The sequence below is a fragment of the Hymenobacter lapidiphilus genome (genome assembly GCF_013377885.1).
Taxonomy (GTDB): Bacteria; Bacteroidota; Bacteroidia; order Cytophagales; family Hymenobacteraceae; genus Hymenobacter; species Hymenobacter lapidiphilus.
This window is the reverse complement of the sequence record NZ_JABKAU010000019.1, coordinates 1-87,012: the sequence shown is the minus strand read 5'-3', so window position 1 is coordinate 87,012 and position 87,012 is coordinate 1. Positions and strand designations below refer to the sequence as shown.

Genomic DNA, 87,012 nt, shown 5'->3' with positions numbered 1-87,012 from the left:
ATCGGGCAACAACCTCATCAAAAAGGCCACCCAGGTGCTGCTGGGCAAGAAAGTAGCACGCGACGAGAGCGAGCGGGTCTACGACCTGCCCTTTGTGGGCGTGAAGGCCCCGCAGTTCTCCTTTACCCGCCTGCCCGGCGCCGACCCGGTGATGCGCGTCGACATGGTGAGCACCGGCGAAGTGGGCTGCCTGGGCGACACCGCCGAGGAGGCCCTGCTGAAATCGATGTTGAGCGTGGGCTACAAAATCCCGGAGAAAACGGTGCTCATTTCCGGCGGCCCCATCACGTCGAAAGTGGCGCTGCTCTCCGCCACCCAGCTACTGGTGAAGCGCGGCTACCAGATTTATGCCACCCAAGGCACCCACCGCTTCTTCGCCGAAAACAACGTACCCAGCAGCCTCCTCTTCTGGCCCAGCGACGCGCAGGAGCCCAACGTGCTGACGTATATCAAGGAGAAGAAAATCGACCTGGTCATTAACATCCCCAAAAACCTGTCAAAAGGCGAGCTGGACAACGACTACAAAATCCGCCGCACCGCCGTGGATTCCGGTGTGCCCTTGCTGACGAACGCGCGGTTGGCCAAGGCGTTCATCAAGGCCTTCTGCACGCTGGAGATGAAGGACTTGAAGATTAAGAGCTGGGGGGAGTATAAGGCGATGTAGGCCGGGCTTTGTAGTCCGCATACAGCTCAACAGTGAGCTGTATGCGGACTACTGCGGGGTAGGAGCTCCCGCCCCAGCAAAGTACAAGCCGGCGCGGACGAGCGCACCTGCACTGATTCTGAGGTGGTGGGTGCAAGTAGCACTACCATAAGCAACGATTCCGGAACACAGGTGCGGCTTTCTGTACTTCCCCACTGCCCCTAAATCCTGTTTACTCAGGTATGAGAAGTCACCTGGCTGCTTCGTGCCGGATTGCTATTGATCATTCACTTAAAGGGGTGTTTGAATTTCAGGACAAGACACAGCCATATATGGCGGACCGATGGTCAGCCTATTTGGCGACGAGACATCTTGGCAAATAGCCGCCCCGCTACAAGCGCACTTCTGCTCGCGTCATTACCTGCGCGTTCAGCTCCTGCAGCACGTCCCCGAAGAGCTGCGCCGATTTAATACGGTCGGCCACGGAGTACATGGCAGAGGCCACGATAAGCTCGTCGGCTTGGGTATCAGTCAGAAATGCTTGCAACTGATTTTTAACGGTTTGCTTGCTGCCCACAAACGAGTACTTCAGCATTTGCTGTACGGCAGGGTGCTGCCACATGCCTTCCAACTCGTCGGTCATGGGCGTGGGGGGCTGCACGGGCTGCCGTGCACCGGTCAATACGCCAACAAACATCCTGATCAGGCTCGTGAAGAGCTGCTCGGCTTGCTCGTCGGTGTCGGCCAGGTAGGCGTTGATGGCCACGATAATGTAAGGCTGCGCCAGGGCCTGCGAAGGCCTGAACTCGTCGCGGTAGATTTTAAGCGCTTGGTGCAGGTGCGTGGAGGCGAAGTGGCTGGCAAAGGCGTAGGGTAGTCCCAGCTTGGCGGCCAGGTGGGCGCTGTCAGTGCTTGACCCCAGAATATAGAGGGGCACGTCGGTGCCCTCGGCCACCGGGGCGCGCACAGTGGCCTGCCGGTTGGCGAGCGAGAAGTACGTCTGGATTTTGCTGATTTCCTGTGGGAAGCTGTGGGCAGCCTGCATAAAATCAGACCGGATGGCCTGCGCGGTCTGCCCGTCAGTGCCCGGTGCGCGGCCCAGGCCCAGGTCGATGCGGCCGGGGTAGAGCTGACCTAGAGTGCCAAACTGCTCGGCCACAATCATGGGTGAATGGTTGGGCAACATCATGCCCCCGGAGCCCACCCGGATGGTGGTGGTGTTATCGGCCACGTACCCGATGAGCAGGGGTGGCGCGTTGCTGGCGATGCTGTCGGCGTTGTGGTGCTCGGCCAGCCAGTAGCGGGTGTAGCCGGCAAGTTCGGCGGCTTGGGCCAGGGCCAGCGAGTTATTCAGGGTCTGCTTTATTGTTTCACCCTGCGACACGGTGGCCAGGTCCAGGATGGAATACGCCACCGGCTGCTTGGCCGGGCGCGGGGTGTTGTTGAGGGGGGTAGGCATAGCGTTAATTGATTGATCTACAAAAACAGCAGAACTGCGGCGCTTGTTCCTGGCGCGTCACTTACACCTGCTGGCCCATTGCCAGCGCGCGGTTGGGGCCAGCAAATCCTCACGCGTGGGTAGGGTATGAGGAGTATAGGAACTGGTAATGGCTACGGCTGTCCTCTTGCTGGCACTACCGCTCGTGCTGGCAATTCTATGCGCTTAAGTAGTCGCTGAACGGTCATAGGAAAGAACTCCCCTCCCCTTCTGGTGCGGTAGCCTGACTCATTCAATTCGTGGGCAATCTGCTGGAGCGTGTGCCCCTGCCCCTGCAGCAAAGCAGCCAGCCGGGATGCCTGCCGGTTACCTTGGTGGGTGTGGGCGTTGGCCTGCCGCATTTCGCGGCCCTTAACTATGGCTTCAGAGGTGAGGTTGGTGGGCGTACCTAATTGGAAGCCCCGGGCCTTTTTAGCCATCAGCGCATCGCGGGTGCGCTTGCTGATGGTTTCGCGCTCGTGCTGGGCGATGACGGCAAACAAGCCAACAGTAAGCGTATTGGCATCGGGCATATCGCAGCAGACAAAATCGACGCCCGAGTCGCGCAGCGCGAAAATGAAACCGGCGTTGCGAGAGAGCCGGTCGAGCTTGGCGATGAGCAGCGTGGCTCCTACCCGGCGGGCCTCGGCCATGGCGGCCGCCAGCTGGGGCCGATGATTACGTTTACCGCTTTCCACCTCCACAAACTCTGGTCCCAGCTTCCCCTGCCCCACTGCCCCGGCAAAGGCCAACACGGCAGCGCGCTGGGCATCGAGGCCGAGCCCGGACTGACCTTGTTTGAGGGTAGATACCCGGTAGTAGGGAATATAATGCTTCATGGATAAAGAGAGCAATGAGTAGAAAGCCCCCGCAAAAATACGCTTTATAACGTTTTACAAACGAGCGTTTATAAAACGTTATAAGAAGAATTTATTACTACTAACCACTCGTTTTTATACTAAGCTTCTAAAAGCTGGTAGCTAAGCGTCTTTATGGCCCGGATGAGAAAACAGTAAAAATCAGCTAGCACCACGAACTCGTGTTGTTGACCATGCTCGAAGCAACATAGCCAGGAGGTTAATCAACGCAGGTACGGCTGAGATGACAGGGATTATCCCAAAGATGTGGCGTGCCCGGTCCCAGTACGTGGCTTGGAGCTTGCGTCCGAGGCCGAAGCGGGCCAGCGACGTACCGCTGCTGCAGTGGCTACGGGTACTACGGAACCTGGGCTGGATTCCTGGCAACAGCTCCACTCCTGGTGCAGTACGAAATCATTTCTCCCCCAAACTCGGCAACCCGGCACCGCCTGGCAGAGCTAACGCTTACTCAGGGTCCGCCTCGGGCGCACGCCATTTTCGGGGTGCTCATGGAATGCCCAGCCGACCAAGGAGTGGTGCCCCAAGGCTGCGCACTACTCCTTGGCAGTGTATCGCCTGAGTTGGTGTCGGGTCCTTATTCGTAACCCGGAGCACGACCCCGAGCGCGGGGTCATGCTCCGGGTTACTGCCTAGAATTGGACTTGCCTATGGCTGCTATAAAAATGCTCCAATAGGTTGCGTGTGGGTTAAGCGCATAGGCGGGGTAAATCTCGCGGGTAGCTTGTATTCAATAGATGCTTAACATACAACAGGTGTACGACACGCTTTAAATTTAATGAGCTTAAAACGTGTAGAACACCTGTTATATACAATACATACATTAAATACAATCTGCTGATTTTGCCCCCCCCCCCCTGTTTGGTTGATAAAGTGCCCTATTGAAGTGCTGATCAATAGGCATACTATATTTAATACATACAACGTATGTATTAAATATAGTATGCCTATTGTGTGCTATATATGCTGTGTGTCTATAGTATGTGCCGTTATTTATGTCTATTATTGCCTTGACTAACTCAAGCGCAACTGATGAAGACAATATGTTTCGCCAATCATAAGGGTGGCGTGGGTAAGACCACCTCCACTCTGAACGTGGCCCAAATACTAGCCAGCAGAGGTTCCCGCGTTCTACTGATCGACAGCGATTCGCAGACCAACCTTTCTATGTCTTTTGACCGTGCGAGCGAAAGGCACCTGGGAGAGCTGCTGGAAAGCGATGGCAAAATTTCCATCACTGAACTGATGGAGAAAGTAGGGGAGGGGATACAGTTAGTCGCTGCTTCCCCAAGGCTGCAGATGGTGGAGAAATTGATGGCCGGTAGTTCCGGTCTGGAGTTCGTGTTGCGTGAGGCGCTGGAAACGGTTGAAGACCAATTCGACTATTGTCTGATTGACACGCCTCCCTCGCTGGGAGGCATTACCTATTCCGCTTTAATTGCCGCGGATGCCGTCTTCATTCCCATGCAGCCAGAGTACTTTGGCTACAACGGCCTGACATCGTTGCTACAGGCCTGCGTACGGGTGCGCAAACACTATAACCAGAGGCTTAAAGTGGGGGGGCTTTTCTTCACCAAGTATTCTCCCACCTACAGATCGTCTATGCACCATCAGTATGTTGAGCTGATAAACCAGGACGAGCAGCTTGCCCCGTTGGTGATGGATGTCAGCATCCGACAAAACACCAAGCTGGGTGAAGCTCAGGCGATGCATGAGCCGATTCTGGCCTATGCACCCGGAAGCAATGGGGCCCTTGATTATGCCGCTCTCACCAATGAAATTCTAGCCCGACTATGAGTATCTCTTCAAAACGTGACTTCACAGCCAAAACAGCACGCCCGGTGCTGGATACAAATTCGCTCTACGGAATGGATGAGCTGTCATCAACGGCTCGGGTAAAAACTGAAACTTCAGCCGCCACCGCAGTTACTCAGCCAACTATACCGGCTGTAGACCCCGAGCAGGAATGGGTGCAGTTCAGCACCTATCTGCGCCGGAGTACTTATCTGCGCCTGAAACAGGCAGAATACTGGGAGCCTGGCTTCGTGGTCCGCCGACAGATTGAGCAAGCGGTTGCTGAGATGCTTGATAAGCTGGAAAATGCTAATCGCAACCTTCCGCAAGAACTGTATCAAAAGCTGCTGTTGAAGAATAAGAAACTTAAGGCATAATCAGTTAATAATAGTATAAAAATGCCGTTTTTTGAAGCAAAAATAAACTATTTTATGCTTTTGGCACCTATTTCACCTAGGTCCAAATTGATGTTTGGGAAATTTACTTCACTGCTTTATAATAGTTCGGAAATGTTGTTTTGAGTAGATTAATAGCTGTACCTCCAATATTATCGAAAGGCTTACTCTTAGTTTCGTATTCCACCAGCAATGGATGAGTAGCTTTCAATAATTTATGCTGTTCGGCTTCGGTAGGCAACACTTGAATAACCTGCTTGATCTGAGCTTCTGTGAGTTTGAGCTTGCGAAGTCGCTGGGCCACACGCTCATGTTGAGGAACGATTAAGGGTTGTTCAAGCAACTGAGTTGGCTCCCCAAGTGGCAATTGCAACTGGCGCGACTGTAGCTTAGCAGCAACATAGCTTATATGAAACTCTACGGAATCTACGCTGCGGCCGACCTTATTCTCCACGACGGATATTTCGAAATTCAGCTCATTAAGTTCAGCTAATGAGGGCTTAAGTACATTTTTGCGGTACTCGGAGTATTGTGGATAGGCGGAATCACCTGTTGTCAGCCGACGCAACTCTTCTACTGCTACTGTATGTGGACTCTTAAATTTCCACATCTGCATAAGCCAGTAGTAACGATGCGTATTCACGCTACGGATACTGAGCAAGTCAGCCACTTGACCCAATGTAAAATTATCCACTAAGCTGGTCAGATAAGGCATTACATCAGCCGAGAAGTATCCCGATACCGTACCTGCGCCGCTATCCAACTGTAAGGAATGTGCTAAGGGTACCTTATGGTAATCTTGCTGGCGGTTAGGCATTGGCAAATCGATACGAATAGCATCTAACCCATCCAAAGCTGCATGCAACAGTTTGTAGCCCCTACCGCCGATGGGTTGTTCCCCAACAAGATCGGCCAACGGCACCACGATACGATTAGTACCGGGGTCATCACGGCGTAGTCCACGTAACATGAGCACAAAGAGACGTGCCTCCATTAGTGTCATCGCCCACGGGCTATCTATGAGCACATTACTTTGAGCAATAGTATCAGTTGTGTGGCGCAGGGAAGCAGATTTACTGAGATAGGAGGGAAGTACCTCTAAAAGTATCTCACTATCCTCGGTAGAAATCTGTGACTCAGCCTTAGCCTTGAGCACGGCCTCATAGGCCTCAAGTTGGGACTCGAAGTATCCGAGGCTCTTAGTCTTACCGTTTTTACGGTACTGTCCCTTCCATTTGCCACGCCGCTTATCAAAGGTGGTACCGGGTAAGTGTTTATCAGACATAGCAAGCTAGTTTAGCTGACGCTAATGTATGATATTTTTGAGATAGTAAAAGAGATATTTTTTATTATTATCTCAGAGGTACTTCGTGCCTATCTCAGAGGTACTTCGTGCCTATCTCAAAGGTACTTCGTGCCTATCTCAAAGGTACTTCGTACCTATCTCAGAGGTACTTCGTGCCCGTTTGAGTCTCACAAAACATTGAAAACCAAGTAGTTGAGGCGCCTCTAATTGTTAATAAAACAAATAAATAATAACTGAATAGGGTTCGCTTTTTTTTTAGTTTTAAAAGCGGCTATTGTCAAGTGTATCAGTTACGAGGGAACATGTACCCAGACCGTAGTTAAAGATCGAACAATTGTCCGGTTTAGCTCCAACACCTCCAGGTTGCTCGTTTTGATATAACTGACACTAGGGCGCGGAACGATGTATATACATAATTTCGTGCTTTTCCCTTCTGGCTAAGAAGAAATATAGCAGCAAAGGCCTATATATAACTACTGAACTTATATGAGGCAATTAGATATTAAAAGGGATAATTATCTAGAGCCTGTTATGCACTGGTGTGTTGAAAAGCGACTTTTTCGGCGGTTGTACAAGCGGAAAGTCGCTGCTGCCGCACAAGCAATGGCCTTGAAGAGCCTACAACGACGCTTTTCTGCCCAAATAAGCCGGAAAGGGCCGCGTTTTGACGCACCAGTGCATAACAGGCTCTAGCGAGCAAGTAGGCACAAAAGGTAGAAACCCGCGCTACCGAGTCAAGATGGCATACCTGTTTATTAATTCCCAGTGCTGGCTGAGGCAAACGTGCCGAGCCCCCCGACTTACCCGAACGTTTTCTGAGTTCAGGAACTTTGGTTTGGACCGAACGGTTCTGAATCGTAGCTTGCGCCTCTCACCCTTTAATTTAATGCCGCGTCCCCAGGAATTTGATACCACCGAAGCACTTCATCAGGCCTTAGGCGTATTCTGGCGCAAGGGCTATGAGGCCACTTCCTTGGCCGAATTGTTAACGGCAACGGGATTGAGTAAGAGTAGCCTTTATGCGACGTTTGGGAGTAAGCGCGAGCTGTTTATTGCCGCCTTTGACACCTACCGGCAGGACCGGGCCAGCGCGGCGCACCACGTGCTGGAACAGGGACCCGTCCGCCCGGCCATCGACGCGTTTTTTCACCAGCTTTTCGCCAGCGTGAACGATGCCGAGCCCGCGTATGGCTGCATGAGCATCAACCAGGCCGTCGAGTTGGCCCCGCACGACCCGGAGGTGCGCCAACGTGTGGTACAGGACCTGCAGTTGATGGAGGACCTCTTAACGCGCACCATTGAGCGGGGGCAGCAAGCGGGCGCGCTGACCAGCCCCCGGCCGGCCCGGGACTTGGCAAAACTGCTGGTGCTGGCTTTCCCGGGGCTGCAGGTCATGGCCCGGGCGGGCTATAGCCCGCAGCAACTTGACGATTCCCTGCAGCTGCTACTATCCCACCTGGACGGGTAGCGTGGATCTGTTCACATTTTTTTACCTAATTCTGGACCATTAAGTCCATAACTAACGTTTAGCCATTAGACTTGTTCCCAAATAGTATTTTTGAGAATGCTTGACGTGAATACGATAGTTGACGACCGCCAGATGCGGGCGTTGACGGGGCTGGACATGGCCACTTTTTGCGCCTTGGCCGAGCCCTTTACCAACGGCTGCCAGCAAGAAGCAGATGCGCGTTTTTCCGTGCAACGTCCGCGCCAGCGCAAGGCGGGTGGCGGGCGTAAAGGCGTGTTAGCTAGTTCGCAGCAGAAGCTTTTGTTCATTCTTTACTACCTGAAAACGTATCCCACCTTCGATGTGCTGGCCGCCACGTTTGGCTTGCCCCGCTCCAAAGCCTGTGAACATGCTCACCACCTGGCCAGGGCCCTGGAACGGACCCTGCGCACCCTAAACGTGCTGCCGGCCCGTGCCATTGACTCGCTGGCGCAGATGCAAGCCGTCTTTGCCGACGTGCCCGTGCTGTTGCTCGATGCCACTGAACGCCCCCTGCACCGACCGCAGGCCACGGTAGACCAGAAGGCCGACTATTCGGGCAAAAAAAAGACTGACGCGTAAAAACACGCTCATCGCCGACCCCAGCCGCTATATTCACTACCTGGGACCCACCACGAGCGGGTCCAGCCATGACTATCACCTGCTTAAAAATGAATTCGATGTAAACCTGGGGCTGCTCGACCTTTTTGAGTTGCTAGCTGATTTGGGCTATCTGGGGCTGGTGACCGATTACGACCTGCCGGCCGCGAGTTTGCCACACCGGAAGCCCCGACGCGGCGCTGACCGACGCGCAACGCGCCGCCAACTGCGGCCACGCGCGCCGCCGTGTCAAGGTCGAACACGCTATCAGTGGGGCCAAACGCTTGGGCTGCGTCGCTCAAACGTATCGCAACAAATCCACCTCGTTTAACGACCGGATAATGGGTATTGCCTGCGGTATGTGGAACTGGCATCTGACGCAGAAAACAACAAACCCTATTTAGGAACAAGTCTATTCACCCCCCCCCCCCTTTTATCCAGCTTTGGTTCAGCGGCTGGGTTAACAAAATGGCCGGACTTCGCCGTCATTTAATCCTTAGCAGGCTTTCGCCTTCCGATAACTTCACCCCATACGTTCACCCTACTAAAACCGCATAAAATGAGCAAAGCCCTGATTATTGTCGACGTTCAAAATGACTATTTTGAAAATGGTGCCATGGAGCTCGTGGGCGCCTTGCAAGCCAGCGAAAACGTCAAGCTGATGCTGGCGAAATTCCGCGAACAAAACCTGCCCATCGTCCACGTGCACCACCTGGGAATAGGTCCCGGTGCGACGTTCTTCCTGCCCGGAGCCGAAGGGGCCGAGATTCACGCGAATGTGAAACCGGAAGCCGGCGAAAAGACGGTGCAGAAATACTACCCGAACAGCTTCCGGGAGACGGACCTGCTGGAGCACCTGCAAGGGCTCGGAGTGAAGGACTTAGTGATTACGGGCATGATGACGCATATGTGCATTGATGCCACTACCCGCGCGGCTCGCGACCTGGGCTTTGAATGCACTGTCATCGGGGATGCCTGTGCCACCAGAGACCTGGAAGTAAATGGTGCGCAGGTGAAAGCCGCTGACGTGCAGACGGCATTTTTAGCCGCGATGTCCTCTTTCTACGCCAAGGTTCAGGTCACGAAGGAGTACCTGGCTGCTTAAGGGTTTGCAGCTAAGCCAATAATAAACAAGGGATTGGGGCTGTAGTCTCAATCCCTTGTTGGTTTCGGTTTAGTCTCTTTTTTATATTACACAGCCCTCGTTCTCAGACCAGCCACGGAATAATGGCGGTTTTGGCTTCTTGAAATGGGGTAAGGTCGGCGTGGCGCTTTGCCGGGAAAACAGACTCAACTTTAGACGGTTACGAAACTCATTAGCTTGGTGAGTTTTATAAACTTGTTTCGCGCTATAGTAGGCACCTAGTGACAAGTTGCTACTGGTGGTTTACCAGAGGGAGCCGTCTATCTACCGCCGTCAAGTCGGTGTGGACTTCTGCTCGGCGGCCAGTTCCGCTCTTTTAGGGCTCAGCAGCCAGGTGCCAACCAACAGGGCAAGCGCCACCAGCCCGCCCCACAGAAACGAGCCGGTGCCGTAGTGAGTACCCAGGAACCCGGCCAGCGGGTAGGCGAAGGCCCACCACAAGTGGCTCCAGGCGAAGTGGGCTCCATAGACCCGGCCCTGAAATTCCAATGGAGTTTGCCCGGCAATGATGGTTTGGGTGGACAGGTTCACCCAGTTCTGGCCCGCGCCGGCCAGTAGCCACAGGAACAGCAGGCCCCCCAGCCCCGCCTGGTTGGCCGGCAGTACGGCCACGGTCGTAACCAGTGCCCCCACCAGCACGAAGGAGGTCTGGGCGATTCGTTGAGCCAACCCCCCAGCCAGCAGCGCCGCGGCCGTGGCCCCAATGCCAAAGGCCGACATCACCCAGCCATACTCGGCGTTGCCCAGCCCCAGCTGCCCCTTCACCCGGCCCACGGTATTCACCAGAATCAGCGCCCCGCTCACGGCCGCTACCAGCTCCAGCAGCAGGGCATAGCGCATGGGGCCGCGCCCCCAAAGGCGGCGGGTGCCCACCAGCAGGTTGGGTACGGTGATGCGCGTGTCGGCCTTTACCTCGGCTTCACCGCGTAACCGGCCGGGCAAAGTCAGAATAAGGATGCCCGACACGAGAAAGGTCGCCGCATCGAGAAAAAAGATGTTGCGCGTACCCAGCACCACGGCCACCGCGCCAGCCAGCCCCGGCCCGAGTACGCCCAGCAACTCGTAGGTGGCCCCCGAAAGACTAATAGCCTGGGGCAGCTCCTCGGGGGTGGTAACGGCCGGCACGGTGGCCTGAAACGTGGGCGTGAAAAAGGCCGTGAAGGCGTTGACCAGCAGCATCAGGGCGTACACCTGCCACACTTCCGTCACGAAGGGCAGCAGGGAAATGACACCCATACACGTCACGTCGGCCGTTACCAGGATGAACTTCCGGTTGAGCCGGTCGGCCAACAGACCGGCCAGCGGCGAGAGCACCACGAAAGCCGTTACGCGCAAAGTGAGGGCAAAGGCCAGGATGCCCGCCGACTCGGCCCCGCCTAACTCGAAGGCCAGCAGAGCCAGCCCCACCCAGGTCAGCGCGTCACCGAGCAGGCTGGCGGTCTGGGCCGCGTAGAGGCGGGCAAAGACGGGGTTGCGCAGGCTGGTGAAGGGCGCGAAAACAGTGCTCAGGTTCATCAAAAAGCCATAGGAGGTGAAGTAGATAACAGCGTACAGCCGCCCGGCCAGCTAATGTGAATGACCGTGCTCGGCGGGCACGGTGGCCCCCAGGATTTCGCGCGCGCCCCCAATAATGACCCGCTCGCCTTCCTGCACGCCGCTGAGTAGCTGCACCTGCCGGCCGTCGCCGGGGCCGGTTTGCACCGGCCGCAGTTCAAATCGCTCACCCGTGCGCTGCACGTACACGTGCGGCCGTCCGCCGATGTTTACGAAGGCCGTCAGGGGCAGCACCAGCACGTTAGTCAGATTCGTCGCGCCCTTCGTCACGGTGCCCCGGCCCAGCGGCTGGGTGGCAAAGTCGGGCAGCAGCCAGGATTTCTCCTTGATGTAGGAGATGTCGCCGGGCCGCTCGTCGCGGGGCAGTTGGCGGGCCGCGGCCTCGTCGGTGTACACCACCACGCCCGGAATCGTGAACTGGTCGGTGAATTCCGGGGTAACGATGTCAATGACGAGCATGCCCGTCCCGGCCGGCGCGGGCGGCAGCTGCAACCGGAAAATACCGGGCGCTTCGGGCTTGGCCACCGAAGCCGTGAGGGTCTGGCCGCCCACTTGCAGGCGCGCCGTAACCTGCCCGGCCAGGTAGGGCCGGAACGAGGCACCGAGCGTAGTCAGGTGAGCCGTAAAGCGAATTGGACGGCCCGCAATCAGCGGTTTAGACTCCGCGTACAGCTCCGATTTGGAAGTGTACAGCGTGTGTGAAATCGTGGCTAGCGGCAGTTGAGCGGCGGGGTTAGGTGTGACCTCTGGGCCCCGCAACGGTGCGGGGTGCGGATGCGGGTGCGGGTGCTCGTCGGCGTCGGGGGGCGTATACACCTGGGCCAGCGTGGGGAGCGAAGGGCCGGCCAGCAAGGCGGCCAGCACCAAAGGAATGCGCAGGGAATTCATAGAACGGTTAGAAAGAACGGAGTAGAAAAGAGAGGCGGGCGCATCGGCCAGGCGGTTATTCTTCGCTGGCGTTTTTGAGCTTGCTCAGCAGTGAATAAGCTCCCTCGGTGGCGTAGCGGGCGGTAGAATCAGCCGCCGCCGCGCCGGGAATGAATACTTCGCTGTAGCCGTCGGCCGATTCACCGCGCCGCACTTCCACCATGCGGAAGGCCTGCTGGCCGGCCGCCGCCGGCTGCTGCCGGAACACGTACTGCCTGCCCTCGTAATCGACTACCGCCTGGTTGGGCAGGGCGGGCACGCGGCGAGAGGTGGTTTCGATAACGGCCCGCACGAACATGCCCGGCCGCAAGGCGGGGTCGTTTTCGCGGTCGAGGTGGCCATGCACGCGCACCGTGCGCTGGGTTTCGTCCACCGTGCGCCCGATGAGGTAGACCGTAGCCGTGCGCTCCACGCTGCTGTCGTTGGGCACGGTAAAGCGGATGCGCTGGCCCTGCCGGAGTTGCGCGGCGTCCTTTTCAAACACGGTCAGCTCCACATGCAGGTGGTTGGGGTCGACGAGCACGAACAGCGCGTCGGTGGGCGTTACGCTCTGGCCCACGGCCACGTTCACGGCCTTTACAAAGGCCGCTTTGGGGGCGCGCAGCGTGGCCGTAGTCACGAAGGGTCGGGCGCCCACGGGTAGGCCCGCCAGCCGGAGCCGGGCCACCTGGCCGGCCGCCTGGGCCGTCAGGGCCCCGTAGCGGGCCTGGGCCTGTTGGGCATTCTTGGCGGGAGCTACCTCCTCGCGCACCAGCTCGCGCTGGCGCTCCAGTTCCAGTTTGGCGTAACGCAGCTCGCTTTGCGTTTCCAGGTAGTCCTGCTGAAGCTGGATGAACTCGGGGTTGCTGATGACGGCCAGCGCCTGGCCCTTGCGCACATACATACCCTGCAACAGGGTAGTGCGCTCCACAATGCCGCCCAGCCGCGCGCTAATGGACATGAGCTTGTCGGGCGGCACGTCGAGCACGCCGTTGACCTTAAGGCCTGCCCCCAGCACGCGCTCTTGAAGGGTAGTGGTCTGGATGCCGGCCAGCCGCTGCTCGTCGGACGTGAGCGAAACCAGGTCGGTGGGCGCGGCGGTACTGTCGGCTTCGGCAGCGGTGGCTAGGCCATTCGCCGGGTCAGCGGGTTCGGTGTTGCTGGTGCAGCCGGCGGCGAGCACTACGCACAAAACGGCCAGTTTATAGAAGGGAAAACGCATGAAATAAGGGTTCGATGAGGAAGAAATGGGCAGCCGTTCAGCGCTTACTGTCCGCTGCTCAGCAGGTAGTCCAGCTCGATGACGGTCTGGTTGTGTTGCAGCAGGGCGTCGAGGTAGTCGGTGCGCAGACGCAGGGCGCGGTCCAGGTTGAGCAGGTATTCGGTGTAACCGTTCTCGCCCGCCTTGAAAGCCTTGGTGGCTATGCGGGTGATGACGGCGGCTTGCGGCAGGCCAGTCTGCTCGTAGAATTGCAGGCACTGCTGCTGTTCGGCGAGTTGAAGCAGCAGGGTCTCGACCCGGCCGGCTAGCTCGGCCTGATAGCGGGCGTAGCCGGTCTGGGCCACTTTTTCCTGCAAGCGGGCGGCCTGCACCCGCGCCTTTTGCGGCCCCTGAATCAGAGGCACGGCCACGGTGGCCTGTACGCCCTGGAACCGGTCGCCGGCCCCGTAGTTGCGCGTTGCGCCGTCCACCAGCTGCGGGCCGATGAGCGACTGGTTGAAGTAGCCCAAGCTAAAGCCCGGCTTGCCCTGGGCCTGCGTCACGCGGGTTTCGGCACGGGCCACGGCTACCTGTTGGGCCAGCACCTGGGCCAGCAGGCTCCGCGCAAGGACGGCCGTGTCGCCGGGGGCAGTTGGCGTTTGGAGCACCAGCGGCGCGAGGGTGCTGTCGGCCACGGCCACGGGCGCGGGGCGTTGCAGCAGGGCCTGGAGCTGGCGCACGGCTACCGCGTACTCGGTGCGGGCCTGGGCGAGGCGGATGCGGGTTTCGCCCTGCTGCACCAGGGCCGTGGCTACTTCGAGCCGGGCGGTTTCGCCGGTGCGGAAGCGCAGTTGGGCGGCCCGCACGAATTCGGTGTAGAGGCTGTCCTGGGCGCGCAGGGTGCGCAGGCGGTGGCGGGCGTGCACGGCGGCCTCGTATTGCAGGCGCACCTGGCGGCGCACGTCGGCCCGCACCAGGGCCAGCTGCTGCTCCTGGGTGGCTACCCGGGCTTTAGCCAGGGCCGTGAGCGAGCGGTAGTAACCCGGCCAGGCCAGCGGCTGGGTGACGGTGAACGAGTTATCTTTCCGTACCGAGTTGTATTGGCCGTAGTTGCCCTGCACGGTGGTGCGGCCGAAGTCGCGGGCGGCGCGCACGGCGGCCTGCTGGGCGGCCAGCTGCTGCTCGGCTCCGAGAACGGTGCCGCTTTGGGCCAGAGCAACCTCCACCGCTTGGGTGGCGTTGAGCGCCCCACTTTCGGACCCGGTCGGAGCTTGGGCCAGCGCCCGGCCGGACAGCAGTGCCCCGCCCACAGTCAGTAGCAGCACGATGCCAGCCACGCCGAGTTTCGCGGGCGAGCCAGCCGCGGATGCTTTTTTGGCGGCGCGCCGGGCGGTCCACTTTTCTTCCAAATAGTAAAGTACCGGCAGCACCAATAAGGTGAGCAGCGTAGCCGTCACCAGCCCGCCAATCACCACGGTGGCCAGCGGCTTCTGCACCTCACCGCCCGCCGAGCTGGACAGCGCCATCGGCAAAAAGCCCAGCGAGGCCACGGTGGCCGTCATCAGCACCGGCCGCAGCCGCACGTGGGTGCCTTCGAGAATCCGGGCCCGCAGGTCAGTCATACCTTCTTCCTTGAGCTGGTTGAAGTAGCCGATGAGCACGATGCCGTTGAGCACGGCCACCCCAAACAGGGCAATGAAACCCACCCCGGCCGAGATGCTGAACGGCATCCCGCGCAGCCATAGCGCCAGCACCCCGCCGATGGCCGAGAGCGGAATGGCCGTGAAAATCATCACCGACTGGCTGACCGAATTGAACGTGGCATAAAGCAGCACGAAGATGAGCAGCAGCGCCACCGGTACGGCAATAAGTAGCCGGTCGCGGGCCGATTGCAGGTTCTCAAACTGCCCGCCGTAGGTCACGTAGTAGCCGGGCGCGAACTTCATCCGCTTCTCAATGCGCTGTTGCACCTGCTCCACCAGGCTTTCCACGTCGCGGCCCCGCACGTTGAAACCCACGATAATGCGCCGCTTGGCATCGTCGCGCTGAATCTGGCTGGGGCCGGACACCAGGGATACTTTCGCCACCTGTTCCAGCGGCACCTGCCGGCCGTCGGGGGCCACGATGAAGAGTTGGCGCAGGTTGCTGATGTCCTGGCGGGCATCTTCCTTGAGGCGCACTACCAGGTCGAAGCGGCGTTCCTTCTCGAACACCTGACCGGCTACTTCCCCGGCGAAGGCCGCCCGCACCGTGCTGTTCACATCCTCCACCGACAGCCCGTACTGGGCCAGCTTGTTGCGGTCTATCTGGGCCACCAGCTGGCTCTGGCCGGTGGCGCGCTCCACGTACAGGTCGGTGGCGCCGGGCAGGCCCTTCACCAGCTCCCCCACCTGGCCGGCGTAGTCGTCGAGCTGCTGGAGGTCTTCGCCAAAAATCTTGATGACTACGTCCTGCTTAGCCCCCGAAATCAGCTCATTAAAGCGCATCTGGATGGGCTGCTGGAAGCCGAACGTCACGCCGGGAATGGCGCTGAGCTTGGCCGACATCTTCTCGACGAGCTCTTCGCGTGAGTCGGCCGAGGTCCAGTCCTCTTTGTCTTTGAGCACGATAATCAGGTCGCAGGCCTCCACCGGCATGGGGTCGGTGGGGATGGCTGACGAGCCTACTTTGGCCACCACTTCCTTCACTTCGGGAAAGTTTTTGAGGAGAATACCGGCCGCCTGTTGGGCCTTTTCGGCGGTGTAGGTGATGGACGAGCCGGGCAGCACGCGGGTTTCCACGGCGAAGTCACCTTCTTCCAGCGTCGGAATAAACTCGCCGCCCAGCGTGCCAAACAGCAGCAGCGCGCCCACGAACAGGGCCAGCGCGGTGCCCAGAATCAGGGTTTTGGCTCCTAGCGCCCAAGCCACCACGCGCTGGTAGCGCCGGGCCAGGTTGCCCAGCACCCGGTCGGAAATGTTGGGCTTGTGCTCGGTGTTGCGGCTCAGCGCCAGCGCCGAGAGCATGGGTACGTAGGTGAGGCTCAGAATAAAGGCACCCAGGATGGCGAAGGCCACGGTCTGGGCCATCGGCCGGAACATCTTCCCTTCGATGCCGCCCAGCGCCAGCAGCGGCAGGTACACAATCAGGATGATGATTTCGCCGAACGCGGCCGACGAACGGATTTTGCTCGACGCCTGGTACACTTCCTCGTCCATCTCGCCTGAGTTGAGCGCCAGCGCGCCGGCCGGCCGGTTGAGCGTAGCCAGCCGGTGCACGATGGCCTCCACGATAATCACGGCCCCGTCCACAATCAGCCCGAAGTCAATAGCGCCCAGACTCAGCAGGTTGCCCGACACGCCAAACACCCGCATCAGGCTGATAGCGAAGAGCATGGATAGCGGAATAACCGAGGCCACCACTAGCCCAGCCCGCCAGTTGCCCAGAAACAGCACCAGCACGAAAATGACAATCAGCGCGCCCTCCGCCAGGTTTTTGGTGACGGTACTTATGGCGTGGTCCACTAGCTTGGTGCGGTCCAGAAACGGCTCAATCACCAGGCCCTCGGGCAGCGTTTTCTCAATAACGGCCATGCGCTCCTTCACGGCTTTAATGACTTCGGAGGAGTTGGCCCCCTTAAGCATGAGCACCAGCGCGCCCACCACCTCGCCCTCCTGGTTGCGCGTCATCAGGCCGTAGCGCACGGCGTGGCCAAAGCGCACCTCGGCCACGTCACGCACCAGCACGGGCACGCCGCCCGCCGGGGCCTTCACCACGATGCGGCCCACGTCTTCCAGTGAGCCCACCAGGCCCTCGGTGCGGATGAAATAGGCCGCTGGGTTCTTGTCGATGTAGGCCCCGCCGGTGTTCTGGTTGTTCTGCTCCAGGGCCGCGAATAGCTCCCCAATGCTGACGTTGTAGGCCCGTAGGCGCTCGGGGTCTACGGCCACTTCGTACTGCTTGATGTTGCCGCCGAAGCTGCTCACATCGGCCACGCCGGGCGTGCCCAGCAGCTGCCGGCGCACCAGCCAGTCCTGCACCGTGCGCAGCTCGGTGGGCGAGAACTTTTTCTCGTAGCCCTTTTTCGGGTGCAGTACATACTGGTATATCTCGCCCAGCCCCGTCGTGACCGGGGCCAGCTCGGGCGTGCCGGTGCCGGGCGGAATCTGCCGCTCGGCCTCCTTAAGCCGCTCGTTCACCTGGTTGCGGGCCCAGTAGATGTCCGTATCGTCGGGAAAGACGATGGTGACGACCGAGAGGCCGAAGCGCGAAAACGAGCGTACCTCCTGCACATCGGGAATCGTGGCAATGGCCTGCTCGATGGGAAAAGTAACGAGTCGCTCCACGTCGGGCGCGCCCAGCGAGGGGGTTTGGGTGATGACCTGCACCTGGTTGTTAGTGATGTCGGGCACGGCGTCGATGGGCAAGTGCAGCACCGAATAGCCGCCCCAGGCCACCAGGGCCAGGGTCAGCAACCCTATCAGCAACTTATGGCCGATAGAGAAGCGAATAATGGAATCAAGCATGAAAATTTGGCTGAATCAACAATGCGCCCGTGCCCGGGTCGGCTGCCGCAGTGCGACACGACCAGGGAGAGGCGTTACCCAAAAAAGCGGGGGTTGATTCAGGCTTGGGGAGGCTGCCAGCACCGGCGGGCCATGCCGGGATGGGTGGCCAGTACGGCCGGTAACGGGCGGCTGCCGCCAAGCGCCGACCAGCGCGGTACCAGCAGCACCCAGCGCGCGGCTACCGGCGGCAGGTACACCGCCGGGGCCGCGTAATCGTGGGTGTGGTGGAAGGGTAACGACTGGTGCTCATCGGTCCCGCCGTCCTCATGGTGGGCATCGGCCAGGAAATGGTCGTAGAAGAAACCCACTAGGCCGCTGGCCGCGTGGTGCTGGTCGTGGTGCTGCCACAGCACCGATGCCTCCGCCAGTTCCTGCGCATTGCCGCCCGGTAGGCAACTGATGGCTAAAAGATGCAGGCTTAATAACAGGAGCAGCAGGCGCTTCATGTTCGCTAAGGTAGGGATTCAGGCGGGAACCCCGGAACTCATGTGGTGGCCATGGGCGGAGTTTCCCGTCCAGTTCAGAGTTAACATCTGATATGTTGTATACTCTAGGCGGGAATTTCTGTTCCTACTATTGTGCTACCCCTACTACACGCTACCGAGCTGGTTAAAGCAGCAGTATCCGGGCGTGGCAGGCATTGCACTCCGCCTTGGACGGGTGGGTGGAGTGGCGCGCTACAATGGCGCCTTCCATGGCCTGGTGCAGTGCAGCCAGCAGCCGGCGCCGCTCGTCATCGGGCGTGTTTTCCAGCACCTGCTCGAAGGCCGTCCGGTACACGTGCGCCATAAAGCTGGCGCCGTACGTGACAAACAGCTGGTCGTGCCGGGCGGCAAACGCTACCTTTTCCGTGGTCGAAATCGATAGCGACAGGGCCTGCCACTGCTTCGCGTTATCGTCCAGGCTTTGTTGCAGGTCGTCGTTCATCAAGTCAGAATAAATAGTGCGTTGCGAACCGCCAGGCCGCTTTAGGCAATAGTTGGGAGCACCAGCACGGGCACCGTGCTGTGCAGCAGCACCTCGGCCGTTACGCTGTTATGGAACAGCTTGCCCCAGAAACTGCGGGGCCGCGCCAGCAGCACCACCAGGTCCGTGTCGCGGGACTGCGCCAGCTGCAGAATGCCGTCGGCGGGGCGCGTGGCTACCGTGCGGCGGAAGTGCAGGGGGGCCGGCAAGTCAATTTCCACCCCCGTGCGCCGCACCGAATTCAGCACCTGCTCCTCCGAAACAGCGGCCGCAGAATCCGGCGCTACGTGGAGCACCGTCAGCTCCACGCCCAGCATGCGCACCAACTGGCGAATGGCGCCGGCGTGCAGGCCCAGGGTGAAATCTTCCCCATCGACGGCCAGCAGCACGCGCCGGGGCATCGCATTGCTGGCGACCGAGTGTGGTACAATCAGCATCGGGTATGGCGCCGTGCGCAGGATGTCGAGCGCGGTAGTTTGCACCAGCTGATCGGGCGTAGCCGAGTAGTCGGGCCGGCCCAGCACCACCAGCAGCGGGTGGTGCCGGCTCACGGCATCGGCCACAGCAAAGGCCACCCGGCCGTGCCCGATTTCGACCACCACTGGCACGGCCAGATTATCGGCCACCCGACTCAAAGCCAGCGCCGTGGCTTCCTTGCTCAGGTCCGACAGCTCGCCGGTGAACATTTCGGGGTCGAGCAGTGAGTCGCGGCGCACGTGCAGCAGCACCAGCCGGGCCCCGAGGGGGCCGGCCAGGTTAGTGGCGTAGGCGAGGGCCTGGTCGGCGGCCCGGAAGAAATCGGTGAGAATAAGCAGGGAAGGTGTCATAAGGCAGTACTTAAAGCGGGGAGAATGGCACGAACAAAGGAAGGGCTGACGGGCAGCAAATGGCATGAGCAATGTCAAGCGCGGCGCATGACTTTTAGCAGCGAATCGGCAGGGCAAGCGGCGTACTCTTGTATCGTCCTTCGCTCGCTTTTGCCTGGCGCTCTTCCGGCGCTTTTCCGCTACCTACTTTTCGGCCCGGCCCGTTGCGCCCGGCAACGCCCGGTGGGCACCCCACTTTCTCAACGACTTACCATGACCATTACTGTTTTCAGCGCTTATCCTTTTGAGCGCCCTTACCTCAATGCCGCGGCGCAGGACCGCTACACCTTCAACTTCGTAGCTGCGGCCCTGACGCTGGATACTGCCGACTTGGCGGCGGGCAGCACGGCCGTGGCCCTTTTCGTGAACGACGACGCCTCGGCGCCGGTGCTCGAAAAACTGGGGGCGCTGGGCGTGCGCTACCTGCTGATGCGCGCCGCCGGCTACGACAATGTGGACCTACCCGCTGCCCACCGGCTGGGCCTGCGCGTGGCCACCGTGCCGCACTACTCGCCCTTCGCCATTGCCGAGCACACGCTGGCCCTGATGCTGGCCCTCAACCGCCACCTGCGCCAGGCCGACGCCCAGGTGCGGCACGGCGACTTTCGGCTCGATAATCTCGTGGGCTTCGACCTGCACGGCAAAACAGTGGGCATTATCGGCTGCGGCACCATCGGCGGCACGTTGGCGAGTCTGCTGCAGGGCTTCGGCTGCCGCCTGCTGGGCTACGACATTCAGCCCGATGCGGAGCTGACCCGCCGCTACGGCCTGGAGTATGTGCCATTGGACGAGCTATGCGCGCAGGCCGACGTGATTTCGCTGCACGCCCCGCTCACGCCCGCCACCCGGCACATTCTCAACGTGGCGCAGCTGGCAAAAATGAAACGCGGCGTGATGCTCATCAACACCGGCCGGGGTGCGCTGCTGGACACCGAAGCGGCCCTGGCGGCCCTCGCATCGGGCCGGCTGGGCTACCTGGGGCTCTACGTGTACGAGCACGAAAAGGGCCTGTTTTTCAACGACCATTCCCAGCAGCCGCTCCAGGATGAGTTGCTGGTGCGGCTGCTGGCCCAACCCAACGTGCTGATAACGGGCCACCAGGGCTTCCTGACCCACGACGCGCTGACCAACATTGCCTCCACCTGCTTCGAAACCCTGGCATGCTGGCTCGCCGGGCAACCCACGCCCAACGAACTGCTGCCGGTCCCGCACCCGCTGGTAGTCGTGCCTGCTTGATTGGCCACCATTTCATCGGCCGCCCCAATTAGAGAAAGGTTCTTTAATAGGACTTATGCACTCGTGGGTAGGAGTGCGGGAATGAGGGGTTTGGCCAGTAACTGGCGCAAGTAGGGAGCCCACTGCAACTGGTGAGCCTGATACATGGTTTGGGCTGCTCGCCGGGTAAACTGGCGCAAGGACACCCAGGCCAGATAGCAACAGGCCAAGTGGTTGCGCTGGGCCTGGCTCTTGCGACACTGGCACTTCTCGGCCCCGGTCAGCTGCTTGAAGCTGCGGTGAAACTCCTCCACCTGCCAGCGCACCTGCACGGCCTCGATCACCATCTCCCGGCTCAGATGAGCGGCCAGATGATTCGTAATCACCCATTCAATGTCGCCGTTTGTGGCCACCAGCTGGAAGAGTTTGACGGGGAAAGGCACTGCTTTCAACCGCACTTCCAGGCCCGCGCTCCAGCCGCGTGCCGGCGGCTGGAGCGTGTCCAGGGCCTGATAGCCCGTTTCTTTAGCCACGCTCATGCGCCGGTTGCTTTTCAGACTGGTGAAAAAGGTCCAGCCGGCGCGGTGAATGTGCTTGAGGTTGGTGCTGCCGGCATACCAGCAGTCGAACAAGAGGGTGCGGGCCTGGATGATACCCTCGGCCACCACGTGGTCGAACATGGCCAGGAAGTGGTCATTTTTGGTCTGCTCATCGTCCTGGGGGGCATAGACGCGGTAATCGAGGGGCAGAAAATCGCCCGCCTGTCCGTTGCTGTGCACCAGGTTGACCAGGCCGATGCCGGTGACCATGCCGTGCACGGCACCCGAGTACTGCCGTTTGGCCACGTCGATGAAGCGGCTATACCGTTTGTCCTGTACACTGTCGTCAACGAGCAAAAAGGCTTCGGGCGAGTCGTCGAGTAGCGGTAGCACCAGTTCCCGCAACTGCTGGGCGGGGCAAGTGGCGCGTGCGCAGAAACCGATTTACCTGGTCGTGGCTGACATCGGGCAAATGCTCGGCCAGATGGGTACAGGTGTAGTTGCGCGGCGTACTGAGCAAGTACTCAATGTAAGTTGCTTGGGTAACCATCGGATGGGGTTTGTATTCAAGATACCACCATGTGCGTAAGTCCTAGAAATGAAAAACTGTCAACCTATTTCCGGATAAGACTAAAAGCCAAATACTTATTTGTCCGTACGCCCTAATATCAGCCGCCTGTAGAGGCGCGCACAACCAGTTCTGATTTTAACTCCTGACTCTGGCTGGTTAGGATGGACCGATTTCTTATCAGGGCCTGGAACAAAATGGTGGCTGCTTCGCGACCGATGGCATAGGCCGGTTGCCGGATAGTAGTCAAGGACGGATCAAGAAGATCAGCCATTTCGAGATTAGAGAAACCAATTATTTTCACGTCGTCGGGGATGCGGCGAACAGTGGCGCGGCATCCCCGATAGCTAGCAATAGCCAAACTCTCGACCGCGGCGAAAATGCCGTCGATAGATGAGTCCTGCTCTAATAGCTGCTGCATCAGGGCCGTGTTATAGTCGGGTCCGGAGCCGCCATGCACGAGTAGTGTTGGGTCGAAGGCAATATCTGCGTCGCGTAGCGCATCGAGATACCCCTGCATACGTTTCTGGCCGATGGACAGGTGCTGAGCCAAGGTAAAATGTACGATACGGCGACAGCCCCGCTCCAGCAGGTGGTGCGTGGCCCGGTAGCCGCTGTCGTAGTCGTCGGTGGTAATACTCGCCGTATCGGTTTGCTCACATACTCGGTCAAAGAATACAGTGGGCAGCTTCAACTCGCGCAACTTAGCAAAATGGGCCGCGTCGCGCGTTTCGCCCGACACCGATATCAGAATGCCGTCGACCCGGCCATTAGCCAAGTGTCGGATAATGACTTGTTCCTGCTCAAACTCCTCATGGGTGAGATAGACAAGGACGTGATAACCGTTCTGACGTGCCACTTCCTCGATGCCGTTGATGGCCAGGGAAAAGAAGTTGTTGGCCACCTCCGGAATCACGACGCCCACCGTCTTGCTTTGCTGTCGGCGCAGGCTGCTGGCGTAGGGGTTGGGCTGATAGCCTAGCTGGGCGGCTAGCGTCTGCACTTTCAGCTTAGTGGAGGCACTTATTTCATAGCTGTCGTTGAGTGCCCGCGATACCGTGGACACGGATAGATCGAGGGCCTGGGCCAGCTGTTTGAGGTTGGTTGTACTCATGGGAAACGGAAATTAGGTATTTTCTGTGGATCCACAGCCGAGGTGAGGAAGGACTCACCTGACATAGACAGACCAACCGCACCATTGAAGCGGGCATTGGTGTAGGTCGAGGCAGACAGGTGGGGAGTTTCAAAAGGAAGTAACAGCTACTCGAAAAGTGCAAGTCACAGTGGATAAGTGCCATAAAGACTCCTGTCGGAATCGTTTCCGTGAATAAATCCGGCAAAAGCGCGCGTTTCCGATAGTCGATTCCAGTACTTGGCTGACCGGTTACTCACCTAATTCCCACATTATATGCGCACATCTACTCTGCTGCTAGTTCCCCTAGTTACGCTCGGGACCCTTACGGCAGCCCAGGCCCAAAGCCGGCAGATATCTGGCCGGGTGGTGAGTGCCGCCGATGGCACGGGCCTGCCCGGCGTAACGGTTATTGTGAAGGGCACTACCCAAGGTGCCAGCACCAACGCCGACGGTTCGTTCGTGTTAAACACGACGGTCGAAAACCCGCTGCTTGTATTCTCCTACGTAGGCTTTGCGGGCCAGCAGGTGCAGGTGAGCGGTTCTGCGCCGGTTACCGTACGGCTCGCCGAGCAGACCACCACGCTCAACGATGTAGTAGTGGTGGGTTATGGCACCCAGCGTAAACGCGACATTACAGGTGCCGTGGCTTCTATTTCGGCAGCGCAGGTGGCCGAAACGCCTATCACCCGGCCCGAGCAAATTTTGCAGGGCCGCGTGAGTGGGGTGCAGGTAACGCAGACCAGTGCCGAGCCGGGGGGCGATATTTCTATTCGCATCCGGGGCACGAACTCCATCAATACGGGTAACGAGCCGCTTTTCGTGGTCGATGGCTTTCCGGGCGCCGGTGATTTGAACTCTATCAATCCTTCCGATATCGAGTCGGTGGAAATTCTCAAGGATGCTTCAGCCACGGCCATCTATGGCTCGCGGGGCGCCAACGGGGTGGTGCTGATCACCACCAAAAAGGGTAAGGCCGGCGGCAACACCATTAATTTCGAGGCCTACACCGGCATTCAGATTGTGCGTAAGAAGTACGATTTGATGAATGCCCGCGAGTTTGCCAGCTACCTCAACGACGTGGCCGCAGAATCGGGTGGCACGCTGCCGCAGCCCTACCGCCCCAGCCAGATCGACTCGCTAGGCGAGGGCACCGACTGGCAGGACGAAATTCTTCGCACAGCCCGCGTAAGCAACTACCAACTCAGCTTCAATGGGGGCACCGAGGCCACGCGCTACAACCTGAGCCTGAATTATTTCGACCAGGAGGGTATCGTGCTCAACTCGGGCTTCCAGCGCGGTACGCTGCGTTTCAACATCGACCGCAAAATCAGTAATAAGCTCAGCTTTGGCCTGACGAGCCAGATTGCGGGCACCTTCGAGAAGCGGGCCTTCGTAAACTCGTCGGGTGGCAGCAACGGGGGCGTAATTCTGGACGCGCTGCGCTTCAGCCCCATCAATCCGGTGCGCGACGAGTTTGGCGAATACACGTTTTCGAACACGCCGCTGCCCAACGTGGAAAACATCGGCAACCCGGTAGCCTACGCCCTCAATACTAAGGACCACCGCACCACAGCGCGGGGCCTGTTTAATCTGGCCGGCAACTACGAACTTATCGAGGGCCTGACCCTGCGCTCGACCGCCGGCCTCGACTACCGCATCACCCAGGTCGACGTCTTCCGGCCCAACGACATCTTTTTGGGCCGCCTCAACCGGGGCCTGGCTACCCGGGGCGCGGTAAACCAGTATAGCTGGCTGAACGAGAACACGCTTACCTACGACAAGAAGCTCAACGAGAACAACGCCCTCAACGTGGTGGGCGGCCTCACGTTCCAGCGGTTTTTTGGCAACAACTTCGCCGTCTCGAACACCAACTTCTTCACCAACCAGCTGGGGTCCGACAATATCGGTCTCGGGGCCAACCTGCTGCCGCCCGGTTCAGGGCGCTTCTCCAACTCGCTGGCCTCTTACTTCGGCCGCGTCAACTACCGCCTGTTCGAGCGCTACCTGTTCACGGTGACGATGCGGGCCGACGGGTCCTCGCGCTTCGGCCGCAACAATAAGTGGGGCTACTTCCCGTCGGCGGCCTTTGCCTACCGGCTGATTGATGAACCGTTTATGCAGGGCTTGACCGCCCTGAGCGACTTGAAGCTGCGGGTGGGATACGGTATTACCGGCAACCAGGAAATTGATAACTACCAGTCGTTGCAGCGTTACGGCGTAGCGGGCTATGCCGGCGGCACGAGCCGCCTAGTGGGTCTAGCCCCGCTCAACATTGGGAACCCCAATTTGCGCTGGGAGTCGACGGCCTCCACCAACGTAGGCATCGACGTGGCCTTCCTTGAAAACCGCATCAGCTTCACGGCCGACGCATACTACAAAAAGACCACCGACCTGCTACTAGAAGTGGCCACCCCGCGCACTACGGGCTTTCCAAACCTGTTGCGCAATGCGGGCAGCGTGGAGAACAAGGGGCTTGAATTTGCCCTCAACACCTCCAACTTCGATGGACCGAAGTTCGGCTGGAACACCAACCTGAATTTGTCGCTTAACCGCAACAAAGTGCTCGACCTCGACGGCGAGTTTGAGCGGCCGGTGGGGCAGTCGAGTTCCAGCCTGTTCGTGGGCTCGGGAGTGGGCTTCACCAGCATCCTGCGGGTGGGCGAACCTATCGGCTCGTTTTATGGTCACCAGTCGAACGGCATCTGGCAGTCGGCTGATGAAATTAGGGCCAGCGGCATTACATCACCCGTTTACCGCCCCGGCGACCCGCGCTTTATCGACCAGAACGGCGATAATCAGATTACCTCGGCCGACCGCGTAATCATCGGGAATGCCCAGCCCAAATTCATTTACGGGGCCACCAACAACTTCCGCTACGGGGGCTTCAGCCTGAGCGTGTTTATTCAGGGCGTGCAGGGCACCGACGTGCTCAACCTGAACCGCTACGAGCTGGAATCGGGCATTTTCACCACCAACAAGCTCCAAACGGTGGTTAACCGTTGGACGCCGACCAATACCGACACCAACATCCCACGGGCCGGCAGCCCGGTGCGCCGCTCTACGGGCATCATCAGCGACTATGTGGAAGACGGCAGCTTCGTGCGCCTCAAAACCCTGACGCTTGGCTACACGCTGCCCAAGTTCAGCAACGCCGTGAAAGGGGCCAGCGTCTATGTTACCGCCCAAAACCTGATAACCATCACCGACTACTCGGGCTACGACCCGGAGGTGAACTCGTTCGGCCGCGACAACCTGAGCCTGAACACCGATTACAATGCCTTTCCCAGCACCCGCACGTTTATTTTCGGCGTGAAGGCATCCTTCTAAGCTGGTTTTGCTGGCTGGTTTTTGGCTTCGTCTGAAATCATCAAAAGCTAAAGGCCAGTCACCAGAAACCAATTCTCACTGCTTCTACTTTTCAAGATGAAAAAGAACCTACTGATACTTAGCTTGCTGGGCCTGAGCCTGGGTTCGTGCGAAAGTTTTCTGGAAGAAACGCCGTATGATTTCGTGGCTTCCGATACTTTTTACAAGAGCGAGGGCGACTTAGTGGCGGGCCTCAACGGTGCCTACGGGGCCCTGCTGCCGCAGCTGTACTTCGGCCGCACGGCCTGGCAAATCACGGAGCTGCCCGGCGACTACGTTCGGGTGGGCTCGGCTAGCGACGAGCGGGCCCAACTCTCTCGCTTCACGTACGATGAGCGCCTGAACGAGGTGAACAACTGGTGGACCAGCATCTACCTGATGGTGAACCGGGCCAACGACGTGATTGAGCGCGGCCCCGGCGTGCCCATGGATGAAGCCCGCCGGAACAACCTCATCGGCAATGCGCGCTTTTTGCGCGGTATGGCCTACTTCGATTTGGTGCGCTGCTTCGGCGACGTGCCGCTGGTGCTGAGCACTGTGAAGTCGCCGGACGATAATATAAAGCCGGCCCGCACGCCCGCCGCCGAGGTATACGAACAGGTAATTGCCGATTTGCAGTTTGCTGAGGCCAATTGCTTGGCCGAAAACCAGATTCCGGGCGACCAGAAAGGCCGGGCCTCGAAGGGGGCCGCCGCCGCCCTGCTGGCTAAGCTGTACCTGACCCGCGCCGGCAGTTCCGCCGCCAAGTCCACCGATATGGCCGACGCGCTGAGCGCCGTGAACCGGGTGATGAGTTCGGGCCTATACCGGCTGGTACCCACTTACTCCGACGTATTCGACCCGGACAAGGAAAATGGCCCTGAGCATATCTTCTCCATTCAGTTTGACTTGCCGCCCAACGTCGGCAGCATCATCGTGCGCCAGTTTACGCCCGCGCAGATTGTGCCTGACGGGCTCGGCACGTTCAGCGTGGAGCCGACATTCGTGACTTCCTACGCCACTGCCGACGTGCGCCGGACCTGGAATATTACCAACCGGGGTGCAAACGGCGCTACACTGCCGCGCTATTTCTTTGTCAAGTTCAAGGACCCGCTGCGCATCGGTAACGACTCGCGGGCCAACTACCTGGTGGCGCGCTACGCGGATATCCTGCTCCTGCAGTCAGAAATTCTCAATAACATCAACCCGGCCGACCCGGCCAAGTACACTGGCATCAACGCCGTGAGGGTACGGGCCGGTCTGGCACCACTCACGGGCACGACCACCAAGGACGCCTTCGTGGACTTGCTGGTGCGGGAGCGGGGCTGGGAGCTATGCATTGAGGGCCACCGCTGGTACGACCTGACCCGCCTTAAGCGCCTCAACGAAGCAGTAGTAGCAGCTAAGCCAACGCTGGTGAGCCGTGTGGATCCCCGCTACTATCTGTTCCCGATTCCGGTCAACGAATCTATCCTCAACCCCAATCTCACCCAGAACCCCGGCTACGGCCAGTAGGTTGCAGCCGGGGTAACGACAGATGATGTGATGCGAGGATTGTGCGTTTATCTGCTACTGCTGCTGAGCGACCTATGGGCTGCCCCGACTGCTGGGGCAGCTCCCGCTCCGCCCCGGTTGCTGCTACTCGATAGTGCCGCGCTGGCAACCGTTAAGGTTGCTTACCAGCAAGGCCAGGCCGCAGCTGTAAGGCCGGTAAAAGCGCTGCTGGCTGCGGCCGATAAGGCCCTGACGCGTGTGCCCGACCCCATCACCAGCAAGCCCCAAGTGCCGCCCAGCGGCGACAAACACGACTACCTTTCGCAGGCGCCCTACTGGTGGCCCGACCCCAATCGGCCCAACGGTAAGCCCTACATTCAAAAGGATGGATTGCGCAATCCTGAGTCGGTGAACATGCGCGACGGAGCCCGGCTGGCACAGGTGTGCCATGATGCCCGGCTACTCGGGCTAGCCTACTATTTCAGCGGGCAGGAGGCCTACGCCGCGCACGCTGCCCGGCAGCTGCGGGTATTCTTCTTGGACCCCGCCACCCGCATGAACCCTAATCTGAATTTTGGGCAGGGTATTCCGGGCAGCACCACGGGGCGGGGATTTGGCATTATCGAAACCCGCCACCTCACCGAGATTCCCGATGCGCTGGCCTTGTTGCACGGCAGCCGGGCCGCCGATGAAAAGCTGACGAAAAGTATACGCGGCTGGTTCCGGCAGTTTACCAGTTGGCTGCTTACGAGCCCCATCGGACAGCAGGAGCGGGGCAGCGAGAACAATCACGGGACTTTCTACGATCTGCAAGTCGTGGACTTTGCCCGGTTCACCGGAGATGCAGCGCTGGCCCGCACCACGCTGCAAACCCAAACGCTGCCCCGCATTGGGGTGCAATTCGCGCCCGATGGCTCGCAGCCATTGGAACTGGAGCGCACTCGGCCCTGGAATTACACGTCCATGAACCTGGAGGGCTGGGTAAAGCTGGCCATTCTGGCTCAACCGCTGGGCCTCGACTTGTGGCACTACCGCACGCCCGACGGGCGGGGACTTGAGCCCGCTGTAGCCTGGTTTACACCTTACCTGCTGGGCCAACGCCAGCTCGAGCGGCCCGACGTGATGCCGGTCAGCAACCGGACTATCCTAGCTATTTACAACCGGGTGCGTCCTTATTACCCTGCGTTGCCAGTAGCGACAGTGATGGCCCGATTTCCCGCCGAAAGCCGCTTGCCGTGGGAGTTGTGAAGAATGATGTTCGGTGAATGGCTTATGTTTTTCGCCTGAATAGTCGGAAACGCAACTAACGCCACGGCTCGAAAATCAGCGACTATACATTAACGATTACAGTGATTTGAAGATGACAGAGCAATTTTCTCTCCGGGATAAAGTAGTTGTGGTAACCGGCGGTACCGGCATTCTGGGCGCGGCTTTTATCGAAGGTATTGCGGCGGCCGGTGGAGCCGTGGGCATTCTGGGCCGCAACGCCGAGGTAGCCGAGCAGCGTGCTCAGGCAATCATTGCGCAGGGCGGCCGGGCGCTGGCGCTGGTGGCCGACGTGCTCGATGAAGGACAGCTGCGGGCTGCCGCCGATAAAGTGCGCAGCACCTTTGGCCGGCTAGATGGCCTCGTGAACGGGGCCGGCGGCAACGCGCCCGACGGCGTGCTCGACCCTGCCGATGATGTGTTCAACATGAATATTGAAGGCATGAGACGGGTGATGGACCTCAACCTCTGGGGCACGGTGCTCCCGACCCAGGTGTTCGGGCCGCTGCTGGCCGAGTCGGGCGCCGGCAGCATCGTCAATATTTCCTCCATGAACTCGAAGCGGGCCATTACTAAAGTGCTGGGCTACAATATGGGCAAGGCCGCCGTGGACTGCTATAACCAGTGGTTTGCGGTGGAAATGGCCAACCGCTACGCCGACAAGCTGCGCATGAACGCGCTGGCTCCCGGCTTTTTCCTCACCGAGCAAAACCGCGACCTGCTTACCAATCCCGACGGCACGTTCACGGAGCGCGGCGGAAAAGTCATCCGCCAGACACCCTTCCAGCGTTTTGGCCAGCCCGAGGAACTGCAAGGCGCTTTGGTGTGGCTGCTCAGCGACGCCTCCTGCTTCGTAACCGGCTCCATGATTTGTGTGGACGGCGGCTTCTCGATTTTTGGGGGCGTGTAACTGATTTTCTGGAATGCTTGGCGTGCCTTGAGGCTTCACTTAAAAACCAGCTCCTGCCCCTTAAAAAGGCTCAGGAGCTGGTTTTTAAGGTTCAGCAACTACAGACTGCGCATAATGCCCAGCTCCAAGCCGCGCAGTTCGGCCAAACCGCGCAGGCGGCCAATAGCCGAGTAGCCAGGGTTGGTGCGCTTATGCAGGTCGTCGAGCATTTGGTGGCCGTGGTCGGGGCGCATGGGCAGGCTAATTTGCCGTTGCCGCATTACCTGCACCACTTCGCGTAGCACGGTGTACATATCCACGTCGCCTTCGAGGTGGTTGGCCTCGTAGAAGTTTCCGGCCGCATCGCGCTGGGTGCTGCGCAGGTGCAGAAAGTGGATGCGGTCGGCGAACTGGCGCACCATGGCCGCCAGGTCGTTATCGGGCCGCACACCAAACGAGCCGGTGCAGAAGCACAGCCCGTTGTTGGGCGAGGGCACTGCTTCAAACAGAGCCCGCACATCGGCGGCAGTGCTCACCACCCGGGGCAGGCCCAGGATGGGGTAGGGTGGGTCGTCGGGATGAATGGCTAGGTTGATACCCACCTCTTCGGCTACCGGCACAATGTCGCGTAGAAACAGCACCAGATTTTCCCGCAGCTGATCTGCGTCTATGTCTTGGTACGCATCCAGCGCCTGCTGAAACTGCTGGAGTGTGAAGCTTTCCTCGCTGCCGGGCAGGCCGGCAATGAGGGTGCGCTGCAGCTGCTGCCGTTGCTCGGGGCTCATGCCCGCCAGCCGGGCTTCGGCGGCGGCCAGCTCAGCCGCCGGGTACTCGGCGCGGGCTCCGGGCCGCTGCAGCAGCAGGGTATCGAACGCCACGAAGGCCAGCCGCTCGAAGCGCAATGCCCGTGAGCCGTCGGCCAACTCGTAGGCCAGGTCGGTTCGGGTCCAGTCGAGTACCGGCATAAAGTTGTAGGTAACGGTGCGGATACCGCAGGCCGCCAGGTTGCGCAGGCTCTGCTGGTAGTTGCCGATGTAGCGCCGGAAGTCGCCGGTGCGGGTTTTGATATGCTCATGCACCGGCACGCTTTCTACCACGCTCCAGCACAGGCCGGCAGCGGCTACTTCGTCCTGCCGCCGCTTAATTTCGGCTACCGGCCACACCTCGCCGTTGGGAATGTGGTGCAGGGCCGATACCACGTCGGTGGCGCCAGCCTGGCGGATGTCGGCGAGTGAAACGGGGTCCTGGGGGCCGTACCAGCGCCAGCTTTGGATGAGAGGCATCAGGAAAGAAAAGTTGGGGAGGAAAAACGAGGCCGGGGTGGCGGCAGCACAACGCGGTTGAGCCAGTTGATAGCCCCCAAATACCGCATTATCGCGCGGGTTGCCGTCAGGAAGTCGTCGATTTATTTACGTAATCGTTTCCGCTTTCTGGGATAGAGCAGGGCTACGGAGACGTCGGGAGAGCGGAAACGATTCCGTAGATATATGCTATCCAAAGTACGGCAACTCACGGCTTTTTTGTGAACTTGAGCACCAGATTAAGCCAGATAATCAGCTGATATCCAGCGCAAAGATTCTACCCTTCTGGGGTAGCCACGCCGGACTGCTACCGCGCTCCTTTTCCTCCACCAATTCCTGCAACCGCTATGAAACAATTTTTCCTCCCCTGCTTCTCGGCGCTGCTGCTAGGCCTTGCTCTGGCCTCGCCCCTGAGCGGGCAGGCCCAACCGGCCAGCAAGCCGGCTCCTGGTATGGCCAACCAGACGGCCGCCGTTATCAACTGCAACAGCGTAGCCGCCATTCAGCAGGCCCTTGCCAATGCCCGGCCTGGCGACGAAATTGTGGTAGCGGCCGGGATTTACAAAAGCCTGACCGTGACTGACCTGGCCTGGTTTTCCTCGAAAGCCAGCGGCACGGCGGCCCAACCCATTATTCTGCGCGGGGCCAGCGCTACCAATCGGCCGATTCTGGAAGGAGCGGGGCCGGGCACGGCGGGCTACGTGTTGCGCATTCTGGGTGGCAACTACTGGACTATCAAAGATTTGGAGCTGCGGCAGGGCTCGAAGGGGCTGGTGCTCGATAACTCCAGTTACGGCCGGATTACCAACGTGGCAATGCATGACGTGGGCGATGAGGCCTTGCACCTGCGCGACGGCTCGGGCCGCGTGGTGGTCGATGGCTGCCAGATTTATAACACCGGCCTCGTGCAGCCCGGGTTCGGGGAGGGCATTTATATTGGTTCCGACGTAGGCCAGCACGATAAGTACCGCCCGCATTGCGACTTCAACACGGTGCAGAACTGCACGATTGGCCCCAACGTGGCCGCCGAAGGGCTGGATCTGAAGGAAGGCACCCGCGGGACGATTATCCGCAACAACACGTTTTCGGCTGCGGGCATCAGCGGCGTAAACAGCGCCGACGCCTTTATCGACCTGAAAGGCTCCTCCGCCTTCGTGTACGGCAATACCTTTAACCGGGCGGGTTCCACGGTGCTGGCTTCGGGCCTCGATATTCTGGACCGGGGGCTGCCGAGCCGCACGGCCGACAGTCTGGCCATTTTCAACAACACGTTCAACCTGCAAACCGCTGGCGGGCAAATCCCGACGGTGCGCAAAAAGCAGGGCAGCCTCAGCAACGTCCACATCTGGAACAACACGCGGGTGCCTAACACGCCCGATTTTCCGCTCAGCGACGGGACGGAGAGCAGCATCATCAAAAGCTGCCCCAGCTGGAATATTGTACCCTGCAGCGGCGGTACGCCCCCGGCCAACCAGCCGCCCACAGTTACGCTCACGTCGCCGGCCAGCAACAATCAGCAGTACGTGTTGGGCACCACCATCGCGCTGGCGGCCACCGCCACCGACCCCAACGGTCCGATTCAGCAGGTGAACTTCAAAATCAACGGGGCTTTCTATCAGCAGGACAATACGGCCCCATATAGCGCGAGCTGGACGCCCACGGTGGCCGGCACTTATACCGTGGCCGCCCGGGCCATAGAGGCTGGGACTCAGGGTTTGGCTACGGAAGTCTCCCGGACGGTAATTATTACGACTGCCCCTACAGGCGGCGGCAGCAGCTGCGCGTTCGGAACGCCGACGGCTAACGGTTTGCCGGTGTTCAATAATGTATCCTTCAGCAACATCCACGTGCTGGGTAGCGGCGGCCCGGCGCTAAGCAACTTCAAGAAGTTTAGTTTGTACTGGAACCCCGCGGCCAACAGCCTTTATAAGTTCGCCTTTAATACCACCAACGGCGTGCCCGCTTACTACGTGGATTTCAGCAGCAGTATGGCGTTTCAGCTGAAGAATGCCCGGCCAGAGGTGACGCTGACCAGCACCGGGCTGGCTGGCCTCGACGGGGCTTACTGGGTGACCAACGATGGCAGCAACTTTGTGATGGTGTCGAAAACCAAGGGCTTCACGCTCTACTTCAGCAACTCAGCCACTGCGCCAACCTGTGGCGGCGCGGCCAGCGCCACTGCCGCTCCAGGGGCTTCTACAGCCCGGCAACCCGCCACGCTGGCCGGTTTTAAGACCCTGCAAGCCTACCCCAACCCCGCCACCAGCGACGTGCTAAACGTGTTGGGCCTGGGTGGTACTGCGGCCGAACTGATGGTGATGGACCAGTTAGGCCGGGTGCTGCTGCGCCAGCCGCTGGCCGCCGGCCAGCCAGACGCTGCCGTGCGCATAGCCGACCTGCCCGCGGGGTATTACCTGGTGGTAGTGGGTGAAGGCCCACAACGGCAGACCGTACGCTTCAGTCGTCAATAGCCTTACCGCAAACCCACTAACTACAGCAGACGCCCCATCCCGCGAGCGGGGTGGGGCGTCTGCTAAGAACCTGAATACCGAATCAGCCAGCTCCGCCAGGGCAACTTGGCGCGGGGCCCGCCTTCCCGGCCAAGGCCGGAGTAGCTTACCCCCGTGCCTGCTCAGTTGACACGAGTCTATCCCAAACCCTTGTTTCTCTTCCTGTTGAAGTTTCCACCATTCCTTCGCTGCATTTTCTTTTTGATACTAGCTGGCAATATACCCGCCCAGGCCCAGCAAACCACCCGCCTAACCACCAGCTGGGAGTACATGAAACATGATTTGGGTGGTATTTGGGAAGCGGTGCGCCCCGCCGCGCCCGGCTCGCCCGAAACCGTGCCGCTCTGGACGCCGGTAGTGCTGCCCCACTGCTTTAATGCCGTGGATGCCGTGGCCCCCGACGTGAATTACTACCAAGGGCCGGGTTGGTACCGCACTCAGCTAGCCGTGCAAAACCCCTACGCCGGGGGCCGTACACTACTGCATTTCGAGGGTGCGGGCCAGAAAACCGAGGTCTATATCTACACCACCAAAGTGGGCAGCCATGTAGGTGGCTACGACGAGTGGACGGTGGATATCACCCAGGCCGTGGCTGATTTCCAAAAGACCGAAGCTTACCAGAAGCAGTTCAAGGGTAAAATCCCGCTCAGCATCCGCTGCGACAACTCCCGCGACCTGGAGATGATGCCGTCTGATTTGTCGGATTTCAACCTGTACGGCGGCCTCTACCGCTACCTCAACCTAACCTACACCCCGGCCTTGTACGCCGAGCGCCTCATGGCCCACGCGGCAGTAGATGCGGCTAATAAAACCGGCACCCTGAGCCTTAAAATAGCTTTCCCGGGCACCGTAGCGGTGGGCATGAACGCGCCGGTAGCCGTGCGCTTACTCGACCCACGCGGCAAGGTGGTGGGCCAGTACAAGGGCTCGGTGCGGGTAGCGGCCGGTGAGGTGGCCGTGCATGATTTCACGGTGAAAAAGCCTCAGCTATGGTCGCCCGAGAGCCCGCAGCAGTACGCGGTGGCGGTGACGGTGGGAGAAGGCACCCAGGTCTGGAAGCAGACCACGCAAGTTGGGTTTCGGCACATCGAGTTCGTGGAGCGCGGGCCGTTCAAGCTCAACGGGCAGCGGTTGCTGCTGCGTGGCACCCACCGCCACGAGGACCACGCCGGGGTGGCCGCGGCCATGACCGAGCCCCAGATTCGGCAGGAAATGCGGCTGATGAAACAGATGGGCGTCAACTTTATCCGCCTGGGCCACTACCAACAATCACGCATCGTGCTGAATCTGTGCGACTCGCTGGGCATTGTGGTGTGGGAGGAAGTGCCATGGTGCCGGGGCGGGCTGGGCGGGCCGGTGTACCAGGAGCAGGGCCGCCGCATGATGACCAACATGGTGCAGCAGCACTACAATCACCCGTCCGTTATCATCTGGGGCCTGGGCAACGAAAACGACTGGCCCAACGATTTTCCCGAGTTCGACAAGGAGAAAATACGCACCTACATGAAGGAAATCAACGACTTGGCTCATCGGCTCGACCCCAGCCGCTACACCGCCATCCGCCGCTGCGACTTCGCCAAAGATATCCCCGACATCTATTCGCCCTCGATTTGGGCGGGCTGGTACCGGGGCATCTACACCGATTATAAAAAGGTATCGGAGGAGGAGTTCAAGCGAGTGAAACGGTTTCTGCACGTGGAATGGGGCGGCGACAGCCACGCCGGCCGCCACTCCGAAACCCCCGATAATGCGCTGGCCAAAATAAAGACCGGCCAGGGCGCCGACGAGCGGGCCGGCGACGCCTCACTGCTGGGTGGCAGCGCCCGGGTCTCGAAAGATGGCGACTGGAGCGAAAGCTACATCTGCAACCTCATCGACTGGCACCTCAAGGAGCAGGAAACCATGCCCTGGCTCAGCGGCACTGCCTACTGGCCGTTCAAGGATTTCTCGACCCCCGTGCGCCCCGATAACCCCGTGCCCTACATGAACCAGAAGGGTGTGGTGGAGCGGGATTTTACGCCCAAGGAGAGCTACTACGTGTTTCAGTCGTACTGGACCGACAAGCCGATGGCCCATATTTACGGGCAATCTTGGCCGGTGCGCTGGGGTGAGCCGGGCGAGTTGAAGATGGTGAAAGTGTACTCGAACTGCGAGCGGGCCGAGCTATTTGTGAACGGAAAAAGCCAGGGCTTTAGAACCCGCAGCAGCCAGAACTTCCCGGCTGCCGGCCTGAACTGGCAGGTGCCGCTGCTGGCCGGTACCAACCAGGTGCGAGTAGTGGCTTACCAGGGCAAGCAGCGCGTAGAGGACCAAATCAGCTTCCGCTACCAAACTGAGAAGTGGACTACCCCCGTCCGCCTCACGCTCACCAAAACCGCCGAGGCCAACGGCCTGGTAACCGTGGAGGCCCAATTATTCGATGCTCAGGGGGTGCTTTGTCTTGATGCCATTAACTGGCTGCATTTCTCGGTGGCCGGCGAAGGCCGGTTACAGGACGATTTAGGTACCAGCAGTGGCTCCAGCAAAGTGCAGGCCTACAACGGCCGGGCCATCATCCGCCTGCAAGCTACGCCCGGCCAAACGACGGTAGCCGTGCAGTCGCCGGGGTTGCCCGCGGCGGTGCTGGCGCTGTAGGCTGCGCCTATTCTCTGCAAACGATTCCGTAAATAAAGCCGGCTGTTTCCGGGGTATCGGGGGTGGTTAAGGCTACATTTAACCGTTGCCGGGGCGTTGCTGCGGTGGCGTTTGCGACACAATACGCCGGCTTTGTTCGCCTTTCCCACCCGCCTTATGCCCGTGTTTGCTTTCCTGCCCGCGCTCTTGCGCACGGGCCTTGTGGCTTGCTTACTTGCGGGCGGCTGCGTGGGCCCGAAACCGACTAGCGCGGACGGCGCCGATAAGACTACCAGCACCGATCAATCTGACCCGCTGAAGCAAGTGGTGACGCGCACGTTGCGGGCCCAAGTGCTGGCCGAGGCCAATCAAGCCCTTAAGGAAATGCCGCGCACGGTAACCGACAGCGTAGCAGCCCGGAGTGCTGGTGGAATTCACGATTTCTTCTCGGAGGGCGACTACTGGTGGCCTGACCCGGCCAACCCCGGCGGCCCCTACGTACAGCGCGACGGCCAGACCAACCCCACCAACTTCGTGGCCCACCGCCGGGCCATGATTCGGTTCAGCCGCATCATTGGGGCGCTGGCCTCCGCCTACCAACTCACCCGCGACGAGCGGTACGCCCGCCACGCGCTGCTGCATTTGAGCGCCTGGTTCCTAGACCCGGCTACGCTCATGAACCCCTCGCTGCTGTATTCGCAGGCTATTCCGGGGAAGTTTACCGGGCGCGGCATTGGGGTGATTGATACGATTCAGCTGCTGGAAGTGGCCCAGGGCGTGCGGGTGTTCGAGGCTACTTCGCCGGCCTTCCGGAGTGGGGCAGCGCTGGCCGGAATTAAGCAGTGGTTCAGCACCTACCTCACCTGGCTCACGACGCACCAGTACGGCCTCGACGAGATGAACGCGGCCAACAACCACGGTACCTGCTGGACCATGCAGGTGGCTACTTTTGCTCGCCTCACCGGTAACCAGGAGCTGCTCGATTTCTGCCGCACACGCTACAAAACCGTGCTGTTGCCCACCCAGATGGCCCCCGATGGCAGCTTTCCGCTCGAAACCCGCCGCACAAAGCCCTACGGCTACTCCCTGTTCAACCTCGATGCCATGACCACGCTCTGCGCCGTGCTCAGCACCCCCACCGACGACCTTTGGACTTACCAGACGCCCGACGGTCGGGGGATCCGGCGCGGCATCGAGTTTTTGCACCCCTACATCCAGAATAAAAGTGCCTGGCCTTTCGCCCAGGATGTGATGTACTGGAACGACTGGCCGGTAGCTCAGCCTAGCCTGGTGCTGGGAGCGGTACGGTTCGATAACCGCCAGTGGCTAACTACCTGGCAGGGCCTCAACCACGACCCCCAGGTGCCCGAAGTGCTGCGCAACCTACCCGTCCGCCACCCGCTCATCTGGCTGTGAATTAGCAGTGAGGAATGGATGCTGAGAAATTAGAATCTCAGCTCTAAACCATCCTCTGAAGCGTAAAGCAACCTATTTGTTGGTTGGCTCCTATCAGTTTGAAAACAGCATCTGCAATGCGCATGAATCTTCGTTTTTTCCTTTGTCCGGTTATTGGTTTGACCCTGCTGGCGGGCTGCCAAACCAGCAAACCCGCCGCCTCTTCGGCCATGCGGGGCACGCTGGACTTGGCCGAAACGCAGGCGGCGTTGCTATTGCGTGAGGTGCCGGCCGCACAGGCCAGCAACCCCGCGCCGGCCGGTAAGCCGCCGCTGGTGTCGCCGCGAACCGTGGATGCCCAGGGTAATCTGGTGTTGGTAGCCTCGCGCGACTGGACCAGCGGCTTCTGGCCCGGCTACTTGTGGCTGCTAGCCGAGGCCACCGGGCATGACAAATGGCAGACGCCCGCCCGGCAGTACATGGCTTTTATTGAGCCCGAAAAGACCAACGGCACCACCCACGATATGGGCTTCAAGGTGTACTGTAGCTTCGGCACTGGCTACCGTTACACCCAGGATGCCGCTTACAAAGAGGTTATCCTGACCTCGGCCCGTACGCTCAGCACCCGTTTCAACCCGGCCGTGGGGGCCATCCGCTCCTGGGACCACCATCAGGATGTGTGGGGCTTCCCGGTGATTATCGACAACATGCTCAACCTGGAGCTGCTATTCTCCGCTACCCGCCTTTCGGGCGACTCCTCATTCTACAAAATTGCTGTTCAGCACGCTAACACAACGCTCAAAAACCACTTCCGCCCTGATTTCAGCACTTATCACGTAGTCGATTACAACCCCGGCACTGGGGCCGTGGTGACGCGCACCACGCACCAGGGCGCCGCGCCCGAGTCGGCGTGGGCGCGCGGGCAGGCCTGGGCGCTGTACGGCTACACGCTGATGTACCGCGAAACCCGTGATCCAACCTATTTGGCCCAGGCCGAGCGTGTAGCGGCCTACCTATTGGGCCATCCCAACCTGCCCGCCGACGGGGTGCCGTACTGGGATTTCAACGCCCCCAATATCCCCAATGAGCCCCGCGACGCCTCGGCCGGAGCCCTTATTGCCTCAGCTCTGTACGAGTTGAGCACCTACAGCCCGCAAGCTGCTATTTACCGCGCCCAGGCCGATAAAACCCTGGTCAGCCTCGCTCAAGACTACACTGCTTCGGCCGGTACGAACCGCGGCTTTCTGCTGCTGCACAGCACTGGCTCGAAACCCTCGAACAGTGAGGTGGACGTGCCGCTGAACTACGCTGACTATTACTTTATGGAGGCCTTGCTGCGCCAGCGTCATCTGGCCGCCGGCCGCGCAGTAGTGGATGGCGGGCCAGTTGTGAACGGTGGAATGAGAGGGAAGTAAAATGGTGAAGAGAGAACGTCATGCTTCATCTGGTGTCCGCAAAGCCGAAGTATGTCTACCGCTTCGTTGGATTACTACTACAACGAAGCGGTAGAGATGCTTCGACTACGCCTCCGGCTTCGCTCAGCATGACAACGTCCCCCCAAGCCCACTGACCACCGCCCGCCTAAGCACCAACAACGAAGCTCTTAGCACTAAATGAATATGCCTTTCCTTGGCCCTGATTTTCTGCTGCACTCTGAGCCGGCCCGGCGGCTGTACCATGAGTACGCGGCGGCCATGCCCATTATCGACTATCACTGCCATCTGCCGCCTAACGAGTTAGCTCAGAACCGGCAGTTCGAGAACCTGACCCAAATCTGGCTGGCCGGCGACCATTACAAGTGGCGGGCCATGCGGGCCAACGGGGTGGATGAGCGCTTCATTACGGGCGACGCCACGGACTGGGAGAAGTTTGAGCACTGGGCCGCAACTGTGCCCTACACCCTGCGCAACCCACTCTACCATTGGACCCACCTGGAGCTGCAACGCTACTTCGGCATCACCGAGCTGCTGAACCCAATCAGTGCCCGCCGTATCTGGGACGCCTGCAACGCGCAACTCCAAACCTCCGAATTCTCAACCCAGAGCCTGCTGCGCAAGATGCACGTGGAAGTGGTGTGCACCACTGACGACCCGGCCGATACCCTGGAGTACCACCGCGCCCTGGCTGCCACCAATACCGATGGCCCGCGGATGCTTCCCACTTTCCGGCCCGACAAGGCCCTGGCCGTGGAAGACCCCGCCGCCTACAATGCCTACCTGCATCGGCTGGGCGCGGCCGCCGGCCTCGATATCCACACGTATGAGGACTTGAAAACGGCCCTGCGCCAGCGTCACGACTACTTTGCCAGCCTGGGCGGCCGGCTCTCCGACCACGGCCTGAGCCACTTGTACGCCGACGATTATACGCCTGCACAGGTGGCGGCAGCCTTCGCCAAAGTGCGCGGCGGCGCGGCGCTTAGTCCCGCCGAATCCGGGCAGTTTAAGTCGGGCTTGCTGGTGTTTTTGGGTCGCCTGAACTGGGAAAAGGGTTGGACTCAGCAGTTTCACGTGGGCGCGTTGCGCAACACCAGTACTCGGCTGCTACGCCGCGTGGGTCCCGATGCCGGGGCCGACTCGATTGGCGACCACCAACAGGGCCTGGCCCTGGCTCGCTACCTCGACCGCCTCGACGCGCCCAACCAGTTGGCCAAAACCATTCTCTACAACCTCAACCCCGCCGACAACGACCTGCTGGCCACCATGGCCGGCAACTTCCAGGACGGTTCGGTGCCAGGTAAAATCCAGTTTGGTTCGGGCTGGTGGTTTCTCGACCAGAAGGACGGCATCGAGCGGCAACTCAACAGCCTCTCCAGCCAGGGTTTGCTGAGCCGGTTCGTGGGCATGCTCACCGATTCGCGGAGCTTCCTTTCGTTTCCGCGCCACGAGTATTTCCGCCGCATTCTGTGCAACCTGCTGGGCGAAGATGTGCGCCGGGGCGAGCTACCCGACGACCTACCTGCCCTGGGCCAGCTCGTGCAGAACGTGTGCTACCACAACGCCCGCCAGTATTTTGGCTTCGATAAGGCCCCAATGGCAGCGACTCCTGTTTCATCTGCACCCACTGCCCATGTCTAGCGCCACACCTGTTTCAGGCCGCGCCGGGGGCGTGGTTACTTTTGGCGAAATCATGCTGCGCCTCTCGCCGCCCGGCCATCAGCGTTTGAGTCAGGCCACCAGCCTGGAGGCCACGTACGGTGGGGGCGAGGCCAATGTGGCCGCCGGCTTGGCCGGCCTGGGGCTGCCCGCCACCCACGTTACCTGTTTCCCCGACAACCCGCTGGGCCACGCCGCCGCCCGCCACTTCCGGCAATACGGCGTGGGTTTGGCCGGCACCGTGTTCCGGGGCGAGCGGCTGGGTTTGTATTACCTCGAAACCGGGGCCTCGTTGCGCGCCAGCCAGGTGGTGTACGACCGCGCCCACTCGGCCTTTGCCAGCCTGCAGCCCGAGTGGTTTGCCTGGAATGAAATTCTGCATGACGCCCAATGGCTGCACTGGACCGGCATTACGCCCGCCATTTCGGCCGGCGCGGCCCAGGCTACCCGCGAGGCCATTGCTGCCGCCCGCGCCCAGGGCCTCACCGTATCGGCCGATGTGAACTACCGCCGCAACCTGTGGCAGTACGGCGCCAAAGCCCAGGACATAATGCCCGAATTGGTAGCCGGCTGCGACATCATCGTGTGCTCGGAGGGCGACGCGGTCGACCTGTTCGGCATTGAGCCCGAAGCCGGCACCGGCAACGGCTTTGCCTCGGTGGCCGCCCAGCTGCTGCAACGCTTCCCGCAACTCAAGCAGGTGCTGGCTACCAAGCGCAAAACTCAAAGTGCCTCGCATGAGCGCATTAAGGGCATGCTCTTCGACGCTGAGCAAGGCTACCTGCAAACTCCTTACTACGACCTGACGCCGGTTGTGGACCGCATTGGGGGTGGCGACGCCTTTCTGGCCGGCTTCCTCTACGGGTGCCTCCAAAACCACTCGGCCGCCGATGCACTGGCCTTTGCTACCGCCGCCTCGGCCCTCAAGCATACCATTCCCGGCGACATCAACCTAATAACGCCGGCCGAAGTTGAGCACATTCTGGCCGGCAACGTCAGCGGCCGGCTGCTCCGATAGCTTTTCTAAGCTAGTAGCTGACCGCTATTAGCTAATAGCTTTTTTCAAGATGAAGCCCGAAGTGCAGAGGGCCCATAGGGCAACTACCAAACAAATTCTCAGAACGAAGCTAACAGCTAACAGCTGCCAGCTAATAGCTTAAAAAGCAATGTCTCCTCCCAAAAATCTCCCGTCCGTAGCCGCCCCCGAGGCTCTGGCCCGGATGCTACAGGCACCCCTGGTGCCGGTGTTCTACCACGCCGACATCGAGCATGCCAAACAGATAGTACAGGCCTGTTACGCGGGTGGAGTGCGGGTATTCGAATTCACCAACCGCGGCGACAATGCCTTGCCCGTGTTCCGTCAGCTGCGCGAATTTGCGCGGCACGAATGCCCCGAACTGCTGCTAGGTATTGGCACGGTATACGACGCCAAAACGGCCGAGGCCTTCATTGCGGCCGGGTCCGATTTTGTGGTGCAGCCGGTTACGACGGCCGACGTGGCCGCCACATGCCAGCACCACGACGTGGCCTGGGTGCCGGGCGTGCTCACGCCCAACGAGATTTTCCAGGCCATTCAGTTGGGGGCAGAGCTGGTCAAGATTTTCCCTGGCAACCTCGTGGGGCCCGACTATGTGAAGGCCATCCACGGGCCCATGCCCCAGATGAAAATTATGGTTACGGGCGGCGTAGAACCGACTCTGGAAAGCCTGACGGCCTGGTTTGCTGGCGGGGTGAGTTGCGTGGGCATTGGCTCCCAACTGTTCAAAAACAGCGCCGACCCGGCCGCCCTCACGGCCCGCGTGGCCGGACTGATTTCCTTCATTCACTCTTTAAAACGCTAACGGCCATGCAGAAACCTGTCGGAAATTACCGCTGGACCGTGGTGGCCCTGTTGTTCTTTGCCACCAGCATCAACTACCTCGACCGCCAGGTTATCGGCCTGCTCAAGCCCACGCTCGAGGAGCAGTTCAGCTGGACCGAAACCGACTATAGCTACATCGTGATGGCGTTTTCGGCGGCTTATGCGCTGGGTTTGCTGCTATTTGGCCGGTTGATTGACCGCATCGGCACCAAAAAAGGCTACGCATTTTCTATCATTGCCTGGAGCGGGGCCGCCATTGCCCATGCCTTTGCCACCAGTACTATCGGTTTTGGAGTAGCGCGGGCCGCATTGGGCCTGGGCGAGGCTGGCAACTTTCCGGCGGCCGTGAAAACGGTGGCCGAGTGGTTTCCAAAGAAGGAGCGGGCCCTAGCCACCGGCATTTTCAACTCCGGGGCCAACATTGGGGCCGTAGTGGCCCCCGTGCTCGTGCCCTGGATTTTGGGCGTGTACAACTGGGAAATGGCCTTTATCCTCACTGGGGCCATTGGTTTTATCTGGCTGATATTCTGGTGGTATGGCTACGAAGTGCCTGCCCGCCAAGCCAAGCTTTCGGCCGAAGAGCTGGCCTACATCAACTCCGACGACGACGAGGCAGATGCTTTGACGGCCACCGGGCAGGGCGCGGGCGTGGGCTGGGGTCGGCTGCTGAGTTTGCGTCAGACCTGGGTATTTCTGCTGGGCAAGCTGCTCACCGACCCCATCTGGTGGTTTTTCCTGTTTTGGCTGCCCTCATACTTTGCCACTACGTTCGACCTCGACCTGAAAAAGCCCAGTCTGCCGCTGGTGGTGGTGTATTCGATGACGACTGTGGGTAGCATCGGGGGTGGGTACTTGTCGTCGTGGCTGATTAAGAAGGGCTGGCCGGTGGATAAGGCCCGCAAAACGGCCATGCTGCTGTTCGCCTTGGCTGTGGTACCAATTATGGCCGCTCGCTACGCCACCGGCATCTGGCCGGCCGTGGCCCTCATCAGCCTGGCTGCTGCCGCCCACCAGGCCTGGAGCGCCAATATTTTCACGGTGGCTTCCGACATGTTTCCTAAGCGCACGCTCAGCTCGGTTATCGGCCTGGGTAGCATGGCCGGCTCCATTGGCGGCATCCTGTTTCCGCTGCTTATCGGCTATCTGCTCGATTCGGCCAAGAACAGCGGCAACATCAACGCCGGCTACAACATTATTTTCCTGATTTGCGGCTCGGCCTATTTGGTGGCTTGGACGGTGATGCACTTCATTTCACCCAAACTCAGGCCCGTAACCGAACAGGAGTTGACTGGACGGGCTTAACCTGACCCAATATCCTTTCAGACCCCAGCGCAATGCGTATTTCCCATTCTCTTCTCGCCTTAACCCTACCGCTGCTGGGTGCCGGTGCCCTGGCTTCGTGCGCGAGCACCAAGCCGACTGCCGCTGGGGGTGCCGGCTCGCTTACGGTGACCGTGCGCAACCGCCTGGCCCAGGCCCGGCCGGCCGAAACGGTGAGCATTCCGGCCACCCACTTGCAGGCGCTACTGACGGAGTTCGGAGCCGAAAACCTGCTGGTGCGCGATGAGCAGACGGGAAAGTTTATAGTAAGCCAAACGGTGGACACGGACGGCAATGGCACCGTAGATGAACTGCTGTTTCAGGTGGCTAGCGCGGCCGGTGGCACCCGCACCTTTGGGGTACTCGGCCAGTCCGATGGGGCCGCCCGCCAGCCCCAAAGCGAGCTGACGACGTACTCGCGCTTTGCGCCCGAGCGCACCGACGACTATGCCTGGGAAAACGACCGGGTGGCCTTCCGCACCTATGGCCCCGAAGCTGAGCGCATGGTAGTAGCCCAGGAAAAAGGTGGCACCCTTACCAGCGGCATGGACTGCTGGCTTAAGCGCGTCTCGTACCCCGTAATTGATAAATGGTACGGCAACTACCCCGCCGACCACCGCTACTACCACGTAGACCGGGGCGAGGGCTACGACCCTTACCACGTGGGCGACAGCCGGGGCTTTGCGGGTACGGGCGTCTGGGACAATGATTCGCTGTATGTTTCGCGCAACTTTGTCAGCTACCGGCGGCTGGCTATTGGGCCCATCCGTACCTTATTTGAGCTGAGCTACGCGCCCTGGTCGGCCAACGGCCGTACGGTGCAGGAAAAGAAAATCATCAGTCTCGACTTGGGCAGTAACCTCACGCGCTTCGAGGAGCAGATCAGCGCCGATAAGCCGTTGCCCAACTTGGCCATCGGTACCACCCTGCACGCCGAGCCCAAGGGGGTACGCGGCGAAATTAAAGCCGAGCCCAGGCAGGGGTGGTTTCGTTACTGGGAGCCCATGGACGACGCGCAGCTGGGCACCGGCGTAGTACTGGCCCCCCAGGCCATTCAGGGTTGGCAGGACCGCCGTAGTAAAACCAAGGACCAAAGCCACCTGCTGGTGATGGCCACGCCCACCGACGGCCGGCTGGTGTACTACGCCGGCTTCGGCTGGACCAAAAGCGGCCAGTTCGCCACCGCTACCACCTGGGATGATTACCTGCGCGACTTCGCCCAGCGCCTAGCTTCCCCGCTGGAAGTGCAGGTGAAATAGCCTATTGATTTCAAGTCGTTTGTTTCTAGTTTTTAGTTTAATAAAAAGAAGCAGAGTACCGGAAGCCGGAAAGTAAGCAGCTAGGAAATACCCATCAAAACCCACCAGTAATGACCCAACGCTATGCCATCAGCCCCCGTGAAACGGCGGGCATGTCCACCGCCGAGCTACGCGAGAATTTTCTGATTGAAAGCCTGTTCGTAGCCGACGATATCCGGCTGACTTACACGCACTACGACCGCATGCTAGTAGGCGGGGCCCAGCCTGGCGCCAGCCCGCTGGCGCTGCCGTGCCCGCCCAACCTCAAGTCCGATTACTTCTTGGAACGCCGGGAACTGGGCATCCTCAACATCGGCGGGCCGGGCCAGGTACTCGTCGATGGTAAAGCCTACGAGCTCGACTACCAAGATTGCCTGTACGTGGGCATGGGCAGCCAGCGGGTGGAGTTCGGAAGCCATGATACCAGCCAGCCGGCCAAGTACTACTTGTTGTCAGCTCCGGCCCACCACGCGCACCCCACCACGCGCCTCACCCGCGCCGAGGCTACACCGGTGGAGATGGGCACGCTGGAAGCCGCCAATCAACGGACCATCAACAAATACATCTACGCCGAGGGCATTCAAAGCTGCCAGCTCGTCATGGGCCTCACCCAGCTCAAGCCGGGCAACGTCTGGAACACGATGCCGGCTCACGTGCACGACCGGCGCATGGAAGCGTACCTGTACTTCAACCTGGCCCAGGGTCAGCGGGTGCTGCACCTGATGGGCGAACCTCAGGAAACCCGGTCGCTGTGGGTGAGCAACGAGCAGGCCATCCTCTCGCCGCCCTGGTCCATCCATACTGGCTGCGGCACCGGTAGCTACGCCTTTATCTGGGGCATGGCCGGCGAAAACCGCGAGTACACCGACATGGACGCCGTGGCCATTCAGGATTTGCGGTAGGTGCATGGTGTTAGCAAATTCACCGTTCGTTGGATGGAAACGACTGGCTTTGCCAAGCACTTGTTCCTGCAATTTGCCAGCATAGCAGGTGTTACCAGCCTGCTGTTTTGTACATCAACCGGAACAGTTCCTGAAAATAGACGATTCAGGGCCCATTATGTTGGATTGCGCGCCTTTTCAAACGCGTCATCGGCTATTGCCAAGCACCTGTGCGGGCTGTGGCATTGCGCTGGAAGAGGGCAAACGTGTAGGTTTGCTTTTCCCCCTGGGGCGTTTCATGCACTTCGTCGAAGGTGCCCCGCAGTGCGTAATCGGCGCCCAGCAGAGCCGTTAACTCAGCCACGCCATAGGGCTGAACCAGCAACCCGGCATCGGTCAGGGGTGGGCCGGGCTGTGGCGCGCGCGCAGCCAATAACACCCAGCCGTGGGCCAAGACCATGTGGTCCAACAGACGGCGATACATCGCCATTTGGGTGGGACTAGTCAGGCGGTGCAACAACGCCCGGTCGTGCCACAGCAGTACGGGATCGAGCAAGGGCAGGTGCTGCGGGGCCGTTACGTCATCAACCACCCACAGTACCCGATCCGCTTGTGTAGGCGGCAGTTGGCGCCGGTGCTGATCCAGCGCAGTGGCACTCAAATCCGTGGCAATCAGGTTTAAGTAGCCTTGGGCCAGCAGACCATCAAGGAAGGGCGAGAGGCCCGACCCCACGTCGATGATGGGCGCATCGAAGGGCAGGTTGGCGCGCGCGAAAAGGCGTAAGCAAGCCGCAGGGTGCTGCTGGAACCAACTGGCCTGCTCCGGCCGTCGTTGGGCGTAGAGCGTGTCCCAGTAATTGGTCAGGCTGGATGTATTCATAAGGCCCGCTTACGTGAACTAGTATTTTGAGGCTGAAGCACTTCGATAAATTCCCGCCCCCATCCGCTACAGCGTCGTGGCCATACCCGCCCCCGTATTCCGCCTGTTCCAGCCAGGAGGCGGGTCGTTCGGACAAGCACATCGGCTTGAGTACCACGAAGGGCACACGCTTATCATCTATCCTGGCCGTCAGGTGCGGTAGCCCCGCAACTGGCAGCTGCGCAGCCAATGCTCCGCTTCGGCCACGGCAGAGAAAACCTGTAGCTCCAACTGGCCCTGTACAGCTTGCTGGAAGGAGCGCGTCAGCAAGTCAGCGTGCGTATTAGCCTGCGCAACGTGAGCGATAAAACGTATTTCCAGCCGCAGGGCATGGGGCAGCCATACCCGTTCGAGCCAATCCACTGAATCAAACCAGGGACCTCGCAGGGCCGAGTTGTCGTTGAGCAAATAGGGACAGGGCTGTAGGGCGGCGTGGCTCAAGTAATTCTCGGCTCCGCGCACAGCTTCTGCCGGGTCTATGTACCCACGCCATGTGGCTCGCAGCCAACCGTCCGGTTCTTCGAAGGTGAGCGTGCAGCTGCTGCCGTCGGTATCGTATAAAGTACTGATATGCATGGAACGGTTTAGGCGACTTGGGGAAGAAGGTGATGCTGGTCGTTTAATTTCATCACCTGCCGCACGACCTTACTCAAAATGGGTAGCACAACCGTGCGTTGGGCCACTTATCCTTCGATGGAACCAGCCGTTATGCAGCTGGCCGTGGGTGATGCCGAAAACGTTCAACAAGTGATGGTCGCAAGGATACGCTTGCTACAAATACTGCTGTACGGACGCGCTATAAATACACCGATGTTAGGCAGGCGTAAGCAGTAAGCGGGCCGCTTTTCAGTTGCATTATCCACGGCTTCCTGGGCCCGAAGTTGGTACTGAATCCGGCCGTGAAATGGCATAATGTAACGACTTCGCGGTAATAGCTCTTCCCGCCAAAGCACAGGCCATTGCGGGCGGCGCTGCCAAATCGGGTAGGTAAAATATGGCCGGTTACTTATATAATTTCGCACTTGATGATCGGCCGCGTACCGGAGCCAAGTGCGTTCATGAGCCGTTAGAGGCGCAAAAACTTCCTTCGGCGCTATAAATCAGCACGAACAAGGGGCAGGGCGCAAAATTCGAGCCGTGGTAACGGCACTATATTGGTAAGCTTTTTCAGAAGATAAGACTAATTTCGCAGTCGCTTAGCGCCGTCTATGTTCCGTAGCCTGTTCCCCTTCCGCCGTTTGCTGGCGACGAGCTTCCTGCTCGTCTTCGTCAACGTGTTCGTGGGGCAGTGCCTGTGCGCCGTAGTAAACCCGGTGCCGGCAATCAGCCTGGCCGTGGCCGAGTACCCCGAAGCGGCCCAGCCGTCGCACCCGTGCTGCGCGGGTCATGGAGTGGTTGCCGAGCCCACCACCAAGCCAGACCAGCACCCTGCCAAGTCGGCTGGCAGCCAGCACGACTGCTGCAAGGACAACTCGGCGGCCCTGCTTTCGGCCCTGACGACACCGGTTCAGAAGAACCTGCTCATTCCGGCCCCGGCCGTGCTGCCAACGGCAGCGGAATTCCATTTCCGGCCCCTGGCGGGCAAGTGGGACCAGACGGCCGCTGTTGCCCTGGTTCCGCCGCGGCATCTGAAGCCCAAAATTCCGGACATCCGCATTTACATTCAGTCGCTGACTGTCTGATTTTTTCGACGCGCTAAGGCTCGCGCCGACATAGCTGTGCTATGTCCGGGGCGGGCCTTTTCGTTTGCTCGCCCGCGCAGTTTGGCCGCGCGCCCCTTGCCCTATTTCCTGGTTTTACCGTTCCCGCAATGAAGCGTTGTTGTGAGGCAGCCAATGGCTCGGCTCCGTCGGAACCAGGTCGCCGCTGGCCCTCCTACCTGCTCTACGCCGTAGTGGCTGCCGCCTTAAGCTTCGTGCTCTGGCAGCAGTGGCTGGCGTAAACTGCCGAACCCTGGCTGAGGCCAATTTTCCACCGTTTCCACTCCTTACCTGTTTTTATATGAAGCGCATTTTTGTTCCGCTGCTGGCCGCTGCCAGCCTGTTTACCGTTGCCAGCTGCTCGTCGGATGCCGGCAGCAGCAGTGCCACCGATACCGTTACTACGCCCACCGATGGGCCCGCGGCGGGTACCGATGAGCACGCCGGCGGCCACATTTATTCCTGCCCCATGCACCCCGAGGTAACCAGCACCAAGGCGGGCGACACATGCCCGAAGTGCGGCATGAACCTGGAGCACACCGACCTGCCCGCCAGCAATGGCAAGGCCTACCAGATGAAGTTCACCCCTATCCCCATGCAGCTGGTAGCCGGGCAGCCCGCCAAGCTGGCTTTCACGCCCCAGGAAACCGGCAACGAGGCCGCCCCGGTGCCGCTGGCCGTGGTGCACGAGAAGAAGATTCACCTGATTATCGTCAGCAAAGACCTCTCGCAGTTCTACCACGAGCACCCCGAGTACACGGCCCAGGGCGACTACCAGGTGGATTACACCTTCCCCAAGGGTGGCGAGTTTGTGCTGTTCCAGGACTACTCGCCTACCGGGAGCAGCCACCAGCTGGGCCGCCAGCCCGTGACGGTGCAGGGACCGAAATACGCGCCCGTCAAGTTCAAGAACGATGATATGAGCTGGGAAAAGGATGGCTACTCGGCCACCCTGGCGTTTGATAAGCCCCTGAACACCGGCCAGCTGCTGGGCATGAAAATCGTCATCAGCAAAAACGGCCAGCCCGTAACCGACCTCGACAATTACCTGGGCGCGCTGGGTCACGTGGTCGTCATCAGCGAAGACACAGAACGCTACCTGCACGTGCACCCGAACGACCAGGCTGACAAAGGCCCGGCCATTGGCTTCAACACCAACTTCGAGGCGCCTGGCCTGTACCGCGTGTTCCTGCAGTTCAACCACGCCGGCAAGATCCACACCGGCGACTTCACTATCAACGTGAAAGGCCCGGCCGCTAGCTAGGCAGCTCCGTTTTGCGCGCTTTTCCCGCTCGTTTTTTCCTCCGCTAATTCCCTGAATCCATGAAAACCCAAGCCATTCTTTGCGCCCTGCTGTACTCCGGCACCCTGCTGCTGGCCAGCTGCGACACCAAAACCGCTACGGAAACCACCGCCACCACCGAAACTGCCGCGGCCGGCGACATGGCCACGATGGACCATTCTACAATGGACCACTCCACGATGGCCAGCGACTCGCCCCTGAAAGCCTCGATGGATGAGATGATGGGTAAGATGGACGCCATGAAAATGAAGGGCAACACCGACCACGACTTTGCCCACATGATGCTGGAGCACCACAAAGGCGCGGTGGCCATGGCCGACATTCAGCTGCGCGATGGCAAAGACGCCACCATGCGCCAGATGGCCGAGAAAATCAAGGCCGACCAGCAGCAGGAAATCGGGGAGCTGGAAGCCGTGGCCACCCGCCTCGACAATGCCCCGACCAACTACCAGCCCACGGACCCGAACGACCCGTTCACGGCCCAGATGAAGACGTCGATGACGACCATGATGCAGAATACGCCGCCTACCGTGGCCAACCCGGACATGAACTTCAACATGCTGATGACCACGCACCACCAGAGTGCCATGAACATGGCCAAAGCCGAAGTGGCCTACGGCAAAGACAGCAAGCTCAAGGCTATGGCGGAGAAGATGATTGACACCCAGCAGAAGGAAATAGACGCCTTTAAGACCTGGCACGCCCAGAACGCCGACAAAATGTAGCCTTCCGCGCTTCCTGCTTTTCCCCCTAAACTCACGTTTCATTTCCCCATGAAGGTTTCCCAAATCCTGCTCATCGCCGCCGCTATCGTGGCCACTGCTTCTTGCTCGGCCCAGGCTCAGCACAGCCATAAGCCCGGCACCGCCGCCCACGGCCATAAAGCGGCCGGCGAAACCCATGCTCACCAGTCGCCCCACGGGGGCGTAGTCCGGACGGCCGGCGCCTACCACCTGGAGCTGGTGCAGCAGGCCGGCGAAGTACACGTGTACCTGCTCGACGCCAACGAAGCCACCATGGCCCCCACAGCCACCACCGGCACCGTGATGCTGCTGACCACGGCCGGTAAAACCAGTACCGTGGCCCTCACGCCTGTCGGCGACCACCTAGTGGCGCAGGTTCCGGCCGGCATCACCGTTCGCACGGCCATTGTCAGCCTCAAAGCCAAGGGCAAGTCGCTCTCGGCCCGGTTTGAAAAGCTCGACGCGGCGGCTAAAACCGGCAAAGCCGTGAGTGCCGCTTACCAGTGCCCCATGCAGTGTGAAGGCAGCGCCAGCGACAAGCCCGGCGCGTGCCCGAAGTGCGGCATGGCCCTCGTGAAAAAGTAATTGGCAGCGCCGGTTTCCGGATGCCCGGCGTCCGGGCCTTCTCCGCCTCGGGCCGTCGGCTGCTGCAACGGCGGGCGGCCCACCGGCTGGTCTTAATGTGATTGTATGACGTATTTTGAATTAAAACGCGGGGCCCGTTGGCTGTTGGTGCTGGTCTTACTGCTGCTGCTGGGGCCAGGCCGAGAAGCTGCCCAGGCTCAAACCGTCATCGGCCTCGATAGCGCCGAAGCTCGGAGCCTGCGCCGCCACCCGCGGCTGCGGCAGTCCGACCGCGAGGTGGAGGAGCAGCGGGCCCTGAAGCGGGGGGCATTCTCGCTGGCCAACCCGGACCTGCTGTTCTCGGCCCCCACGGGCGAGCGGTGGGCCCCGGGCGTGGTGCAGACCATTGACTTTCCGAACGTGTACCGGCGCCAGCGCCAGGTGGCGGAGGCAGGCATCAGTCTGGCCGAGCGCAACCGCGAGGTGAGCCGGGCCACGGTGCTGCGCGATACCCGGCTGGCTTACCTGAGCCTGCAGTTTGCCGAGGCCCAGGTCCGGCAGCTCGCCTACCAGGACAGCCTGTATCAGGCCCTGCGGGTGGCCACCGAGCGGCTGTATGCGGCCGGGGAAATCACGTCGCTGCAGCGCATCAGCACCGAGGCCGAAGCCCGGCTGGTAGCCGTGCAGCTGCAGCAGGCCACCGCCGATTTACGCGCCGCACAGCGCCGCCTGGGCTTGCTACTGGGCCAGCCCACGGCCGCTTTCACCACCAGCACCGACCTGCGCCGCAGTGGCCCGGAACTAGTGCAAACGGGTGGGGCGCTGCTCAGCGGTCTGCCCGCTGAAGACAGCACGGCCCTGGTGCGCAGCCCCACGCTGGCGGCCGCCACCCAGAACGTGGCCCTGAGCCAGTCGGGCATCAGTCTGGTGCGGGCCCGGCGCACGCCGGCCCTCACGGTAGGGTATCAGAATCAGGCTTTTGAGAACTCGGCTCTTAAGTACCGCTTTCAGTTCGGCGTGTCGGTGCCCGTGTGGTTCTGGACCTACCGCTCGCAGCTACAGGCGGCCACGGCCCGCGGCGAGGCGGCCGGCTACCAGCTGCAGGCCCAGCGCCTGGAGCTGAGCAGCCTCTACGAGCAGGCGCTGGCCGATACGCGCAAGTTTTCGGCCTCGCTGGGCTACTACGAGCAGACCGGTGTGCCGCAGTCGGGGGCTATTATCAGCCAGTCGCAGCGCCTGTTTCGGGCCGGCGAAATCAGCTATCTGGTCCTGATTCAGAGCCTCAACCAGGCTTTCACCATTCAAAATACCTACCTGACTACCATCCGCGACTATCGTCAGGCCCTCATCGAACTTAACTACCTGCGGGGTGAATAACATGAAACAACTCCTGATTTTGCTGCTGGGCCTGCTGCTGAGCGGGACGGCCCGCGCCCACGGGGGCGAAGACCACGGCGACGGCCCCAAGGCCGGCACTCCGGCCGGGGCCACGTCCTTTTCGGTGGCGGCGCTGTCGGAGCAGTTCGAGGTGCTGCTGCGCTACGAGCCGCTGGAAGGCGGCCAACCCGCCGACCTGCGCCTGTTTCTCTCCGATTACGCGACCAACGTGCCCATCAAGGGGGCCAAACTCACGCTCACTACGCCGGAAGACGCCAGCCTGAAGTGGGCCGTAACGGAGCAGGAGCCGGGCATCTACCTGGTGGAAGGCCAGTTTCCGGCCAACAAGGCCTACAGTTTAACGGTCAACATCGTGGCCGGCGACAAAGCCGATTTGCTCCTGCTTGAAGGCATTAAGGTGGGCGAGAAGCTGCCCGTAACCGCATCGGCTCCGGAGGCTGCTGCCTCGCTTTTTTCCTCCTGGAAAACCGTTCTGGCATTAATCGGGGCCTTCGTGCTCGGCATCGGCCTCACGGTTTTGCTCCTGCGCCGCCGACGCCCTACCGCCCCTGTTTCCACCTCCAATCCTGCCGTGTATGAAAACCAAGCATAAATTTCTGGCCGTTACGGCCGCGGCCGGCCTGGTGCTGACCGTGCTGCTGCCGCCCCCGGGCCTGGTGCAGGCCCACGGCGGCGAAGACCACGGCGGCGAGGCTAAGGCCAGCACCGGCGTGGCCCTGACCGATGAGGTGCTGCTGCCCAAGGAAAGCCAGTTCCTGTTTCAGGTGCAAACCAACCTAGCCGCCTACTCCACTACCTACAGCCGGGCTACGCTCTACGGCACGGTATCGGCGGCGGCGGGCGGCGAGGGCCGCGTGGTGGTGCCGCAAAGCGGGCGCATCGTGAGTTTGGCCGCGCAGGTGGGCAAAACCGTGCGGGCCGGCCAGGTGCTGGCCGTCATCGAGCAGACGCTGGACGCCACCCAGCAAATTGGCCTCAGCACCGAGCGGGCCAACGCCCAGGCCGAGTTGCGCGCGGCCCAGCAGGACTACGCCCGCCTGAAAACCATTGCCGACATTGCCGCCCGCAAAGACGTGGTGGCTGCCGAACTGCGCCTGCGCCAGGCCCGGCAGAACGCCGGTATTCAGAACAGTCAGGCGGGCCAGCGCCGCGTCAGCATCACCTCGCCGGTAAGCGGCACCGTGGATGTGTTCAACCTCGCCGTGGGTCAGCAGGTCAGTCAGGGCGACGAGCTGTTCCGGGTCATCAACCCCGGCAAGCTGCGCGTGGAGGCCCAGGTATTTGCCCAGGATTTGGCCAAGGTGACGCCGGGAGCCGCATTCCGGGTGGAGGGCCTGCAGGGCCAGGCGGGCGTACCGGCCCGGCTGGTGGTATTCAGCAACGTGGTGAACCCCGTGAATCAGGCCCGGCAGCTGGTGCTGGAGCTTGATGCCACGGACGGTAGTGCCTACCGGGCCGGCCAGGCCGTGAACGTACAGGTGGTGGGCCAGACCGGCGGCGGCAAACCGCAGCTGGTGGTACCCACTTCGGCCATCACCGACCTCAACGGCAAGCCGGTGGTGTTCGTGCACACCAACCCCGAGCGGTTCAAGATTCGCTACGTGCAGCCGGGGGCCGTGAACGGCCAGCAAACCGTGCTGGTGCAGGGTGAAGTGAACGAGAACGACCGAGTGGTGACGGCCGGCACCTACCAGCTCAAATCCATCTACCTCAACCAGTAGCTTTTATGAGCTATTAGCTGATGGCTATTAGCTGTCAGCTTTTCCCAACGCCTCCGAAAAAAAGCTAATAGCTATCAGCTAAAAGCTAACAGCTCAAAAAAGATGCTTGACAAGATAATCCGCTTTGCCCTGCAAAACCGCCTGCTCATGCTGGCTTTTGCCCTGGCCCTTATCATTGCCGGTACCTACACGGCCAACCAGCTGCCCGTGGACGTACTGCCCGACCTGGACCGCCCCCGGGTAACGGTGTTCCTGGAGGCGCCCGGCATGGCCCCCGAGGAAGTGGAGGCCCTGGTGACGCTGCCCGTGGAAACGGCCCTGAACGGGGCCACCGGCGTGTCGGCGGTGCGCTCGAACTCGGCCATTGGGCTGGGCATGGTGTTCGTGGAGTTCGATTATGGCACCGACATTTTTACGGCCCGCCAGATTGTGAGCGAGAAGCTGCAAACCACGGGCGAACAGCTACCGCAGGGCATCACGCCCGTGTTGGGGCCTATTTCGTCGGTGATGGGCCAGATAATGCTGGTGGGGCTGTCCTCAGTTGATAGTGCGCAGTCAACAGTTGATAAAGGTACGGAAGCTAACAGCCAACAGCTAGCAGCCAACAGCTCAGCAAAAACCAACGCCGCCGATTTGCGCACGCTGGCCAACTACACCGTGCGCCAGCGCCTGCTCAGCATCCCCGGCATAGCCCAGGTTATCCCCATCGGCGGCGACAACCTGCAGTATCAGGTGCTGCTGGATATGCCCCGCCTGAACGCCACCGGCCTGACGGCCAACCAGGTGGAAGAGGCGCTGCGCCAGTCGAACCTGAATACCACCGGCAACTTCTTCGACCGCAACGGCTCGGAAGTCCTCATCCGTAACCTGGGCCGGCTGCGCTCGGTCGAAGACATTGAGAACATCGTGGTGGGCTACCGTGCGCAGTCGCCCATCCGCGTGGCTGATGTGGCCAACGTAAAGTTCGGGGCCCGCTTCAAGCGCGGCGACGGCAGCGTAAATGGCCAGCCCGCCGTGATTCTGAGCATCGAGAAGCAGCCCGGAGCCGCTACCGTGGGGTTGACCGAAGCCGTGGAGAAGGCGCTGGTAGAGCTGCAGCCCTCGCTGCCCCCCGACGTGAAGGTGAACACGCGCCTGTTCAAGCAGTCGGAGTTCATCGAGTCGTCGATTTCCAACGTGGAAGAGGCGTTGCGCGACGGGGCCATTCTGGTGGTCATCGTGCTGTTTGCCTTCCTGCTGAACGTGCGGACCACCTTTATTTCGCTGGTGGCCATTCCGCTCTCGCTGCTAGTTACAGCGCTGGTATTTAAGGCGGCCGGCATCAGTATCAACACCATGACGCTGGGCGGACTGGCCATTGCCATCGGTGAGCTGGTCGACGATGCCATCGTGGACGTGGAAAACGTGTACCGGCGCCTGCGCGAAAACAAGCAGCGGCCCGACCCGCAACCGGTGCTGCGCGTCGTGTACTCGGCCTCGTCGGAGGTGCGCAACTCCATCGTGTACGCCACCATTATTGTAGTGCTGGTGTTTCTGCCGCTATTTGCGCTGGAAGGCATGGAAGGCCGCATTTTCGCGCCGCTGGGCATTGCCTACATCACGAGCATCGTGGCCTCGCTGTTCGTTTCGCTTACCGTCACGCCGGTGCTCTGCTATTACCTGCTGCCCGGCATGAAGCAGATGGACCACCCCGAAACCGACGGCGGCCTGGTGCGCTGGCTTAAGAAGAAAGACACCCGGCTGCTGGGCTGGGGCATGCGGCACCCCAAGCTGGTGCTCACCTCTGCGGCCCTGCTCTTTATGATGGCCGTGGCCATGGTGCCTTTCTTCGGCACCGAGTTTCTGCCTCCCTTCAACGAAGGCTCGCTGACGGTGAACTTCTCGGCGCCGGCCGGCACCTCGCTCACCGAAAGCAACCGGCTGGGCACGCTGGGCGAGCAGCAGATGCTTAAGATTCCGGAAGTGGCCTACACGGCCCGCCGCACCGGCCGCGCCGAGCTCGATGAGCACGCCGAATCGGTGAACAATTCGGAAATCGAGGTGGCCTTCAAGACCGAAGCCGAGCTGGAGAAGGAGGGCAAAACCATGCGCAGCCGCGACGAAATTCTGGCTGACATGCGCGACAAGCTCAGCCTGATAACCGGCGTGAACGTGAACATCGGCCAGCCCATTTCCCACCGCCTCGACCACCTGCTGAGCGGGGTGCGGGCCCAGGTGGCCATCAAGGTGTTCGGCAACGACCTGCTGGAGCTGCGCCGCTATGCCAACGAAGTGCGCGACGCCGCCAGTACCGTGCCCGGCGTGGTGGATTTGCAGGTCGAAAAGCAGGTGCAGATTCCGCAGCTGCTGATTCGGCCCAAAGACGACGCGCTGCGCGCCTACGGCATGGGCCGCGGCGAGCTGGTGCGCGACCTGGAAACGCTGTTTCAGGGAACCGTGGTCTCGCAGATGGTCGACGGCCAGAAGCGCTTCGACCTGGTGGTGAAACTGCCCGAGGAGCAGCGCAACGACATGGCCGCCATCAGCCAGACCCGCATCGAAACCCCCAGCGGTGCTTTAATACCCGTGAGCCAGGTAGCGGAAATAACTTACGAGCCGGGGCCCAACACCATCAACCACGAAAACACCCAGCGCCGCATCACCATCTCGCTCAACGTGGCCGAGCGCGACCTAGGCTCCACGGTGCAGGAGATTCAGGCCAAAGTGAGCCAGCAGGTGAAGCTGCCGCCGGGCTACTACCTCACCTACGGCGGGCAGTTCGAGAGCCAGCAGTCGGCCTCGCAGAAGATACTGTGGCTGAGCCTGTTTTCGCTGGCCGGCATCTTCCTGGTGCTGTTCTCGCACTTCAAATCCTCGCTGATGGTGGGGCAGATTATGCTCAACATTCCGCTGGCGCTCATCGGCTCGGTGGTGGCGGTGCTGCTCACGGGCGGCACGTTCAGCATTGCCTCGCTGGTGGGCTTCATCACGCTCACCGGCATTGCCTCGCGCAACGGCATCATGATGATTTCGCACTACATCCACCTCGTGGAGCACGAGGGCGAGCAGTTTGGTATGCCCATGATTATCCGCGGCTCGCTCGAACGCCTCGTGCCGGTGCTCATGACGGCCTTGGTGGCGGCGCTGGCCCTGGTGCCGCTCACGCTGGCCAAGGACGCGCCGGGCAAGGAAATCCTCTATCCGGTGGCCACCGTCATCCTCGGCGGCCTGCTGTCCTCCACCTTCCTCGACATCATCGTAACGCCGGTGGTGTTCTGGCTGGTGGGCGAAAAGGCGCTGGCTCAATACTTCGCATCTCATCAGGAGGTGGGCCTCGACGACCATCCGCAGGAGCTTGACGCGCCGCCTTTCACGCCCCCGGCCGACCAGAACCCAGTCCCGTCAACTACCTGAGTTGACCCGCTGTGTCCTTTCCCTTTAAGCATTCCCTCGACGAAGCCGGCTGCGTGCTCTACATCAAGCACATAGTGTGCCCGCGCGGTATCCGGGTGGTGCGGCAGGCGCTGGAAAAGCTGGGCCTAGCAGTTCAGGATGTACGCCTGGGAGCCGCTACGGTCCTCAACCGGCCCCTGAGTTGGAATGGCGGCGCATTCAGAAGGTGCTGGCCCAGGCGGGGTTCGACTTGCTGGAAGACCCGCAGTACGCACGGGCGGCGCAGGTAAAGCGAACGGTGGTTGAGTTGCTGTGCCGTCCTGAGGCCATACCGCACCGTGACTTTATGCCGCTGCTGGTGCAGGCGGTAGTCCTGAGTGGGCGCCAGCTGCACCGCCTGTTTGCGCAGTTGCCCGACGGCGAAAGTCTGCCCGGTTACATCACCCGCCAGCGCTTGACTTACGCGCAGGAGCTGCTGGTGACGGGCGACCTGACCAAGGCCGAGCAGCAACAACTGCTCCACCTGCTGCACAAGCCCGACACCTTCCACCACCCGATTTTCAGTGGTCCGCGCCCCCAATCTCTAAAAGAACTACCCCGGCCGTACTGAATACCGCCAGCAGCAGCGTAGCGCAATTCCCCACCTACAATCCCCGACAAGCAGTTTGGCGCCTTCCTGGGCGGTGGGGAAGCTTACCCACGGATTGCGGTACTCGGTGGGTGTTTGTAGGAACTTAAGCAGAAGTCAGCAAACCCAATAATTGAAGTAGGGCTACAGCATGGCTCGGCGCAACACCTTACCCCGCCGGCCGGGGCAACAAGTTGGTGGGCAGCAGCCCGAACTGAAAGAAATGGTGGCTGAAATGCTTGAAATGAAACACTCGCCACTGCCCAAAGTCCAGCGGGCCGAACATGGGGTGCACGGCCGTGGCGGCGGGCTGCCGGGCGTAGTGGTCGAAGAACTCATCTATGGTCAGGAGCAATTCGGTCGTGGCAGCCGTCAGTGAGGCGTGGCGCAACGGCCCCGGCGTAGCGGCCATGCGGGGGTTGCGCACGCCGGGCGGAAACGGGGCGTTGGCCTGCAACCGGGTCTGCATCAGGTCGAGGGCCGGGCTGGCAGGGGGCGCAGGCAAGTTGTAGCGGCCCATCGAGAGGCGCATAGCCCCGGCCAGGTGCTCCACCATATGCTGCGGCGTCAGTTGGCCCCAGGTGGGCACCTGTGCAGAGGCGAGGCCGGCGAGCAGCGCGGGTACTTCGCGCCGCAGAAATCTGGTCGTTTCGTCTTCAGTGTAAGGGAACGGCGTCATGGTGGGAATTGACAAAAGATGGGCAATCGGGCGCCGCGCAAGCGCGAAACGGGTGCAATGACTGAGCGGCCGGAATTACGGCAGCGCCATCAGCCAGTCGCGCACCCACCCGGCGTCGGCGCGCCAGGTGGCCTGGCCCAGCATGGCGTGGCAGCGGCCGGGCAGCTCGTGGTAGTCCGTCACGGACGCCGCGTGCCGGTAGCGGCGGTGGTTGGCGCGATTGAGCGCGGCGGGCATGATGCGGTCTGCCCCGCCGGCCAGAAACAACAGCGGCGCGTGCGGCCGGCGAAAATCGACGCGGGCACCAAGGCTGAGGGCACCGCGAACCAGTTTTTTCGACTCCGGTGCGGCCAGTTGGTCGTAATACTTCTGCTGGTCGGCCAGCGGCAGGCCGTTGGCAATGGCGTACTGCCACTGGGCGAAAGTGGGCAGAAACGTGGTTTTAAGCGACGAAAACAGCCCCAGCATGGGCAGTGCCGACCGAAAAAGCGACCAGTTGGCCACCACTACACCCAGCGGTGGGGCCGACTCGATGGCAACGCCCGCTACCACGGCATTCTGCTGGAGCAGCAGCTGCACGATAAGCCCGCCGAAGGAGTGCCCGATGACGATGGGCTTGGCGGGCAGCTGCGCGATAAAATCGGTGTATACCTGCAACACGTCGGCCAAACCGTTTTGGGCGATGGGTGAGTGCGGGTGCTGGCGGCGCAGCTCCGCTGCCGGGGCTTCTTTGTGAGGCCAGGCAGGAGCGTAGCAAGTGTAGCCCTCGCCCTCGAAAAACGTCTTCCAGTTGTTCCAGCAGGCCGACGTGACGACGGCACCCGTAATAAACACGATAGTGGGTTCAGCAGAGGCGGTATTCATGAGCGTAAAAATAGCTTCCTGGTTAAAGACAACATTATGCCGCCGCCAAGGCCGGCCGGGCTTCGGCCAGCAGCTTAATATCGGGCGGAAACAGCTTATACAGCACCGGCGTCACGATGCGCGAGAGCAGCAGCCCGCCGATGAGTACCCAAGCCAGCGGCGCTGGTGCGGTACAAGTTCACCGTGGCTCCGCCAACGAAAACGACTCGCTCGCACAGGGCACCAAGCGCGGGGGCTACGGCCATGAGTCGGGGCAAGTTGTGTGATTCAGCTGGCATGCGATGAGTGGTTATTACCGGTAATGGCTGCTTCCATTAGTTGCGCTGCTACTCGCCGTTCGCGGGGCCGGCCTAGCCGCAGGGCATCTACCAGCGCACGGCGAATACGTAGGGCAAACTATGCAATAGAAACTCCAGCACTGCCCGCGCGCGTAGCTGATGGGCACCGGGTTCCGGGGCTAAAAGGCGGCTATAGCGACACCGGGCCAGTGCTTCCGATACTTCGGAAGCACTTAGCAATAGCTCACTGTCTAACTCTTTGCCTAGCCAGACCCACTGGCTACCGCTGGCCACCAGCTTCAGCAGCACAACGATATCCTGCGGCCGAAGCCCATTGAATTTACGCATGATTCTTGATTTGCGAATTGCGAATACACTATAACATTGGCTTGTTACAACACCCCCTACTGGTAGCAATCAAGCCTTACGGGGAGTCTGTGGAAACACTCGCAGGCAGGCCTCTTTAATTGCTGCTCTCCCCTGCCCGCTAGGTGAATTACTGCCCTGCCCGTTAGGGGATACGGTGTATTTGGTCGGCGGCCTGTTGTTGCTGCAACTGAGATGGACTAGACAAGGTGGATAGAAGCAGGACGCATAGTTCTGCCGTCTGCCATTGTATAGACCATCTCCGCTTATCGTGTACATTCGCGCTTTCTCAAAAAAACTCTCTATCAACAAGGCATTATGAAGCACACAATTTTTGCTTGGCTATGCCTGCTGGGCGCCGCCATTGGGGAAATGGCCTGGACGTATTCGCTCAAGTACATCGATACGGCCGCCTTGCGAACCCTGCGCTGGTCGACCTTCTACCGGCTGGATGGGGGTTTGCCCGTGCTCATTCCCTGGGCTGTTTACCTGGTGTGCCTGGTCCTTATTTCGGTGCTGTTGGGCATCGCCATGCGCACTATCCCCACTGCCCTGGCCTTTTCGGTCTGGATGGCTTTGTCGCTGGTCTTTATCAAATTCGTCGATGTGCTGTGGCTTAAAGCCGACTGGTCCTATGCCGAGGTGTTTTTCGGCGCAGTGATTGTTGCCGGTCTCATCGGCTTTAAACTAGCCGGCCCCACCACCTGATTACGGGCGCGTAAAGCTGCGCTACTCCGCCTGCGGGCTGGTAGATCGAGGGCTTGCTTAAGCAGCCACTGCCAAGCCATGCACGGGGCCAAATAATGACTGACAGTTGCTGAAGTAGGCTTTGCAAGTGTTTAACGAATCAGCCAATCTAACCACCGGGGCCGCGTCCTGCTTGCTTAAGGCTACAGGCATGGTCATTTAGATAACGGTATGAAGCTATCATTCGCAGGCTGCAAAAGATTTATCAGTTTGTTCGAACCATCATGCTTTGAGACGCCCGCCTAGTCACACTGCCTCCAGCAACAACGGCCCCTGCTTATCACGACGGCGGGCTACCTAACCTGGGCGGTGCGAGCTGCTGGGACGAGTGCCATACTGCCCAAATACCTGTAATACGCTTATGATCCTTGGTTTCGACTCCGCATTTGTCCCCGCAATTCAGGCTGGCACCAAGATTCACACCATCCGCCGGGGCCACCGCTGGCAGGCCGGCCAGCTCATCCACTTCTGCCTCAACGAGGACCATGTCACCGGCCGAACGTTTCGCCCCGACGCGGCAGTAAGCAGTACCCAGCACCTGCGCATCCTTGGCGGCCAATGCCTGTTTATCGACGAACGCCCCATCTTCGGGGCCGAGTTAGAGCAGCTGGCCCAACACGATGGATTCGCCAACGCACACAGGCTGCTGAACTGGTTTCAGGACCACTACGGCCCCGCCTTCGAGGGGCAGCTTATTCACTGGACGCCGGCCCGTTACTAACCCCGTTGCTGTATTCGACTCCACCACCAGTCGTAAAGCGCGCCCAGCTTTAACCGGTGCGCAATAGGCTACAGCGCCTGAATCCCGCCCCTGCCATGGCTCATGATTGCTTCCCACATCGGCAGCCCGGCATCAAACCAATAGACCTGCAAGTCACCGACCAGCTTAGACAAGGTAGTAGCTAGCAGGGGTAGTTGGTCAACAGCACTTCCTGATGGAGCCGCAGTGCCATGAGTGTTTCCACCTGGTCGGCCTGCTCTTCCAGCCCCACTAATTCCGCTAAGTCGAGCAGGTTGTGGCGGTCGGTGGCCGTTTGCCAGCCAAACAGGGCCGGGTAAAGGTCCAGGAACGGCTCGGCAGGGTTCGGAGCGCACTGGTAAGGGCCGACCTTTATGCTGAGTAGTACCAGGAGCACATCCACCGCGTAGCGCAGTTCTTCGGGGGCGCTCAGCTGGCGGATCTCATCGTAAAGCGCCCGAAAGCTCAGGCCCAGATTCAGCATGCCCTGGTAGGCATACCAGCGGCTGCCGCTGCCGCTTGAGTGCGCTTCCCAGGCCGGACTCAGCAGCGCCTGCCTGAAGTACGCGGCCCCTTCGGCCCCGCACAAGGACAAGCCCAGCAGAATGCCGGCGTTACAATCGGTGGAACAGTATTCAGTGCCTGATTGGTAGAGCCGCGCCAGCACTGGCGCCGGCTCAGCCAGTTTGCACACCAGGGCGGGCACATATTCGGAGAACAGATTCTGGTTGTAGGTGGCCTCGATGGCGGCGCGGATGGGCTGCTGCAGGTCCCGGCAGTCGACGTGCAGCAAGCCCAGGGCCGCGTGCTTGGCGACAGCATAGTCAGACGGCTCAAATGCATGACGCACCAGCAGCGGCTTGATGGCAGGGTGTCCCAGTTTTGCGATGAGGCTCAACACTTCGGGTGGCGCTTCGGACTGCAGCTCGCCGCCGGGACAGCACACGGCGAAAATTGCCTCCGCAAAGCTCGCGTCGCCATAGCGTGCAAAGATTGGCAATAGCTCAGCATAGCGAGTCTCAAAGGGATGTTGCAGGTACTTGGCGAGCAGTGCCCGGGCGTCTGCACTGCTACCGCCCGCCCAGACGGCGTTGACCAGCGCCTGCAGTACCGTGCTGTTTTGCTGTGCGGGTGATAAGCTCAGGTAACGAATCAATTGCGCGGTTATGGCTAACATCAGGATGAATAAAAGAGAGTTCCAGGCAGAAGACCGGGTCGTTCGAATAGGTACGGCCTTATGAGCACTTTCCTTTGATTTCAGGCTTCATGGGAGAAAAGCGGCTTCTATTCGAAGCCGTGCCTTATAATGGGTGGGCTACAGCTGGCAACAGGACAACTGCAAAGGCCTATCCATTTAAACGAATCCAAGCCAAAGGGCAGAAAAAGCAAATTACAGGGATAGGGCTGCTTTCCTGAGCAATACCCGTTTGATTCGAAATCCGGCATCAGCAATACACCGGCCATCTTTTTATTCTTTAGTTACAGCATTCTTACCTTCTGGATGCGAGTACGATATCTTCATTAGCTACCGCCGCAACGATAATCGCTACGCTGGGTGGGTTACCAGATTAGCAAGCGGCCTGCAGGAAGAGCAAGCTGCCACAGTCAAGCAGCGGCTCGTGCGGTGGAGGAGTCCAGGTACAACCAGTATGACAACTGCCCCAGTGCCATTGAAGCCGGCCACGACCGGGACTTCCCTGAGCCTTGCGTCTGCTGTGGCAGCAGGCGCCTGTATTCCAGTCCATCAGCAATTTGGTGGGCTTGCCCGGTAAGGCTATTACTCTAAATTTGTCAGCCCATTAGCCGCGCGGCCAGCAGAGTCGGCCTTTGGCTGCTCGCCTTTACGTTGCTTGGCCCGCCTCCATTTCTGCTATTCGCTATCATAAGTCACGAATGAAAAAACCGCTACCGCTACTGCTATTCTGCTTACTGGCAATAATTACATCGGCTTCGGCCCAGGTGCGCGATTTTCGGCTTGACCGGATGCTGGGCACCCCGCTCGACTTTCCCCAGGACGTTAAGGTGAGCTCGACCGGCGTCGTGCACGTGCTTGACCGCGTGGGGCTGGTGCAGCTCGATGGCGCGGGGCGTTACCTGCAAACCATTCCGCTCCGGTCGGCCACGCGGACGCCGGATTATCGCACTATCGCCCTGGATGGGCAGAACAATATTTTCGTGGTAAATCAGGCGCAGTCGTTTGTGCGCAAATACAGCCCGAATGGAGATTCACTCACGCAAATTGGCGGCGCGGGCGCGGCTGCGGGACAGTTTCAGCAGCCGGGAGGCGTGGCAGTGGATGCGGCCGGCAACCTCTACGTGGCGGACACTGGCAACAACCGCCTGCAGAAAATCGGGGCCAACGGTCAGGTACAGTGGGTGTATGCCCCGGCTGGCGCGCAGGCTCTGGTGCAGCCAATAGATACCAAGCTCGCGCCCGACGGCAGCGTGTACGTGCTCAACAGCAACTACACGGCCGTCCGGCTCAGCGCCGCGGGGCAACTGCTTACTTCACTGTCCTTGCGTTTCCCGGGCCAGGACGCGTTTGACAAAACGTGGGGACTGGCAATTGATGCGGCCAACAAGCTCTACGTCGTTAGCTCGCGGCAGCGTGCCATTCAGCAATACGACGCCCAGGGAGTGCACCAAGGGGCCTTTGGCGCCGACAGCATTTCACTCAATGGTGCGCACGCGGCCCTGGCCGTGGATGGGGCCGGTAACGTGTACCTCGCCGATGCCTATGACCGGGAGCAAAGCGTGAGCTCAATTCGCAAGCTGAGCCCCAGCGGGAAGCAACTGGCCAAGTGGGGCAACGAAATGGTGTTTGGCCACCGGATGCGGCAGGATGAAGCCGGCAACATCTATTACATGGACTTTAAACAGACGCGCATCGTCAAAATCAACCCCGCCGGGCAGCAAATAGCGACTATCGGAGTTCCCGGCAGAGGCGATGGACAGTTCTCCCTGCTCACCAGTTTCGCCCTCGACCTGTTTGGCAACGTGTATGGGCTGGAAGGATTCACCTACCCCCCGCGCGTTCAGAAATTCAACCCGCAGGGGCAGTTTGTTGGGAAAGTCGACCTGCCCAACCCAGGCACCAACTCCAATGGCTACTACCCTTCGGACCTAGCCGTAGATGTGGGGGGCAACCTGTACGTGCTCGATTACTATAGCGGGGTGCGCAAGTACAATGCGCAGGGGCAGCTGCTGCACCTGATTGGGAAGGGTGGCAGTGGCAGTGGGCCCGGCCCGGGGCAGTTCTACGCCCCCCGCGGGATAGTGCTCGATTATCGCGGAGATGTTTACGTGTCGGATGGGGCCGGCGCCCGGATCCAGAAGTTCAGCCCCAATGGCCAGCTGCTGCGCGAGTTTATTTCCCAATTCCCCCCTTCGTTTCAGGGCTCCCCCTCCTTGTCGGCCAACGATGCGGGCCTGGCCGTGGACGGGGCCGGCAACGTGTACGCCAGCGTTGGCAAGGACAATTTCATCACCATGTACGAGGCTGGCAGCAACCGCCAGACGAAGCTGGTTGTGGGAGGCAACCCGCCGGTTATCACCGTTAATCAGCGGGGCACCCGGCTCACTACGGCCCGGTGGGGGCATGATGTGCTGCGGTTTTTTGTGCCCACCACCAGCCGGCCTGAGAACCTGATCAGCGGCAAGATATTCCAGGATTTGAACGGTGACTGCGTGCAGCAGCCCAACGAGCCGGCGCTGCCCGACATGGTGGTGATGGCCGAACCGGGTGATATTTACGGGCTGACCGATGCCAACGGCAACTATACCTTAGCCGTGGACACGAGCACCTATTTCGTGCAGCAGATTCTGCCCGCCCTGCAGCCGGGCCGCACGGTGCGGCAGCAGTGTTCGGGTCCGCCCACCGTTTCGCTCAGCTCGTACGGCAACGCGGTCAGGGGTCCCGATTTTGGCAACGAAGTCAGCATCGCGCCGCACCTGAGCGTGAGCGTGGCCTCGGACCGGCGGCGGCGCTGCTTTCGCAACACCACTGCCGTCAGCTACGCCAACACGGGCTTTGCGGCCTCCCCTACTGCTACGGTGACGGTTGCGCTGCCCCCGGAAGTTATTTTCGTGCGGGCCGACGTGCCGCATACCGTGGATGCGGCGGGCAACTACGTATTCGCGGTGGGGGCGCTGCAGCCCAATCAGCGTGGCACCATCACCATTCTGGACTCGGTGCGGTGCGACGACCCGACCATACGCGGGCTTACCGTATGTACCCGCGCCTGGATCAGTCCCGCTAACGGGTACGTCCCGCCAGCGAGCTGGAACCGGGCCTCACTGGCAGTTGCGGGCCAGGTAGCGGGTGGCAGCCAGGTGCGTTTCGTGGTGCACAACCGGGGCGATGGGGCTACCACCGACAGCCTGGGGCTGCGTATTTTCCAGGATGCGCAGCTCTCGCTGGTACGCCCTATTGCCCTGGCGGCCGGCGACAGCCTAGTGCTACGCTGGGCTGCTACCAGCCCGGTGGTGCGCGTAGAAGTGGATCAGCCGGCCAGCCACCCTTTTGGCCAGCTGGCCAGCGCCACCGTGGAAGTGCCCGCGCTGCGGCCCAACGCGTTGCCTAACCCGGCCATGCTGGCCATGTCGCCCGCAGACCCGCAGCCCGAATTTGCGGAAGACTGCCAGCCCATTCTTGATTCCTACGACCCCAACGATAAGCAGGTGGTACCGACTGGGCGCACGGCGCAGCACTATACGCCCACCGGCGAGGCCCTGCGGTATCAGATCCGGTTTCAGAATACGGGCAACGACGTGGCCTACCAGGTGGCGGTTGTCGATACGCTCTCGGCCGACTTGGACCTGAGCACGCTGCTGGTGGGCGCAGTATCGCACCCGTACCGGCTGAGCGTTTCCGGCCGGCAGCGCCCGGTGCTCACGTTTACCTTCGACCGCATCATGCTGCCCGACAGCGCCAGCAATGAGGTGGGCAGCCATGGCTTTGTGCAGTTTAGCATCCGGCCCAAGGGCGCCTTGCCGGCCCGCACCCGCATCGACAACTTCGCCGATATTTTCTTCGACTACAACGAGGCCGTCCGGACTGACACGACCACCAACCGCATCTACGATATGCCGCCGAGCGTGGTGGCGGCCGTTGCCCTGCAGTACCCGGATGTGCTGGCCTCGCCCGGCATTACGGCCCTGGCGCCGGCCCAGGGCCGCCAGGGTACGTTGGTAACGCTCACCGGAAGCAAGTTCTCCCCCGTTGCGGCCAGCAACCACGTCGTTTTCAACGGCGTACCCGCCCCGGTGGAAAGCGCCACTAGCACCCGCCTCACGGTGCGGGTACCGGCCGGCGCCACCACCGGCGCGCTAACGCTGACGACGGCCGACGGCGGGGCCCGCAGCCCGAGCTTCACCGTGTTCCAGGCCCCTACGCTTACCAGTGTAGCACCGGGCGAGGGGCAGCCGGGGACTGAAGTGACGTTGACCGGGACGCACTTTTCGGCTTTCACGGCCCAGGATACCGTGACCTTTAACGGCGTGGCCGCCCGGGTGCTCGCGGCAAGTCCGAGCAGCCTGCGCGTGGAAGTGCCGGCGGGCGCCACCCTCGGCCGCATAAGTATCAGGACGCTGGGTGGGCAGGTGGTCAGCAGTGCGCCCTTCATGGTCTGGTATCCACCGGCCATCAGCAGCAGTCAGCCAGGCCGGGTGCGCACCGGCGCCACTGTGGCACTGACGGGCTTGCACTTCGCCGAAGCAGCGTCGCGCAACGTAGTGACGTTCGGGGGTGGGCCAACCGGCCAGGTGCTGCAGGCTTCGGCTACCAGTCTGGTGGTGCGGGTACCGCCAGGCGCGCAATCCGGCCCGGTTCGGGTGCAGACCCCCGGTGGGCAGGCCACTACGGCAACGAGCCTGGGCGTGATTCCGGCCCCGGTTATCACCAGCTTCAGCCCGGCGCAGGGGCCCATTGGCACCGCAGTGACCATCACGGGGCGCAACTTCGGTGAGGAAGGGCTCAACGACACCATCCTGTTTGGGGGGCTTGCCGCGCGGGTTTTGCGCACTACGGCCACAAGTGCCGAAGTGCTGGTGCCCCGCGGGGCCAGCACGGGTGCCGTTACGGCCGCCGGGGCTGGCGGCCGGGGGCAGTCAGGGGAATTATTCAACGTGCGTGCCCTGCCGCTGAACGATGCGGTTACCGTGTCGCCCAACCCCACCCACGATAAAGTCATCATCAGCTGGCGTCAGGCCGAGTTTGTAGTCCGGCAGGTGCGCATTTATGATTCCATCGGTAGTCTGATAGCGACCGAAACGGTGGCCTCAGCTACGGCTGATGAGCTGACCATATCCCTGGCCCACTGTCGGGCCGGCCTCTATCTGGCGGTAATCGAAACGCCAGCGGGACGGGTGGTAAAGCGCATCACTTTGCTGTAAAAGCAATTTGCAGGGCCCGCTGCCGCCGCCGGACAGGCATACAGGCCGGCTGGCGATGGGCGGGCCTATCATGCTGCCTGTAGCCGCAAGCTGTTCGGGCGGGCGGTTGCGCCCGTATTTCCTTACAGCGAAGCCGAGCTGCCTTCGCTGGCCGAAGAGGTGGTGCGCCAGCACATCACCGTGACCGGCGTACAACCCAAACTCTCGCTAAGTGTGGCACCCGCCGCTACTACCGGCCAGCCCAGCCGCTTCACCATTGTCGGAGCATTGGAAGGCGAGTATATTCTCAAGCCACCTACCAACCACTACCCCACTTACCGGAAGTGGAAGACCTGACGATGCACCTGGCCCGACTGTCGGCGAAGTCCGCCTGCACATGACTGATGACGCCATGACCCGTATCGACCGCCAGGCTACAGCGGTAGTTTAAAGCCCGGCCCTTGCCGGGTTTAACTGATACGCCCGCGTCTCTACCGTTGCCCAGACGCTGGAACTGCAGCTCGACATCCTGACCCAGATCCAGCTTGACCTTGCTGGCTGAGCTGGGGTAAAGGGCCCCAAGAAGACCTGTTCACCGGGGCAGTAGAAAGTTTGTAGCGGGTGGATAAGCCACCATATGCCAGAGAAAGGTATCTTTGGGCAGAACCCAACTTCTTTTTGTATGACGACCAAGACCACCAAGGCCGAGACTACCCCGGCTGCTACGCCTCAGCAGACTGACCTCACCCGCGAGACCATCCACCGCCGCGTAAAGCAGGCCCAGGAGCGTCGCCGCCGTAAGCTCAAGCACGTGAACCCCTAGTTCCCGCTGGCTTTCGCCGCAAGAAAAGCCCCATCTACCCGTGTAGATGGGGCTTTTCTATAACAGCTGTCCCGTCCGGAAATAGGTTGACAGCTTTTTTAAAAGGTGTGTCTCGTCCTGAGAAATGTCGACAGCTTTTTCCGCTTAAAACGGTCGTGGCTGTTGCAGAGCCCTCCCACTCGTTCAACGAACGGTTGTCGCTATTATAAAGACTCACAAAAAAACCGCCTTCTCGCCTATTTGCGAGTTTTCATTGGCGGTTGCAGAACCCAGCACGAGTTCCTCGACTGAGTTCTGCAACCGCCACGAATGATTTACTGAATACGTGTGCTCCGCCCTGGCCAGCGCCAAAGCCAATTTAGGCACACCTGCTACCTCGGCGACGACACGTCCGGGCTATGGACGGTGCTGCGCTGGGGCGGCGTGGCAATTGTACATGACCCAGCCGATGCTCGGCAGCCTACTATGACCACCAACGCGTCTTAATTTGTGGTCGTCGACTATTTGGTGGCATTTGGACCACTATTGGTGCGCTTTACGTATAAAAACTCCTTGCTGCATAAAGGTGGTACTTTACTTGGAAGCCGGCTGTATGCTGAATATGTCATTGTGCTGGATTTTGTATTACACTAATCTGGCGCAACGTTCATAGAGTAAGGCCTCCCGTCGTACAATGGGCTAGCTCCATCTGCAACTATTTTTACTTAAGCGCTTGCCTTCATGGCCAGCGAACCACCCCCGATGAAGGAAAGCGAAAACAAATACCGGCGCTTGATTGAAGCCAGCCCCGATACATTGGTGACGGTTGATGTAGCGGGTAATATCCTCGACCTCAATGAGGCCGCAGTAACGCTAACAGGAGTGGAGCGTGCTGCGCTGATGGGGGCTAACTTTTTTGCCTTTTTTACCGAGCCGAAACTGGTGTGGCAGGCCTGCCAGGAAGTGATGGCCCGCGGGGCGGTCAGTAACGTGCCATTCACGCTGCGTCACCGCAATGGCGTGCTGACCGACATTTTGTTTGATGGATCCGTGCATAGGGACGACCAGGGCACCGTGCTGGGCGCCGTGCTGGTGGTTCGGGAAGCAATCGGGAAAACCTGGGCCACGGAGCTGGGCATTGCCAATAAGGAGTTGGCGTTTCAGTACAACGAAAAGGAAAAGCGGGCCGACGAGCTCAGCATCGCCAATACAGAGCTGGCCTACCAGAACGATGAAAAGGAAAAGCGGGCCCAGGAGCTGAGTGTCGCCAATACGGAGCTGGCATTTCAGAACGATGAGAAGGAAAAGCGGGCGGCCGAGCTCAGCATTGCCAACAAAGAATTGGCTTATCAGAACGAAGAAAAGGAGAAGCGGGCTCAGGAGCTCCTTATTGCGAATGCGGAACTCGCGTTTCAGAACGACGAGAAAGAAAAGCGGGCCCAGGAGCTTCTTATCGCGAATGCGGAACTCGCGTTTCAGAACGACGAGAAAGAAAAGCGTGCCCAGGAGTTGAGCATTGCCAACGTGGAGCTGGCATTTCAAAACGACGAAAAGGAAAAACGGGCCGCCGAATTGGTCATTGCCAACGTCGAGTTGGCGTTTCAGAACGGCGAGAAGGTGAAGCGGGCGGCGGAGCTACGCCTGGCCAACTATGCCCGGGGACTGATTGAGGCCAGTCGCGACCCGTTGGTTACCATCAGCCCGGAGGGGAAAATTACGGACATGAACCAGGCCACGATCAGAATCACGGGCCGCGGCCGCGACCAGCTGATCGGGTCGGATTTCTTCGTCTACTTCACCGATCCGCAGATGGCGCGCGAAGTGTACGAGGCCGTATTTGCCAAGGGCACCGTGGCCGATTCCCCCCTTACGCTACGGCACAAAGACGGCAAGCTGACGGATGTGCTCTTCAACGGCTCAGTGTACAAGAACGACGAGGGCAAGGTGTTGGGCGTGGTGATTGTGGCGCGCGATGTAACCGACCAAAAGCGCATTGCCACCGAGCTGATTGAGGCCAAATTTGCAGCCGAGCGCGCCACGGTGCGGGCCGAAGAAGCCCAGGCCAAAGCCGAGAGTGCGGTGAAGGCCAAGCAGCAGTTTCTGAGCAACATGAGCCACGAGATCCGGACGCCCATGAACGCCATCATCGGGTTCACGAAGGTGTTGCTCAAAACCGAGCTGACCGACAAGCAGAAGCAGTACCTGACAGCCATCAAACTCAGCGGCGACACGCTCATCGTGCTCATCAACGACATCCTGGACCTGGCCAAGGTAGATGCGGGTAAGATGACTTTTGAGCAAATTCCCTTCAAGCTCTCGGCGTCAGTAGCGGCCATGGTGCGCTTATTTGAAGCCAAGGCGCAGGAGCAGAACCTGGCCCTGGTGCTGGATTACGACGCTAAAATTCCGGAAGTATTGGTGGGAGACCCGGTCCGGCTGCACCAGATCATCATCAACCTGGTGAGCAACGCCGTCAAGTTCACGAGCAAGGGCACCATTACATTGGGTGTGCGGATGCTGGTGCAGGACCAGGAAAAGGTTATCCTGGAGTTTGCCGTCACCGACACGGGCATTGGCATTGAGGAGGAAAAGCTGGGCACCGTGTTCGACGACTTCCAGCAGGCCACCAGTGGGACCAACCGCCTGTACGGCGGCACGGGGCTGGGGCTGGCCATTGTTAAGAACCTGGTAGAACTCCAGGGCGGCACGACCACCGTAAAAAGCCAGCTGGGCGTGGGCTCCACCTTTAGCTTTATCCTCAGCTTTGGCAAAACCACCGAGAAAGCCAACGACGAGTCGGGCCCGACTATCGAGTTGGAAACCGGCTTCGAGGATGTTAAAATACTAGTGGTAGAAGACATCGCGCTCAATCAGCTCTTAATGAGGACGCTGCTGGAGGGTTTTGGCTTTGCGATGGAGGTGGCCACCAACGGCAAAATAGCCATCGAAATGCTGCAGGCCACTCGCTACGACCTGGTGCTGATGGATCTGCAGATGCCGGTCATGAATGGCTTTGAGGCCACCGAATATATTCGAAATGAGCTAGGCCTGCGTGTGCCCATTATTGCCTTGACGGCCGACGTGACGACAGTGGACCTTGGCAAATGCACGGCCGTGGGCATGAACGACTACATCTCTAAGCCCGTTGATGAAAACCTGCTCTACAGCAAAATCATCAAGTACTTAAAGCAGCCTGCTTTCAGCCAAATTGCAGCGGTGCCCGCCGCCGTCTCCCGGCCCGCTCCATCCCAGATCTGCATCAACTTCGACTACCTGAGACGAATTACAAAGAGCGACGCCCGCATGGCCGAAATGATTGGCCTCTATCTGCAGGAAATTCCGCAGCTGGTGCAAACCATGAAAAAGGCTATTGCCGAAAAGGATTGGGCAGCGCTCAAGTACGCCACGCATTCCGTTATTCCCACCTTTGCCACAATGGGCATGGACCCGGCCTACGAGAGCATTGCCAAAGCCATTCAGGAACTGTCCGTTAAGCTGATTGCCGATGGTGCCGGGGCCAGCCGGGAGACCATGGCCAACTTGCTGTCCTTGTTTCTGAAGATAGAAACGGCCTGCGCCCAGGCCGCCCAGGAGCTGGAGCAAAAGCAACAGTCACTCTCCCAGGGCCTTGCCTAAGCCCAGCTCACTAAGCAATCCAGGTTAGGGCATAAATGAACATCAAAAGAGAGCTTTACCCACAGCATGTCGCCATTCAACGTATGGGAGCGCACCACAATGGTGGGTGTTGTTAAAGAATAGGGATGGCCTTTCAAGTTTTATGATATTACCGACAGCTTGGCAGCCGCCGGCATATTCCGAAGCTACGGAGTTACATGTTAAGAACGGTCGTCGTTTACAAGATGTAGAAAGAGCTTATACGGGCCGCAAACTTGGTTCAATAAAGCAGTCTCGGTTATTAGGGTTGGGCGGGCAGCAGTTGCGCCACGGATACCCAGCGCCCGTTCAGCACGACCCCACGCACGCGGCCTATGTTCGCAATGTTTTCTAAAGGGTTGGCATCAAGCAGCACCAGATCCGCGGCTTTGCCGGGTTCCAGGGTGCCGCGCTGGTCTTGCTCGCCCAGCCAAACGGCCGCATTGTAGGTCGCCGCCCGGAGCGCCTCGTAGGGGCTCAGGCCCAGTTTTACGAGCAAGCCCAATTCTTGAGCCATGCCGTAACCAGGCACCACAAAAGGTCCATCACCGGGGCTGATTAGAAACTGGACCCCGGCCTTGTGCATGATGCGAAAAGCCTGGCCGTACGTCCGCAGCGCTGCCGTGAACTGGGGGCGAGCCGCCGGGGGGAGCTGCTGGTTCTGGGTCGTCCACCATTGCTGCCACTCCTGGCGCACCGGGGAACTAACGTAGGCCAAGCCTGGCAGGCGTTGCAAATAGTCGAGCGGGTACTGAAGCCAATTGACTTCGTACCAATACAAATCAGGGCAGGTAAAGATCTGGTCGGCCGCCATTTGCCGGGCCAGTTGCTGTAACTGAACCGAATCCTGCTGGTAGGCACGGATAAATGCCTCAATGTGCTCAATGGAGGCCATCCGGGCGGCTACGGCCCCGCCCACCCCGCTGGCGGGCGCATGCCCGGCCACTTTGAACCCCAACTGGTGGGCATCGGTCAGCAGTGAGTCGTATTGCGGGACCGTCAGGCCGCCCAGGTATTTGGCAAAGTCGTAGCCGCTGGTTTGGTAGCGCGCCAGTATAGCGCGGCCTTTCCGAGCGGAATAGCTTTGGTCGCGGTTGAATACAGGAGAACCGAGATAAAGGCGGGGGGCCAGGGCGGCGGTGCGGCGCAGGCTGTCGCGCCAGTGTAGGTGGCTGGAATCACCTCGCATACTGCGCAAACCCACTACACCAGCTGCGAGTTGCAGCCGAAAATACGTGTTCAACGGATGCAAGGTGCCCTCCTTGCCCGGCAAATGCGCGTGCGTGTCTACCAGGCCGGGTAGCAGGTATTTGCCTCGGCCATTGAGCCGCACAGCCCCCGCCGGTGATTTAACCCGGTTAGCCGCCCCGATAATCTTGATTTGCCCCCGTTCGATGAGAACCGTCTGCCGGCGTAACACGGTGTCTTGGTTCATTGGAATCACGTTTACATGGGTGATGACCAACGGGGCAGTAGCCTGTGACCAACCCAGTTCACTGCGGCCAAGCAGCCCAATGGTCAACAGGGCAAGAACTAAAATTCGCATAAAGTGGGGTAGCTAATGGTATATGTAAGGGCCCTTAACAGGCAATAATTTCCACTCCCTAAGTCGGCCGCTAACCAGGAAATAGGCTACACGAAGGTAGTAGAAATGCTAGGCCAAAACCCACCCCGATTCCAAGGCCTGTCCGACAAGGAGTAGTAGGTTAAGCGACCCAACTCAGCAACAAAAGGGGGCGGGGGAGCCTCTCCTGCTGCTCCTGAATGCTGTTTGCTCCTTCTGGTAATGGCGACGGGGTTCGGGCTTACGAAACGCCGCTTTGTCTGGGGCGCTTTGTATCTGTCCTTCCCTTTGATTCTAGGCAGGTAACGACACAGTGAAGGTGGAGCCCACGCCCGCCTGGCTCTCCACCGTAATGGTGCCACCGGCATTTTCCACCAGCCGCTTCACCATGAACAGGCCCACCCCCGAGCCCTGGACGTGGGTGTGCATGCGGCGGAACATGCCAAACAGCTCGCCCTGCTGCGCGCTTGTCAGGCCCAGGCCGTTATCCTGCACCACCAGCACCAGGTGGCCGGGAGTACAACGGGCGCGCAGCTGCACCAGGGCCGGCCGGTCAAAGGCCCGGTACTTCACGGCGTTGCTCAGCAGATTATAGACCACCGAGCGCAGCGTTTTGGGCGCCACGCGCACATCCTGGCAACCGTCCACCTCCACTGTGAGCGTGATGTCGGCCGTTTCCAGCAACGGGGCCAGGTCGAGGCGCACCCCGCGGATGAGTTCGGGTAGGTCCGTTGTCTCGGGCACTTCGGCCAGCTGCAGCTGCGAGATGTCGGTGAGGTGGCCAATGGTTTGCTGAAAGCGGACCACTGAGTCCTCCATCATATCGAACAGGCGCGGGACCATCTCGGCCTGCAGCGCCTCTGGGGGCAACTGCTGGCGCAGGGCCAGCAGCAGGCCCTCGATGTTGGAAATCGGGGCCTTCAGGTCGTGCGAGGCGGTATAAACGAAGGTGTCCAGGTCAGTATTGGTCCGCAGCAGGCGGGTATTAGTGTCGTGCAGCTGCTGGTTGGTGGCCTGCATTTCCTGGTTGATGGCGGCCAGCTCCTCATTGAGCCGCTGTACCTGCTGGCGGGCCCGCACCTGGTCGGTCACCTCAATCGCCACGCACGCAATCTGCGCCACCTGTCCCTGGGCATCGCGCAGGGGCTGGAACACGAAGCTGAAATAGCCCAGCTCGTCGGGCCGGTGGTAAGCCAGGCGCGCCGGCAGTTCCTTCACCGACAGCATTTCGCCGCTTTCCCACACCGTGCCCAGCAGCTCCGGCAGGCCCTGGCCCACCAGCTCCGTCATCACCTCCAGGTAGGGCCGGCCCAGCAGCTGCTGCCGGGGGCGGCCCAGAATCTGTTCCATGAGCGGATTAACTATGCTGAAAACGTACTCCGGCCCTTCCGCCACCCAGATGGCCATGGGCGACTGCTCAAACACCGTTTCGACCAACTCCTGCTGCGCCTGCCGGGCCTGGCGGGCGCGCACTTGCTCGGTTACTTCGTGAATAAAGACGGCCACCCCGGCAATGTGCTCGTGCTCGCGGTAGGCCTGGTAGGTGAACGTAATGTAGCGCGGCGGCCCGCCCGACTCCGTTGTGCGCAGCGGCTGCTCCAGGCTCTGGTATGTTTCGCCGGTTTCGAATACCCGGTCGAGGCGGCCAATAACATCGGCCGTCGCCAGGGCGGGGTACGCCGCCACTAAGGGCCGGCCCAGCAGGTTCTGGCCCGGATACAGCTCCTCGAAGGCGGTATTGAAGTACTCGATGCGGTGGTCGGGCTCGCGCAGCAGGGCCACGGCTACCGGGGCCCGCTCAAAGAGGCTGAGCAGCTCCTGGCGCTCCGCGGCGCTGCGCTGGGCTCCGGCCAGCAGGGCCGCCTGCAGCGTGTCGGCCTCCCGACGGCCCACCACCTGCTCGGTCACGTCGTAGATGAAGGCGGCCACACCCACAATCCGGCCCTGCTCGCGGTAGGCCTGGTAAGAGAAGGTGACGTAGCGCGGGCTGCCGGGTTGCAGGTCGGCCAGGGGCATATCCAGCACGGCCTGCGGCTCGCCGGTGGCAAACACGCGGTCGAGCAGCGAAAGCAGCCCGGCCAGTTTAAGTCGTGGGTACACTTCGGTTAGCCGGTGGCCATGCATATCCTCGCCCGTCCATTCTTCGGGCGGAAAAAGCTCCTCGAAGGCGGTGTTGAAATACTCGATGCGGTGGTCGGGCTCGCGCAGCAAAACAATGGCTACCGGCGACTGGGCAAACACCTGGTAGAGCTCCTGGCGCTGCTGGGCTTTGCGCTGCACGGCGGCCAGCGCGGCCCCTTGCAGCGTGTCGGCCTGGCGGCGGGCCAGCACCTTGTCGGTCACATCGACCACAAACACCAGAATGCCCTGGCTCTGGTGCTGCCCGGCGAACAGGGGCTGGTACACAAAGTCCAGGTGGTGCTGGACAGCCACCCCGGTCTGGGGGTCGGTTAGCATAAGAGCAATATCCTGCCCTCTATGAGGCTGGCCGGAGGTGTAAACCCGGTCGAGCAGCGCCACAAAACCCTGCTCGGCCAATTCGGGCAGCTGTTCAGCCACCGATGCGCCCAACACGGCCCGGCCGCCTACTAACGCCTGATACTGTTCATTGACAAACTGGAACCGGTGCCCCGGGCCGCTGAGCGTGGCCACGGCCGCCGGCACCTGACCCAGAATCTGACGCAGTAAACCCTGCTGCTCGCGCAGCTGCTCGCGTTGGTGCTCGGCCTCGTGCAGGGCAGCCCGCACCTCGGCCGAGCGGACCGTTACGCGCAGCTCCAGCTCGTCGTTGAGCTGCTGCACCTGCTGGCGGGCCAGCACCTGCGCCGTTACCTCCATGGCCGAGGTAATAATGCCTGTAACCCGCTGTTGGGCATCGCGCTGGGGCTGGTACACTATGTTGAAGTAACTTGGCACCAGTTCACCCGTCCGGAGGCGGTCAATATGTACCAGCTGCTCGCGCAGGAAGCAGGGGCGCCCGGTGCGGTACACGTCATCAAAAATGGCTTCAAAGCCTTGGCCGGCCACTTCGGGCAGGGCCTCAAAATGGGGTCGGCCCACGACCTGTTCCAGGGGGCGGCCCCAAATCAGGCATACTTCCGCATTAGCAAAGCTGACGAGGTAGTCCGGCCCCTCAAAGATGGCAATGGCCATTGGCGCCTGCTCAAAGGCATTGCGTAAGGTGGCCAGCTGGCCTTCAGCCGCGGTAAGAGCAGCCGGCTCGTGCGGCGGGCTGGGGTACTGGGATGACGCTACCGCGTTGTCGGGCTGGACGCTGGCCTGTGTCAGACTCACCAGCAGCCCCTGCTCCAGCCGGGTAGCATGAACATGGAAGGTCGTTTCGTGGCCATCAATCGGGTATAGCTGATCGAACTGTGCCGGCGCGTTTGCCCACCACGCGTCGCGGTGGCGGGCAAACGTGCCGCCGGCCTCGCCGCCGGGCCATTGCTGTAAGTAGCTGCCGGCGGGCTGAGCCGACAGGCCCAGCAGCCGCTGGGCGGCGGCGTTCAGGTAAGCGAACTGGAAATCAACCACCTCTCCGGCCGCGTCAAACAGGGGGGTGTAGTACACGACCCCATGGGGAAGCAGCTCCAGCAAAACGGGCAGCGTGGCAACGGGCAGGCCCGAAGGAATGGTTGAGCTCATTGTATGCAAGCGGCTAAATCGGACTCCAAATATACCACCTCTGGCGAAGGGAACACGAACGGAAGAGCTTGGTAATTATAAACCTGGAAGCTGATAATTGCCAGGTTAATATGCGGATAGAATACTTCGCTTTAAGCAATGAAGTAGCTTACTCACAATTAAATAGAATGGGGCGATTTCGAGTGCGCATCCTTGGCTGCAAAATAGTCTTGTCTCATTCTGCGTCCGGGCGGCGCAACCCCAACTAGCGGCGGTAGCGCTCAACGCTGGACTCGCTCACGCCCGTAGCGGCCACCGTCTGATGCACCGGCATTGCCGGCGCTGGCCCGTAGAATGCTTTCCCGGTCGTACTGCTGCATATACTTCAGATGGCTCGGCTCATTAAGCAGTTTCTGTGAGGCAGAGTGATGGTCGACCTGGTTTTTGACACGTTGTAATCCAGCATGCAACGTCAATCTGATAGCCTCACAAGACATAATTTGCGGTCTGCGACTGGTTTTGGGGAAATTACTCACTAACCTTGACTGCCAATTTGTTCCTGCCGCCGATGTACAAATCCTTCGTCAAACCCCTCCTCTTCAACCTCGATGCGGAGCGCGCCCACCACCTTGTTTTCGACAATCTGCGCCGCACCGCGCGGGTGCCGGGCACGCCCGCCCTGCTCCGGGCACTCTACGGTTTCCAGCATCCCAGCCTGGAACGCGAGGTTTTTGGACTCAAGTTTCCCAACCCGGTGGGGTTAGCGGCAGGGTTTGATAAGAATGCGGCCCTGACTGACGAGTTGGCCACGCTGGGCTTTGGCTTCGTGGAAATCGGAACGGTAACACCCCGGCCGCAGCCTGGCAACCCCACCCCGCGCCTGTTCCGGCTCCCGCAGGACGAGGCGCTGCTTAACCGTATGGGCTTCAACAACGAGGGAGCGGCCGTGGTGGCAGCGCGCCTGGCCCGGCGACGTAACCGGCAGCTGCTCATCGGCGGCAACATTGGCAAGAACAAGGACACGCCTAACGAGCACGCCGCCGACGATTACGTGGCCTGCTTTGAGGCGCTGGCCGAGGAGGTGGACTACTTTGTGGTGAACGTGAGCTCGCCCAACACGCCCAACCTGCGCCAGCTGCAGGAGAAAGAGCCGTTGATTGACCTGTTGCAGCAGGTACAGGCCCGCAACCAGGCCCGTGCCACCCCGCGCCCGCTGCTGCTCAAAATCGCGCCCGACCTCACCGACTCGCAGCTCGACGACATTCTGCTCATCGCCCGCGAAACCCAGCTGAGCGGCCTCGTGGCCACCAATACGACTATTCGCCGCGACAACCTGAGCACGGAGCCCGGCCACGTGGCCAGCCTGGGAGCGGGTGGCCTGAGCGGGCGGCCGCTACGGGCCCGGGCCACCGAAGTCATCCGCTACCTGCACCGGAAATCCGACGGCGGGCTGCCTATTATTGGCGCGGGCGGCATTCATTCGGCCGCCGATGCGCAGGAGAAGCTGAACGCCGGAGCTTCGCTGATTCAGCTGTATACCGGCTTCATTTATGAAGGACCGGCGCTGGTGAGCCGAATAAACCGGAGCCTGGTGCGGGGCTGATGCAGTTCGACTTACCCCGGCACTTCCCGGTACTATTTGGAGCGGGCCGCAACTGAAACAGCCCCTGAAATACCGTGTACTTCAGGGGCTGTTTGGTGCCGCCGCCGGGTAATTTGCGAGCAGTAGGCAGTGGTATAAAGAGCTAAAGTTAGGCCGGATGTGCTTGCCAAGCAACCGGTTGCGCGATGCTCCGTTTTTTTTGGCGGTGAAAAGAGCAACAAAAGGCGCGTCGTTCAGCCCCTTAGCCTGAAAAATTGAGTCTGAAAAAAGCAGCCCGGAAAAATTAGCAGTGCCGATGAATTATTGGTCGTTACAATGCCGTAGCTTTGCAGCATGCTTCAACCAAAGAATCTGTTGACGAAGCGTGGAACCCAGTCCGACTGGGAACCGCAAGTGGACCGGAAGGTCTGCGGTCCTGTCGGTTTTCCCGATTCTGCCACTGGTATTTCTGTTGTTTTTTCTGGGTATTGCCCCGCCACCGTTTCGGATTCCGAAACGGTTTTTTTATGTCCAATGAGTTTGCCGGTTGCCGCCCCGCGGCTGGGACTGCGGCCACCATCGTTCCGATCCACACTGGCACTCGCCGCTTCAACTGTACGCCCGGTTTCCTGTCGCTCAGCAAAGTATGGAGATACTAGACCATTGGAATAAACCATTTGGCTGATAAACACTGACTGCGTACTTAATTTTTCCAACCTGGTATGGCACGCAAAGACCTGCTCGACATCGCATCCCTGCACCCTGAGGAAATCGGGTTTCTGCTCGACCAATCATCGTCCTTTAAGAAACTGTTCACCCATTCGGTGAAGAAAATCCCCGCGCTGGAGGGTAAGTCCGTGCTCATGCTGTTCTACGAGGCCAGCACCCGCACGCACTCCTCCTTCGAGGTCGCAGCCAAACGCCTCTCGGCGGAGGTAACGAATTTCGACGTGGCCCACTCCTCTATCTCCAAGGGCGAGTCGGTGCGCGAAACGATTGAGACGCTCCAGGCCATGCGCACCGACTACATCGTCGTTCGCCATAGCCACCCCGGCCTGCCCGGCATGATTGCCCGCCAAACCACGGCCTCGGTTATTAATGCCGGCGACGGAGCCCACGAGCACCCCACCCAAGCCTTGCTGGACGCCTTTACCATCAAGGAAAAATTCCCTGACCCCCGCGGCAAAAAGGTCCTCATCATCGGCGACATTCTCCACTCCCGCGTCGCGCGCTCCACCAGCACGTTGTTGCAAAAGCTGGGCATCGAGGTAGCGTACCTGGGTCCGGGCTCGCTGGTGCCCAAGTACGTGCCGGCCACCATCCGCCGCTTCACCGACTACGAGGCGGCCATGGCCTGGGCGCCCGATGTAGTGTACCTGCTGCGGGTGCAGATGGAGCGCCAGGATGTGCAGTTTTTCCCCAGCCTCCGCGAATACCACCGGGTGTACGGCATCACCAATACCCGGCTGGCGGAAATCAGCGACCGGGGCCTTTACATCATGCACCCTGGCCCCGTAAACCGGGGGGTTGAGCTGTGCGACGCCGTGATGGACTACGAGCGCAGCCTGATTACCAACCAGGTCGAAAACGGCATCTCGGTCCGCATGGCCGTGCTCGACTGGCTCAAGCCGGGCGGGGAATTCCCAAAGCAGGTGTCGTACGTAGCGCGGCAGCGCGCCGACTCGACAGTGCTCACGCCCTGATTAAAACGGTTATGCTGAGCGAAGACGCAGCATAACCGTCCCTTGATTTTCGGCTACTTCCTACATAACCATATCATCACCTATTCATGCTGCTGCTTCAAAACGCCCGCATCGCCTCCGAAAACTCACCCGTACTTGTCGAAAGTGATGTCCTGATTGTCGAAGGAAAAATTCAGGACATCGGCATCAACCTGGCCATTCCTGAGGGAGCTCAGGTCATTGATGCGCGCGGCCGGGTGCTGATGCCCGGCATGTTTGATGCCCACGTGCATTTCCGCGCCCCCGGGTTTGAGAACAAGGAAACCATCACCACGGGCAGCGAAGCAGCCATCAATGGCGGTGTTACCGGCGTGGTGATGATGCCCAATACCCGTCCGGCCCTCGACTCGGCCACCTCCGTAGCCACTGTGCTCGACAATGCCCGCGACCGGTCGCGCATTCCGGTGTACACCTCCGGCTGCGTTACTAAGAACCGGGAGGGCAAGGAACTGGCGGAAATTGAGGGCATGCGCGAGCTCGGGGTGAAAATGCTCACCGACGACGGAGATACCACGGCCGACCCCGCCGTGTTGCTGCGGGCCATGCAGTATGCCACCGAGTTTGGGATGTTTTTCGCTAGCCACTGCGAAGTGCCGGAGCTGGCCGGGCCGCGTGCCGTGAACGAAGGGGTGATGAGCTACCGGCTCGGCATCAAGGGTTCGCCGGCTTGCGCGGAAGAAATTATCATCGACCGCGACATCCGCCTGGCCCATGCGGCGGGCGCGCACGTGCACATCCAGCACGTTTCCAGCAAGCTCGGCATGGAAACCATCCGCTGGTGGAAATCGCGCGGCGATGTGAAGGTGACGGCGGAAGTGACCCCGCACCACCTGATGTTCACCGACGAGCACATCGGCGACTATGACACGAACTACAAGATGAACCCGCCGCTCCGCACCCAGGCCGATTGTGATGCGCTACTCGAAGGGCTCATCGAAGGCGTATTCGACATTATTTCCACCGACCACGCGCCGCACACGCCGTTCGAAAAGGCCCAGGATTTTATCACCGCGCCCAATGGCATCACCGGCCTGGACACGGCCCTGGTGTCGCTCTACCACCACTTCGTCGAGCCCGGAAAATTTGGGTGGGATCTGGTGGTGAAGCGCTATTCGGCGGAGCCCCGCCGCTTGATGGGCCTGCCGGCAGCCGCCATTGCAGTCGGCCAACCGGCCAACTGCGTTTTATTCGATACCGAAGCGGAAACGACTTTCACGCGGGACTTCATGAAGTCCAAATCCCAGAACACCCCCTTTATCGACCAAACGCTGAAAGGTCGGGTGGACCTGGTGATTTTAGGAACTGAAATCCTGCTGGAACGCGAATAGGCTGTTTAAACCACTAAGAACGGTCATGCTGAGCGCAGTCGAAGCATCTCTACCGCTTCGTTGCAATAGACAGGATTACCATTGCGGTAGAGATGCTTCGACTACGCCTCCGGCTTCGCTCAGCATGACGACGACCAAGTAACCGAACAAGTAATTTCAATGAATACTCCTTCTTCCTCTGACTCCTCCGGCCCCAACGCCTCCCCAGACAAGCCCCTGATTGGCGTGGTGATGGGCTCCAGCAGCGACTGGGATACCATGCAGCATGCCGTACAGATGCTCACGCATTTCGGCGTAGCCCACGAAGCGCGCGTGGTGTCGGCCCACCGCATGCCCGACGACTTGTTTGCCTACGCCGAACAGGCGGGGCCGCGCGGCTTGCAGGCCATTATTGCCGGGGCCGGGGGAGCCGCCCACCTGCCGGGCATGCTGGCGGCTAAAACCACGGTGCCCGTGCTGGGGGTGCCGGTGGCCAGTCGCCATTTGCAGGGCGTGGATTCGCTGCACAGCATTGTGCAGATGCCCAAAGGGATACCCGTCGCTACGTTTGCCATTGGCGATGCCGGGGCGGCCAATGCCGCGCTGTTCGCCGTGAGCATGCTGGCCCTGCACGACCCAGACCTGGCGACCAGGCTGCACGCGTTTCGCGCCGCACAAACCGAAGCCGCCCGCGCCATGACGCTGCCCGTATGAGCGACAAAACGCATAGACTCGCCATAACCCCGATTTATCCGGGCAGTACGGATGCCGATGGGCAGCGGGCGACCCTGGGGGTGCTGGGCGGCGGCCAGCTGGGCCGCATGTTCGTGCATGCCGCCCAGCGCCTGGGCTACTTCACCGCCGTGCTGGAGCCCGACGCGCGAAGCCCGGCCGGGCTGGTGAGCCACCACCATATCCAGACCGACTACAACGACCCGACTGGGCTGGCGCAATTGGCCCACCTGTGCCAGGCCATCACCACCGAGTTTGAAAACGTGCCCGCCCAGGCCCTGCAAACGCTGGCCCTAACCCGCCCCGTAGCCCCAGGCGCGGCCGTGGTCGGCATTGCCCAGGACCGCATTGAGGAAAAAGCCCACTTCACGGCCGGCGCCGACCTGTCGGGGGTGGCCTGCGCGCCCTACGCGGTGATTGAAACGCCGGCCCAGCTCCAGGCCGTGCGGGACGACCGGGCTGATTTGCTGCCCGGCATCCTCAAAACCGCACGTATGGGCTACGACGGCAAGGGCCAGGTCCGGGTGAAGACCGCTGCTGAGCTGGCCACCGCCTGGGCCGAGCTGGGCAGCGTGGCCTGCGTGCTGGAAAAAATGCTGCCGCTCACGGCCGAGTGTTCGGTGCTGGTGGCGCGCGGCTGGGACGGGCAGGTTGTCAGCTTCGCCGCGCAGCGCAACGTGCATGTCGATGGCATTTTGGCCGTGACCCACGCTTACGAAGGCAATATACCGCCCGCCCTGGCCACCAGGGCTCGTAGCGCGGCCGTTTCCCTGGCCCAGCATCTGGGCTATGTGGGGGTGCTGTGCGTCGAGTTTTTTGTGGTGGAAGGCGACAACGACCACGGCGACCTGGTAGTCAACGAGATGGCCCCGCGCCCGCACAATAGCGGCCACTACACCCTGGACGCCTGCGACGTGTCGCAGTTCGACCTACAGGTCCATGCCATGGCGGGCCTGCCCTTGCCGCCGCCGCGTCAGCACTCGCCGGCCATCATGCTCAACCTGTTGGGTGAAGTGTGGTTTGATGCCAGCGGCCAACAGCGGGAGCCGGACTGGCACGCCGTGCTGAGTTTGCCGGGCACGCACCTGCACCTCTACGGCAAGGCAGCAGCGCGCGTCGGCCGCAAAATGGGCCACCTGACCATCACCGGGCCGGATGTCGCCAGTGTTAAAATTGTGGCGCGGCAGGCTGCTGAATTGCTCGGCCTGCCGGGTCTGGACGCCATCTAAATACCGTTTGTGTTAAGAAAAAATCACATTAAACGAATGGTCATGCTGAGCTTGTCGAAGCATCTCTACCGCTTCGGCTGAGCCATTCAACGAAGCGGTAGAGATGCTTCGACAAGCTCAGCATGACGTTCCTCCTGCGTTCAACCATCATGTCCCAGACAGTAACCCTAACCCTCTCCGACGGCACCACTATCACCGGCGAATCCTTCGGGGCCTTCACCTCCGCCGCCGGCGAAGTCGTGTTCAGCACGGCCATGACCGGCTACCCCGAAAACCTCACCGATGCCTCCTTCGCCGGCCAGCTACTGGTGCTCACCACCCCCATGGTGGGCAACTACGGCGTGCCCGGCGAGGAGCTGTACGAGTCGGTTTCGACCATTTTTGAGTCCGACAAAATCCACATTGCCGGGCTCGTGGTGAACTACTACTCCGAGGAGCACAGCCACTGGAACGCCGCCAAAAGCCTCGGCGACTGGCTCAAGGAGTACAACATCCCCGGCATCTGCGGCGTCGATACCCGCATGCTCACCAAGAAGCTGCGCGAGGAAGGCGCGATGCTGGGCAAAATCGTGGCCGGGGGCAACGACGTGCCCTTCCACGACCCTAACCTCGACAACCTGGTGGCGCAGGTGAGCCAGCCCGGCGTCCAGCACTTCGGCAGCGGCCAGCACAAAATCGTGCTCGTGGACTGCGGCACCAAAACCAACATCATCCGCTGCTTCCTGGAGCGCGACGTGGAGCTGATTCGCGTGCCCTGGGACTACGATTTCACGACCCTCGACTACGACGGCCTGTTCCTGAGCAACGGCCCCGGCGACCCCAAAATGTGCGAAGCCACCATCCGGCACCTGCAAACTGCCCTGGCCCAGGACAAGCCTATTTTCGGCATTTGCCTGGGCAGCCAGCTCATGGGCCTCGCGGCGGGCGGCGACACGTTCAAGCTCAAATACGGCCACCGCAGCCACAACCAGCCCGTGAAGCTCACCGGCACCCAGCGCTGCTACATCACCAGCCAGAACCACGGCTTCGCGGTGGACACCGCCACGCTCCCCGCCGAGTGGCAGATGCTGTTCGAGAACCTGAACGACGGCACCTGCGAAGGCATCAAGCACACGTCCAAGCCGTTCTTCTCCACCCAGTTTCACCCCGAAGCCGCTGGCGGGCCGCAGGATACCGAGTTTCTGTTTGATGATTTTTTGAAAGCTGTGGTAGAATATAAAGCTTCAATATCCAACTAGACTTTACCAGCAATGACGACGGATAAAGGCGAGATACTGAAAGTGCTGAAAGCAGCACTTCTAGGTACATGTTACACGAAATTTACCTACTATATCACCGCCTTCGAGTGTGAATTATTTAATGACAGGCTTGGTATAAGCGCCTATCTTATTCTTAGTGACATTGAGTTAGAGAATAAAACTGAATGGAATAAGTGGGTGCAGTCAGCCCCGTTCAATATAGAAAACAGCAACGGGCCAGAAGAACCCGCCAGAGTGTTTTTGATGGGCTTGCTAACACAGGCGATAATTCAAAATATAGAAGAAGAGAACGAGGGTACCCTAATAATTACTTTTCAAAATGGGGTGAAGGTCAGACTAATGGGTGAAGTTGAAATTGCAGACCAGTCTTGGATTATCGAATTTAGAAATTCTGATGGCCAGAAAATTGGTGACTGCACATGCTCATTTAATGAACTGTTTATGAATACTAGTGAGGAATTAATGAACATGCTGAACTTGGCAGACCACTGATTTAGAAAATTTAGGAGGCTGACCCCCAACGAATTCAACGAAGCGGTAGAGATGTTTCGACTCCGCTGCGCTCCGCTCAACATGACGGTCAAGCCGTTCAAAAAGAACAGTACCCTTAGCATGAACAAACCCAACAAAGTACTCATCCTT

The 87,012-nt window shown here is 60.3% G+C and carries 63 protein-coding genes and 2 pseudogenes; 45 read left to right on the top strand and 20 right to left on the bottom strand.

All coding sequences use genetic code 11. The features are described from left to right. Positions 1-664 (top strand): annotated as a pseudogene (locus HW554_RS11725) (carbamoyl phosphate synthase large subunit); the annotation flags it as partial. A gap of 370 nt (positions 665-1,034) precedes the next feature. Here HW554_RS11725 and HW554_RS11720 read toward each other — a convergent pair. Beyond that, the gene (locus tag HW554_RS11720) at positions 1,035-2,102 is read right to left on the bottom strand and encodes an LLM class flavin-dependent oxidoreductase (RefSeq protein ID WP_176908774.1); all 1,068 of its coding nucleotides are present in this window, start codon (positions 2,100-2,102) and stop codon (positions 1,035-1,037) included. A gap of 152 nt (positions 2,103-2,254) precedes the next feature. Then, on the bottom strand, positions 2,255-2,959 hold the full coding sequence (locus tag HW554_RS11715) for a recombinase family protein (RefSeq protein ID WP_176908773.1): 705 nt from the start codon (positions 2,957-2,959) through the stop codon (positions 2,255-2,257). A gap of 1,068 nt (positions 2,960-4,027) precedes the next feature. Between HW554_RS11715 and HW554_RS11710 the strand changes: the two genes are divergently transcribed. Both HW554_RS11710 and HW554_RS11705 read left to right on the top strand, forming a co-directional pair. Beyond that, positions 4,028-4,792, top strand: a complete 765-nt coding sequence (locus HW554_RS11710; protein WP_176908772.1) for a ParA family protein — start codon at positions 4,028-4,030, stop codon at positions 4,790-4,792. Next, positions 4,789-5,166, top strand: a complete 378-nt coding sequence (locus HW554_RS11705) for a hypothetical protein (protein WP_176908771.1) — start codon at positions 4,789-4,791, stop codon at positions 5,164-5,166. Before HW554_RS11710 ends, HW554_RS11705 begins: the two co-directional genes overlap by 4 nt. Positions 5,167-5,269: 103 nt before the next feature. On the opposite strand, the gene HW554_RS11700 is transcribed toward HW554_RS11705, so the two are convergent. Then, positions 5,270-6,469, bottom strand: a complete 1,200-nt coding sequence (locus HW554_RS11700) for a replication initiation protein (protein WP_176908770.1) — start codon at positions 6,467-6,469, stop codon at positions 5,270-5,272. Between the two features lie 907 nt (positions 6,470-7,376). Here HW554_RS11700 and HW554_RS11695 point away from each other — a divergent pair. The 4 genes from HW554_RS11695 to HW554_RS11680 all read left to right on the top strand — a co-directional run bounded on the left by HW554_RS11695 (position 7,377) and on the right by HW554_RS11680 (position 9,681). Further along, on the top strand, positions 7,377-7,958 hold the full coding sequence (locus tag HW554_RS11695) for a TetR/AcrR family transcriptional regulator (protein ID WP_176908769.1): 582 nt from the start codon (positions 7,377-7,379) through the stop codon (positions 7,956-7,958). Positions 7,959-8,054: 96 nt separating this feature from the next. Next, a complete protein-coding gene (locus tag HW554_RS11690) occupies positions 8,055-8,558 on the top strand; it encodes a helix-turn-helix domain-containing protein (RefSeq protein WP_176908768.1) in 504 nt (167 codons plus the stop codon). A gap of 167 nt (positions 8,559-8,725) precedes the next feature. After that, complete coding sequence (locus tag HW554_RS21085) at positions 8,726-8,980, top strand: transposase family protein (protein WP_176908780.1); 255 nt, start codon at positions 8,726-8,728, stop codon at positions 8,978-8,980. Between the two features lie 155 nt (positions 8,981-9,135). Next, positions 9,136-9,681 carry a cysteine hydrolase family protein gene (locus HW554_RS11680; protein ID WP_176908767.1) on the top strand — a complete coding sequence of 182 codons (546 nt, stop codon included), beginning with the start codon at positions 9,136-9,138 and terminating at the stop codon, positions 9,679-9,681. Positions 9,682-9,993: 312 nt separating this feature from the next. Here HW554_RS11680 and HW554_RS11675 read toward each other — a convergent pair whose 3' ends face one another. The 7 genes from HW554_RS11675 to HW554_RS11645 form a co-directional block, all read right to left on the bottom strand. Next, positions 9,994-11,235, bottom strand: a complete 1,242-nt coding sequence (locus HW554_RS11675) for an MFS transporter (protein WP_176908766.1) — start codon at positions 11,233-11,235, stop codon at positions 9,994-9,996. A gap of 51 nt (positions 11,236-11,286) precedes the next feature. Further along, a complete protein-coding gene (locus tag HW554_RS11670) occupies positions 11,287-12,162 on the bottom strand; it encodes a hypothetical protein (RefSeq protein WP_176908765.1) in 876 nt (291 codons plus the stop codon). 55 nt (positions 12,163-12,217) lie between these two features. Beyond that, positions 12,218-13,402, bottom strand: a complete 1,185-nt coding sequence (locus HW554_RS11665) for an efflux RND transporter periplasmic adaptor subunit (RefSeq protein ID WP_176908764.1) — start codon at positions 13,400-13,402, stop codon at positions 12,218-12,220. A 44-nt stretch (positions 13,403-13,446) separates the two neighbouring features. Beyond that, positions 13,447-17,886 carry a CusA/CzcA family heavy metal efflux RND transporter gene (locus tag HW554_RS11660; RefSeq protein WP_176908763.1) on the bottom strand — a complete coding sequence of 1,480 codons (4,440 nt, stop codon included), beginning with the start codon at positions 17,884-17,886 and terminating at the stop codon, positions 13,447-13,449. A 98-nt stretch (positions 17,887-17,984) separates the two neighbouring features. Beyond that, positions 17,985-18,374, bottom strand: coding sequence for a hypothetical protein (locus HW554_RS11655; RefSeq protein WP_176908762.1), 390 nt, complete (start codon positions 18,372-18,374; stop codon positions 17,985-17,987). Positions 18,375-18,537: 163 nt separating this feature from the next. Further along, complete coding sequence (locus tag HW554_RS11650) at positions 18,538-18,855, bottom strand: hypothetical protein (RefSeq protein ID WP_176900966.1); 318 nt, start codon at positions 18,853-18,855, stop codon at positions 18,538-18,540. A 41-nt stretch (positions 18,856-18,896) separates the two neighbouring features. Beyond that, positions 18,897-19,721, bottom strand: a complete 825-nt coding sequence (locus tag HW554_RS11645) for a universal stress protein (protein WP_176908761.1) — start codon at positions 19,719-19,721, stop codon at positions 18,897-18,899. Positions 19,722-19,973: 252 nt separating this feature from the next. On the opposite strand from HW554_RS11645, the gene HW554_RS11640 reads away from it, so the two are divergent. Next, the gene (locus tag HW554_RS11640) at positions 19,974-20,996 is read left to right on the top strand and encodes a 2-hydroxyacid dehydrogenase (RefSeq protein WP_176908760.1); all 1,023 of its coding nucleotides are present in this window, start codon (positions 19,974-19,976) and stop codon (positions 20,994-20,996) included. A 53-nt stretch (positions 20,997-21,049) separates the two neighbouring features. Here HW554_RS11640 and HW554_RS11635 read toward each other — a convergent pair. Both HW554_RS11635 and HW554_RS11630 read right to left on the bottom strand, forming a co-directional pair. Next, positions 21,050-22,064: pseudogene (locus HW554_RS11635) on the bottom strand (IS701 family transposase). A 118-nt stretch (positions 22,065-22,182) separates the two neighbouring features. Next, complete coding sequence (locus tag HW554_RS11630) at positions 22,183-23,196, bottom strand: LacI family DNA-binding transcriptional regulator (protein ID WP_176908758.1); 1,014 nt, start codon at positions 23,194-23,196, stop codon at positions 22,183-22,185. 294 nt (positions 23,197-23,490) lie between these two features. Here HW554_RS11630 and HW554_RS11625 point away from each other — a divergent pair, with 294 nt between their 5' ends. From HW554_RS11625 to HW554_RS11610, 4 genes are all read left to right on the top strand, one after another. Next, a complete protein-coding gene (locus tag HW554_RS11625) occupies positions 23,491-26,544 on the top strand; it encodes a SusC/RagA family TonB-linked outer membrane protein (protein ID WP_176908757.1) in 3,054 nt (1,017 codons plus the stop codon). A gap of 96 nt (positions 26,545-26,640) precedes the next feature. After that, positions 26,641-28,077 (top strand): RagB/SusD family nutrient uptake outer membrane protein, encoded by a 1,437-nt coding sequence (locus HW554_RS11620; RefSeq protein ID WP_176908756.1) that lies wholly within the window; start codon positions 26,641-26,643, stop codon positions 28,075-28,077. A 30-nt stretch (positions 28,078-28,107) separates the two neighbouring features. After that, entirely contained in the window at positions 28,108-29,304 is a 1,197-nt protein-coding gene (locus HW554_RS11615) for an alginate lyase family protein (RefSeq protein WP_176908755.1), read from the top strand. Between the two features lie 112 nt (positions 29,305-29,416). Beyond that, positions 29,417-30,232 (top strand): SDR family oxidoreductase, encoded by an 816-nt coding sequence (locus HW554_RS11610; RefSeq protein ID WP_176908754.1) that lies wholly within the window; start codon positions 29,417-29,419, stop codon positions 30,230-30,232. 98 nt (positions 30,233-30,330) lie between these two features. Here HW554_RS11610 and uxuA read toward each other — a convergent pair whose 3' ends face one another. Then, on the bottom strand, positions 30,331-31,494 hold the full coding sequence (uxuA, locus tag HW554_RS11605) for a mannonate dehydratase (protein WP_218134700.1): 1,164 nt from the start codon (positions 31,492-31,494) through the stop codon (positions 30,331-30,333). A 365-nt stretch (positions 31,495-31,859) separates the two neighbouring features. On the opposite strand from uxuA, the gene HW554_RS11600 reads away from it, so the two are divergent. From HW554_RS11600 to kduI, 10 genes are all read left to right on the top strand, one after another. Next, the gene (locus tag HW554_RS11600) at positions 31,860-33,983 is read left to right on the top strand and encodes an Ig-like domain-containing protein (RefSeq protein WP_176908753.1); all 2,124 of its coding nucleotides are present in this window, start codon (positions 31,860-31,862) and stop codon (positions 33,981-33,983) included. Between the two features lie 240 nt (positions 33,984-34,223). Further along, positions 34,224-36,656, top strand: coding sequence for a glycoside hydrolase family 2 TIM barrel-domain containing protein (locus HW554_RS11595; protein WP_246285203.1), 2,433 nt, complete (start codon positions 34,224-34,226; stop codon positions 36,654-36,656). 156 nt (positions 36,657-36,812) lie between these two features. After that, positions 36,813-38,051: an alginate lyase family protein gene (locus tag HW554_RS11590; RefSeq protein ID WP_176908752.1), complete on the top strand. Its 1,239-nt coding sequence runs from the start codon at positions 36,813-36,815 to the stop codon at positions 38,049-38,051. A gap of 122 nt (positions 38,052-38,173) precedes the next feature. Continuing rightward, positions 38,174-39,445, top strand: a complete 1,272-nt coding sequence (locus HW554_RS11585) for a glycoside hydrolase family 88 protein (RefSeq protein WP_246285202.1) — start codon at positions 38,174-38,176, stop codon at positions 39,443-39,445. Between the two features lie 198 nt (positions 39,446-39,643). After that, entirely contained in the window at positions 39,644-41,104 is a 1,461-nt protein-coding gene (gene uxaC / locus HW554_RS11580) for a glucuronate isomerase (RefSeq protein ID WP_176908750.1), read from the top strand. After that, positions 41,097-42,140 (top strand): sugar kinase, encoded by a 1,044-nt coding sequence (locus tag HW554_RS11575; protein ID WP_176908749.1) that lies wholly within the window; start codon positions 41,097-41,099, stop codon positions 42,138-42,140. Before uxaC ends, HW554_RS11575 begins: the two co-directional genes overlap by 8 nt. 148 nt (positions 42,141-42,288) lie before the next feature. Then, the gene (locus HW554_RS11570) at positions 42,289-42,963 is read left to right on the top strand and encodes a beta/alpha barrel domain-containing protein (protein ID WP_176908748.1); all 675 of its coding nucleotides are present in this window, start codon (positions 42,289-42,291) and stop codon (positions 42,961-42,963) included. A gap of 5 nt (positions 42,964-42,968) precedes the next feature. Further along, positions 42,969-44,285: an MFS transporter gene (locus tag HW554_RS11565; RefSeq protein WP_176908747.1), complete on the top strand. Its 1,317-nt coding sequence runs from the start codon at positions 42,969-42,971 to the stop codon at positions 44,283-44,285. Positions 44,286-44,317: 32 nt separating this feature from the next. After that, on the top strand, positions 44,318-45,562 hold the full coding sequence (locus HW554_RS11560; protein WP_176908746.1) for a DUF4861 domain-containing protein: 1,245 nt from the start codon (positions 44,318-44,320) through the stop codon (positions 45,560-45,562). A 110-nt stretch (positions 45,563-45,672) separates the two neighbouring features. After that, positions 45,673-46,503, top strand: coding sequence for a 5-dehydro-4-deoxy-D-glucuronate isomerase (gene kduI, locus HW554_RS11555; protein WP_176908745.1), 831 nt, complete (start codon positions 45,673-45,675; stop codon positions 46,501-46,503). 193 nt (positions 46,504-46,696) lie between these two features. Here kduI and HW554_RS11550 read toward each other — a convergent pair whose 3' ends face one another. Next, positions 46,697-47,362, bottom strand: coding sequence for a class I SAM-dependent methyltransferase (locus tag HW554_RS11550; protein ID WP_176908744.1), 666 nt, complete (start codon positions 47,360-47,362; stop codon positions 46,697-46,699). Positions 47,363-47,551: 189 nt separating this feature from the next. Further along, a complete protein-coding gene (locus HW554_RS11545) occupies positions 47,552-47,977 on the bottom strand; it encodes a hypothetical protein (RefSeq protein WP_176908743.1) in 426 nt (141 codons plus the stop codon). Positions 47,978-48,609: 632 nt separating this feature from the next. On the opposite strand from HW554_RS11545, the gene HW554_RS11540 reads away from it, so the two are divergent. The 10 genes from HW554_RS11540 (at position 48,610) to HW554_RS11500 (ending at position 58,812) form a co-directional block, all read left to right on the top strand. Continuing rightward, a complete protein-coding gene (locus HW554_RS11540; RefSeq protein WP_176908742.1) occupies positions 48,610-49,083 on the top strand; it encodes a hypothetical protein in 474 nt (157 codons plus the stop codon). 128 nt (positions 49,084-49,211) lie between these two features. Next, on the top strand, positions 49,212-49,343 hold the full coding sequence (locus tag HW554_RS20850; protein WP_262889898.1) for a hypothetical protein: 132 nt from the start codon (positions 49,212-49,214) through the stop codon (positions 49,341-49,343). Positions 49,344-49,402: 59 nt separating this feature from the next. Then, positions 49,403-50,365: a heavy metal-binding domain-containing protein gene (locus tag HW554_RS11535; protein ID WP_176908741.1), complete on the top strand. Its 963-nt coding sequence runs from the start codon at positions 49,403-49,405 to the stop codon at positions 50,363-50,365. Between the two features lie 59 nt (positions 50,366-50,424). Next, positions 50,425-51,129 carry a DUF305 domain-containing protein gene (locus HW554_RS11530; protein ID WP_176908740.1) on the top strand — a complete coding sequence of 235 codons (705 nt, stop codon included), beginning with the start codon at positions 50,425-50,427 and terminating at the stop codon, positions 51,127-51,129. 48 nt (positions 51,130-51,177) lie between these two features. Further along, a complete protein-coding gene (locus HW554_RS11525) occupies positions 51,178-51,732 on the top strand; it encodes a heavy metal-binding domain-containing protein (RefSeq protein ID WP_176908739.1) in 555 nt (184 codons plus the stop codon). 105 nt (positions 51,733-51,837) lie between these two features. Then, on the top strand, positions 51,838-53,088 hold the full coding sequence (locus HW554_RS11520; RefSeq protein WP_176908738.1) for a TolC family protein: 1,251 nt from the start codon (positions 51,838-51,840) through the stop codon (positions 53,086-53,088). 1 nt (position 53,089) lies between these two features. Continuing rightward, a complete protein-coding gene (locus tag HW554_RS11515; RefSeq protein ID WP_176908737.1) occupies positions 53,090-53,701 on the top strand; it encodes a hypothetical protein in 612 nt (203 codons plus the stop codon). Next, entirely contained in the window at positions 53,685-54,830 is a 1,146-nt protein-coding gene (locus HW554_RS11510; RefSeq protein WP_176908736.1) for an efflux RND transporter periplasmic adaptor subunit, read from the top strand. Before HW554_RS11515 ends, HW554_RS11510 begins: the two co-directional genes overlap by 17 nt. A gap of 102 nt (positions 54,831-54,932) precedes the next feature. Further along, on the top strand, positions 54,933-58,223 hold the full coding sequence (locus tag HW554_RS11505) for an efflux RND transporter permease subunit (RefSeq protein WP_176908735.1): 3,291 nt from the start codon (positions 54,933-54,935) through the stop codon (positions 58,221-58,223). Positions 58,224-58,404: 181 nt separating this feature from the next. Further along, positions 58,405-58,812, top strand: coding sequence for a helix-turn-helix transcriptional regulator (locus HW554_RS11500; RefSeq protein WP_176908734.1), 408 nt, complete (start codon positions 58,405-58,407; stop codon positions 58,810-58,812). Positions 58,813-58,999: 187 nt separating this feature from the next. On the opposite strand, the gene HW554_RS11495 is transcribed toward HW554_RS11500, so the two are convergent. Beyond that, complete coding sequence (locus HW554_RS11495; RefSeq protein WP_176908733.1) at positions 59,000-59,509, bottom strand: DUF1569 domain-containing protein; 510 nt, start codon at positions 59,507-59,509, stop codon at positions 59,000-59,002. Positions 59,510-59,584: 75 nt separating this feature from the next. Beyond that, positions 59,585-60,373 (bottom strand): alpha/beta hydrolase, encoded by a 789-nt coding sequence (locus tag HW554_RS11490; protein ID WP_176908732.1) that lies wholly within the window; start codon positions 60,371-60,373, stop codon positions 59,585-59,587. 962 nt (positions 60,374-61,335) lie between these two features. Between HW554_RS11490 and HW554_RS11485 the strand changes: the two genes are divergently transcribed. Then, complete coding sequence (locus HW554_RS11485; protein WP_176908731.1) at positions 61,336-61,725, top strand: DMT family transporter; 390 nt, start codon at positions 61,336-61,338, stop codon at positions 61,723-61,725. A 400-nt stretch (positions 61,726-62,125) separates the two neighbouring features. Beyond that, positions 62,126-62,485 (top strand): hypothetical protein, encoded by a 360-nt coding sequence (locus HW554_RS11480; RefSeq protein WP_176908730.1) that lies wholly within the window; start codon positions 62,126-62,128, stop codon positions 62,483-62,485. Between the two features lie 181 nt (positions 62,486-62,666). On the opposite strand, the gene HW554_RS11475 is transcribed toward HW554_RS11480, so the two are convergent. After that, positions 62,667-63,680 carry a hypothetical protein gene (locus tag HW554_RS11475; RefSeq protein ID WP_176908729.1) on the bottom strand — a complete coding sequence of 338 codons (1,014 nt, stop codon included), beginning with the start codon at positions 63,678-63,680 and terminating at the stop codon, positions 62,667-62,669. A gap of 716 nt (positions 63,681-64,396) precedes the next feature. Here HW554_RS11475 and HW554_RS11470 point away from each other — a divergent pair. From HW554_RS11470 to HW554_RS11455, 4 genes are all read left to right on the top strand, one after another. Next, entirely contained in the window at positions 64,397-68,896 is a 4,500-nt protein-coding gene (locus HW554_RS11470) for a DUF7619 domain-containing protein (RefSeq protein ID WP_176908728.1), read from the top strand. 162 nt (positions 68,897-69,058) lie between these two features. Further along, complete coding sequence (locus tag HW554_RS11465) at positions 69,059-69,232, top strand: hypothetical protein (RefSeq protein WP_176908727.1); 174 nt, start codon at positions 69,059-69,061, stop codon at positions 69,230-69,232. Between the two features lie 325 nt (positions 69,233-69,557). Next, a complete protein-coding gene (locus HW554_RS11460) occupies positions 69,558-69,698 on the top strand; it encodes a hypothetical protein (protein ID WP_176908726.1) in 141 nt (46 codons plus the stop codon). Between the two features lie 720 nt (positions 69,699-70,418). Continuing rightward, entirely contained in the window at positions 70,419-73,313 is a 2,895-nt protein-coding gene (locus HW554_RS11455; RefSeq protein ID WP_218134699.1) for a PAS domain S-box protein, read from the top strand. Between the two features lie 280 nt (positions 73,314-73,593). On the opposite strand, the gene HW554_RS11450 is transcribed toward HW554_RS11455, so the two are convergent. Together HW554_RS11450 and HW554_RS11445 are read right to left on the bottom strand one after the other, a co-directional pair. Then, entirely contained in the window at positions 73,594-74,766 is a 1,173-nt protein-coding gene (locus HW554_RS11450) for an amidohydrolase family protein (RefSeq protein ID WP_176908725.1), read from the bottom strand. A gap of 423 nt (positions 74,767-75,189) precedes the next feature. Beyond that, on the bottom strand, positions 75,190-78,540 hold the full coding sequence (locus HW554_RS11445) for a PAS domain-containing protein (RefSeq protein ID WP_176908724.1): 3,351 nt from the start codon (positions 78,538-78,540) through the stop codon (positions 75,190-75,192). A 547-nt stretch (positions 78,541-79,087) separates the two neighbouring features. Here HW554_RS11445 and HW554_RS11440 point away from each other — a divergent pair. The 7 genes from HW554_RS11440 to HW554_RS11410 all read left to right on the top strand — a co-directional run bounded on the left by HW554_RS11440 (position 79,088) and on the right by HW554_RS11410 (position 86,862). Beyond that, positions 79,088-80,122, top strand: coding sequence for a quinone-dependent dihydroorotate dehydrogenase (locus HW554_RS11440; RefSeq protein ID WP_176908776.1), 1,035 nt, complete (start codon positions 79,088-79,090; stop codon positions 80,120-80,122). A 701-nt stretch (positions 80,123-80,823) separates the two neighbouring features. Then, positions 80,824-81,804 carry an aspartate carbamoyltransferase catalytic subunit gene (locus HW554_RS11435; RefSeq protein ID WP_176908723.1) on the top strand — a complete coding sequence of 327 codons (981 nt, stop codon included), beginning with the start codon at positions 80,824-80,826 and terminating at the stop codon, positions 81,802-81,804. A gap of 86 nt (positions 81,805-81,890) precedes the next feature. Continuing rightward, complete coding sequence (locus HW554_RS11430; protein ID WP_176908722.1) at positions 81,891-83,171, top strand: dihydroorotase; 1,281 nt, start codon at positions 81,891-81,893, stop codon at positions 83,169-83,171. A gap of 159 nt (positions 83,172-83,330) precedes the next feature. Further along, positions 83,331-83,864, top strand: coding sequence for a 5-(carboxyamino)imidazole ribonucleotide mutase (gene purE, locus HW554_RS11425; RefSeq protein ID WP_218134697.1), 534 nt, complete (start codon positions 83,331-83,333; stop codon positions 83,862-83,864). Further along, on the top strand, positions 83,861-85,111 hold the full coding sequence (locus HW554_RS11420) for a 5-(carboxyamino)imidazole ribonucleotide synthase (protein ID WP_176908721.1): 1,251 nt from the start codon (positions 83,861-83,863) through the stop codon (positions 85,109-85,111). Before purE ends, HW554_RS11420 begins: the two co-directional genes overlap by 4 nt. 149 nt (positions 85,112-85,260) lie before the next feature. Next, the gene (gene carA, locus HW554_RS11415; protein ID WP_176908720.1) at positions 85,261-86,349 is read left to right on the top strand and encodes a glutamine-hydrolyzing carbamoyl-phosphate synthase small subunit; all 1,089 of its coding nucleotides are present in this window, start codon (positions 85,261-85,263) and stop codon (positions 86,347-86,349) included. A gap of 12 nt (positions 86,350-86,361) precedes the next feature. Then, a complete protein-coding gene (locus HW554_RS11410) occupies positions 86,362-86,862 on the top strand; it encodes a hypothetical protein (protein ID WP_176908719.1) in 501 nt (166 codons plus the stop codon). Positions 86,863-87,012 lie beyond the last annotated feature (150 nt).

Bases quoted from the DNA above. Each gene is read 5' to 3' on its own strand.
- HW554_RS11720 (WP_176908774.1), bottom strand. From the start codon at position 2,102: ATGCCTACCCCCCTCAACAACACCCCGCGCCCGGCCAAGCAGCCGGTG.
- HW554_RS11715 (WP_176908773.1), bottom strand. From the start codon at position 2,959: ATGAAGCATTATATTCCCTACTACCGGGTATCTACCCTCAAACAAGGT.
- HW554_RS11710 (WP_176908772.1), top strand. From the start codon at position 4,028: ATGAAGACAATATGTTTCGCCAATCATAAGGGTGGCGTGGGTAAGACC.
- HW554_RS11705 (WP_176908771.1), top strand. From the start codon at position 4,789: ATGAGTATCTCTTCAAAACGTGACTTCACAGCCAAAACAGCACGCCCG.
- HW554_RS11700 (WP_176908770.1), bottom strand. From the start codon at position 6,469: ATGTCTGATAAACACTTACCCGGTACCACCTTTGATAAGCGGCGTGGC.
- HW554_RS11695 (WP_176908769.1), top strand. From the start codon at position 7,377: ATGCCGCGTCCCCAGGAATTTGATACCACCGAAGCACTTCATCAGGCC.
- HW554_RS11690 (WP_176908768.1), top strand. From the start codon at position 8,055: ATGCTTGACGTGAATACGATAGTTGACGACCGCCAGATGCGGGCGTTG.
- HW554_RS11680 (WP_176908767.1), top strand. From the start codon at position 9,136: ATGAGCAAAGCCCTGATTATTGTCGACGTTCAAAATGACTATTTTGAA.
- HW554_RS11675 (WP_176908766.1), bottom strand. From the start codon at position 11,235: ATGAACCTGAGCACTGTTTTCGCGCCCTTCACCAGCCTGCGCAACCCC.
- HW554_RS11670 (WP_176908765.1), bottom strand. From the start codon at position 12,162: ATGAATTCCCTGCGCATTCCTTTGGTGCTGGCCGCCTTGCTGGCCGGC.
- HW554_RS11665 (WP_176908764.1), bottom strand. From the start codon at position 13,402: ATGCGTTTTCCCTTCTATAAACTGGCCGTTTTGTGCGTAGTGCTCGCC.
- HW554_RS11660 (WP_176908763.1), bottom strand. From the start codon at position 17,886: ATGCTTGATTCCATTATTCGCTTCTCTATCGGCCATAAGTTGCTGATA.
- HW554_RS11655 (WP_176908762.1), bottom strand. From the start codon at position 18,374: ATGAAGCGCCTGCTGCTCCTGTTATTAAGCCTGCATCTTTTAGCCATC.
- HW554_RS11650 (WP_176900966.1), bottom strand. From the start codon at position 18,855: ATGAACGACGACCTGCAACAAAGCCTGGACGATAACGCGAAGCAGTGG.
- HW554_RS11645 (WP_176908761.1), bottom strand. From the start codon at position 19,721: ATGACACCTTCCCTGCTTATTCTCACCGATTTCTTCCGGGCCGCCGAC.
- HW554_RS11640 (WP_176908760.1), top strand. From the start codon at position 19,974: ATGACCATTACTGTTTTCAGCGCTTATCCTTTTGAGCGCCCTTACCTC.
- HW554_RS11630 (WP_176908758.1), bottom strand. From the start codon at position 23,196: ATGAGTACAACCAACCTCAAACAGCTGGCCCAGGCCCTCGATCTATCC.
- HW554_RS11625 (WP_176908757.1), top strand. From the start codon at position 23,491: ATGCGCACATCTACTCTGCTGCTAGTTCCCCTAGTTACGCTCGGGACC.
- HW554_RS11620 (WP_176908756.1), top strand. From the start codon at position 26,641: ATGAAAAAGAACCTACTGATACTTAGCTTGCTGGGCCTGAGCCTGGGT.
- HW554_RS11615 (WP_176908755.1), top strand. From the start codon at position 28,108: ATGCGAGGATTGTGCGTTTATCTGCTACTGCTGCTGAGCGACCTATGG.
- HW554_RS11610 (WP_176908754.1), top strand. From the start codon at position 29,417: ATGACAGAGCAATTTTCTCTCCGGGATAAAGTAGTTGTGGTAACCGGC.
- uxuA (WP_218134700.1), bottom strand. From the start codon at position 31,494: ATGCCTCTCATCCAAAGCTGGCGCTGGTACGGCCCCCAGGACCCCGTT.
- HW554_RS11600 (WP_176908753.1), top strand. From the start codon at position 31,860: ATGAAACAATTTTTCCTCCCCTGCTTCTCGGCGCTGCTGCTAGGCCTT.
- HW554_RS11590 (WP_176908752.1), top strand. From the start codon at position 36,813: ATGCCCGTGTTTGCTTTCCTGCCCGCGCTCTTGCGCACGGGCCTTGTG.
- HW554_RS11585 (WP_246285202.1), top strand. From the start codon at position 38,174: ATGAATCTTCGTTTTTTCCTTTGTCCGGTTATTGGTTTGACCCTGCTG.
- uxaC (WP_176908750.1), top strand. From the start codon at position 39,644: ATGAATATGCCTTTCCTTGGCCCTGATTTTCTGCTGCACTCTGAGCCG.
- HW554_RS11575 (WP_176908749.1), top strand. From the start codon at position 41,097: ATGTCTAGCGCCACACCTGTTTCAGGCCGCGCCGGGGGCGTGGTTACT.
- HW554_RS11570 (WP_176908748.1), top strand. From the start codon at position 42,289: ATGTCTCCTCCCAAAAATCTCCCGTCCGTAGCCGCCCCCGAGGCTCTG.
- HW554_RS11565 (WP_176908747.1), top strand. From the start codon at position 42,969: ATGCAGAAACCTGTCGGAAATTACCGCTGGACCGTGGTGGCCCTGTTG.
- HW554_RS11560 (WP_176908746.1), top strand. From the start codon at position 44,318: ATGCGTATTTCCCATTCTCTTCTCGCCTTAACCCTACCGCTGCTGGGT.
- kduI (WP_176908745.1), top strand. From the start codon at position 45,673: ATGACCCAACGCTATGCCATCAGCCCCCGTGAAACGGCGGGCATGTCC.
- HW554_RS11550 (WP_176908744.1), bottom strand. From the start codon at position 47,362: ATGAATACATCCAGCCTGACCAATTACTGGGACACGCTCTACGCCCAA.
- HW554_RS11545 (WP_176908743.1), bottom strand. From the start codon at position 47,977: ATGCATATCAGTACTTTATACGATACCGACGGCAGCAGCTGCACGCTC.
- HW554_RS11540 (WP_176908742.1), top strand. From the start codon at position 48,610: ATGTTCCGTAGCCTGTTCCCCTTCCGCCGTTTGCTGGCGACGAGCTTC.
- HW554_RS20850 (WP_262889898.1), top strand. From the start codon at position 49,212: ATGAAGCGTTGTTGTGAGGCAGCCAATGGCTCGGCTCCGTCGGAACCA.
- HW554_RS11535 (WP_176908741.1), top strand. From the start codon at position 49,403: ATGAAGCGCATTTTTGTTCCGCTGCTGGCCGCTGCCAGCCTGTTTACC.
- HW554_RS11530 (WP_176908740.1), top strand. From the start codon at position 50,425: ATGAAAACCCAAGCCATTCTTTGCGCCCTGCTGTACTCCGGCACCCTG.
- HW554_RS11525 (WP_176908739.1), top strand. From the start codon at position 51,178: ATGAAGGTTTCCCAAATCCTGCTCATCGCCGCCGCTATCGTGGCCACT.
- HW554_RS11520 (WP_176908738.1), top strand. From the start codon at position 51,838: ATGACGTATTTTGAATTAAAACGCGGGGCCCGTTGGCTGTTGGTGCTG.
- HW554_RS11515 (WP_176908737.1), top strand. From the start codon at position 53,090: ATGAAACAACTCCTGATTTTGCTGCTGGGCCTGCTGCTGAGCGGGACG.
- HW554_RS11510 (WP_176908736.1), top strand. From the start codon at position 53,685: ATGAAAACCAAGCATAAATTTCTGGCCGTTACGGCCGCGGCCGGCCTG.
- HW554_RS11505 (WP_176908735.1), top strand. From the start codon at position 54,933: ATGCTTGACAAGATAATCCGCTTTGCCCTGCAAAACCGCCTGCTCATG.
- HW554_RS11495 (WP_176908733.1), bottom strand. From the start codon at position 59,509: ATGACGCCGTTCCCTTACACTGAAGACGAAACGACCAGATTTCTGCGG.
- HW554_RS11490 (WP_176908732.1), bottom strand. From the start codon at position 60,373: ATGAATACCGCCTCTGCTGAACCCACTATCGTGTTTATTACGGGTGCC.
- HW554_RS11485 (WP_176908731.1), top strand. From the start codon at position 61,336: ATGAAGCACACAATTTTTGCTTGGCTATGCCTGCTGGGCGCCGCCATT.
- HW554_RS11480 (WP_176908730.1), top strand. From the start codon at position 62,126: ATGATCCTTGGTTTCGACTCCGCATTTGTCCCCGCAATTCAGGCTGGC.
- HW554_RS11475 (WP_176908729.1), bottom strand. From the start codon at position 63,680: ATGTTAGCCATAACCGCGCAATTGATTCGTTACCTGAGCTTATCACCC.
- HW554_RS11470 (WP_176908728.1), top strand. From the start codon at position 64,397: ATGAAAAAACCGCTACCGCTACTGCTATTCTGCTTACTGGCAATAATT.
- HW554_RS11460 (WP_176908726.1), top strand. From the start codon at position 69,558: ATGACGACCAAGACCACCAAGGCCGAGACTACCCCGGCTGCTACGCCT.
- HW554_RS11455 (WP_218134699.1), top strand. From the start codon at position 70,419: ATGGCCAGCGAACCACCCCCGATGAAGGAAAGCGAAAACAAATACCGG.
- HW554_RS11450 (WP_176908725.1), bottom strand. From the start codon at position 74,766: ATGAACCAAGACACCGTGTTACGCCGGCAGACGGTTCTCATCGAACGG.
- HW554_RS11445 (WP_176908724.1), bottom strand. From the start codon at position 78,540: ATGAGCTCAACCATTCCTTCGGGCCTGCCCGTTGCCACGCTGCCCGTT.
- HW554_RS11440 (WP_176908776.1), top strand. From the start codon at position 79,088: ATGTACAAATCCTTCGTCAAACCCCTCCTCTTCAACCTCGATGCGGAG.
- HW554_RS11435 (WP_176908723.1), top strand. From the start codon at position 80,824: ATGGCACGCAAAGACCTGCTCGACATCGCATCCCTGCACCCTGAGGAA.
- HW554_RS11430 (WP_176908722.1), top strand. From the start codon at position 81,891: ATGCTGCTGCTTCAAAACGCCCGCATCGCCTCCGAAAACTCACCCGTA.
- purE (WP_218134697.1), top strand. From the start codon at position 83,331: ATGAATACTCCTTCTTCCTCTGACTCCTCCGGCCCCAACGCCTCCCCA.
- HW554_RS11420 (WP_176908721.1), top strand. From the start codon at position 83,861: ATGAGCGACAAAACGCATAGACTCGCCATAACCCCGATTTATCCGGGC.
- carA (WP_176908720.1), top strand. From the start codon at position 85,261: ATGTCCCAGACAGTAACCCTAACCCTCTCCGACGGCACCACTATCACC.
- HW554_RS11410 (WP_176908719.1), top strand. From the start codon at position 86,362: ATGACGACGGATAAAGGCGAGATACTGAAAGTGCTGAAAGCAGCACTT.